General features: G+C 47.1%; 79 protein-coding genes and 1 other RNA gene. 35 read left to right on the top strand and 45 right to left on the bottom strand.

The window, feature by feature from the left end:
* Positions 1-308 precede the first annotated feature (308 nt).
* Together F1593_RS07275 and F1593_RS07270 are read right to left on the bottom strand one after the other, a co-directional pair.
* A complete protein-coding gene (locus F1593_RS07275; protein ID WP_149400897.1) occupies positions 309-1,424 on the bottom strand; it encodes a lipocalin-like domain-containing protein in 1,116 nt (371 codons plus the stop codon).
* A complete protein-coding gene (locus tag F1593_RS07270; RefSeq protein ID WP_149400896.1) occupies positions 1,421-3,754 on the bottom strand; it encodes an MMPL family transporter in 2,334 nt (777 codons plus the stop codon). The genes F1593_RS07275 and F1593_RS07270 overlap by 4 nt, the downstream gene beginning before the upstream one ends.
* Positions 3,755-4,161: 407 nt before the next feature.
* Here F1593_RS07270 and smpB point away from each other — a divergent pair, with 407 nt between their 5' ends.
* Positions 4,162-4,665 (top strand): SsrA-binding protein SmpB, encoded by a 504-nt coding sequence (gene smpB / locus F1593_RS07265; protein ID WP_149400895.1) that lies wholly within the window; start codon positions 4,162-4,164, stop codon positions 4,663-4,665.
* An 8-nt stretch (positions 4,666-4,673) separates the two neighbouring features.
* A complete protein-coding gene (locus F1593_RS07260; protein ID WP_149400894.1) occupies positions 4,674-5,054 on the top strand; it encodes a VOC family protein in 381 nt (126 codons plus the stop codon).
* Between the two features lie 12 nt (positions 5,055-5,066).
* Here F1593_RS07260 and F1593_RS07255 read toward each other — a convergent pair whose 3' ends face one another.
* The 10 genes from F1593_RS07255 to F1593_RS07210 all read right to left on the bottom strand — a co-directional run bounded on the left by F1593_RS07255 (position 5,067) and on the right by F1593_RS07210 (position 14,864).
* A complete protein-coding gene (locus F1593_RS07255; RefSeq protein WP_149400893.1) occupies positions 5,067-5,324 on the bottom strand; it encodes a hypothetical protein in 258 nt (85 codons plus the stop codon).
* Between the two features lie 36 nt (positions 5,325-5,360).
* Positions 5,361-5,984, bottom strand: coding sequence for a GNAT family N-acetyltransferase (locus F1593_RS07250; protein WP_172631935.1), 624 nt, complete (start codon positions 5,982-5,984; stop codon positions 5,361-5,363).
* 178 nt (positions 5,985-6,162) lie between these two features.
* On the bottom strand, positions 6,163-7,143 hold the full coding sequence (locus F1593_RS07245) for a GNAT family N-acetyltransferase (protein WP_172631934.1): 981 nt from the start codon (positions 7,141-7,143) through the stop codon (positions 6,163-6,165).
* Positions 7,144-7,246: 103 nt separating this feature from the next.
* On the bottom strand, positions 7,247-8,077 hold the full coding sequence (locus F1593_RS07240; protein ID WP_149400890.1) for an ABC transporter permease: 831 nt from the start codon (positions 8,075-8,077) through the stop codon (positions 7,247-7,249).
* A 25-nt stretch (positions 8,078-8,102) separates the two neighbouring features.
* Positions 8,103-9,059, bottom strand: coding sequence for an ABC transporter ATP-binding protein (locus tag F1593_RS07235; RefSeq protein WP_216368804.1), 957 nt, complete (start codon positions 9,057-9,059; stop codon positions 8,103-8,105).
* Positions 9,060-9,337: 278 nt separating this feature from the next.
* On the bottom strand, positions 9,338-9,544 hold the full coding sequence (locus F1593_RS07230; RefSeq protein ID WP_149400889.1) for a hypothetical protein: 207 nt from the start codon (positions 9,542-9,544) through the stop codon (positions 9,338-9,340).
* A 175-nt stretch (positions 9,545-9,719) separates the two neighbouring features.
* Complete coding sequence (locus F1593_RS07225; protein WP_149400888.1) at positions 9,720-10,082, bottom strand: hypothetical protein; 363 nt, start codon at positions 10,080-10,082, stop codon at positions 9,720-9,722.
* 141 nt (positions 10,083-10,223) lie between these two features.
* A complete protein-coding gene (locus F1593_RS07220; RefSeq protein ID WP_149400887.1) occupies positions 10,224-12,671 on the bottom strand; it encodes a DUF4129 domain-containing transglutaminase family protein in 2,448 nt (815 codons plus the stop codon).
* Between the two features lie 5 nt (positions 12,672-12,676).
* Positions 12,677-13,888 (bottom strand): DUF58 domain-containing protein, encoded by a 1,212-nt coding sequence (locus tag F1593_RS07215; RefSeq protein ID WP_172631933.1) that lies wholly within the window; start codon positions 13,886-13,888, stop codon positions 12,677-12,679.
* Between the two features lie 4 nt (positions 13,889-13,892).
* Positions 13,893-14,864, bottom strand: coding sequence for an AAA family ATPase (locus F1593_RS07210; protein WP_149400885.1), 972 nt, complete (start codon positions 14,862-14,864; stop codon positions 13,893-13,895).
* A 577-nt stretch (positions 14,865-15,441) separates the two neighbouring features.
* Between F1593_RS07210 and F1593_RS07205 the strand changes: the two genes are divergently transcribed.
* From F1593_RS07205 to F1593_RS07190, 4 genes are all read left to right on the top strand, one after another.
* Positions 15,442-15,738 carry an acylphosphatase gene (locus tag F1593_RS07205; RefSeq protein WP_149400884.1) on the top strand — a complete coding sequence of 99 codons (297 nt, stop codon included), beginning with the start codon at positions 15,442-15,444 and terminating at the stop codon, positions 15,736-15,738.
* A 27-nt stretch (positions 15,739-15,765) separates the two neighbouring features.
* On the top strand, positions 15,766-16,056 hold the full coding sequence (gene gatC / locus F1593_RS07200; RefSeq protein WP_149400883.1) for an Asp-tRNA(Asn)/Glu-tRNA(Gln) amidotransferase subunit GatC: 291 nt from the start codon (positions 15,766-15,768) through the stop codon (positions 16,054-16,056).
* A gap of 6 nt (positions 16,057-16,062) precedes the next feature.
* Positions 16,063-17,520 (top strand): Asp-tRNA(Asn)/Glu-tRNA(Gln) amidotransferase subunit GatA, encoded by a 1,458-nt coding sequence (gene gatA, locus F1593_RS07195; protein ID WP_149400882.1) that lies wholly within the window; start codon positions 16,063-16,065, stop codon positions 17,518-17,520.
* A 100-nt stretch (positions 17,521-17,620) separates the two neighbouring features.
* Positions 17,621-18,586, top strand: a complete 966-nt coding sequence (locus F1593_RS07190) for a D-alanyl-D-alanine carboxypeptidase family protein (protein ID WP_172631932.1) — start codon at positions 17,621-17,623, stop codon at positions 18,584-18,586.
* Between the two features lie 123 nt (positions 18,587-18,709).
* Here F1593_RS07190 and F1593_RS07185 read toward each other — a convergent pair whose 3' ends face one another.
* Entirely contained in the window at positions 18,710-19,708 is a 999-nt protein-coding gene (locus tag F1593_RS07185) for a sugar phosphate isomerase/epimerase family protein (RefSeq protein ID WP_149400880.1), read from the bottom strand.
* A gap of 167 nt (positions 19,709-19,875) precedes the next feature.
* Here F1593_RS07185 and F1593_RS07180 point away from each other — a divergent pair, with 167 nt between their 5' ends.
* From F1593_RS07180 to mfd, 3 genes are all read left to right on the top strand, one after another.
* Positions 19,876-21,138, top strand: a complete 1,263-nt coding sequence (locus F1593_RS07180) for a metallophosphoesterase family protein (protein WP_149400879.1) — start codon at positions 19,876-19,878, stop codon at positions 21,136-21,138.
* Between the two features lie 17 nt (positions 21,139-21,155).
* The gene (pth, locus tag F1593_RS07175; protein WP_149400878.1) at positions 21,156-21,875 is read left to right on the top strand and encodes an aminoacyl-tRNA hydrolase; all 720 of its coding nucleotides are present in this window, start codon (positions 21,156-21,158) and stop codon (positions 21,873-21,875) included.
* Between the two features lie 404 nt (positions 21,876-22,279).
* On the top strand, positions 22,280-25,792 hold the full coding sequence (gene mfd / locus F1593_RS07170) for a transcription-repair coupling factor (protein WP_172631931.1): 3,513 nt from the start codon (positions 22,280-22,282) through the stop codon (positions 25,790-25,792).
* An 81-nt stretch (positions 25,793-25,873) separates the two neighbouring features.
* On the opposite strand, the gene F1593_RS07165 is transcribed toward mfd, so the two are convergent.
* From F1593_RS07165 to F1593_RS07150, 4 genes are all read right to left on the bottom strand, one after another.
* Positions 25,874-27,328, bottom strand: coding sequence for a hypothetical protein (locus tag F1593_RS07165; RefSeq protein ID WP_149400876.1), 1,455 nt, complete (start codon positions 27,326-27,328; stop codon positions 25,874-25,876).
* Between the two features lie 68 nt (positions 27,329-27,396).
* The gene (locus F1593_RS07160; protein WP_149400875.1) at positions 27,397-29,676 is read right to left on the bottom strand and encodes a DUF2079 domain-containing protein; all 2,280 of its coding nucleotides are present in this window, start codon (positions 29,674-29,676) and stop codon (positions 27,397-27,399) included.
* A 248-nt stretch (positions 29,677-29,924) separates the two neighbouring features.
* Positions 29,925-30,938, bottom strand: coding sequence for a glycosyltransferase family 2 protein (locus tag F1593_RS07155; protein WP_149400874.1), 1,014 nt, complete (start codon positions 30,936-30,938; stop codon positions 29,925-29,927).
* Positions 30,939-31,150: 212 nt separating this feature from the next.
* Positions 31,151-31,924, bottom strand: coding sequence for a glycerophosphodiester phosphodiesterase (locus tag F1593_RS07150; protein WP_149400873.1), 774 nt, complete (start codon positions 31,922-31,924; stop codon positions 31,151-31,153).
* A 398-nt stretch (positions 31,925-32,322) separates the two neighbouring features.
* Between F1593_RS07150 and ssrA the strand changes: the two genes are divergently transcribed.
* Positions 32,323-32,692: a transfer-messenger RNA gene (gene ssrA / locus F1593_RS07145) on the top strand.
* Positions 32,693-33,171: 479 nt separating this feature from the next.
* Here ssrA and F1593_RS07140 read toward each other — a convergent pair.
* The gene (locus tag F1593_RS07140) at positions 33,172-34,611 is read right to left on the bottom strand and encodes an amino acid permease (protein ID WP_149400872.1); all 1,440 of its coding nucleotides are present in this window, start codon (positions 34,609-34,611) and stop codon (positions 33,172-33,174) included.
* A 439-nt stretch (positions 34,612-35,050) separates the two neighbouring features.
* Positions 35,051-35,224, bottom strand: a complete 174-nt coding sequence (locus tag F1593_RS28220; protein ID WP_172631930.1) for a hypothetical protein — start codon at positions 35,222-35,224, stop codon at positions 35,051-35,053.
* A gap of 183 nt (positions 35,225-35,407) precedes the next feature.
* Here F1593_RS28220 and F1593_RS07135 point away from each other — a divergent pair, with 183 nt between their 5' ends.
* Positions 35,408-35,608, top strand: a complete 201-nt coding sequence (locus tag F1593_RS07135; protein ID WP_149400871.1) for a hypothetical protein — start codon at positions 35,408-35,410, stop codon at positions 35,606-35,608.
* Between the two features lie 300 nt (positions 35,609-35,908).
* Entirely contained in the window at positions 35,909-37,051 is a 1,143-nt protein-coding gene (locus F1593_RS07130; RefSeq protein ID WP_149400870.1) for an AI-2E family transporter, read from the top strand.
* A gap of 89 nt (positions 37,052-37,140) precedes the next feature.
* Here F1593_RS07130 and F1593_RS07125 read toward each other — a convergent pair whose 3' ends face one another.
* From F1593_RS07125 to lexA, 3 genes are all read right to left on the bottom strand, one after another.
* Positions 37,141-38,010, bottom strand: coding sequence for a DedA family protein (locus F1593_RS07125; RefSeq protein ID WP_235932512.1), 870 nt, complete (start codon positions 38,008-38,010; stop codon positions 37,141-37,143).
* Positions 38,011-38,107: 97 nt separating this feature from the next.
* Complete coding sequence (locus F1593_RS07120; RefSeq protein ID WP_149400869.1) at positions 38,108-39,187, bottom strand: hypothetical protein; 1,080 nt, start codon at positions 39,185-39,187, stop codon at positions 38,108-38,110.
* A gap of 397 nt (positions 39,188-39,584) precedes the next feature.
* A complete protein-coding gene (gene lexA / locus F1593_RS07115) occupies positions 39,585-40,229 on the bottom strand; it encodes a transcriptional repressor LexA (RefSeq protein ID WP_149400868.1) in 645 nt (214 codons plus the stop codon).
* Positions 40,230-40,561: 332 nt separating this feature from the next.
* Here lexA and F1593_RS07110 point away from each other — a divergent pair, with 332 nt between their 5' ends.
* Entirely contained in the window at positions 40,562-41,098 is a 537-nt protein-coding gene (locus tag F1593_RS07110) for a bifunctional nuclease family protein (protein ID WP_149400867.1), read from the top strand.
* A 1-nt stretch (position 41,099) separates the two neighbouring features.
* Here F1593_RS07110 and F1593_RS07105 read toward each other — a convergent pair whose 3' ends face one another.
* Positions 41,100-41,750, bottom strand: a complete 651-nt coding sequence (locus F1593_RS07105; RefSeq protein ID WP_149400866.1) for a hypothetical protein — start codon at positions 41,748-41,750, stop codon at positions 41,100-41,102.
* A gap of 330 nt (positions 41,751-42,080) precedes the next feature.
* On the opposite strand from F1593_RS07105, the gene gltX reads away from it, so the two are divergent.
* The 8 genes from gltX to F1593_RS07065 all read left to right on the top strand — a co-directional run bounded on the left by gltX (position 42,081) and on the right by F1593_RS07065 (position 49,706).
* Positions 42,081-43,595, top strand: a complete 1,515-nt coding sequence (gene gltX / locus F1593_RS07100) for a glutamate--tRNA ligase (protein ID WP_149400865.1) — start codon at positions 42,081-42,083, stop codon at positions 43,593-43,595.
* A gap of 91 nt (positions 43,596-43,686) precedes the next feature.
* Positions 43,687-44,343 (top strand): DUF6483 family protein, encoded by a 657-nt coding sequence (locus F1593_RS07095; protein WP_149400864.1) that lies wholly within the window; start codon positions 43,687-43,689, stop codon positions 44,341-44,343.
* A gap of 181 nt (positions 44,344-44,524) precedes the next feature.
* A complete protein-coding gene (locus F1593_RS07090) occupies positions 44,525-45,160 on the top strand; it encodes a CPBP family intramembrane glutamic endopeptidase (RefSeq protein ID WP_172631929.1) in 636 nt (211 codons plus the stop codon).
* Between the two features lie 328 nt (positions 45,161-45,488).
* Positions 45,489-46,439, top strand: coding sequence for a UDP-glucuronic acid decarboxylase family protein (locus tag F1593_RS07085; RefSeq protein ID WP_149400862.1), 951 nt, complete (start codon positions 45,489-45,491; stop codon positions 46,437-46,439).
* A gap of 492 nt (positions 46,440-46,931) precedes the next feature.
* Positions 46,932-48,089, top strand: coding sequence for a lysylphosphatidylglycerol synthase transmembrane domain-containing protein (locus F1593_RS07080; protein ID WP_149400861.1), 1,158 nt, complete (start codon positions 46,932-46,934; stop codon positions 48,087-48,089).
* Between the two features lie 138 nt (positions 48,090-48,227).
* Positions 48,228-48,410: a 30S ribosomal protein S21 gene (gene rpsU, locus F1593_RS07075; RefSeq protein WP_149400860.1), complete on the top strand. Its 183-nt coding sequence runs from the start codon at positions 48,228-48,230 to the stop codon at positions 48,408-48,410.
* Positions 48,411-48,678: 268 nt separating this feature from the next.
* Positions 48,679-49,263 (top strand): rRNA maturation RNase YbeY, encoded by a 585-nt coding sequence (gene ybeY / locus F1593_RS07070; protein ID WP_149400859.1) that lies wholly within the window; start codon positions 48,679-48,681, stop codon positions 49,261-49,263.
* Positions 49,260-49,706, top strand: a complete 447-nt coding sequence (locus F1593_RS07065; protein ID WP_149400858.1) for a diacylglycerol kinase family protein — start codon at positions 49,260-49,262, stop codon at positions 49,704-49,706. Before ybeY ends, F1593_RS07065 begins: the two co-directional genes overlap by 4 nt.
* A gap of 115 nt (positions 49,707-49,821) precedes the next feature.
* Here the strand turns inward: F1593_RS07065 and efp are convergent, their stop codons facing one another.
* From efp to F1593_RS07050, 3 genes are all read right to left on the bottom strand, one after another.
* The gene (gene efp / locus F1593_RS07060; protein WP_149400857.1) at positions 49,822-50,388 is read right to left on the bottom strand and encodes an elongation factor P; all 567 of its coding nucleotides are present in this window, start codon (positions 50,386-50,388) and stop codon (positions 49,822-49,824) included.
* Between the two features lie 118 nt (positions 50,389-50,506).
* Positions 50,507-51,559: a THUMP domain-containing class I SAM-dependent methyltransferase gene (locus tag F1593_RS07055; RefSeq protein WP_149400856.1), complete on the bottom strand. Its 1,053-nt coding sequence runs from the start codon at positions 51,557-51,559 to the stop codon at positions 50,507-50,509.
* A 349-nt stretch (positions 51,560-51,908) separates the two neighbouring features.
* A complete protein-coding gene (locus F1593_RS07050) occupies positions 51,909-52,706 on the bottom strand; it encodes a hypothetical protein (RefSeq protein ID WP_149400855.1) in 798 nt (265 codons plus the stop codon).
* 240 nt (positions 52,707-52,946) lie between these two features.
* Here F1593_RS07050 and F1593_RS07045 point away from each other — a divergent pair, with 240 nt between their 5' ends.
* Positions 52,947-53,735, top strand: a complete 789-nt coding sequence (locus tag F1593_RS07045) for a lipoyl protein ligase domain-containing protein (RefSeq protein WP_149400854.1) — start codon at positions 52,947-52,949, stop codon at positions 53,733-53,735.
* A gap of 26 nt (positions 53,736-53,761) precedes the next feature.
* Positions 53,762-54,595, top strand: coding sequence for a PIG-L deacetylase family protein (locus F1593_RS07040; protein WP_149400853.1), 834 nt, complete (start codon positions 53,762-53,764; stop codon positions 54,593-54,595).
* Between the two features lie 145 nt (positions 54,596-54,740).
* Here F1593_RS07040 and ppsA read toward each other — a convergent pair whose 3' ends face one another.
* Both ppsA and F1593_RS07030 read right to left on the bottom strand, forming a co-directional pair.
* The gene (gene ppsA, locus F1593_RS07035) at positions 54,741-57,356 is read right to left on the bottom strand and encodes a phosphoenolpyruvate synthase (RefSeq protein WP_149400852.1); all 2,616 of its coding nucleotides are present in this window, start codon (positions 57,354-57,356) and stop codon (positions 54,741-54,743) included.
* 914 nt (positions 57,357-58,270) lie between these two features.
* Positions 58,271-59,311 (bottom strand): C39 family peptidase, encoded by a 1,041-nt coding sequence (locus tag F1593_RS07030; protein WP_149400851.1) that lies wholly within the window; start codon positions 59,309-59,311, stop codon positions 58,271-58,273.
* Positions 59,312-59,802: 491 nt separating this feature from the next.
* On the opposite strand from F1593_RS07030, the gene F1593_RS07025 reads away from it, so the two are divergent.
* Together F1593_RS07025 and F1593_RS07020 are read left to right on the top strand one after the other, a co-directional pair.
* Positions 59,803-60,075 (top strand): hypothetical protein, encoded by a 273-nt coding sequence (locus F1593_RS07025; RefSeq protein WP_149400850.1) that lies wholly within the window; start codon positions 59,803-59,805, stop codon positions 60,073-60,075.
* A gap of 52 nt (positions 60,076-60,127) precedes the next feature.
* Positions 60,128-61,708, top strand: a complete 1,581-nt coding sequence (locus F1593_RS07020) for an asparagine synthase-related protein (RefSeq protein ID WP_149400849.1) — start codon at positions 60,128-60,130, stop codon at positions 61,706-61,708.
* A gap of 53 nt (positions 61,709-61,761) precedes the next feature.
* Here F1593_RS07020 and F1593_RS07015 read toward each other — a convergent pair whose 3' ends face one another.
* Complete coding sequence (locus tag F1593_RS07015) at positions 61,762-63,180, bottom strand: bifunctional folylpolyglutamate synthase/dihydrofolate synthase (RefSeq protein WP_172631928.1); 1,419 nt, start codon at positions 63,178-63,180, stop codon at positions 61,762-61,764.
* 16 nt (positions 63,181-63,196) lie between these two features.
* A complete protein-coding gene (gene folP, locus F1593_RS07010) occupies positions 63,197-64,075 on the bottom strand; it encodes a dihydropteroate synthase (protein ID WP_149400847.1) in 879 nt (292 codons plus the stop codon).
* A gap of 383 nt (positions 64,076-64,458) precedes the next feature.
* On the opposite strand from folP, the gene F1593_RS07005 reads away from it, so the two are divergent.
* Positions 64,459-64,953, top strand: coding sequence for a hypothetical protein (locus F1593_RS07005; protein WP_149400846.1), 495 nt, complete (start codon positions 64,459-64,461; stop codon positions 64,951-64,953).
* A 75-nt stretch (positions 64,954-65,028) separates the two neighbouring features.
* Entirely contained in the window at positions 65,029-66,150 is a 1,122-nt protein-coding gene (locus F1593_RS07000) for a polyprenyl synthetase family protein (RefSeq protein ID WP_149400845.1), read from the top strand.
* Between the two features lie 43 nt (positions 66,151-66,193).
* Here F1593_RS07000 and F1593_RS06995 read toward each other — a convergent pair whose 3' ends face one another.
* Positions 66,194-67,753, bottom strand: coding sequence for an EsaB/YukD family protein (locus tag F1593_RS06995; RefSeq protein ID WP_149400844.1), 1,560 nt, complete (start codon positions 67,751-67,753; stop codon positions 66,194-66,196).
* A gap of 332 nt (positions 67,754-68,085) precedes the next feature.
* Here F1593_RS06995 and F1593_RS06990 point away from each other — a divergent pair, with 332 nt between their 5' ends.
* Positions 68,086-69,738 carry a putative manganese-dependent inorganic diphosphatase gene (locus tag F1593_RS06990; protein ID WP_149400843.1) on the top strand — a complete coding sequence of 551 codons (1,653 nt, stop codon included), beginning with the start codon at positions 68,086-68,088 and terminating at the stop codon, positions 69,736-69,738.
* Here the strand turns inward: F1593_RS06990 and F1593_RS06985 are convergent.
* On the bottom strand, positions 69,735-69,965 hold the full coding sequence (locus F1593_RS06985) for a hypothetical protein (RefSeq protein WP_149400842.1): 231 nt from the start codon (positions 69,963-69,965) through the stop codon (positions 69,735-69,737). The genes F1593_RS06990 and F1593_RS06985 overlap by 4 nt on opposite strands.
* A 223-nt stretch (positions 69,966-70,188) precedes the next feature.
* Here F1593_RS06985 and F1593_RS06980 point away from each other — a divergent pair, with 223 nt between their 5' ends.
* The 4 genes from F1593_RS06980 to ligA all read left to right on the top strand — a co-directional run bounded on the left by F1593_RS06980 (position 70,189) and on the right by ligA (position 76,602).
* On the top strand, positions 70,189-72,447 hold the full coding sequence (locus tag F1593_RS06980; RefSeq protein ID WP_149400841.1) for a sodium-translocating pyrophosphatase: 2,259 nt from the start codon (positions 70,189-70,191) through the stop codon (positions 72,445-72,447).
* 179 nt (positions 72,448-72,626) lie between these two features.
* The gene (locus F1593_RS06975; RefSeq protein WP_149400840.1) at positions 72,627-73,715 is read left to right on the top strand and encodes a phospholipase D-like domain-containing protein; all 1,089 of its coding nucleotides are present in this window, start codon (positions 72,627-72,629) and stop codon (positions 73,713-73,715) included.
* Positions 73,716-74,157: 442 nt separating this feature from the next.
* A complete protein-coding gene (locus tag F1593_RS06970) occupies positions 74,158-74,445 on the top strand; it encodes a putative quinol monooxygenase (protein ID WP_149400839.1) in 288 nt (95 codons plus the stop codon).
* Positions 74,446-74,511: 66 nt separating this feature from the next.
* A complete protein-coding gene (ligA, locus tag F1593_RS06965; protein WP_149400838.1) occupies positions 74,512-76,602 on the top strand; it encodes an NAD-dependent DNA ligase LigA in 2,091 nt (696 codons plus the stop codon).
* A gap of 161 nt (positions 76,603-76,763) precedes the next feature.
* Here ligA and F1593_RS06960 read toward each other — a convergent pair whose 3' ends face one another.
* Both F1593_RS06960 and glyA read right to left on the bottom strand, forming a co-directional pair.
* Positions 76,764-78,623 (bottom strand): serine/threonine protein kinase, encoded by a 1,860-nt coding sequence (locus F1593_RS06960; RefSeq protein ID WP_149400837.1) that lies wholly within the window; start codon positions 78,621-78,623, stop codon positions 76,764-76,766.
* A 269-nt stretch (positions 78,624-78,892) separates the two neighbouring features.
* Entirely contained in the window at positions 78,893-80,188 is a 1,296-nt protein-coding gene (glyA, locus tag F1593_RS06955) for a serine hydroxymethyltransferase (RefSeq protein ID WP_149400836.1), read from the bottom strand.
* Between the two features lie 664 nt (positions 80,189-80,852).
* On the opposite strand from glyA, the gene fusA reads away from it, so the two are divergent.
* Entirely contained in the window at positions 80,853-82,907 is a 2,055-nt protein-coding gene (gene fusA / locus F1593_RS06950; protein ID WP_149400835.1) for an elongation factor G, read from the top strand.
* Between the two features lie 120 nt (positions 82,908-83,027).
* Here fusA and F1593_RS06945 read toward each other — a convergent pair whose 3' ends face one another.
* On the bottom strand, positions 83,028-84,260 hold the full coding sequence (locus F1593_RS06945; protein ID WP_235932510.1) for an MFS transporter: 1,233 nt from the start codon (positions 84,258-84,260) through the stop codon (positions 83,028-83,030).
* Between the two features lie 234 nt (positions 84,261-84,494).
* On the opposite strand from F1593_RS06945, the gene F1593_RS06940 reads away from it, so the two are divergent.
* Positions 84,495-86,138: a WD40 repeat domain-containing protein gene (locus F1593_RS06940; protein WP_149400834.1), complete on the top strand. Its 1,644-nt coding sequence runs from the start codon at positions 84,495-84,497 to the stop codon at positions 86,136-86,138.
* Between the two features lie 224 nt (positions 86,139-86,362).
* On the opposite strand, the gene F1593_RS06935 is transcribed toward F1593_RS06940, so the two are convergent.
* The 9 genes from F1593_RS06935 to F1593_RS06895 form a co-directional block, all read right to left on the bottom strand.
* Positions 86,363-88,363, bottom strand: coding sequence for an aldo/keto reductase (locus F1593_RS06935; RefSeq protein ID WP_149400833.1), 2,001 nt, complete (start codon positions 88,361-88,363; stop codon positions 86,363-86,365).
* A gap of 283 nt (positions 88,364-88,646) precedes the next feature.
* The gene (locus F1593_RS06930) at positions 88,647-89,006 is read right to left on the bottom strand and encodes a hypothetical protein (RefSeq protein ID WP_149400832.1); all 360 of its coding nucleotides are present in this window, start codon (positions 89,004-89,006) and stop codon (positions 88,647-88,649) included.
* Positions 89,007-89,134: 128 nt separating this feature from the next.
* Entirely contained in the window at positions 89,135-89,788 is a 654-nt protein-coding gene (locus F1593_RS06925) for an LON peptidase substrate-binding domain-containing protein (RefSeq protein ID WP_172631927.1), read from the bottom strand.
* A gap of 511 nt (positions 89,789-90,299) precedes the next feature.
* Positions 90,300-90,779 carry a GatB/YqeY domain-containing protein gene (locus F1593_RS06920; RefSeq protein WP_149400830.1) on the bottom strand — a complete coding sequence of 160 codons (480 nt, stop codon included), beginning with the start codon at positions 90,777-90,779 and terminating at the stop codon, positions 90,300-90,302.
* A gap of 278 nt (positions 90,780-91,057) precedes the next feature.
* Entirely contained in the window at positions 91,058-91,315 is a 258-nt protein-coding gene (locus tag F1593_RS06915) for a hypothetical protein (protein ID WP_149400829.1), read from the bottom strand.
* Between the two features lie 21 nt (positions 91,316-91,336).
* Positions 91,337-91,933 carry a sodium:solute symporter family transporter gene (locus tag F1593_RS06910; RefSeq protein ID WP_149400828.1) on the bottom strand — a complete coding sequence of 199 codons (597 nt, stop codon included), beginning with the start codon at positions 91,931-91,933 and terminating at the stop codon, positions 91,337-91,339.
* A complete protein-coding gene (locus F1593_RS06905) occupies positions 91,909-93,354 on the bottom strand; it encodes a recombinase family protein (RefSeq protein ID WP_149400827.1) in 1,446 nt (481 codons plus the stop codon). Before F1593_RS06905 ends, F1593_RS06910 begins: the two co-directional genes overlap by 25 nt.
* Positions 93,355-93,360: 6 nt before the next feature.
* Positions 93,361-93,666, bottom strand: a complete 306-nt coding sequence (locus F1593_RS06900; protein ID WP_172631926.1) for a recombinase family protein — start codon at positions 93,664-93,666, stop codon at positions 93,361-93,363.
* A gap of 476 nt (positions 93,667-94,142) precedes the next feature.
* Positions 94,143-94,433, bottom strand: a complete 291-nt coding sequence (locus F1593_RS06895; protein ID WP_149400825.1) for a hypothetical protein — start codon at positions 94,431-94,433, stop codon at positions 94,143-94,145.
* Between the two features lie 246 nt (positions 94,434-94,679).
* Between F1593_RS06895 and F1593_RS06890 the strand changes: the two genes are divergently transcribed.
* Positions 94,680-94,892, top strand: coding sequence for a helix-turn-helix domain-containing protein (locus F1593_RS06890; protein WP_149400824.1), 213 nt, complete (start codon positions 94,680-94,682; stop codon positions 94,890-94,892).
* Positions 94,893-94,939: 47 nt separating this feature from the next.
* On the opposite strand, the gene F1593_RS06885 is transcribed toward F1593_RS06890, so the two are convergent.
* The gene (locus tag F1593_RS06885; protein WP_149400823.1) at positions 94,940-95,248 is read right to left on the bottom strand and encodes a hypothetical protein; all 309 of its coding nucleotides are present in this window, start codon (positions 95,246-95,248) and stop codon (positions 94,940-94,942) included.
* Between the last annotated feature and the right edge of the window lie 489 nt (positions 95,249-95,737).

Genomic DNA, 95,737 nt, shown 5'->3' with positions numbered 1-95,737 from the left:
GTGCTCAAACATCTTTTTATTGTGTAGTGCAGGAAAAGTGCACAGCACTTTTCCTGCACTACACAATAAAAAGGGCGCAGGCGCGCACGCGCCTGCCAGCAGGTGAGCAGCAAGATCCCGCTGGTAGTGGGAGGCTGACACACTCTTAAGCATATTTCCTATCATCTGGTGAAGAAGCAGAGGGATTTTACCCGCCTGGGGGTATCACAATTGCTTATTTTGTTGCCATTAGAACATTCTGCTGGAGTTGGTAAACAGTACACGCGCAAGAAAAAGCCCCGTCCAGCATGGGAACGGGGCAACGTTTTCTATTTATGGTAGCCAGTCAATTCAACATAACCTTCCCCATTAAGCGCGTGTCCGCTACTTGCTCCATTGATACTCACGGCTCCCTCCCAGTAGATATTGCCAGTAGAATTTGCTACCACAAGCTCCTGGTTTTTCAATAAAGGCTTAATGGTCAGGGTGACCTGGAGTTGAGGATCATTGATGCTAATACGCCAGCCTGAAGGATAGGTGATCCCTGTCGTTAGACTGGTCCATTTATCCAGTACAGTGGCTTTGAGAGACCGCGCTGGCAATACATGAGCATTCCCGGCAGCATCGGTATAACCAATGTAGGTTGAAATGGTCTTGCCAGTAGTATCCCGAATAAAGTAGAGCATAATCTCTGTGTTATTATTTAACTGGATGCTGTACCAATCCCAACCACCACCACCAAGACTCAAAAAATTGCCCCATTGATGATCCATCCAGGCGGTACCGGTCACCTGTAAGGTTTGATTATGATCAACGAGCGTGCCACCTACCGCCATACGTGTGCGGGAATAATAGTAAGAATACCCACCCAATCCATAGGTGATCAAACCGGTGCCATTATGCAATGTGGGTTGCTTTAAAGCATTTAAATGGAAATTGATGGCATAATTTTGCATAGCAGCAATCAAATGATCCTTGCCATTCAAGCCTTGAATCGACCAATCATCTACCCTTTGATTAATACCCTGTGTTGCTTGTCCATTGGGAAGGGTCCCGCTATATTGTGTAATGATACGTTGATCATAGTGAAACTCGCCACGCGTAATATCACTGATCGCGAAATGCGCAGGATAAACAGGTGGTAGATTACTGCGTTGTGCCTGGAAAATCACCAGTTCAAATCCATAGGTATGCTGTTTGCCTGCTGCATCTGTAGCCTGCATATGCCCCGTATAGTACCACCATTCGGTCAGTTTATCGTGGGCTCCTTCATCCTGAGGAAAGCGGATCGGCGGTAGAGCAGGTTGTGTCTCATGCTGGCTGACCTGCGGCAAAGTAGCATTCGTCGTACTTAAACCAGGAAAAGCACACGCGGAGAGAAGAACAGTCAAGAGCAAGCAGAGACCAAATTCCCCATAGTGTTTTGTACGCAACCATATGCTCATAGCTTACCTCCTACCTGCATATCTGTCTCATTCGTAGCGGTTGTCATTGTTACGATGCCAACAGGCTCGCTATACTCTGCCAGCGCTGGCGGACGACGTTGAATCCCAATAAAAGGTAACCACCAGTTCCACGAGCCCAGTAAACGCATTGTCGCGGGCACCAGTAGCCCTCGGACCAGCGTTGCGTCAATTACTACAGCCAGGACCATACCGACGCCTACAGCCTTCACCAGGATCATATCAGCGGTTGCAAAGCAGGCGCTTACAACGATTACAATGACCGCTGCACTGGTAATGATACCGCCACTGCGCTGTAAACCGAGTGCCACAGCCTGCCGGTTATCCCCAGTCTGCCAGAAACCCTCCTGAATACGCGATAGCAGAAAGACTTCATAATCCATTGAGAGGCCAAAGATCGTGCAAAAGAGCAAAATAGGACTCGACGCTTCCACAAATCCCAGGGGAGTAAAGTTCAGCCATTGGTGCAGGAAACCATCCTGAAAAATCAGGACCAGGGCACCATAACTCGCCAGGATCGAAAGTGTGTTCATGACAATCGCTTTGAGGGGCAGAAGCAATGAACGGAAGAGCAAGAGTAATACGATATATGTGGTCAATGACACGATCAGGATCGCGAGCGGAAAATCACTATAGAGTGAACTAACATAATCGATATTCCCCGCTGTACCACCATCCACCAGTACCGAGATGCCATGCCCAGGATCGGTATTGCGAATGGTCTGGACCAGTACTTGCGATTGCGGATCAACCATCCCATACTTGCTGATCACTTCAATCAATAGCGTATTTCTTGACACAGAGGACTTCAAAAAAGCACTCAGATAGGGATCAGTGATCAGTTGTGGATGGGCATAGAGCAGTTGATATTGGGCCAATGAGAAACGAGGATCGGCACTGACAATGCTATCTACGCGCTCGACATGCGGATCAGCCTTGATACGTTTGACATAATAATAGAGATTCTGGATATTTTCAGGCGTCAGGACATTGCCTCTCGTTTGCGCGGCGATCAGAATAGGTGTGGTTTCGCGTTGATTAAAACGCTGGGTCAGCAGATCATAGGCCGAACGAGATGGCACATAGGCAGGCAGAATCGATGCATCGGGAGCCGAGAAGCGAACACTTAAGAAAGGAATCCCAAAACTAATCAATAAGATAAGCACCGGGAAAAAGACCCACAAAGGATAGCGCATAACGAAGTGAGAGAGCCGATACCAGAAACCATGATGTGGATCAATCTCTCCCTCTACCGCATGCGCGTTAAAGACAAAGCCATGTCGTCCTAAGCGTGGTATCCGTACCGGAAAGGCATTGACACGCAAGCCCAATAATCCCAAGAGGGCTGGTAACAATGTCAATGCCGCTGTCACAGCCAGAATCACCACCAGGATACCGCCCAGGCCCACCGAGTGCAGCATATTGATATGGAAAAAGGTCAAGCCAAATAAACCAATCGTGACGGTCAGGCCAGAAAAAGCAACGGCTCGCCCCGCCGTCGCAACCGTAATGGACACCGCCTCCTCAATATTTCTCCCCCTGGCGATCTCTTCGCGAAAACGGCTCACCATAAAGAGCGAGTAATCTACCCCCAGTCCCAGACCAAACAAGGTTGTGATATTGAGAACAAAGACTGAGAGCGGCGTCAGATGCCCCAAGCCAAAGATTAAAGCCAGTGAAACCACCACTGCAAAGCCGCCTACCAGCGCTGGTAGCACCGCAGCCACAACTGAACGAAACATAAATAACAATGCGATAATAGCAAAAGGGAAAGCTAGTATCTCAGCACGGCGCAGATCATTCTCGCTCACAACCTGAATATCATTATAAAAAACCGGGCCACCACCCACACTCACTTGAAGATCAGGAACCTTCTGCAAGCGCTTCTCAAAATCCGGAAGCAGTTTCGCCGCTGTATTCGCGTCCCCTTTCATTTGCAGATTGACATATGCCGCATGCCGATCTTCCGAAATCTGACGTGGATTATCAAGAAACGAAGCAACACCCGCAACTTCAGGCCAGGTGCGCAGATGAGTCAGCGCTTGCTGTACCTCCTGAGAAAATTGGGGATCGACGACAGAATAACGTTTACTGGTAAAAAGGATTTGTACAATATTATCGCTCACATGGAGCTTTTGCGTAAGAAGATCAATCGCCCGTTGCGATTCAGAATCAGGGCTTTCAAATCCTCCCGACTGGAGGACCTGTCCTGCGCGAGGGGCAAATGGAAGAGCAAGCACCGCGGCAAGTACCCACATCCCAATAATCAACCAGCGATGACGGGTGGCAAATTTGCCTAGACGGTAAAACATAGCAAAGCCTTTCTCTAACACAGTGAAAGAAATAGGGAACAAACTCCTGGCATCCAGTTGTATGACGATACTCCTCGATAGAAGGGGTAATGCTGCTTCAGTCTGCTCTCAGCAGCGTAGAACAGGCCGGGAGTACGGGTTGTGATATAATTATGACGCTATCCGATAATCATTACTCTTTCTGCTGTGAAAGAGATTCATCCCATTATAGTCAAAACATACAGCAAAAATGAGCAACCTGCAAAGCAGTGTTCCTGCTGCATCAGTAACTACCAAACAAGCCGTTTAGCGAGAGATCGGACAATCAAAACAGCAAGGCTTGCCTCAATACACGCGCATAGTGTCGTAGATTACGAAAAGCATAATATGCAGCAGTTTAACGTCCTTTCATTAGAAGGAGTTTTTCTATGGCGAAAACAGCCTCCACAAAAAAACAAACTGCCCCCCAGAGCAGCAACCACGTGCCAGTCAAAATCATCAGTGTCAACCGGCAGGCATATCATGATTATGAAGTAGAACGAACCGTCGAAGCGGGTATCTCATTGCTCGGAACTGAAATCAAATCGATTCGTGATGGACATGTCCAGTTGCGTGGCGCCTATGCGATGGCGCGTAAAGATGAAATCTGGCTGGAAAATGCTAATATCGCGACGTATGATCATGGCAACCGCAACAACCACGAACCCACACGCACACGCAAATTGCTCCTGCATCGCCGAGAAATTGATCAGTTACTAGCTCGTGTCGCCACCAAAGGTCTGACCCTGGTACCGCTCAAGCTCTATCTCAAAGGCGGGCGTGCCAAGATTGAGCTTGGACTCTGTCGTGGTAAAAAATTGTATGACAAACGTGAAGCTATTGCTAAACGCGATGTACAGCGCGATATGGAAAGAATTGTACGAGGAAGGTAAGTGGATTAATGTCTATTATTGGCGTGCATCACGCACAGATTACAATACCCATCGGGGCTGAAGAGCAAGGACGGCACTATTATTGCCACTTGCTCGGTCTCCCTGAAATTGAGAAGCCAGACTCACTTAAAGGACGCGGAGGCTTCTGGCTCCAGGTTGGGGATCGACAGGTCCATGTCGGCGTGGAGGATGGCTTTGAACGCACCAGTACCAAAGCCCATCTTGCCTATCATGTCACCGATATTGCTCTCTGGCAACAAAAATTGCAGGCACATGGCTTTCAGATGCTCACTGGTATACCTATTCCCGGCTATGCTCGTTTTGAAACGCGCGATCCTTTTGGGAATCGCCTGGAATTTATTCAATCTCTGGATCAGACAACGCTATAAGTTCAATCTGGACTATTTACCAAACAAAGATTTATCTTGATGAGTAGCACGCCACTTCCGATCCTTATAGACTGTCAATAATGCAATTGCCGCTCCAGCAACAATTAAAATAATTGCAATTAATAATAGCACCAGTAGCAGTAGTCTCATACTACTGGTGCTGGCTGCCAGCGCAGCACCTATCAGCATAAAAACCGTTACCGCGAATATCACAATAGTGTCCACTCCTCTCATACAAAACGCCAGAGCAGGGACTCTGGCGTTTGTCATAGCTACAACTCTATCTTTTTCATGCTTGCTTTCGACTCATCCAACAAGCGTACATTGGAGAGAAGAAACTTGCTCCACCGCTTGCATGCTGCCTGTACCTGAAACTTTTTCATAGATATCATACTGCGTGACGGTAGAGACAGCCAACCTTCGCTGTTCTGATAGTGTGTTTTTCCCATTAGCCAATGGTAAAGCAACATCCAGTGTAATCTGTTCAGCACTTGCACCAAGCGTCTGCAAAGCAAGTTGCGCTCTGGTAACATTCACGCGCAAAAATTGCCGTACCAGTTGATATCCCTCAAGTTGTATTGTATCACTCAACAAACGATTGTCGCTTCTGACAGCAATACGCAGCCGTGACGAAGCCTGTGTAGACAGTTGCCTGGCACGCTCTTCACCAAGCCGCACCAATAGCGTCTCAATGCCCCGATTCTGATATTTAGGATGGACATAGAGTGTCTGTATAAACGCCTGAAAGGCCGAATCAGGCTCCGGCCGAACATCAGCATAGCCAACTAATTCATCGGGCTTCGCCACAATCATCCAGGCGTCGGATGACAAACAAAAATAGTGCTGTTGCCAGGAAGCTTTCAGTGTCTCCTCCCCATTCTCTCCTGGCTTAAAGGCATCCTCATCGCATATATATATTAATCTAGCCACAGCCGCTGCATCCTGCAGCTTAGGTACGCGGGATGATAAAGTATGTAAACGTATGATCACCATACTGTATGCTCCATTTATTCATCACTGTGATCGTGTTGGTCACGGAACGGACCAATACGATCACAGGCGGGTGCCATGGAGACATGAGCCTGGCAGGTGGATATTTCCCCTGTCGCTACAACTCTAACGATTGGGTACTCAACTCCTTACCAGCTCGTAGCTCCTTCTCATAGTGCATTGTCTCTCGTACGACATGCATACCTGCACGTTCGTAGACGCGCGTTGCGCCAGTCAGACTTTTTCCATCAACATTCAAAAAGATGCGCTGTCGTCCGCGCCGATAAAACTCGCCAAAAGCGTACTGTAATAACACCTGCGCCAGACCTCTCCGCCGCCAGGAGCGCTTAATACCCAACGCATGAACCCAGGCCCCCGCCTCCTGCTCATCAGCGCAGAGGCCAATACCAACAATGTCGTCGCCAGCCAGAGCCAGGAACCATAGTGAGGCATCAAAAACATCGCTTCTCACAGCCCAATGTTTCCACTCTTCGTAAGGCTGTCGGACATAGCCCCAATGATCCTGGAAGATCTCCTGATCAGCCTCATAAACCGCATACAAACGCTCTGGGGTGTGATCATCAGCAAGGGTGCGCAACTCGATGCCCTCAGGCCATCGTGGCTCGACTGGCGCGCTTGTCAACTCGATCCCCATCCGCCAGAAAGGCCGGGAAGGTTGATAAGCATGCCGCTCAAACAAATGCTGCTTGCGCGTATTTTGCTTGTTCACTGGCGTATTTAACACAACCCGGAGATCAGGAACAGCCAATTGCACCTGTTCCTGTGCCCACTGCTCGGCTGCTTGCAACAGTAGCATGCCAATTCCCTGACCAAGATGATCAGGATGGACATCACCATTGACAAATAAGCGTGCATGCTCAATCTGCTCTACCACTTGAAAGGCAACTACCTGCCCTTCTGGAGACTCCACGACCCAACTTTCAGTTGCCAGAGTAAGATGAGGTGCCGATAAACGAGAGCGTACCTCTTCTTCAGTCGTTTCATGCACACCCGTAACGTTGAAGCGGCTAGCGTTGATCACTTCATAGATAGCCTGAAAATCATCCCAGGTCGGACGGCGCAATGTATATTTTTTCATAGGTATATTCTTTTGCTCTAATGACATATCCTTATCCATTTCAATATGAGAGGAGAAGGCTCTTCCTCGGCAGGACAGAGCCTTTCTCGATAACAGGCAGCCTTTAACCGTTGCGTTTCAACTTTCCTGTACGTTTGGCATATCTTTCTGCTATATGAAAGATATAAATACCAAGCGGTACGCTTAACAGGCCAATAATGATCAACGGCCAGGTGCTATTCCACACAATAGGAGACCAGATAGGAGCCCCATCGAGAATACCGGCGCGCAAGCCTGTCAAGACATAGGTAGCAGGCGAGAGTTGTGCCAATGGCTGCATCCAGGCGGGCATCACATGGATGTCATAGTAGACACCAGAAACCAGCAAGAGCAACGCACGCACGATATAAGACATCTGAGAGCCACGCTCGGTAAAGAGCAACGGGAGCACCGATGCCGCAATACCAAAGCCAATAAACGAGACACTGCCAATCAAGAGCATAAAGATGGCTGTGCCATAATTGGCCTTCCCTAAATCGAGATGAAAGAAGGATCCGACGACCAGCAATTGCAAGAAAGTAAACAGCAGACCATGCGCAATCGCATACCAGCAGCTACCCACCAGATGCGTAAAGCGTGAGATCGGAGCCATAAATGTATATTCAATCGTCCCTTCCCAGCGCTCCATGGTAATCAGATCAGTCACACCTTCAAAGGTCACACTGAGATATGACCAGACAGACGTGCCAATCAAGAGATACAAAATAAGGCGGTTTGTATCGATACCTTTGCCGCCCCAACTCTGAGCGCTTGCCCCTAGAAAGGTAATTGAGAGCGCATTCGCGACGTTATAGACCAGCCAGACAATTTCCCAGGCCCAGTAGCGCCTGGTTAAGTTCCAGTTGCGTTCAAAAAATGCGTAGCTGGCTCGTGCCTGATGGATCAGTGCAGACATTAACAGGCCTTTCTCTTTATTCTTCTTATTCTTCCTCTTCGCGTTGCGCTTCCAGCGCCTCGAAGGCTTTCTCCCAGCTTCCATAGCGTTGCACATCCTCTTCAGTAATCAGATGGGACGCCGTATAGTGCATAAAGACATCATTCATCGAGACGGGTTCACTCAATCCACGCAGGTCAGCCACGGCACGCTTAAGCGTCGCAGTATCACCAGAGACGACAATCCGTCCTTTATCGATAATCGCAACCCGATCACAGAGGGCATCAGCCTCATCCATATCGTGTGTCGTAATCAAGATGGTGGCATCATGAACATCCCGTAGCTCGTTCACAAAATGCTGCACATCAATTTTTGAGCGCGGGTCCAGGCCAGTCGTCGGCTCATCCAACAACAAAACGATAGGTGACGTGAGAAAGGCACGTGCGATTGCCACCTTCTGCTGCATACCGCGAGACATATCCTCAAGGGGTGCATCGATGCGCTCGGGCTTAATACCCAGGCGCGTCAGGATAGCTCGAATACGCCTGCGTGCATCTGCGCCGCTCATGTTATAGAGGCGTGCGGCATACAACAAATTTTCCATTGGCGACAACTTTTTAAAAAACGAAGCCTCCACGCTCACACGATTGATCAAACGCTGTACCGTAGCCTCATCCTTCACCACATCATAGCCAAAGATGCTGACGGAACCCTCATCAGGAATCAGCAATGTTGAAAGCATGCGGATCAGTGTGGATTTTCCAGAGCCATTGGCCCCCAGAATTCCCACAATCTCACGCCGCTTGACCGTCAGATCGATATGATCAACAGCCAGTACGTTCCGCTTACGCTCGTCCTCTACATTCCCTTTGTGTTGACGCAAACGACTCAATAAAGGACGTGATTTCTTAAAAACTTTTGTTGCCCCAGCAATGACAATGGCATCACTGGTTGGATCAATCGCAATCGTATTCAATAGTGGTGCTGGCACCAAATCAGGTATAGCCAAGAGAATTGCTCCTTCATCATAATCTGGTCTTTCGCAGGTACTTTTAGCTTAGACCAGATCATCGATAAACACATTGCTCATTAGTACAGCCGCATGGCTGTACCTGCTAACGAGAGTCCAGCATAGCTTACGGATAAGCATCCACGTTGTGACTCATCACATCTTCCTCTAACCAACTACTAAGGTATTGATAAAAAGGGCAATAAAAAACCGTGAGACTGGAAGCTTCGCTTCACCAGTGCCCACGGTCGAGGGGGTTTTAATGTTTTGACTCACCTGTAAATTATATCAGGTGGTCTTCCCCAGGAGATGGGCACACTGATGCCACTGGCCACAGGACGCAGTAAAGCGGTTCGGAAACCGTCGCTGCCACAGAAATTTTTTTCTAGCATGGCTGCTGGCATAGCATGAAACACGGAATCACGATAGCCTTGAGCGCCGCGTGTTACCGCAACGAAGAATGTGTGATTGTTTATCATGCTCGCCATCTCCTTTCATTAGATTTCGGTTCAAAAGATACTTTTAGTTGCGTACAATACTATAATGCATAGGGAGACTACACCTGCAATCTCCGCTCAATTCAAGTATACGGAATAGAGTTGTGAATTGTCAAGGGAATATCACAGCAATTTTACGATACCAGAACACATGCGTCTATTGATTCTTCTTCACATACGCTTTTAGCTGCCCTTGCTGGATAGCCTGAACAAGAGTGATATGACGCTGAATCGCCACTTCGGGATCATCGGTCTCATATTCACATACAGGCAAACGCACCAGCGTCAGATAGTGCCCCTGCAGTGGGAAGACAGCCGTCACGATAGTACGGCCCATATTTGTGTCTGTGAACGTCGCGACCACAAAATCTTTGCCATCCGGTGCGACGGCAACGTGACGAGCCAGATCAAGCGTCTGTAAACGTACAGGGGGAGCACCTGGAATAACAATATCAAATTTCTCAGGGATTACAAGGGGAATGAGCACCTGCTCTGAATTCACCAGTTCCATATTAGACATAAATTCCTCCTATCGAACAACAACCATAGAAATTGCAGCCTACAGTTTAGAGGACAGGAGGCCGCAAGCTATAGTGTACGAGAACGAAGACATTAGGTCAAGCAATGGGAGCCTTTTTTGTGTCGGCTCCCATGCGAAGTTCTACTGTTTTTTGCGCATGCGTTTCAACAGAACTATCATCCTATCAGGTATCCAACGCAAGAATACAGGATGTCTCAGCAGATATGCAAATAGATGCAAGCGTATCTGCCTCCATAACGCTGGCAACTCATGAATTTCGCCACTATGCTGTAGATAATCGCTGCTGTTGGGATCAGACCAGCGTTCGCGAACATACACATCGGCTAATTGTTCCAGAAGTTGTGCATCATCCCGCAAATACGTCACCGTAGAGGAAAGTTGCTGCACATATTCGTAGGGAGTTTGCGAGCTTTGACGTCTGATACCGGCCCAACCCGCTAGCAAAGAGACACGCCCATAAAGTTGAGTCGCCAGGCTATGGCTCTTGAATAAACGCTGCCACCACAGAAAAAAACTGCCAGAAGCCAGCAGTAACAATAGCAGCAGACAGGCTATTGTAATATTCAAGGGATTATAGAGGGATGCTGCCTGCTGTCTGTGGGTTGCTCCACTCCCACCAGTTTCGGGCTGATCAATATTGCGGTTCCTGGCCTTTTGCGCCTGCGCGGGAGTTATTCCACCTCCTGCGCCAGTAATCGACGAGCTACTCCCAATACTTTGATCAGGCAATGGACGCACAAAAGTCTTAAAGCTAGCCGAAGGCTCAAAATTCACCCAACCATAGCCTGCGAAATAAACCTGTGTCCAGGAGTGTGCATCCATTCCATGCACAATATATTGATCATTGGGACTATCATAGGTTCCAGGAGCATAACCAGCGACCTCACGCGCAGGAATACCCAGCGAACGAGCCATCAATGCCATCGCAGTTGAAAAGTAATTACAATACCCATTCTGTTGCTTATTGTCGAAGAGAAACCAGAGAATCGGATCTTCACCCAGAGGAGGATGAATGTCCGTGCTATAGCTATAATGGGTACGTAAATACGTTTCGAGAGCAACGGCCTTATCATACATCGTTGTCGCATGAGCCTGCGACACAATACTCCGGGTCAGGGCCGCGATCTGCTTATCAGTTTTCAGATATGTTGGCATTTGTGTGAAATCTTGTACGATGGAGGGCACGAAATATTCAATTGGTGCCTGTGCATCAGGAGAGTTAGTCAGTCTATAGCTGGGAGCATCTGCAGGCATGGGTATTGAACGCAGCATTGAAACATCCGCAGAGGAAACAGCGGAAACCGCTGTGTAGTGCGTATTCGGCTGCAAATTCTTTTCCCCTAACCAGGTAACAATACCCCCACTTCCATCCAGAATATTAGCCGCTACAGATACCTTCACGACATCCGACGCTCCCACCAGATATGGCTGCTGCTCCCCCGGAGGTGTCACAACAGTGATATCTTGCGTCACCGCATACGTCTTCTGATCATTCGTTGCTAACAATGTATTGGCACCGATATGATAATTTTGATTTGAGCCAGAAATGGACCAACCATGATCATATGTGTTATAGGACACAAGCGCCAAATATTGTGGTTGTGAAGCGTCAACTTTCACCTTGAAAACAACGGCATTATTGAGATGAGGATTTCCACCCAGTACCAGATTATCAGTAAAATTGCCAGGATTAGGAGCATTCTCACTAATGCCCGCATTACTACCTCGATCCAACGCATTCGCTAATAGTCCCAGAGGAGTCTGGGAGCTCCAGATTTGCGCCAGATGCATTTCTTCATAATCAGCAGGCAAGAGCGCGGACAGCAAGATAATACCCAGACTGATCACAATACCCGTCTGCATAAATCCCCAGCCTAAATCATCGGCATAATGCAATCCCTGTCCTTCCCAACGTTGAGTTGAGGTATACAGATTAAAACGAAGTAATAACAATAATGAAGCTGCTAAAAACAAGAAGAGGAAGAAGACATATGCCTGATTCAAACCGTTAAGACTGAGAACAAGCACAACCCCGTTCATAGCTACCAGCAACCAGGGCAAACACCAGCGATACAGTAACAAAGCACTAATATACGCTAATAGATATCCCAGAAGCAGAATAATCATAAAGTAGAGTGCTGGATCTTCATTGGTATGTCCGGTTACCAGCCAGATAAACCATAGCCCGATACCTTGCAACTCTCCGAGCAAGCTTCCACCATAGAAGGTTATGGATATTTGCCACACAATGAGCAACAGGCCAATGACAGCCGCCATGCTATACACCAACCAGGCTGCGAAAAAACGCTGTTTGACCGACCAGGTACCATACAGTATCCCTACCAGGGCCGTTAATGATAATGCGCCTGAATTATCAACCCAGTCATTCGCTTGAATACACCAGATACCGCAATAAACAATGAGCGCTAACAGAAAGAGGGAGAACCATCCTTCACGTTGATACAAAGACAAACTTACATCAGACCAGTTAAACGCTCGCCTGTCACCATTCTGCTCCGGATCATCGGAGAGAATTTTGGAGAGACGATCAATCGCCGCATTGCGCATGACGTTCACCTCTGTGTTGTAGAACGCACCTGAGAGCCAGTCTCTAAAATCTGAACAATCGAATCACCATGTTTAATACGTAACACTGGAATATTAGCGCCTTCCAGCAACGCGAATGTATCTTCTAACAGTGGCTGCCCTTCAAAAGAGGGAGCATCCAGAGCGATTACCACAATTTGAACGCCTCGCAACTGCAATTGACGTACACTTTCATGCCAGGATTGCGAATTTGACGCGGTAATCACAACTGCTACAGCATTGCGACCAAAATGAAAGGAATCCATCGCCAGGGCTTCACTCAGGCCATAACCAGAACCGGAGGTCACCACAGCTAATAATTCAAGCACACGCTCAATTTGTCGCTCACCACGATCTAAAGACAATAATTCTCGCTTATAACCATTCACAATCATTCCCAGCGAGAAATCCTGTTGCAAAAAATAGGCCGCCAGAGAAGCTGCAATCGTTACGCCATACTCCTCGGTAGAATGGGCTCCTTCGCCCGCCTGGGCCGAGGCTTGTAAGTCCAAGAAAAGCCAGACATCAATTGCGGGGTCCAGATCAAATTCTTTCACCATCAACTTATTGTAGTGAGCACTGGAGCGCCAATGGATACGACTGAGCGCATCACCAGTAACATATTCACGAATAGTCGTCGGTGTAGATGTCGTCTGAAGCGCGCGCATGGAACTCCTCCCTCGTCCAGGCAAGCCACCACTGAGCAAGCCAAAACGAGAGAGAGGATAGACACGCGGCAATACCACGATTTCTTGTGCTTGTGCGAGCGTAATCTGACGGCGAAAAAGCCCAAAGGGATCTCCACTGGTCGCCACAACTGGTCCCAGTTGGAAACAGCCTCGTTGTTGGCTGATGCTTTTGGCACGCCACATCGCCCGTTTCCAGCCTCCAATGCTCGCCACATAGCCAGCCCAATGCCCGGGCAAGGTTGAGCCATCGGCCACCTGTACCCAGAGCTTAGGGAACGAGCTCACATTATCTAAAATCAAGCGCTCATCAAATGTTTCGCCCACCTGTACACGTCCACTGGTAGCAGTTCGTCGAAACTGTAACTTGCGTAGACTCAGGCGGGTCCAGACCCAGGACAAAATAAACAGCACAAGTAACACATAGGTGAGTACATAGAACACTTTCCAACCATTACTCACCGCAAAGAAAGCCAGTACCATGATGAGCAAAAACACTTGCCAGGGACGCATAGACTTAGCGCCCCTTTCCCCCACCAACCCATGCATTCGGCACCGCAACCGTCTGTAGAATCTCATCCAGCAGGCTGGCGGAAGAGATAGAACGCACACGAGCTGCAGGTGTCACAATAATGCGATGAGCCAGCGTCGGTTTGACCAGAAGTTTCACATCGTCAGGAATGACATACCCTCGACCGCGCATCGCGGCCAGAGCCTGTGAAGCACGAAACAATGCCAACGAGCCGCGCGGACTTATTCCTAGATAAATCTGCGGATGGTTGCGGGTAGCATTTGCAATGGCAACAATATACTCAAGAATCGAAGGATCAACATGTATGCTACGCACTTGCTGCTGAATAATCACCAATTCCTCGGCGGTCATAATTTGTGCCAGATCGTCCAAAGGATGATGATGCTGATGGGTATTCAAGATATTTATTTCATCTTCCGCCTTCGGATAACCCAGTTTAATCGTCATCATAAAGCGATCCAGTTGCGCTTCAGGGAGGGGAAAGGTCCCTTCATATTCAATAGGATTCTGGGTTGCCATCACCATAAAAGGTTGCGGTAAATGATAGGTCGCCCCATCCACTGTGATTTGTCCCTCTTCCATAGCTTCAAGTAGGGCCGACTGCGTCTTCGGAGTCGCACGGTTCACCTCATCGGCCAGCACAATCTGTGCCATCAGAGGCCCGGGGCGAAACTCGAAGTTGCCCGATTTTTGACTGTAGATTGACACACCTGTTACATCGCTCGGCAAGAGGTCCGGGGTAAATTGAATACGTTTAAAAGAACACCCAATCGAGCGAGCTATCGCCTTGGTAAGGACGGTCTTTCCCACGCCCGGTACATCTTCAATGAGAATATGCCCATTACAAATCACAGCGATTAAACTAAATGCAACAGGTTCTGCTTTCCCCACAATTACCTGTTCCACATTGCCAACGACACGCTGTACTGCGGTGGCGAGGTCCTGTACAGACTGCATGTATTACTCCCTAAAGAAGTTCTATCGAGGCTCACACATCGACGTATATTCGAGTATAGTCCCAAAGACATAGAATATCTATGCTAAAAACACTCTCTCAGTAAAGGCACCCGGGATAGGGAAGCGTTCTTGAATACTATAACACCGTGCAGGCCTTCCTGAATAGTACGGCGCACTTTCTGTTTTTGTTGCACGACTTTATTCTATCCACTATCGAGTACTCTGTTACTCTTCATTTGAAGGGGTGCCGCCTGATGATCTTTGCCTTTTTATGCTGGTAGACGGTCAGCGAAATTGGAGGCTGTCACGGTGTGAAAAAGCAGGAGCGGCCACCTTTTCATTTTTGTACCATTTTCATTTGTAAAAAATCATGCGGCGGCAGGAATGGGAGAGAGACTGGGGCACAGCCTCAGGCCCCAGTCAAGGGGCTTGCTGCCCCTTGCATCCCCGCTTTTCAAATGAAGGGTAGCGCAGTACTAGCCCTATAATTAGATAGAACACACCAGTAGAGCGGATAATTGCTAGTACCACACAAAGGGGCTACCCTCATGAGCAAGTCTATGCTATTATGGAAGACATGAGCCAGAACAACCCGGACTTTCAAGGAGAACTCAATGCTGTGGTGGTCGGGCGCGTACAGGGAGTAGGCTTCCGCTATTTTGTTGTCCAACACGCACATATGCTGGGACTCCATGGATATGTCCGTAATGATAGCAATGGCGATGTTGAAGTGGTCGCTCAAGGGACACGATCCAAACTTGAACAGCTCCTGACGCTTTTACAACAAGGACCCCCGTCGGCGCAGGTACACGATGTACAGACAATATGGAGAGAGCCAACAGAACATGTCAGCGGCTTCCACATCCGCTGGTAGCAGGTTAAAGATAGAAGAGGACTGAGTATGATTGATCGCGAGACGGTAAAAAACGTAGCCAAACTCGCCAGATTAGGATTGGGCGAGGATGAGGTTGAAACTTTCGGGAATCAACTCTCCGCAATTTTAGACCATATTCACATTTTGCAGGAAGCGGACGTGAGTGGCGTTTCTCCAACCGCCCATGCATCGCGCCTCACGAATATCATGCGCGCCGATGTGCCACAACCCTCGTATGCACCGGAAGTGTTGCTGGCAAATGCTCCTGATCAGGATGAGAACTGCCTGAAGGTCAATGCGGTACTGGAGGAGGCATAGGATAGCATGACTGAATTATATAAATTAAGTATTCATGAGGCTGGCGAGTTGTTGCGTCAGCGGAAGATTTCCTCGGTCGAGTTGACCCAGGTTCACCTGGAACGCATCCGCGAGGTTGAGCCAAAAGTGAAGGCCTTTACCCTGGTGACGGATGAGTTAGCTCTGCAACAGGCAAAAGAGGCTGATAAGCGTTTTGCCAGCGGTGAGAATCTCCATCCTTTGACGGGTATTCCAATCGCGATCAAAGATGTGATCTGCACGAAAGATATCACCACCACCTGCGGCTCACGCATGCTTGAGAATTTCAAACCACCCTACAATGCCACCGTGATGGAGCGCCTGAATGAGGCGGGCATCGTGATGGTGGGTAAAACAAATATGGATGAGTTCGCAATGGGCTCTTCTACGGAACATTCCGCCTTCTTCCCCACCAGGAATCCCTGGGATCTTGAGCGCATCCCTGGTGGCAGTAGTGGTGGCTCAGCGGCCGCTGTGGCAGCCGGTATGGCGATGGGCTCCTATGGTAGCGATACCGGTGGCTCGATCCGCCAGCCTGGTGCTCTGACAAATCTGGTCGGTCTCAAGCCAACCTATGGCCGTGTTTCGCGTTTTGGCCTGGTCGCTTTCGCATCTTCACTGGATCAGATTGGCCCCTTCGCCCGCAATGCACGCGACGCTGCTATCCTGCTTCAGACGATTGCGGGACAAGATCCACGTGACGGTACCAGTTCACCTACACCTACCCAGGATTATTCCGCAGCCCTTTCCGGCGACATCAAAGGCTTACGTATTGGTGTGCCAGAGGAATATTGGGTTGAGGGTACACAGCCTGGTGTGGTGAGCGCGGTGAAAGAAAGCATTGAGCGTCTACGCGAACTGGGTGCCAAGGTCAATCCCGTCTCACTCCCTCATACCAAATATGGCGTTGCAGCCTACTATATTATTGCGCCAGCAGAAGCCAGTTCTAATCTGTCTCGCTATGATGGCGTGAAATATGGCTACTCCTATCGCGATACCACCGATATGTGGGAAGCAATGGAAAAGACCCGTGAATTTGGCTTCGGTCCTGAAGTCAAACGCCGTATCATGCTGGGCACCTACGCCCTCTCCGCAGGCTACTACGATGCTTACTATAAGCGGGCAGAGAAAATACGCACCCTGATCAAACAGGATTTCGACAAGGTTTTCGCGGAATATGATGCGCTGGTCAGCCCGGCATCTCCCACCGTTGCCTTTAAACTGGGCGAGATCTCTGATCCCTATCAGATGTATTTGCAGGACGTTTTTACCATTCCAGCTAACCTGGCCGGTATTTGCGGTGTCTCGATCCCTGGCGGCTTCAGTGAAGGGCTCCCGGTTGGATTACAACTGTTGGGTAACGACTTCAAAGAAGATACTATTCTCCGCATTGCAGACGCCTTTGAGCATGTCACCGATTATCATAATCGCTGGCCCAGCCTATAAGATCCTTTTAAACGCTCCAGCACCTTCCATAAACAGCTCATACAATATTGGAAGGTATTGGAGCGCTTTTTTGAATAAAATGAATAGGTATAAAAATAGCATGAGACGTCGTATAATTGCGTTTCCGCTCATTATCGTGGCGCTCTGCCTTCTTGTTATAACTCCTGTTCTCGCTTTTACTCCGCTGGGCGGAACGATCCTTCATACAGGAAGTGTAGCGCACTCAACGCCGACAGCTATTCCCAGCACACCCCCCCCCATTCCTACACCGTTTCCCGTCCTGACCCCGATCAAAAATCCCCCACACATTGATGCTGGCGCTGTCTATCTGCTGGATGCAGATACAGATAATGTGCTGGACGAACAGAATGGCGAGAAACCAATGCTCATGGCAAGCACCACTAAAATCATGACCGCCTTGATCGCGATTCAAACAGCCAATCTCAATCGTCCGATTCCCATTCATCAGGATGCGATTGATCGCGTCATTCTCGATGATGGGAGCAGCGCAGGATTGATGGTTGGCGATGTGGTACCGCTCAAAGATCTTCTCTATGCTCTGATGCTGCCCTCAGGTAACGATGCAGCCTACGCGATTGCCGATGAACTGGGTGGGACCCGCGAAAACTTCGTCGCGCGCATGAATCTCTTTACGTATCACTTACATCTCTTTCAAACTCACTTCAACAGTCCTGATGGTCTGACAGCAAAAGAACAGACACACTATACAACCGCCCATGATCTGGCACAACTCAGCCACTACGCGTTGCAGATCCCGCTCTTTGCTCATATTGTCGAGACGCAGACATATACCGAACACATCGGGGAGAGAACCCTCATCTGGAACAATACTAATACGCTACTCAGCACCTATAAAGGAGCAACAGGCATCAAGACAGGGCATACCTTTGCCGCAGGCTATTGCCTCGTCTTTGCAGCTACGCACGCTGGTCATCACCTTATTGGGGTTATCCTCAATAGTTCGAGTAGCACACAGCGCGATGCAGACGCCGCAACTCTGCTCAACTGGGGATTTAGCTTACCATTGCTTCCACCACAACCATAAATAATAAAATGGCTGTAAATAACACAGAGGAGCATTGCCATGTGACAATGCTCCTCTGTGTTATCTCTTATCTACTGGCAGGGTATACAAACGATAGCTGCCAGCGATACCGCTTTGATTGGATTACTTTTTGCTGAAGGCTGCATCAAAGGCAACATTGGAGGGTGCAAAATCGGAGCGCCGTATAAAGGCCAGCGCATCCTGTGCTCCATATTCACGATCCATACCAGAATCTTCCCATTCAATTGAGAGTGGACCCTGATAACCAATGCGATTTAAGGTGCGAATGATCGACTCAAAATCTACATCGCCATGACCGGGAGACACAAAATCCCAACCGCGCTCTCCCTCACCAAAATTCAAATGCGACCCCAGGATACTGCGCCGACCGTCAAGATGACGCTTAGAATCCTTGATATGCACATGATAAATGCGCTCGGCAAATTCAGACAGGAAGGCAGCCGAATCCAAAAATTGGGGTACCAGATGGCTGGGATCAAAGTTGATGCCAAAACCGGGACGATTGCCAATTGCAGCCAGTGTCTTACGCGTGGTCACAAAGTCATAGGCAATCTCGGTAGGGTGAACCTCAAGGGCAAATTTCACCCCTTCTTGATCAAAGACATCAATAATTGGATTCCAGCGCTGCGCAAAGTCTGCATAACCTTGCTCAAGTACCGCGAAATCGTTGGGTGGAAAAGAATAGAGCATATGCCAGATGCTGGAGCCAGTGAAGCCAGTTACCCGCTGCACTCCAAACTTAGCCGCAGCACGCGCAATATCTTTCATGCGCTCAGCGGCCCGTTTGCGTACACCTTCAGGTTCGCCGTCTCCCCAGACCGCTTCAGGCAAAATATTCTTGTGGCGAGCATCGATAGGATCGCAGGTCGCCTGACCGATCAAGTGCGCACCAATAGCATATACTTTTAAATGATATTTATCTAAGGTGGCGCGTAAAGATTCGGCATAGCCGGGCTCGTTGAGGATACGCACTTCATCGAAGTGTTGACCCGAACTTGCCAATTCGAGTCCATCAAAGCCCCATTTACTCACTTTGGCGGCCAGATCTTCTAAAGGTAGGTCACCCCATTGTCCGGTAAAAAGCGTTACAGGTCGTGCCATTACATACCCCTTTACAAAAACTTTTACCTGAGTATACCACACAGACGCGTAGTTCTTAGCATCAGACCTGATCCACAAGGCTTTCCTTGGCTACTAGTAAGGTTGCCTCAAACATGATAAAATAATGTCACTTACAAGTATCATATATTTTGAATAGAGTATGCTGCATGCGTTACGCGATCTTTACCGATATCCACGCGAATTTAGAAGCACTTGAAGCAGTGCTGGCAAAAATCGATGAGCTATCTCAGCAAGAACCAATTGACGAAATCTGGTTCCTTGGTGATCTAGTCGGCTATGGCCCAAACCCGAATGAATGCATTGCAAAACTGCGGGAACGCACCGATGTGATCATTGCGGGCAATCATGACTGGGCCGCGGTTGGTAAACTCGATCTGGAAGATTTTAGTGAGGCTGCGCGCATCTCCGCTGAATGGACGGCAACACAACTCACTGAAGAAAACCAGGCCTTTCTTGCTAACCTACCCGAACGGATTGAGAAGGGCGAGTGCATCCTGGTCCATGGCAGTCCCCACGGTCCTCTCTGGGAGTATTTGACTTCCGAAGTGCTGGCCGAACGCAGTTTTCAATGCTTCACGAACCGCTATTGCTTTGTTGGTCACACTCATGTTCCGGTTATTTTTCAACAACCGGATACCGTTGCCAATACCCCTACACGCCCCTTAGAAGTTGAGGCCATTCTCAATGAGACTGATATAGCCACTTCACAGGATGCAGATGAGATGACGGCCAGCGCTGAAGTTGATAAACAACTGCTAACCGAGAGTCAGGACGATGAGACAACCACGACAGGTGAAATAGTTTCACTGCATAGCTCCCAATCAGAAACTCCCAACGGTGCCTTTACAGAAACAGAACAGATTCAGGATCTTGTCGCCAATGCGGCTGATGCTATTGCGGATTTGCAACATCAAATTGCGGACGACGCTCCTGAAACGCAGACCGATGCGCCAGATGAACTCAAGGACATTATCAGAGAGCAAACGGCTGGTGAAAGCGCCACGGAAGATGCCGCTGTAGCTACCCAGGATGATGAGACAAAGACAGAGATAGTGGAAGACATCACACCGGAAGAGACCATTCAAAATGCTGAAGAGCGTCTCAACCAGGAGATTGAAGAGCTACTCTCATTGCTGGGCCTTAGTCAGAGTATGATCGAAGTTACCAATGAGATGTGTATTCCACCGGAAGGACCCTGGCAAGCACCAGAGGGCTATCGTGCGATTGTTAATCCAGGTGGAGTTGGTCAACCACGCGATGGAGATCCACGCGCAGCATTTATGATCTATGATACCCAAAAAGGGTTCCATTTTTATCGCATACCCTATTCATTTGAAAAGACACAGGAAAAAATTGTCAAGGTGAAATTGCCACAATATCTGGCAACACGCCTTGCCTATGGTCGCTAATCAGGTAATCCATTGTTATGAAATTAGTTATTGGCCTGGGTAATCCAGGCACACAGTATGAGAAAACACGTCACAATGTCGGCTTTCATGTGGTAGATGCGCTTGCTTCCTCTCATGGGCTGCGCTGGGAACGGCGCGGTCGTGCAATGATTGCGAATGGCACACTGGCAAATGAAAAAGTTGTCCTGGTCAAGCCAACAACCTTTATGAACAATAGTGGTGAAGCTGTTGTTGAGCTGTTACGCTGGTTCAAAATCGAACCAGAAGATCTGATTGTCATTTATGATGATCTCGATCTCCCTATTGGACAGATACGCCTACGGGCACAAGGCAGTTCAGGTGGGCATAATGGCATCAACAGCATGATCAGCCATCTGCATACAAACCAGTTTCCACGCCTGCGCGTCGGCATCGGGCGTCCAGCTAATCAACGTATGGATACCGTCAAATATGTCCTTGGTGTGCCAACTGGAGACGAAAGTATTCAACAGGAAATTGGTGAGCAACGCGCTGCTGAGGCCATTCCACTCTACCTGGAAAAAGGCCTGGAAACGACGATGAATCTTATCAATGTGGACCCTGAAGCAAAGAAAAAGGCGGAGGAAAAACGCCGTCTGCAACAGGAACGCCGTGAACAAGAGAAACGTCGCAAGGCCGAGCAGGCTGCGCAATTACAAGAAGTTGCCGCCACTCTTGAACAACCTTCCACCCAAGAAAAGCAACACGCCTCAGACTAATGCTAGCAGGAAGATCCGCCAGGCCCGTCATCCAGGATTTCTCCAGTGCGTGCCTGGCACAATCGACTACCAACCACGATAACTCCCAGGATCTCCTGGCCTCAGAATACGCTTCTCCCCAACAAGCAACACAGACAAAGAATGAGAATAGTACAGAAGTATCTATATTATGGGTATACGATTATAATAGGTAAAAGTCAGCCATGCTTTTAAAAGCTTAGCAGATGGCATTTCATTTACGCCATCTATAAGACAAAAGAGGCATAGTATGCCATATCGTATAGACGGCAACGCGGTCAGTACGGTATGATAGCAAGAGGTATGAATTAAGGGCAATGCTTACGACACCCCCACAACTATTTCGGAAGGGGTGCTGTTCATACTGTCCGTTGCTGGAGGATGAAGTGACATTACAGGGTTTACTTACAGTATTAACACAGAGACCAGAACATCGTCGCCTACGCGAAAAACTTCAAAACAGAGAAGGGATTCCAGCGCTTACAGGTATTACAGAGGCAGCACGCCCCTATGTTGTTGCTAGCCTATCCGTTTCATTTAAACAACCAATGCTGGTTGTCGTCGGTAATGAAACCGAGGCCACACAGATGGTTGAGACAATTAAACAATTCGTCCCCAATCCAAGCGACGTCTTCTGTCTACCTGATCGCGATGCTCTCCCTTACGAACGCTTGATCGGTGATCATGAAACAACCCAGCAGCGCTTACAAGCACTCATGGCGATGGTTGAACGGGAACGAACCCCGTTAGTAGTCTGTTCAGCACGTGTCTTAACCCAGTTTGTCATTCCCCCTGAAGAATTAGCATCCGCCCTTTTCCGGCTGCAAACCGGTGAAGAGACTGATCTCAGCATGCTGATCGAACATCTCTATAACCTTGGCTATGAGCCCGTTGCAGAAGTTGAAGAGCCCGGACAATTTAGCCATCGTGGCGGTATCATAGACCTTTTTCCTCCCACCCTGCCACGGCCAGTACGTATTGAGTTCTTTGGTGATGAAATTGAATCCGTTCGCACCTTCGATCAAGAGACGCAGCGTTCATTAAATACGATAGAAAACTGCCTGATTGGTCCCGCTCGTGAAGCACTACCAGCGCGGGGACCGCTTGCAGCACAAGAGTTGGCACAATTAGAGAGCAAGCTCCTTCATAAGGATGCTGAAGAACGCTGGCATCATGATCTCGAGTTGCTCAAACAAAAGCGCTCCTTTGAGGATATCGCTTTCTATATGCCCTATCTCCATAGTCCCGCAACGGTATTGGATTATCTGCCCCGTCATGGCTTACTCATCCTCGATAATCCAGTGAGCATTCACAATCATATACTAGAACTTGATGCGCAAGCGCAAGAAATCAAAGAGGAACATGAACGCGAACGCGAAAATCCAACCCATCTGCGGGAGGCAACGCCAAGCTGGAACCAGATTGAGCCACAAATTCAGCAGCGCCGGCAACTACGCTTCGCTGATATTCTCTCTGTCGCCGAGAGCGATTTCGATGTGACTCAGCAAAACACCACCGATAATCTCATTCCTACCTGTAGTAGCGCAAACTCTTATGGAGGCCGCCTGCGCGCCTTTGTCCAGGATTGCCGCAAAGCGTTGAATAATCGCGACCGCGTGATTATTGTCACCATGCAGGCACGACGTATGGCAGAAGTCCTGAGCGATGAATCTATTCTGCAAGGAGCAACTATTGAGGTCAGTCCAGGCACCAATATCAATCAGCTTCCAGAGGCCGGAACGCTGACACTGATTCAGGGACAACTTGTGGAAGGCTGGCAATCGCGCTCGTTAGCGCTCCATGTCTATACCGATACCGAGATTTTTGGCTGGTCGAAGCGACGTAACGCACAACGGCGCAAACCAGTCACTCCAGCCTCGTTCCTGGCAGAGGTAAATCCTGGCGATTATGTTGTCCACCAGGAACATGGGATTGGGCGCTTCGAGGGCCTGGTCAAGATGAATTTGACCAACGTCGAACGCGAATATTTACTGATCCATTATGCCGGGACCGATAAACTTTATATTCCTACCGACCAACTGGACCGCATCACCCGCTATATCGGGATGGGTGATGCCGTACCAGCCCTGAGTAAACTGGGGACAACGGAATGGACACGCGCCAAATCAAAGGTCAAAGAGAACGTTCAGGAAGTCGCACAGGAGCTACTGCGTCTGTATAGCCTGCGTGAAGCTGCCGAAGGGCATCCATTTCCGCCTGATAGCGAGCAGCCATGGCTACAGGAACTTGAGGATGGCTTTCCCTATCAAGAAACACCCGATCAACAACGCGCCATTGATGAAGTGAAAGCCGATATGGAACGCCCTCGTCCTATGGATCGTCTGGTCTGCGGAGATGTTGGCTATGGGAAGACCGAGGTAGCTCTCCGGGCCGCCTTTAAATGCGTCCTGGATCAACGTCAGGTGGCCGTGCTGGTTCCAACAACCGTTCTGGCGCTACAACACTATAACAACTTCAAAGAGCGTCTCAAAGCCTATCCTGTACGTGTCGAACTCCTCAGCCGTTTCCGCTCTGATAAAGAGCAGAAACAAATCCTCGAAGAGCTCGCATTAGGAAAGGTCGATATTGTCATTGGCACTCATCGCCTGTTACAAAAAGATGTCGTCTTTTTAAATCTCGGATTACTGGTCGTCGATGAAGAACAACGCTTTGGTGTGATCCATAAAGAACGCCTCAAACAATTGCGAGCTGAGATCGATGTCCTGACGATGACAGCCACGCCGATTCCACGGACTCTGCATATGTCACTGGTCAATTTACGCGATATGAGCATTATTGAGACACCTCCTCAGGAACGCTTGCCGATTCGTACCACAATTCGCGAAACAGACGATGCATTGATACGTGAAGCTATCCTGCGTGAGATCGACCGCGGGGGACAGGTCTTCTTTGTCCATAACCGCGTACAGGGTATTCAGATATTAGCCCAAAAATTGCAGCGTCTCATACCTGAAGCGCGTATTATTGTTGGGCATGGGCAGATGAATGAAGATCAACTCGAGAAAGTGATGCTTGGCTTCTCTAATGGTGATTATGATGTACTGATCTCGACCACTATTATCGAGAATGGTCTGGATATTCCAAATGCGAATACGATTATTGTCAATAATGCAGCCTTTTTTGGCCTCTCACAACTCTACCAGTTACGTGGACGCGTTGGACGCGCCACACAGCAAGCCTATGCCTACTTCTTCTATGGGAAGAATGCCAAATTGACACCGATTCAGGAAAAACGCTTACGCGCCATCTTTGAAGCCACCGAACTGGGTGCGGGCTTCCGCATTGCCATGAAAGATCTAGAGATCCGTGGTGCTGGTAGTTTGTTAGGAGCAGAACAATCTGGCTTTATGAACTCGGTTGGCTTTGACCTCTATTGTAAATTGCTCTCCGATTCTGTACAAGAATTGCAGGGAAAGCAGGCAGAAACGAGTCTGCCCAACACATCCATTGATCTCCCAATGGATGCTTACCTGCCAGATGAATATATTGGAGATCGCACACTCAAGGTGAATTTCTATCAACGTCTTGCTAATCTCAAATCTACAGAGCAGGTCGAAGCCATGACCTCAGAACTATCGGATCGCTTTGGACCCATTCCAGAACCGGTACACAATCTACTTGAACTGGTGAGTTTAAAAGTGGAAGCTGCACAATTGGGCTATGAAGCAATCTCTGTTAAAGATACTGAACTCATACTGACAGTTAAGCGGGACGTGGTCCCCAACCGGATTATCCTCTATCGACGTTTCCGCAATGACGCCCATGTCCAACAAGGAGTAATTCGTATTCCACGCCGTTTGTTAGGTACAGCCTGGCTAAAGCAATTGAAAGAGTTACTTCCGATGATTACTACCTCAGCATCCTCTACCGCCTCATAATCCTACCTGTGAAGCAAAAGAGCAGCAAGCAAAGAGGCCACTCACCCGCGAGGGGAGGAGTGGCCTCTTTAGTCCAGAGAGCTATTGGCGGCGGGTGTGCATTAGATGGAACATTAAGGCCTGTTTATAATCCAATACACTTACCAGGCCTGTTTTGATCACTTGATTAGCGAGATTTAGTAACGTCGACACAACCTGTAAACGTGTCTCATCAAAACGTGCCTGTTCACGTAACATCTCTAACAACTGAGTAGGACTCTGACTTGTAATCTCCAGCCCGGCTGTTACCGCCTCAATACGCAACCAGATGATCAATTGATGACGCATCTGTTCAAAGATCGCAACATCATCCTCACCCACAGACATCATTTCCCGTGGACCATTCGTGATATCCGAAGTGGCAGAACTTGTCAGCGAGGCAGGCGGTACCATCGGTGGGGGCATACGTTGCGCTGAGGCAGGTGTCACAGTTGAAGTTGGGGCAGTGTCTCCTCCGAATGGAGAGCGTGATGAGCGCATGGTACCATGGTCAGTGCTGCTAGCGGATTTCGTCGGGACTGCCGTTGGTGCAGACGCCGCCATGGGCGTGTCAAGTGCAGGCGAGATAGGCGCCACAGGAACAGCCGGTGCGTCAACTAACGGTGCATTACGATTGACAGGAGCAACAGTGCGCGTATCATAGGGCTGAGCAGGCGTAGGTGGTTTCGGCGTCGTATCGACCCGTTGCGCTGTTCGCTGCACAGCTGGAGCAGCCGCAGCAGCGCTAGAGAAAGCTGCTTGTTGTACCGCTGCAGGAGTATTCGCCTGCAATGGCGCTGAAACTGGTCGTGGCCCAACCGGTGTGACTGGTTTACGAACTACAGATGGCTCAGGTTCCCCTTGATTTGGTCGCCCTGTTGCCGGGCGAGTTGCCGCAGCAGGAGCCTCACGACGTGCCATCCCAGTGGTCCCATGTATAGCTGTAGCAGCCGCAGGAGCCACCTTTGCATCCCCAAGTTTCACTTCACCCCTGAGCTCCTGTAAATGCTGTTGAAGCAACATCGTCGCTGGCGCAATCTGCTCCCAGGTAAGTTCTGCACGCTGGCTAATACTTGGAGTACTCCAGGAGACAACCGTGTGTGGACTCCCAAAGAGATGCCCATCCGCTGCTTTCTGACCGCTGAGATGATTGCGCCAGGCTTGTACCACCGAAGAAGCACAAGAATTAATTAACAGACGGATATCAGACATTCTTCGACGTCCCTGCTCACCAAAGAAATTACGATTACGTTGCACAAACTGAATAAAAAGACGCTCAATTTGATGTTGAATATCCGCTGACATCAAATCGACCCGGTTCCATGCAGTAAAATCAACAGAGCTGAGGTAAAGCCATACTTCCTGGCGCTTGTTACGGTCAACCGGACGCATTTGCAATGACTCAGTGCGATGATCAAAAAAACGTGGATAGCAGAAATTAGCGATCAGCGTCTCAGCTAATTCAGCTTTTAAGCGCGCAATTTCTGCGGGCGGGAGTTGACCTAAATAAATGCCCATCCTACATCCTCTTTCATTCTACTGCGGGCATGCCATAGAGAGATTTGGTGATGCCGCTTCTCTACACTTTAGTTGACGATAGTAATCGGCATCAACTGCAATGCATTTGTATTCTGATTGGCAATAACGGTAACCGGCGCATTCAAAACCTGCACAGGTAGCCGAGCTTGTACATCCATTATTGTACTCGATGTCTGTGCTTGTGGCAAAAGAGTAATGGACATCTGTGCTAGCCCATTTGGGATGCTACTTTTTTGAAGGTTAAATGTGCGGCTTGTCAGGCGCACCAGTGAACCCGGTTGCCACGTTTGCGCAGGACACCACGAAAGATCTGGCATGTCCGTACTGGTAAGATATTCACGCCCATCACTGCCTTTGAGTAAGATCTGTAACTGGATCGGCGTTTTTACCGAACTATCCACACGCCAATATGTCGTTAGCGTGCCATAGCCATTGGTACGACTAAACGGGCTACTTGCCCCAACCTGAAAACCTACCAGATGTAATTTCTGACCATCTGGCTGCTTAAAATCAACGTGCAAAGGATTTTGTATCTCTGACTGAGGAACATAGATATTGGAACAAAAACTGGTAGGAAGATTAAATAACAATGCATCAAGATCATGCTGCTGACCAGCACTGGTAGTCGGCGAGGATAAGATAGCTGGAGCAGCCAATCCTCGTTTCAACAACAAGTAGCCATCCTGAGCCGCCACAATCCCATATTGTCCACTTGCTAATACCTTCTTCACTTCGTGCGTATAGAGCTGTGACTCAAAGTAGGGATAAATATCCCCCGTTACATCTAGCAGTATATACTCTGCCTGCCCCTCTTTCTGACTATTTTGTCCATCTGCGTACGGGAACATATAGATGCTCTCACGATGGCTCAAGTGAGGAACAAGTTTATTTTGTGCTGATACAGATGCATCCGCTGGAATCATCGCCAGGAAGCGCTGCGCCAGGTCAGTGTGGGCAGAGGTCTGCGGCCATTGAAAGCTAATCGAGAATGGCAATTGCCCATGGAAATAGTAATCGGTGCGCAATGAACTGAAGACAACCGCAAGCGTCAAGAGCGAAATCAATACCAACGATACAACCTGCGGCCGGCGTAGCAATCCTTCTGCACTCAGCAGATGGGCAAACGGTCTATTCTGTGCTTCTCTATGCCGCGTTATTGCCGCCAGCCCTACATGAGTCAACCAGCGTACGACCACCAGAGACTCGATGGTCGCAAAAATAATCACGGGCACAATTTCAGCGTTATAGTGGAAAAGCCCACTATATTGCTGAGGATTAGTGCTGAGCAGGTTAATTAGCAGTGAAGGCGTCGCCATAACCAGGATCCATGGTGCCAGGAGCGGTAAATAGAACAGACCGCCTCCATGTGGCTTCGGAATATAGCCCGCAGGTGCCAGTATATCATGGATATACGCTCGATGACTGGCATCAAACAGATAGGTATGCAGAAAAGTCAGCGGATGAAGCGCTTGCTGTAACAAAGAGCCAGAGCCGCCTGCACCATTATAACGTGTACTGAGCAAAGCCTGACCAGTAGGACTAAAATGCGGCATAATTACTTTGGTTGTGACGACAAACCAGAGAATACTCACGACAACCACAGCCAGACCACTACGCCAACGCCGCTGAAAGACCAGCGACCAGAGACCAAAGGTCGCCACTACGATTGGAATTTCTTCTTTACACGCCATTGAGAGAAGAGCAAAGACAAAAAACCAGAGTGTCTGACGCGTGTACATAAAATATAAAGTAAACAATAAGAGAGCCGCTGTCATCGTCACGGCATGAAATTCATCCGTTGACGCCTGCAACTGAGCAGGATAGATAAGATAAATCAGTGCGAACACCCCGGCTAACCATTCATTGCGCAGCCGCAACCGCGCCAGCCAGAAGGCAGGAAAGGCTCCCAGAGCAACGACGACGGTTTGCAACACGAGTAAAACACGTGGATCAGACCAGATAAAGTATAATAAAGAGATAGGAAATAGGATCGGTTCAAAATGGATAGCAAAGCGTACAAAGCCAGCAGGCCCAACACAATTTGTATCCCCTAATGAGGTACAGATCGTTTGGTGCAACATATGTCCATGGATCGTATTCCAGATCGCTTGATCCATAATACCAAAGTCTTCGGCATTCGTTTGAAACGCCGTCTGCTGAGTTGTCAGATAAGAAATATAAAACACACAGAAGACAAGCACAGCAAGTGCGATTAATCCCATTACCAGCCAGAATTTGCGTGTACGCGGCAGCGGTTCAGGTGCAGGATACAAACACAAATGGTCTCGGGCATAAATAAAACGCTTATGCCAGATTTCTTTACTCACGCACTACACCTCTTTTTCAATCCCTGCAAATCACATCCATACAACAGAGGGGCAACCATCTCATTCATCCATAGCATAAGTTTAGAGAACGCTGCATACTGGCTGATCCAATCACCACGCAGAACACGGAAGCAATCAAGGAGCACATCCATGTTTCGCTTTACGCACGCAAGAGGATCAGCCAATATCACACCACCTCTGCTGCTCGCCCATATCCGCCAAGGCATGCATTGACCGAGCAATATCATCTAGAGCAATTCCTGCTTAATATTAGCTTCTTCGCCGCGTTGGAAGGCATAGTGACGTATCATCTCACTCTGTAGACCAGCCAGGAAGAATTGTACACCAAAGATCATGAGCAGGATACCCACAAACAACATCGGTTGGTTATGAATCGGTTCATGAATCCACAGGTAACTGCGCAAGACAGTAAACAGATCAAGGAGCACACCCAGCACAAAAGACCAGAAGCCAAGGGTAGCAAACAGGCGTAAGGGACGGCGCAGATAGGTTGTTAAGAAAACAATATTCATCAAATCGATGAAACCCTGCGCGAAACGTTTTGTACCAAACTTCGATACACCAAATTTCCGAGGATGGTGAGTAACTTTAATCTCAGCAATTTTAAAGCCACGCGCCTGCGCAATCACCGGAACAAAACGATGGAAATCGCCATAGAGCTTTAAATGTGGATCTTCAATCACATCACGGCGATACGCTTTAAATCCACAGTTGATATCATGTAGATTCACGCCAGTCAGCTTATTCACCATACCATTAAAGATAAGAGATGGAAAAGTCTTATCAAGGGGATCTAAACGTGGGAACTTCCAACCCGTCACCAGATCATAACCCTCATCTATTTTCTCTAGATAGCGGGGAATTTCCTGTGGATCATCCTGCAAATCACCATCCATGGTAAAGATAACATCACCCTTAGAGCGCTCAAAACCGGCTACCAGCGCTGGTGTCTTACCAAAATTGCGACGGAAACGGATCACGCGCACAATATCAGGGTATGCTTGATATAAATCGGATAGAACAGTAAAGGTTTTATCGGTACTACCATCATCTACAAAAATAACTTCAAAGGATTTACCGAGTTGCTCGAGTTGTTCTTTGATTTTCTCAAAGAGAATAGACACGCTCTCCTGCTCATTCATCAAGGGAACCACGATCGTAACATCAATATGCTTCGATAATACTTCAGGAGTTGTCAACTCAGATGCATGTTCTTTTAATGCAATTTCAGATTGTTGCATAGCCTCAGATTCTCCGCTCACAACCAGTATTCAACCCGCCACATGGCTGGTGTTCGGGGGTCATTATAGCATACCCTCGAGTACGAACTACAGGACATGGTACCATTGCTCTTTCTGGTAATACAAACGGATAACTTTCACGAGGAGACACATTCAGCCAGGCACCCATTACTTAATTGTGAGTATCCGCCTCAGCCATAGACAGCAAGAAGTTATATCTGAGCAAACAAATCAGGTCGGTCAGTAGTAAGGGCATCAACACCAACACTGGCAAAAGAACGTAATTCAGCCAGATCATCGACCGTCCAGAGCCCTAGCTTAAAACCATTGCGGTGAACAGTTGAAAGCAATTCGGGTGTAAACAACTCGCGATCCAGATCAATCCAGTTGCAACCAGCCAGCGACACTTGCTTGCATAATTTTTCCAGAGTTGGATCTTCCTCAAATGTCCAGAGATCGCGTGAGACCAGTGCACCCGTCACAAGTGAGTTTTCCAGGCGGCTGATTTTAGCTAATGCCACCCAATCGAAAGAGATCAGTAACACCTGATCAACCATTTTCGTGGCACGTAAATCCTCAACAATCGCTTCTGCAATCCGTGGATAGCGCCCATAGACCCCATCACGTTCGCTGAGCTTGAGTTCAATACAAACCTGGACACGATTATGAGCCAGAGCCAGTACCTCCCGCAAAGTCGGGATTTGCTCAGGCAGCGGCCAGCCACCAGGAAAATGGCTTGCTGCATCCAGAGAGCGCAGATAAGCAAAATCGAGATCGAGGAGATTGCCTGTACCATTTGTCACACGCTCAACTGTAGCGTCATGAAACACCACAACCTGACCATCACGGCTCATCTGCACATCCAATTCCAGCATATCCACAGGCATTGTCAAAGCATTCCGAAAAGCGGCCAATGTATTCTCAGGGGCAAGAAGCGAACCGCCCCGATGCGCGATACGCACCAGCGAGCGTTTGGACTGCGCCATAAAGTTTACCTACCTACCTTGGCTGATTACCATGTTGTCCATGGTACCATTAATCATCATACCGTCCATCATTATACAAAGCCCACGTACCTCCTCGCAACTGAGCCATAGCAAAGAACAGGGAGTTCAACTCTCTCTCATCCTGACAGTAAGCGCGGTTCTCCCATCAAGGCCTCGCTACTCGCGAGCGAGTAGACCCTCACATGCCTGCGCCATTTTAGTATGTGATGAACACCTGGAGTGCGGACACGCATGAGTAAAGAGAAAAAGTTAAAGAGAAGAAAATCCAGAAAAAGATATTGCTATTTGTCAACGTCTATGATATACTAACCAATACGTTAGCAGGGGGGAAAGCTCGAAAAGGATAACTCTCACAACGCTAGCCAATTTCTTCATCTGGGGATGTCGGGTTTCGACAGGCGGTTGGATTGAAGAATTGCAGGTCGAGGTGTCGGTACGCACTCTCGTTAAACAACCGACAAAACATAGTTGCCAAACCAGCAACACAACAATTCGCTTTCGCTGCCTAAGAAGTAGCGATGCGACGTCTGCCCGCCTTTTCCTCGTGGGGGCGGTTCCAGGCGTCATACACACGAGGTGCAGTGGCAGCCACCGTCTTCTAACTGTCACTAAAGACTAGAGGGCCAACGCTTAGGAATCCTGTCGATGGGAGCCCAAGGCGATAAAGAAATACATCGACTAAACCTGTAGTACATTCCTCGGTAGGGCCGTTTGGACAGGGAGTTCAACTCTCCCTCATCTCCACCAGACGCAAGGGGCGAGAAGCAGTAAGGTTAACTGCTTCTCGCCTCTTTCATTTTCCAACCCCAACTAGTACTTTTGATTTGAGCTATTTTAGCAACTATCGACACGGCTAAAGCCTGTCTCTAAGCAGCTTGAAGCGTATCAGAACAATTCATTCTGACTGATGATGTCTTGTATAAATTAAGCAAGCATTCTATAGTTTTTATAAGTCCGGCACAAAGATGCATCCCTTCCTTTCTGTTGTCTCGCAATGGTCTTGCATACGTACTCCTCAAAGCCGGACTTTCTCTTTATCCTCTCTATTTCTCTTCATTTGCAATGTTGCCGCCTGATGATCTTTGCCTTTTTATGCTGGAGAAGATACACTCTTTGCAAGTGATGTTTATCAGTGGCTTTCGCACAGCAATGTTTGCTTGCGCCGCCTTCGCTGCCATTGATATCTTTACAACCCTCGCCCGCAGTACAGGAGCAACGAGCTAGCCTTAACTCTTTGGATTATTGGTATCTTCTTCTATCGCCGTTGGGACAGCTGGTATATTCAATCGACTGTGCTTGATACCATACAAAAAGTAAACGACCAGGCCCAGGGCCAGCCAGATCAAAAAACGTATCCATGTGACAGGTTGTAGACTGATAATAAGCCAGAGCGAAAAAATGATACCAATGATCGGAATAACAGGTACAAATGGGGTCTTAAACCTGCGCGGAATTGTTGGTTGGGTATGCCGTAAGATAATAATCGAGGCACAAACAATTACAAACGCCGACAGAGTACCAATATTCACCAGTTCAGCTACCACAGCGATTGGAATAAAGCCAGCCACCACAGCGGTAACGATGCCAATGATCCAGGTCGGGCGATAGGGTGTCTTATGGACAGGATGAGTGTGCGCAAACCAGACGGGCAATAATCCATCCCGGCTCAACGCGAACCAGATGCGCGCTGCCGCCAGCATAAAGGCAAACAGCACACTACTAATACCCGCAATAGCCCCCACTGAAACAATGATTGAGACAATAGGCAAATGTAAGGCCAGAAACGCATTGGCAACTGGTGCCGAGTTGTTGAGTGTTTTGTAGGAAACAATGCCTGTTAACACCAGACTCATCAGGACATAGAGCACCAGCGCGATCAATAGCGAAATGAGTATCGCCAGTGGGAGATCACGTTGTGGATGTTTAGCCTCCTCAGCAGCGGTACTCATTGCGTCATAGCCAAATACCGCAAAAAAGACCAATGCCGCACCACCCATGATGCCTGGAAATCCAAAGGGAGCAAAGGGATGCCAGTTGCCCGGCTTGATAAAAAAGGCCCCCACCACAATAGTAATCAAGACGCAAAGCAACTTGATGAGTACTACGATAGAATTGAAGCGCGCACTCTCTTCCATGCCACGTGTCAGGAGCCAGGAGGTAAAAAGACAGATCAAGATCGCAAATAAATCCACCCCATGTCCTGCACCAGTACCAGGAGCGCCGACAATCATAGCAGGAATATGGATACCTACGCTCACCAATAGCGCGTTTACATAACCAGATAAGCCAATTGCAACCACAGAAACAACCAGAGTATATTCAATCAATAAATCCCAACCAATAATCCAGGCCAGCAATTCGCCAAGTACCGCATAGCCATAGGTATAGGCACTGCCGGCTACAGGAATCATACTGGCAAACTCGGAATAACACAATGCGGCAGCAGAACTGGCCAGACCAGCAATAATAAATGAGATCGCGATGGCCGGGCCAGCCTGCGTCGCAGCCGCCACCCCCGTGAGGACAAACACTCCAACTCCAATAATGGCTCCAAGACCTATTGCCGTCAAACTCCATACCCCCAGGGTTCGCTTGAGTTGGGTACTTGTTTCTGCTTCCGACTGCAACAGCAAGATATCTTTTTTGCGCCAGATTACATTACTCATCGTTGCCCCTTCTGCATACCTTAAAAAAACGCCTGGAAGTGAGCTTGAAACATTCTCTGATCCTACTACACAATCCTCTTCTCACTGATATTGATCATAGATCTCAACGATAGTGATCAGCATCTTCTTTAATCAGCACGTGTTCCCAAGAAAACAGAATACATTCTCGCCTATCAACCCTGCGCATACGATCTGGCATGATTCATAATCGGACAGCTTTTTCAAGTAACGATGCTGGCGCAGAAGAAAAATAAAGAGAGAAAAGCATCATAAATGAGTGTGCTTAGCATGCAAATTATGCGTAAGTAAAGAGGAAGTTCTTTTTTTGCTTTTCTTCCCTATGGCATTTTGCAGAAAAATAGTGTATACTTATAGAGTCTTACGTTTGCTCTCCTGAGCCCCGTTCCTCGTACAAGACAATGTGCATAGTACATACCTATCACAAACAGCGTTGCGACTCACCTATATTCGCGATCACATCTTTCTGCAAGGAAGCATAGTTGTTATTACAAATGTGATATGGATTCTGGAATATATAGCAAGGACGAACAATCACGATCCACCAGCCAGAACCATCATAGCATTGCACATGGGCAAAAACACAGACACTCATGCGCCTGGCGAGGCTCCTTATGAGGAGCAGTGTCGGAGGAACGTTACATCACGTCTAAGATAAAATCGAACCATTCGTTACTGTTTTGCCACCTACAGCATCGCTGTGATGGGTATTATTACAAACAAGGAGGCGCGCATTCTCCCTATGTGGAAATGTAGGGATTTCGGCGCAATCTTATTCATGAGAAATCGCTACTACGTCCAACCCCTCACTGAACAAATCTTTCTCATTCGCGAGCGTCAATCAGCCAGTGGTGGACCAGGTCCGAACGATCGTCTGGTTCGCTCATTCAGTGTTCGTCACGATGCCTACATGTTCGTAGGTAAAATGAACACGGAAGATGCAGAGCAGAATGCCCAGGCCGAGAAAAGCCAGCTCTAAAGCAATCCCTATTTCCGAGGAAGCAACCCATACAGCTTGCTTCCTCAATTTCCTTTACTTGAGCATCACTTGCTCCCTTTGTGCCTCATGCAATCTAATCCATCTCACAGCCCAGAAGCGATTACAGTTTTTACACGTCTCAGAATGTTCTCCTAAAATCCCTCTCTGCTTTACATCTTTCGGTTGACACAAAAAGTTGCATAATCTGGTATCTTCTGATCAGGTTTATTGTCATCACGCTCAATGTACTGATAGCTGTACTAAACAGACACCCTGGCGGTAGCAGAGAAGGATTGATACATGAGTCCAGACATACATCCCCATGATGAAGAAATATCCAATACTGTCTGGGCAAGACGCTTTCTAATTGCGCTCACCATCGTTGCGTGGATCATCATTATCAGTGTCGCCACGCTTGTGCTGAACAAAATCTTTGCGTCCCTGGTCATCATTGGTATTTCTGCAATCATCGCATATGTTATTTATCCTCTGGTGAATTTACTTGAGCGTATTATTCCACGTCCACTGGCTATTCTGATTGTCTATATCGGTATCCTGGCACTGCTCCTCTTACTTATCTACTTCGTGGTCCTGACCGCAATTGGGCAGCTGGCTACTTTACTCCTGGCAATTGAAAATAATCTTCCCCACTTTCTACAATTTTTACAACCGCTCATCAAAAAGCTTCCACAAATGCATATTTCGCCCAATGATCTTCTCAATTCAAGCCAGCAAGTACTCAACTACGTACTCTCGGTACTTGGAAATGTCTTTCCACTGGTCAATAGTATTTTTATTGTGGTTATTAATATCATCATAGTTACATCGCTCAGCGTTTATTTCCTGATCGATGGACACAGAACTTTAAACTGGTTTCGTACTAAAACGCCATTACGCTGGCGCAGCCAAATAAATTTCTTTCTGGATGCCCTGCATCATACGCTGGGAGGATTTGTGCGCGGGCAAATTACACTGGCAACCATTATTAGCATCATTATGTGGATTGGCTATACTATCATCGGTGCTCCTTATGCAACGTTGCTAGCCATTATCATTTTTGTCTTTGAGTTTGTGCCACAAATTGGTTCATATCTTTCGGTTGGCCTGGCGATTATTCTCACCTTTCTCACCAAAGGTTGGCAGACCGGGCTGATCGTCACGGCATTCTCTGGCATAGTGCAGGGAGGGCTGGATGGACAGATTTTAGCTCCACGTATCCTGGGTCATTCCGTAGGCATTCATCCCATTGTTTCGATTGGAGCACTATTGATCGGAGCACAATTATTTGGTCTGCTGGGCGCGCTTTTCGCTGCTCCCATTGCTGGCATTATCCAGATTCTGATTGTGACCTATTGGCGTTCCTGGAGCCAACAACATCCCGAAGAATTTGAAGCGAAAACAACCACGCCGCTGCCAGATGTGACAAACAGCAACAGCACATAAACGACCGATTCCTACTATCTTTCATTAAAACAAAGCCCCCTATAGCATGAAAACTATAGGGGGCTTTGTTTTAATGAAAGATACGTTTATTACCAACGAGGAGGCAAAGGTTGGGATGGATTTTGAGGCTGTTGCCAATTTTGAGGTGCCTGATTGTCATAAGGCTGTTGGAACTGGCTACCATTGTTAGGTTGCTGAAATTGACCACCCTTAACAGGCTGCTGCTGATACTGTTGCTGCTGATAGGGAGCATTATTCAGAGGCTGTGCAAATGGTGCAGCATTGGCGGCTTGCGCTTCAGCTACAGTATGCTCGGCGCGAGCACGACGGTCGTTGCGAATATGACGCCAGACATAAAGAACAACAAGGACAACAACTAAAGCGACGATAACATACTCAAAACTCTTATAATATGGGTCGATGACGGCCATATTGTTACCCAGTACATAACCTGCGTATGCGAGCAGAAGGCACCAGGGAAAAGAGCCAACAAACGAATACACACAAAACTTGCTAAATGACATTTTCGTCATACCAGCGGGCAACGAGATATACGTTCGCACCACAGGCAACAAGCGAGAGAAGAACGCCGTCGCGCTTCCCCAACGCTGAAAGAAACGATCAGCAAGATCAGCATCGTGCTGAGAAATCAAGACATAGCGTCCGTATTTCAGCATAAGTGGACGCCCGCCCTTATAGCCGATGCCATAAGCTATCATTGATCCAAGTAGGCAACCAACCGCGCCAGCCAGGGCAATTAAAACCAGACCAACCGGAGTTGTTGTTCCATTTAATATTTTATGCTGATTAAATAATAACCCGGCTACAGGGATAACAATTTCGCTCGGCAATGGAATGCAACAGCTTTCAATTGCCATTGCTAACACGAGACCTAATAATCCTGTAGAAATATATAGGTTCGTAATGATTTGAGTTAACACGTCAGTGATATGAGCCACTTATGCCTCCTTCGTAAAGCTCGCATTTTGATTTATACTAGCATATTTTATTGAAAGAGGCCAGGACTGATAGGACCGAAAACAAAGGTAAAAATGCCTATTCCTCATCAGGCTTTGTCGAAAGATGTCGTGTCGAGCGCTTTATCACAGGTGGCTCTACCTGCTGGGCCAGTTCCATTTTCAATGGATCATCATCATACATATAAGGTGCGCGGCGCACTAGCGGCTTTTTCAGGTCTCCGGTAGCATAGTTGCGAGGCAAAGTTTCTGTCTCAGGATCTTTGTAGGTCTCAATGAGACGATCTTGTTTCTGGGAGAATTCAGGATCTGGACGAACGGTACTATTGGGTAATGGATTGGCATCTACGATTCTTCGTCCTTGCCGTGCATTGCGTGGGAATGCTGTTGCGTCCTGGCGCTCCCGATAAGTATGACGATACTCATGTGTCGTAGGCGGATAGTCGCGTTCCTGGCTTTTTTGAGAGGGTGGGAGAGCCGAAGATGGGATATCTTCAGCATTTTCGATACGTCGATACGCCTCTTCACGAGCTATACGTAACGCTTGTGACTGAAATTGACCACGCGTCATCTCAGGCTGATAGCCTGGAAAAATCGGTTGGTGCTGATTTAGGCGTCGCGTTGTCTTACGACGACTGCGTGCCTCAGTCTCCGAAAACGGTTCATTATTCATAGCATTACGCCGGGTAGAAGGAGCACGCGAGAGGGACTGTTGACGAGCAGCAGGTAAGCGTGGAATTTGTTTGTATATGGGTTCAGGAAAATCACGGAACTCATTCTCGTCATATGCTGCTTCATATATATCATACTCGTCGCATTCCTCGTACTCTTCTCCCCAGACACCTCGATGCGCAGGCTCGTAATCTCTTTCCGCTTCAACATAGACATTTTGCGCCATGCGTTCAGGCACTTCTCGATAGACATATCTGGGGCGCAAAGATCTCTCATAGCTATCCGCTTCATCATCCTGCGCAGTGCGTTCATCGTGACGACGCGCGAGATAGGTGAAAATAATCAAGGAGATAGGAATACTGATCAGCAGGGCAGCCAATCCACCAATTAAACCACCGACCACCCAGGAGTTGAGGGTATTAGCATACCAGAGAACAACCGCGGCTCCAGCAATAAGCACTAATGCCGTAGCAACAGCCTTTAACAAAAGCATGCATCCTTTCTGAACTACCACAACACGTAAGAGTCCCTAGTACAACTCATCACCATGCTAAAGAGAGTATACCAAAACCAGCTAAAGAGTACAAGGGCACTCAGCATTTAAGAACTGCTCAAAGCTGATTACAAGCGTGAGTATAGTACACAATACGTTGCTCATGCTATTTTCCAGACAAAAATACTAAATCTGCCTCTTTTAACAAATTAGGAATAATGAAAAACAAGCAAAAAAAGACAAGGCAGTCTACATGATCAAGCGTATCTTTATTACTTCTTCTCTAGCCCTTACGGCCAAACGATACGCGATCACGTTAACTGCCTTGTAGATAAAGCGCATGGTCTATCAGCAATGAGACAGTACTCAAGAGTACGATATCAGTGCATGTTCAAGCTGCTGCGATGCATTGGCGGAAGATTGCCACCACTTTTCCCTGAATCTGCCATTCACGATCCCAGACACTTTTGGGGATCATAATGGGATCAAGTTCTGAATTGGCTGGCTGGAGGCGAACACGATTATGTTCTTTTTCCTGAAAGAAACGTTTCAGAGTAGAACTACCGCTCGCGCCCTCTTGCATATGGACAGCCACAACGATATCTCCATTTTGACAGGTTGATTGTGGCTTAATAACCACATAATCCCCATCACAAATGTGATCTTCAATCATCGAGCGTCCGCGCACAACCAATGCGTAGGTATTTTCCGTCTCAATCATATCGCTCCCAATATTGATTGAGCTTGAAGCGTCTGAGAAAATATCTAGCGGCTCACCTGCAGCAATGATCCCCATGACGGGGATACCTTCTTGCACCTGTTTTGTCAGCTTAATGCCTCGACTCTTTTTCGCCTGCCGAGAGATCAAGCCCTTCTTTTCTAGCATTGTGAGATGATAGTCAACATGGCCCGTACTGGCAATATTCAATTCGCGACCAATCTCACGATTGGTAGGGGGCATCCCCTCAGATTTCATGTAATTTACAATGAAATCATACATGCGGCGCTGTATTTCGCTGGCTTGCTCCAACGACATAGTATGGTCTCCTGTCTTTCTGAACACCTTCGGCTAACATCCCCACACAGCAAAAACTAGAACGACTATTCCAGAAGATAATACCACAACAGCACTGTCAATACAAGCTTTTTTTGAACGTATTTTTCAAAAATTTATTCTTACTCTGCTTCATCGCCCATAAGGACTTGGCAGCCACAGCAGGTTTTGTTATACTCCTTGCAAAGGAACATTGAGATACGCCAAGCTATTCAAAGATGCGTTCTGATTTGCGCTCAATACTTCGTCAGGTGTACAATAGAGGCATCCGGTATTCGACGGACCCACGCACGAAAGAGAGAGTCAGAAAAACTATGGTAGAGATGAAAGTTGAGAGCGTGCGCATAAATCTGGCTACGCAGCAGCGAGTGGTCATTTTGAAAGCTACGAAGCAAGAGCGCTATCTCTTCATCTGGATAGCGTATGCAGAGGCATATGCGATTGCCGTCGAGCTGCAGGGAGCGTCCTCACCCCGACCACTCACCCACGATCTGCTCAAAAATGTAATTGAGGAATTGAATGCGAAAATTGTAAGCATCGTAATTTCTGATTTAATCGATGAAATCTACTACGCACGCATTGTGCTGGATGTAGATGGACGCCACATAGAAATTGATTCCCGGCCAAGCGATGCTATTGCATTGGCAGTACGTGCCAAAACACCTATCTATGTTGATGAGGGTGTTCTGGAACGGGCAGGAGTGATTCCAGAATCGAATGAAGAGCCTTCTTTACCGACAACACGTTCTGTGACGAAATTCGAAGAGCCTTTAGAAGAAGAGGAAAATCTAGATGCTTATCGCGATTTCATTAATAGCCTGGATGTTTTAGACGAGTTCGGTAAGGACTAGGCTACTTGTTCAAATCAGAGGCAGCAGTACTTCCCATCTGCATAGTTTGTTTTGCTCGTCCATATGCTGAGACATGGATACGTATCAACATTTTCAGCAGGCGTACCAGCAAGCGTGAACAGAGTCCATAACATACAATCGCCACGATTGTATACGGCTCAACCCGTAAAAAAAAGGCTTGATCTAACGATGGCAATAAGGCGCGAAACGGGAGCAATGCTATTTCGCTCAACCCATACACGCTATTTATCCAGGGTATGGCTGAGTCAATCAGTAATGCTTTACAAATAAAACGCGTGACGAGCACAAGTTGCAAAGCAACGAAACAGCATCCCACTCCTAATGGCAACATTTTGAGCACATAGATATGCAATCCCAGCTGCCAGATAACCGATGACTTTTCCTGTTCCTGTATATTCTCGTTCTCGTCTCCCGTCGGGAAGGTTGGTAGGATAGGATAATTTTGTGCCGGAGGTGCGGCATAAAAAGGCTGCCAGGATACAGATGGAACAGGGTTACTTGCCTCATTTGCTGATCTACTTGCTACTCCTGATCGAGGGGCTGATGGATCTGTTAGTGGGGACACCGGTTCAGTTGGCAGATCATGCTCATCAGTTGCTTCAGGCACTTTTTTGCGAAAGCTAATTTCCAAAACTATGCTCCTTCTTATCTGACACAAGCCATATCAGCGCAATCCGGTGACCGGACTTAGTGCCATATCTCCAGGCATTTCTCTACATTCTATTGTGTGTCACAGTCTCTTCACAATAAGTAGTACGGTTGGGTGTAGAATGAGGTTGTACTAGCTGCCACCAGGGTAATGAACAACAGGCCCACGCGGATATCGATTATGTAGCAAGGGTAAAATAAGCTTCGCACAACTGGCTACATGCCATGCTATCCACTCATGATTATACTATGTTACAATAGATCGGTAACATCGGCAATGTAGTAAAGTAGTTGAAGGAGAACCATTCTTCGTATGACACAAATCGACAACCATGCGGAGGGGTCAGACGCTACCAATGCCCCCCGTCTCCGTTTCGCACCGAGTCCTACCGGATTTCTACATATTGGTGCATTTCGTACTGCTCTTTTCAGCTGGCTCTATGCTCGCCATAGTGGTGGCAAATTTATCTTGCGCATCGAAGATACAGACCTGGCACGCACTGTAGAAGGAGCGGTTGAAGATTTCACCGATGGTCTGCGCTGGTTAGGCATGGATGTCGATGAAGGCCCAGATATTGGTGGCCCTTATGGTCCTTACTATCAAGTACAACGCAAGGCTCTCTATCAACAGTATGCGAACCAACTCCTTGAGTCAGGTCATGCGTATCGCTGCTATTGTACACCTGAGCGGCTAGATGCCATGCGTAAAGAACAAATTGCCAATAAGCTGCCTCCCCGCTATGATCGCCATTGCCGCTATCTAAGCCCGGAAGAGCGAGCCACCATTGAAGCCAGCGGCGCAACCTGGGTCGTGCGTTTCGCGATGCCTCTGGAGGGCGAGACCGTCGTTCATGATGAATTACATGGGGATATGGTTTTCAAAAATAGTGATATCGATGATACTGTCATTATGAAAACCAATGGGTTGGCTCCTTATCATCTGGCCCATCTGGTTGATGACCACCTGATGAAGATCACTCATGTGCTACGTGGTGAAGAGTGGATTTCCAGCGCACCTCGTCATGTACAAATATATCAGGCCTTAGGCTGGCCTGTACCACTGTTCTATCACGTCCCGAATGTGCTGGGCAAGGATAAAAAGAAGTTGAGCAAACGGCGCAACGCACCATCCTGGTCAGACTATAAGAAGCAGGGGTACCTGCCCGAGGCCGTGTTTAACTTCCTGGCACTCTTAGGTTGGGCATATGATGATAAGACCGAGATTTTCACTCAAGATGAGCTCATCAAAGCCTTCACATTGAAGAAAATTGGTATCTCATCCGGCATCTATGATCCCGATAAATTGCTGTGGATGAATGGTTTATATATTCGCAATCTGCCATTGGCAGAGCTCGTGGAACGTACCATTCCTTATATGGAGCTCGCTGAGGATGAAGGTGGACTCCCCGCAAGCATTGTCCGTCCGTTGGATCGCGCATATACAACACGAGTCCTGGCTCTGGAACATGAGCGCCTGAAAACGTTAGGCGAGGCTGCACACGTCGTTTCTTTCTTCTATGAGAAAGAGATTGACTATAGTTTGGATATTCTGATTCAGAAAAAGATGGATGCCGCCAGCACACGCGAAGCCTTGCTCCAAACACGCACGTTGCTCAATAGCTTATCCACCTGGGAACATAGTATCCTCGAAGCTCAATTACGTGAGTTAGTGACAAAATTAGGCCTGAAAAATGGACAGGTCTTTGGGACTATCCGTACAGCTGTCAGTGGACGCACCGCGACTCCTCCTCTCTTTGAGATGATGGAGGTGTTGGGACGGGATGTGTGTATGCAACGCATTGATCAGGCTATCGCCAGGTTGGGCTGAGTCATACATCAGAAAAACATCCAGGGCACTCAACCATGAGTGCCCTGGATTACTAGTGATCGCCACAGACAAAGACAGAAAGTGAGGGGCGATGATCAATAAAGACTATATTCTGCGTCTGGCGGAGCAAATCGGCTATGAACTCTCGATAGTGATCGGTTTACGCAAACGGAATCAGAATGAAGATACGTTAATTGCTATCGATAACCTTCTCTTAAAATTCACTGGTATGACATCTCGCTTTATCAATTCACTCTCAGACGAGATGCTCCTTCAGGCTCTTTCACCTATCGGTAAACTCAATGCCGAAGCCTGTCTCTGGATCGCTTCTTTGCTCAAAGAAGAAGGAGAAACGTATGATAATTTAGGGAACAGCAATGACAGTTACTATCGCTATGTAAAGTCCCTTTATTTGTTATTGGAATTGCTCCATCAAGAACACGTTGCCTTTGATTCTCCCCTGTATGGAGATGCTAAAGTCCTGATTGATAAACTTTCTGCGTATGAATTGCCATCCTATGTTCAAAAAAAATTATTCCGCTATTATGAGCAACTAGGAATGTATGCCCAGGCGGAAAATATCCTCTTTGACTATCTTGAGCACTATCCAGAGCCACAAATGCTTGAGTCTGGTCATGCTTTTTATCAACGCTTGCAAGCAAAAAATAGAGCCGATCTTGAAAATGGCGACTTCTCACTGCAAGAAGTGCAGGAAGGCCTGGCTCAACTCCAACGCTTTGTAGACTAGCATATCAAAAATAATTGCTCATGCTCCTGACTACTGGACAATAACGCTCTGATTGTTTACACTGATAACACTTACTTAACATCATTTAACCTGCTTTTAAAAGAGCAAGTCAGGAAGCTTGTGTCTATCAATGGCAACAACGCAAGAAAAAACGATCTTTCTCCCAAGAAGGGGTCGCAGGGTGGCATCAGATACATCATCAAAGCTAGTTTATTCAACCGTTTCCAGTTCATGGCGCTGGATGTGGCCGGATATTCTTATGCGTATCATTCCTATGGGACTACTACCGTTTATCTATATTCTGATTTTTCATCTCCCTCTCTCTTTCCTGGGCATCACCCAGACGAATGTGCCACTTCATCTGGGCATTGGTCTGAGTGTCGGTATTGGCATGGCAGCATTTGCCGCCACTTATCGTATGTATATCGTTGGTCGTGCCTTCCGTAAACCGACGCCTGGCGATCAATGTATGCAAACTGTGTTCTACCTTTTTATCAATGGTCCTGTTGAAGAGCTTTTTTTTCGTGGCTTGATCCTCGCAGCTGTCATGCAATGGAGTCATTCTCTCTTCCTTGGATGGGCAGTGAGCACAACAATCTATACCCTCTATCATCGGCTGGGCAAATGGAATTGGCGGAGCGTCGGCGGCGTTGGACTGGCCGGGGTGGTTTTTAGCCTGGTCTATCTCTTCCTTCCTGGACCTCATTCACTGCTCGCGGTTATTATCATCCATGGATTTACGACCAGCGGCTTTCTCAGTTGGGGAGATGAAGTGCTTTACCAGCGGTGGAAACGCATCCAAGCAAAAGCCATATAAAACAGGTGCATATGTAAACAACCTGCGACGAATTTGAAGAACAAAACGTATTGATCTTAGGAAAGAACACATAAAGCCATCCATGATGCGTGGCTGTGCTATAAAAATTTCGTTGTCCCTCTATGGCAACAGGTGAGCAAAGCGCACAGGGAATGTAGGGAACCATCACCATCGTTCATGGGTTTGACAAGGTTAGAGAGTATCTGAGAAGAGGTATAGAGCAAACTTGATGTCCTTTGTACTATTCTCGTTACCAACCACTACTCAAATCGTCTACCATTAGGTACAAATATCTTTCAGAGATATTATTTATAGCTGGAGGTTCTCGTTGAAAGTTCTAATTACCGGTGGAGCAGGTTTTATTGGCTCTAATCTTTGTGCGCGTCTACTCGAAGAAGGTCATACTATCTTCTGTGCAGATAACCTCATCACAGGTTCAAAACTAAACATTCAAGCCTTTATTGATAATCCTCGTTTCACTTTTTTGGAACAGGATGTGACGCAACCCTTTGAGTGTGAGGCAGATGCCATCTTTCACCTTGCCAGTCCGGCCAGCCCCGTAGGCTATCTTGAACATCCCCTGGAAACGATTCTCGTCAACAGCACTGGTACCCATCGTATGCTCGAGCTCGCACGCAAAAATAACGCCAGCTTTTTGATCTCCTCAACTTCAGAGATCTATGGAGATCCACTGGTTCATCCACAGCGCGAAGATTATTGGGGAAACGTCAATCCAATTGGTCCACGCGCCTGCTATGATGAAAGCAAACGTCTGGGCGAGACACTGGTTATGGAATATTACCGCCAGTATCAAGCCAATGTCCGCATTGTACGCATTTTCAATACCTATGGTCCCAATAGTGCCATTGAAGATGGGCGTATGATTCCTAATTTCATTACCCAGGCAATCAAAAATGAACCTATTACTATTTATGGAGATGGAAACAAGACCCGCAGCATCACTTATGTCAGTGATTTGGTAGATGGCTTGATACGAGCTATGTTTACACCAAATACAGCAGGTGAAGTCTTCAATCTGGGTAGCTCCGAGGAGCATACAGTCCTTGAATATGCACAAATGATTGTCAAATTGTGTAATTCTTCATCTGAAATTCGCTTTGAGACCAGTCGCGTTGATGATCCTGAGCGCCGTCGAGCGAACACGACCAAGGCATTACAGATGTTAGGCTGGCAGCGCAAGGTAAATATGGAAGACGGATTACGTCAAACCATCGAGTGGTTCAGCAAACGTGTTACCCGGTACTCAACTGTCTCATAACCAATTGCACATAACGTCTATTTAATCTATACAGGCTTATAGAAGTTACCAGGCTTAATTATACAAAAAATATGGAGTAGATGTAAGCAACAATTAAGATGCCATAATAAAAAATATGCACAAAGAAGACTTTCTCAACAATATCTGCATATCATTTTTTTCTACTCCATATCTTCGCCTTCATCCAATACTGACTTCGATCACAGGATAACATCTCATAAGGGGTGCCTTTCTGATTGGTCGGGGAAAAATAGAGCATCCTCACGTGAACGACATGAGTATAACTATCTTCTCCTCCTACAAGCATATATCTAACACTGAACAAAAGCTGATATTTTACCAGGAAAATATTGCTTTAAGCTTTACAAGGAGCTGATTAATCAGTATAACTAATCAACAGGGAAAAGAATATTCTTGAGGTCACGTACGTACATTTAGACACGTAGGTATACTAAATAGAGATAGAACAAATGGAACGTGGAGAATGTTCTGATGTGGGGTAGAGATGAATACAGGCCCTCACATCAGGTTGTCGTAGGTGTTGATGAACAGCAATATGAGAAATCAGTGAAAAATACTACACAGTCTGATCACAAAGATGCGGAGAATCAGCCATCCACCGATGTGACCCGTGAACAACTGGCGCTGGGAAAACGTCTCTTACATTGGCGTACCCTTGTGCCACTTGTAGTGGTGATGATCGCCCTCATCTTTTTCGCGCAAAAGGCAAACATCAACCCGCAAAAAACATGGGCGGCAGTGAAACATGCCAACCTGGCCTTTTTCCTGGCAGCATTCATCATCTATTATCTCTCTTTCGGCTTGCGAGCACTGCGCTGGCGCTTACTTCTGGAAAATGTGGGCTTCAAAGCAGAGAATGGCATTCATCTGCCAGGCTTCAAAAAAATTGTCGAAATTGTGTACATTTCATTTTTTGCCAATGTCATCGTGCCAGCCAAGTTGGGAGATTTATATCGAGCGTATCTTCTGCGCCAGGAAATCAATGTCTCAACCACACGGAGTTTTGGAACAGTCCTGGCAGAACGCTTATTGGATTTAATTGTGTTGCTCATGCTCTTTATTCCTGCCATTCTAATTAGTCTCCATCAACATATGCCCTCGCAAATTCGTCTGGGAATGCAAATACTCCTGGTGGCCGTCGTAATTGGTGTAGCAGGCTTATTTGTATTGCGGGTGACACGCGAGCAGATTGCTAAACGTGTGCCAGTGCGCTTTCGAGAACAATATTATCACTTCCAGGAAGGAACACTGGGCTCTTTCCGTCGCTTACCACTACTGGCAGGTCTCACAGTGGGGGTCTGGGCTTGTGAAGCCTTACGCTTCTTTTTCATCGCTCTCTCGCTCAATTTAATGAGTGGTAGCCTTATCCATATTCTTGCAGCAGCAATCTTTATCGGATTAGGTGAAGCTTTGTTAACCGTCATTCCTGCCACAGGGGGCGGAGTCGGTCTGGTTGAGGGCGGCATGGCAGCCATGATTGCGCTATTTTATCAGGGAACAGATCTTATCAATCAAACGGCAGCTGCCATTGTACTTGACCGTGTAATTACCCTCTTCAGTATTCTTGTGATTGGCTTTATCGTCTTCCTGGTAGCATTTGGGAAAAAAACCTCCAGAAAACCTGCCTGATTGCCTGATTCCAATGGCTTGACACAAACGAAAGCCTACACTATAATTTTTGCGCAGGTCCAGAAGTATGCAAGACCATTGCGCCTAACCGTGCACCCTTGCCTACCTCGAAAACAGGCCAGGAGAGGGGTGAATCCGGTGACAGAAGTAAGAATTGCCGAACACGAAGTATTTGAAACGGCGTTAAAACGTTTCAATCGTAAGATTCAGCAAGCGGGTATTCTAGCTGAAGCTCGCCGTCGCGAACATTACGAAAAGCCAAGCATTAAACGGAAAAGAAAAGAAGCAACTCAGCGGCGTAAAGCAGCCAGCAAGAGATAATTTTAGATACTACTAATTGCTTACTCTACCCTTGGTACCTTCTAGATCATGCCAGCAAGTAAGATAAGATAGGTAGTTCTACTGCTCTACTTTTCTTCATTGGCAAACTGTTTGCAGTTTGCCTCCCGCCTGCACAGCGTGGGGTGTTTGAGATGAGCGTGCAGAATGGTAGATTGCCATTTTACACGCTCACCTATGAAAACACTGATAAATCGGATGTGCTTTATCCCCTCACTGCTGTCTTTATCCTATTTTAAGGAACAAATATATGCAGGAACATCCATCCATCGAACTTTATGTCAATCTTAGTGATGAACAACAAAATACCCATGTGGAACAGGTCCTTGCCACCATCGATCTGGATAGTGTTGTTGCCAATACACTTCAGAACGCTGGTATTACGCAGCAAGTCATGCTGACCTTACTCATAACGAATGATGAAGGTATTCGCGATATGAATAAACAATATCGTGAACAAGATAAATCCACCGATGTTCTTTCCTTTCCATTACTTGAGCAACCTATTGTGCAAGCACCAGAAGATCAATTGTGGCCTCCTCGGGTAGATGAGGACGATACCTCCTTACCCCCCTCATCAGAGACAAATACAACTTTTATTACCCCTCCTGGCATGATTACTAACCTTGGTGATATCATCATCTCATGGCCAACTATCTTACGCCAGGCACAACAGGCCGGACATGCTAACACAACTGAATTGATTTACCTGCTCTCACACGGTATCTTACACCTGATCGGCTATGATGATCATACAGAGTCAGGATATCAGGCAATGGTGGGTATCCAACAAGCAGTATTACAAAAGATGGGACAAAAGGCATATCGAGGATGAACCAGTTATCACCGTCACCCGAGGCAACGAAACCTGCGCCAGCACCTTTGCCAAATACCGCTCCTAAAAGCGAATTCGCGAAGTTTGTGCGTAGCTTTGGGTATGCTTTTCGTGGACTTGGTTATACTATTCGTACACAACGTAATGCCCGTGTGCATATTGCGGTAACATCCCTCGTAATTGTCCTGGGCGCAATACTTCATCTCTCTGCCATCGAATTTGCCATTCTCCTTGTAACCATCAGCGCAGTATTTATTGCAGAGATGTTTAATACAGTGATAGAGGCATGCGTGGATCTGATAACACCAGACTATCATCCTCTGGCCAGGATCGCCAAAGACGTTGCAGCAGGAGCCGTATTGGCAAGCGCAATTTTTTCAATCCTGATTGGATTGTGTATTTTTGGACCTCATCTCTGGGTAGTATTTTTCTCTGTCCATTAAAATAATACCCAACAAAAAAGGGCCAGCATAACGCTAGCCCTCTGCTTCTGAATCGCACGCCATACCTACCTATACAGGAAAATAAAAACCTGCAGAGCAACATACTATCGTTAAGTTATTTCACACGCTCAACATACTGGCCGGTGCGGGTATCCACGCGAACACGATCCCCGGGATTCACAAAAAGCGGGACGTTGATAACGGCACCAGTCTCCAATGTGGCTGGCTTCGTCACGTTATTGGCGGTATCACCACGTACTCCAGGCTCAGCACTTTCAACCGTGAGTTCAAGAAAATTAGGTAGGACAGCAGCAATAATAGTATCACCATCTACCAGCATCTCGATTTCGTCCTGCTCTTTTAAAAACTTGACGGCATCTCCCAACATATCTTTTGCAATCGGCTGCTGATCAAACGTCTCTGTATTCATAAAGACATAATCAGTACCATCAATATACAGGAACTGCCAGTTTTGATGCTCCACCCTTACCTCATCGACATCTTCGCCAGCACGGAAACGCTGCTCAATCACACGTCCATTTCTCAAATTTTTCAAGCGTGTACGTACAAACGCACGCCAGTTGCCAGGACTGACATGATGGAATTCAGTCAATGTCCACAGATCATTATTATAGCGGATCACCATGCCGTTACGAAAATTAGCAGTTGTTGCATTACCCAAGGGAGTAGTCTCCTCTCTGAAAACTAATTGTTTGATCCCCTTTACAAAAAAACGCGACTATGAACACATGCAGTAGTATGCAAAGGGGAAATATTACATACATATGTGCATACGGACCTTAGGAACGTTCAGTGACAAAAATACTTGCAGGTTGACCCAACACCACAAAAACTACTTTTTTGATGATACGCCAGTCATGCTCACGAAGGATGGTATCCCATAAACGATCTTCGCTGGTCAATGAAACCATTAAGCCTTTGGGAGCCAGCACACGATCAAACTCCTGGATGAGTGTCGTATAAAGTTGCTCATTTTCTTCTTTGGTGCCGATTTGCTTACCAAAGGGCAGGTTTGTGATAATACGTGTCACACTCGAGGCAGACAAAGGCAGGGTACGAGCATCCCACACCTTCCAGGTAGCGTCTACATCGGCGGCACGAGCATTCCGTCTGGCTAATGAGACTGCTTCATCACGGATATCACCACCTATTGCATCCTCCACAGGGCCCAACAGGGCACGCTCAATCAGAATAGTGCCAGCACCACAAAGAGGATCAAGAACAATGTCATGCTCATCTGGACGCGATAACCAGCCCATGGCAGCAGCCACGGTAGGACGCAGAGATGCAGGAAGATGCTCACGCTTATAGGTACGATGGCGCATGCTAGCGTCGCTTAAACGCACGCCAATTAAAACGTCGCCACTTCCTAACCAGAGCCACACCTCAAGATCCGCATCATCTTCCACCAGACGCATCCCACGAGGCAAGCTACGGCGCAAAGCATCAGAGATAGCCTTACCACCATCCATACGGCGGAAATCGTAGGAGCCAGTCATCTGGCTCACGACACGCCATGTACGGGGACGCGCTCCATGGTGGGTACGCCGCCAGCTCATTAACGCGGCTTCAAGATCTGCATTTAGCGTCGCGCTATGTAAGACCCGCAATCCTTCAGGTCCACGGCGCAAGCCTTTAATATGGACCAGCGATGCGAAAACATCTTCCGTTGTACGTAAATCTAGGATATCCTCATATATCATTGGGCTACGAAAAAGGGCGACTCCGCGCATAAATTTCACAAGTTCAGCCCCGGATAATTTCGCACGAATCTCACTGAAAGCCAGCGTTTCCAGACCTGGCATCGTCATTGCATAGAAAAGGTTTGCCATGTATTCCAAATTTCTTGCTGCAGCCTTACTCAGCCAGTGTTAGCCAGTGTTAGCCAGTGTTAGCCAGCACATATCCAATCGGCAACAGAGCAGGCATGAGCCATTCGCAGAGCAGACTGAGATAGAAGAGCATGGGTAGGTCTTCACCACATACCTCAACATCTACAAAGAGAAAACGAGGAAGAGTAGCCGTCTGGGAGCAACTCAAGCTTTCGGTGCGTAATATTTCCTTCTGTTACCTATCAGCGTGTCATGATACCATAGACGGTCTGAACTAGCAATCCCAATACATTTCACGCACGCTTTTTCTTCAACACCCCTCTTTACCAACACTATTTGGCTAAAATATTTAAGGAAGAAGTTCTGTCACCCTGGCAATCTCCTGCGTAAATTTTGCGATACGCTTCTTTTTCATATTTTCCCGCAGAATCCAATGGACATCATGATCGTTCCACAGCGCACACTCGCGCATCAACGCGAACCCTTTCTCTGGCAACGCAGCAGTGACTACACTCAATGTATACCCAAGGGCGCGGCGCAAGACGCGAAAATCTTCGTTTTTTCGTTCTAAAGCCGGCACACGTGCTAACTGTTCAAGTACGATACGCTGCAACTGTAAAGCATCTTCACACAACTCGGGACCATAAAGCAAACGCGGTTCAGCGATGGCTGCTACAGCAGCGCGTTGCTGTAAAAAATTGTGACTCTGCGCTAACTGTAACAAACATTCCAACGTCATCCGAGTATCAGCACTCAAAAGATGTTGAAAGGCCGTTGAGACTGCCTCTCGCACACGCCATGAAGAACTACAGGCATAATGATTTAACAACTCAGTTATCTGCTCGCGCCATTCGCTCCGTACAGAGGCACACGCGCCAGCAGAGACGATGCCACAGAGCATCACGAATTCTTCGGGAGTACCGCTCGTCACCAGTTGACGATCACCATTCGAAAAGGTCTTTATTAGAGAAAGCACAGCCTGAGGATGTTCAGCACTGGCGGTTGCTAATAAATAGGCCACATCATTTGCCAATTCCAGATTGGCGCGTGGTCCGGGGAGTCTGCTATGTTCAAGTAAATAAAACTCAAGAGGACGAGGGAGCCCGGTCATAGCCCTCTCAACCAGAGAGGATAATGTGTCATGCATGTCACTTATCCTTATAGCAAAATAACAAACCACATTGAAGATGTACAGAATACTACTCAAGCATTCTTTTCTCTATGCTCATCATTTTATCATACAATTTAAGAAGGAACTCCCTCAGAACTATTTCCAGCCCAGCAAGTCGTGACACTCAGCCATCTTCGTGGTAGAATCATGAGCGTTTACACGAGCATGTTTACAGAGGATTACGAGAGCCGTCCAGGTATGGCTTCGAAGAGATACATGAATAATTGGCTCATCTATCCGCTCACGATTGCTGATCAACAGCAACACATTGAACAGAGCGAACACTTGTTACGTATGCTTCAGCCAGGAGATCCAGGAACACTTTACTGGTCATTGGCTCAGCCTGCTGGACTTGTCCTGGGCTTTTCTCAAAAAGAGCACATTATTAATCCAGACGCACTCATAGCTGGATCAATGCCTATTTATCATCGACGTGCTGGCGGTACGGCAGTCCTTGTTGGTCCGACATTATTGAGTTTAGATGTCGTCTTACCAGCGGATCATCCATTGCATCTTCCTGACCTGGTGGAATCTTATCGCTGGTTTGGAGAAGCCTGGGTAGCGGCTCTGGCACAGTTGGGAGCGCAGACTCGCACAGTGCCACCAGAAGAAGCGCATGCCCAACGGACCTTACGGAAACAATCCGCGACTCGTGATTATGAAATCTTGATGAATCGTGCGTGCTATGGAAGCCTCTCACCATACGAAGTGGTCTCTGGACAACGCAAGGTGGTGGGATTTGATATGATCCGTCGCCGCGCTGGAAGCCTGCTGCAGGCCGGTGTGCTTTTACAATGGGATACGCAGGTCCTCGCGCAGCTATTGGGGCATACCCAACAGGAACAAACACTCCTCCAAACAGGATTATTGGAGCGCGCAGTGGGATTAGATACCCTACTTGAACGTGTTATTACTAGTGAGGAAGTGATTAAAGCATTTGAGCGCGTTCTCATCCCTGATGAACGACAGCGCTTGATGGTAGAATCATCCTCAACCACTATTTAAATAGGCAATGAAAGGTTTTTTATACAATGGGAGATAGAACGGCTGAGGGCGCGATGGAAATGTTAACCACGCCTGATTATGAGGCGATGGTCATCGGAGCCCATCCAGATGATAACGATTTTGGCACGGCTGCAACCTGCGCATTATGGGCCAGCCAGGGCAAAAAGATAGTCTGGGTTGTCATGACAGATGGCACTGAAGGCAGTGAGATTCCAAGCCAAAACGATGAAGAGCTTATGTTGTTGCGCGAACAGGAACAACGTTTAGCAGCCGAAACCTATGGGGTACAGGCCGTTGAGTTCTTGCGCAATCACGATGGGCATCTGGTCAATAGCGAAGAGGCACGCCGCAGCGTCGTCAAATTGATCCGCAAATATCGTCCTCGTGTTGTCTTTACACACGATCCTACCGCCCATATCATGGGACCCGATCCGGATGAGAAACCCCAGGCAACTGGCTATCTCAATCATCCCGATCATCGTGCCACGGGTAATATCGTGTTGGATGCCATTTTTCCATTTGCGGGCAATCCACGTTCCTATCGCGAATTGCTGGCGGAAAACTTGCAGCCATACCGTGTCCATGAAATTTATCTCTTCAATTCCCCAACCACCAACACCTATGTCGATGTTACAACCAGCATCGATCAAAAGGGAAAAGGCTTGATGTGCCATGCATCACAGTTTAATCCAGAAGACCGGGACAGCATGAGCCAACGCATTCGTGAGCGTGCAGCGATGGTGGCGAAAGAGGCAAAAGAGAAGAAAGGACTGGAGATGCAGTTCGCCGAGGGCTTCCGCCGCGTCAAATTGCATGTACCACCAGAGCCAAAAACGCCCATGCCTGGCAGCGAAGAATAACCTCTCTCAACTTTAGCTATTGAACATTATGAAATTGACTCATATAATAACTTTTCCGTCTGAGAAAGCGGCCCTGATTGGGCCGCCTTCCTGGCGGCTTTCATCTTTTATTTAGCTCCCCAGGAGGAAAACAACATCTTCCCCATTATAAGATTTCTACATAGCCTTCTGTTCCATTCACGCGAATTCGCTCCCCATCTTTTATCAGTGTGGTAGCATTTTCCACTCCGATAACTGCTGGTAAGCCATATTCGCGTGCGATAACTGCTCCATGGGTCATCAGTCCACCAACTTCGGTGACCAGGCCTTTTATGGAGACAAACAATGGTGTCCAGCTAGGGTCAGTAAAGGAGGTGACTAATATATCTCCCTCTTCCAGATCAGCATCTTCCATGTTTAAGATGACACGTGCTCGTCCCTCTATAACTCCGGAAGAAACAGGTAGACCTACAATAGCTTCGGCTGGGAGATTTTCTCGTTTGTACTCACCTGCAATGATTTCACCATCAGACGTGATAATACGTGAGAGAGTTAGTTTTTCATATAATTTGTACTCATCTTTTCGTTTGCTGATGATCTGGTAATCCAGTTTGTTTGTGCGTACGACTTCGTGAAGTTCTTGAAAAGTGAGAGAGTATATATCTTCTTTTTCATGAATAACGTTGGCTTGTACGAGTCGTTCGGCTTCTTTGAGTAAAGCCTGCTTATACACGAAGTAGCGATTCACCATGCCGTATTTTGGATATTCACGATACCCGATGAAATTCCGGATGAGGCTGATCATTCGTTTTGTCTCTCTGGCTTTTTGTTCACCATCTGGTAATTGCTTCAATCGATCTAATAACTCTTGTTCTTTTTTCAATGCTTCCTGTCGCCCTTGCTCAAATCTCCGCTTGCTTTCACCTGGTTCAAAGTTTTTGATGTTACTGAGAATCATGGGGACAAGAGTAGTTGGTTTTTCGCTCCAACGAGTTCTCGTTATATCGATTTCCCCGGCACAGCGCATTCCGTATGTGTTGAGATAAACAGAGAGAGCGTCCCGGCTTTCCTGGCCACCATTAAACTGAACCAGTTCATCCAAAAAGTTATCATTTTTTACATGTTGTATATAATCAATTACTTCTGGATAAGGGCGCATCACATCTGCAACATCCAATAGCGCCAGACCCATTTCCGAAGTGATATTGTTGGGTACAGATTGAGAAAGCGTGTCTGCTGCGTTTTTTTCACCTAACCACTCCTTCATTTTTTCATTGATCCATGATGAAGCATTCATAGCAGTCATAAACACACCAAAACCTTGCGGATCAGATAAACTCTTCTTTAATTGCTGAATGTCTTCCAAAATAAAATCAAGCAGATCCGATCCTGATTTCGTTTGGATGTTTTGTTTTAGCTCTTCTATCGATGTTTCACTACGCTTGATCAAATCAGAAACGATTGTTGGATCATATTCGTTTAGTGTTTGAAAATCCGCAAGCGACGGACCTTGATTGCTTTTACTGGGAGTCTTTTCTTGCTTATCATCTGGTAACGACGGTATAAAATCCCCCCGTTCTATGATGGTCACCAATGCATCTTTTATGAGTGGATCGCCTTTTCCCATAACATCTAATATACGTTCTCTGCTAGCCGGTGAAGCCAGCAGAGGTGTAACATCAACAAACAACCTTCCCCCAGCTGTAAACATGGGGCGTGCAGCCGTTAGCTGCCAGAAAGAGATTCCCAATGGTTTCATGGCGTCAGTCATCATTTGTTGATGACCGACAGATACATACACGTGATTTTCCTGATCATTCGCTTCAGGGATCGGGTATAAAGTAGTGATTGGCCGACTCTGGACAATATAAAATGTATCATCAACCAGACACCATTCGATGTCCTGGGGGCAACTGAAATGTTCTTCGATCTTTCTGCCTATGCGTTCAAGCTGTAAAATCTGCTCATCCGTCAACGCTTGCCTGTTCTGCCTCTCAGGTTCAATCTCCTGTTCTTTCGTACCGCCATCTTTTAAAGCATAAATAGCCAGTTTCTTGGTAGATATCCTTTTATCGATAATCTTGCCGTTGCGCACTTTATAGATATCAGCATTCACCAGGCCGGAGACCATGGCCTCACCAAGTCCGAAGCTGGCATCAATGGATAACACCTTCCTATTAGAAGTGACGGGATCGGCAGTAAACAAAATTCCTGCCGCCTGCGGGAAGACCATCTTCTGAACAACCACAGACAGGTGGACTTTACGGTGGTCGAAGCCGTTTTGAAGGCGGTAAGTTACTGCCCTCTCGGTAAAGAGCGATGCCCAGCACTTGCTGATATGCTTTAGGATTGCTTCCTTTCCGATAATGTTCAAATACGTATCCTGCTGGCCTGCAAAAGAGGCCGTCGGTAAATCCTCTGCAGTGGCGCTGGATCGTACTGCATAGGCATTTTTTTCATCACGTCTGGAGAGGAAGTGGGTGATCTCTTCATGAATGTCTTGAGGGATGGCTATCCCTTCGATGACCCTGCGAATCTCACCGCTCAGTTCACCGATTCTATGCCGGTCTTCCACCTTTAGAAGCGATAACTGATCAAGTAATTCGTTAATCAACGATGTTTCCCCAATGATTCTTTTAAAGGCTTCAGTAGAAATACAAAAGCCATCTGGTACGCGTATTCCTTCAAATTTGGATAGTTCCCCCAGATTCGCGCCTTTACCCCCAACAACCATGAGTTTTGTTTTGTCAATGTCCTGAAAACCAAGCACGTATGAACTCATATTTTTACCTCCTTTGGCAATTCCTTCTTTGATAATTTTGATGACATCCTTCGGGCTAAAACGATCTACCGGAGTATTGTACTAGCCTGGTACAGCCCCATTAAGGCTCTGTTGGCGAATGACATTGAGAGTGGAACGGTACCAAAACCAGGCAGTTTTTGTTGTATTTTGCCTGTCAGGCTGGAGTTTTTTGACCGCCAACGTCCCTGTTTCCATCCATTGTGGTATTCGCCAACACTATTATTAAGCGGTGACGGCACGTAAGGCCACCTTTCGCACACGACGAGGGTCTAGCACATGCCCGCTGAAGCATGTGCTTTTTGAGCACAAACATGAGAGGTATCTTTGCTCAAAGGAGAGCGTTCACCGCAGATGCGCCAGAGTGGGTCGCTTCCACCTGAGTATAGGGGAAAGAACGCCAAAAAAAATCGTCCAAAAAGACAGTGTGCTAGTAGACAGGAGGTGATACAATAAAAGTGAGAAAGAACGGGCTCGTTTTTGAGCTCAGAGAACTGATCTTCACCCGAATTTGACACTGCTGGCAAACTCAAGCAAAACACGTCCCAGGAGTTTGCCAGCAGTGTCAAATTTATGGAGACCCCAAACATGGGGATTAACACATCGATTGTTCGTAGAGCAGCACACCCTTGTCAACAATCTCGTCTACTTTTTATTCACATATGAAATATATGTGCCTCACACAAATGATGTCAAGGATTATATTACATAAGTCATCCCAAACTTGATACCGTTGGGAAACTTCTCTGCAGAACTCAAATTGAGCGCGGCTTTGTCGTTCTGCCAGGAGAGAACGGAGGGTTTCCCAATGGTATCAACTTCGGGATGACGCATGGCCGATCTAGCATGTTTTTTTCATTTCACCTGAGTCGAGCAAATGATTACGCTATCACAAGCTATTTAGGTGTGACGACGACAGCAAAACCACCCCAATAATAAGAGAAATCAGCGCGCGTCATAACGGCTTTATTCAGCAGGGATGAATCAGCCATATAGACATTATTTCCCTGGCCGCCACGCAGAACCAGGATATGGCCGCCCTCAACTCGTGGTGGTGGATAACTGACAATGACAGGACGACCCTTATTCGCAATACTGATAATTTCATCTAACGTTGCGTTTTGCAAATGGAAGGCTTTAAAACCGAATTTATCTACCGTCGCATCAATACCATTGGCATCCAACAAACCAAGCTCCGGGGTAATTTGATGCAGGCCAGATTCTACTTTGAGAATATCAGTAACACGATAATTCGTGTGTTTATAGGCGTTAATAACCTCGGTCATTGAAGCAGCCGAGCATGCAGCCGCCGACCACGTATTAAATTCATCGTTAGAATTATATTGGCTCGCAGACATTTGATTCACGCGAACCAGCGCCTGCGAAGCACCGGCAGAGGTAAATACCGGTGGTGAATTAGTATCAACGGACTTTGAAGCAGTCTGAGGAGTAGCAAGAGGAGTGGCTCCAGGAGATGTTTCCGTCCAAAATGGGGAAATAACGCTGGCATTGGAGCGCGCAGCAAACAATGGTTGGAGTGAATACATCCCCAGGCCAAACATTGCAATAAGAATCAAACAAATGCCCAACCATGGAGTTGGTTCCCCATCACGAGGCGAAATTAATTGCTTCACATTGAGTAAAGAACGAAAATGGGCAAAATTGCTGGATGAAAAAGAGGCCCCATACTGATCGAGAGATCGCTTGTAGGATTTAGTCGGCCGGTAGTTAGTATCTATCCTGGCTGTGCGCTGCAAACGAACATTTTTTTCTGGTTTATAAGCCTGGCTACTCACACTGCGATACACACGAGTACCATTGCGAGTAGCATAGGGTAAATCTTGTTGTACAGGTGCTTGAGGTTTGGGTGAAAGGAATAATCCTGCCAAAACTAGCGTAATAGCTATTGCCAAAAGCGTAACCAGGACAATAGTCATTAAAAACTCCTATAATGTTCTTGTTTCATTCTGTCCCTGACAGGTAGCTTCCTCATACCTTACAACAAATTGTACGTATGTTCTAATCTACTGATATAGTTAAATGTACCATGCGATCACGGAAAATTCAACAAAAAAGGCTTTTGGCAGAAAATCGGTTTATGACCACAGGTAAAAGTGCCCTCATTCGTGGATAAAAGCCAGAGCAAGCATCTATAGTATAACATATGTATACAGGCTAAAGGCATTAAAATTTTGCAAAGAAAGACAATGTCGGGAAGGATTTATCCTGGATATTATCTTCCAGGAGCACAAAAGACATCGCAAAAATAGGAGAACAAGCACAGAAAAAAATCATCTTAACAGAGCCACGTGGTTATGGTATGATCCAGTTACTTTCATTCTATGAGCGGGAATATCGTGACTGAATCGCGAGAGATCCAGAGGTATGACCAGCGTTCATCAAATACGAGGCAGGAGAGAATTCAAAGATGTACGTGTACTATATTTTACGTGGCACGAAAAAAAATCAAGTGGTTGAGTTTGATGGTGATGTAACCGAAGAACTCTTTCCAGGTGTCGATCGCACCGAGGGGCCTGATGTCATCAAAGCTGTCGTTAAAAAGCTAGCCGAACAGGGCACTGAGGAAAACTGGACCGAGTGTGACCTGACGAATGAATACTATGATCGCGATGATACCTATGCCTATTACAATAAAAATTGGATACGCCGCTCAGATGTCCCGCTAGTTGATAATAGATAGGACACACATAACGGCTAAAATAGCCCGGTGATTGCAGAAAGGCGATGAACCAATGCCCGTGCTCGCAGGATGGCTGACAGGCGAACAAGTACCACCGGAGATTATTGAACAGACCTTAACGGCAATGGGCGGCATACTGGAACGGCATGGCGGGGAAACCGCACGCAGTGTCCAGGCCGGGTCCGGGCTTATCGCCTTTGCTGATACGGCCTACAGTATGCCGCAACAGAAGGAATCAGCGGTACTGGACTGGGTGCCCGATCGCCGTACCCTGGTCTATCGACGTCCGCTGACAGGTGCCTATCCGCTCTTCTACATTGAAGATTGGCCAGCTCCAGGCAATTTGCTCTTTGCCAGCGAGATCAAAGCCCTCTTTGCAGTTGGGGTTCCCCGGTGCCTGCATATCGCGGCCCTGGAGGCCCTGAGACGCCATGGCTTTATCCCTGCCCCCTGGACAGCCTTTAAAGATATTCACGTCGTACCAGCAGGCTCTATTCTACGCTGGCAACACACTAAAACAGTGGTCAGCCCGGCCAGCGATTTTTCACTGGTCGCTCCACTTCCACATGAAGATCTGGCAGCAAACGTTCAAACACTACTCAAACAAGCCATCAGTTCATTACAACCCTCACACGACAAGATCATCAGTCTCATCAGTGGCAGTTCCGCCTCCAGTTTGGTCGCAGCCTATCTGGCATCTCACATCCAAGAACCGCTTTCTGCAGCCGCATTGGGTACATCAAAAATGTTAGCTACCAAAGCATGGAAAAACGTGCAACGAGTCACAGACATGTACGATTTATCCCTCCTGGCGATCACTGCCAATAGTGATCCAGAGGGCTGGAACGCCACATTACTGGGGATCGAAGCGCCTTGCCGTGATACACGCTCCCTTGCGATCTATCAGCTTCTGCATACGGCAGCTCAGATCACTGGAGCACGCATCGCTTTTAGCGGGCTGGGTGCCCAGGCACTGCTCGGATTAACCACCTCAGATCCGCTCCAGCCAGAAAGAGAAGATTGGCTGACCGCCCTTAGGCAACCGCGTATGCCAGCAGAAAGCATCAGTTCCCAACTCTGGTCAGGAGACGTCAGGCAACAGCTACAGAAGGAGGAAGCATGGGAAGAGACACGTCACGCCCAAAAATTGATCCGTCGGGCCAGACAGTTTCCAGATAGTCTCCAAAGCCAGCATTATCTTGGTCTCCACCTCGACCTGGCTGATAGGCTGATGCTGCCCTGGCAACAACTCGCAATCCACGAAAGCATGGTACTCCGCTCACCATTTCTAACGCCATATGTCATGGAAACAATGGTCAACAGCGCAAACCTGCTACAAGACAAAGGCATTCTTACCGCGCTGCTACAACATGAGCAGTTGGACATTCCAGCGCATCCAGCCATCCTTCCGCTTAACATCCCGGCTCCTACGCCAGAACAAATATGCAATACTGCCAGCATCGCCCATACCCTGACACCAGAAGCGATTCGTCAGACCGGCATCTTCAATCCACAAACAGTTCAAATGCTCCTGCAACAGCAAGCAGCCCACAAAGCCATTTCAGCAGACCTCCTCTTTATCTTCACCACCCAACTCCTCTACACATTATTCTCTATCGAAGGCTGGTCATAAATATAAAGCTTAATGGTAGCCTTTACCGTAACGGTGAAGGCTACCATTAAGCTTTAATGATCGGTCCCCTCGATGCCCGAGGCAGCCACAGCATCGCCATGGGCCGCAGCCCAGCGTAACGCCTCACCCGCCAGATAGAGCGAACCGGTCGCACAAATCAGATCATGTTGGTCAGCCAGATCTAGCGCCAGATCTAGTGCCTGGTTCGTGGTTTCAGCCAGATAGATCGGTACATGTGGTGCATATTCCTCAAAAAGTGCCTGTAGTTCAACTGGCGACACAGCACGTGGATTATTAGCATGTGTAAGAATGACTGCATCAACCTGCGCCAGTTCCTGTATCATATGAGAGAGATCTTTATCCTTATTCACTCCGACCACACACAGCACACGATGGGCCTCGAAGATTGAATGCAAGGTTGCCAGTAATTTTTGCATTGAGTCAGCGTTATGAGCGCCATCAACCACAATAGTCGGTGCGCGTCCCACAATCTGAATACGTGCAGGCCAACGTACTGCCGCAAATCCGGCGCGTAAGGCCGCCTCATCCCATGCAATCCCTTTCTCACGTAAAGCCTCCAACGTTGCCAGGGCCAGCGTTGCATTCTCCACCTGATGCACACCGACTAACGGTGTCTCCAGATCCATATAGCTACCAGCAGGGGTTTGTATTGAGAAGCGTTGTCCAGTCTCATGCTGCTCAAGCACCTGATAGTGATAACTCAAAGGAGGTAATTTACCGGCTGCCACTTCAGCTTCAGCTGGATCACCCGCTATACTTCCAATTCGTATCATCTGGGCTTGCCGCTGACGAGCAATCTCAGCAATTGCCAGCAGAGCTTCTGGAGACTGGGCTGAAGTCACCACAATGCCATTCTGTTTAATGATGCCCGCCTTTTCGGTCGCGATTTTTGCCAGCGTATCACCAAGAATACTCATATGATCATAGCTAATCGAAGCTATGACCGAAACCAGAGGATGGGTAACGTTGGTCGCATCCAGGCGTCCTCCCAGGCCCACCTCGACAACGGCATGTTGAACCTGCTGACGTGCGAAATACAGGAAAGCCAGTGCAGTGCCTACTTCATAGGTAATAAATGGACCAAATGCTTCCCTGGACTGAATATGCTCAACCGCTGTACGTAGCTCTGGTATCAGATCCGCTACCTCTTGCTCACTAATCAGCCGACCGCTAACCTGTGATCGTTCACGGAACGTGTGTAAATCAGGCTGGGTATACAGGCCAGTGCGCAGGCCTGCCGCACGTAACACACGCTCTATATAAGCAGCTGTTGAGCCTTTTCCTTTGGTACCCGCAATCAATGTATTGCTATACTGTTCCTGGGGATTACCCAATAACTTTAATAATTCAACCTCGCGCGAAATATTTTCAGTACGATCTCTGGTATATTTTCCACTGCGTTCATAATCGGTAAAACCATAAATATAATCTAATGCTGCTTGATAATTCATAAGAGTGCTCTCCTTTTTACACCTCAGTTTGTGACCATGTTCCGCGCACAATAGCATCGCTCATTTTCACAACGCGCATGATTTCAGGTACATCATGCACACGAACGATATCCGCCCCCTGAGTAATGCCTGAGGCCACAGTGGCAGCCGTTCCCTCTAATCGTTCTGATGGTGGCAAACCGCCCAGTACCAGACCAATTGTCGCTTTGCGCGAAGTACCCAATAGTATGGGCCGTCCCAGCACACGCAACTCGCCCAGGCGGCGAAGCAGTATCAAGTTTTCTTCAGGCGTTGTACCAAACCCGATGCCTGGATCAACCATAATCCGCTCCCAGGCAATGCCAGCTTTCAATGCACGCTCAATCGAGGCGGATAAAAAACGGATGACATCACTCACAATCTCGTATCTGGTAGAGCCACGCATATTCGCCATCAAGATTACCGGCACAGCATGCTCATGAGCAACGGTAGCCATCTCAGGATCATGCTGTAGCCCCCAGATATCATTAATCATGTCCGCCCCTGCCTCAAGGGCCTGAGAGGCCACTGCTGCTTTATATGTGTCTATCGAAATAATTATTTCCGCTGGTAGTGCCGTCCGTAGCGCCTGGATAACTGGAACAACACGGGCAGCTTCCTCTGCCACCTCTACAAAGGTCGCATGGGGATTGGTAGATTCCCCACCGACGTCGATAAACCGCGCTCCCTGTGCCACAAAATGCCGGGCTTGCTCTACAGCACGCTGGACCCAATCCACAGCAGTTTGTAAGCCATCACCAGAAAAAGAATCGGGCGTTGCATTCACAATCCCCATCACATATGTCTGTTGGCCCCAGATAACTGTATGCTCACCCCAACTCATCGGCGGGAAAGTATTATTGACAGATGCAGCCATAAATAATCATCCTTTGCTAGCGACATAACACTGTCATCATCATACCGTGTTCGCTACCATATGAAAATACCAGAGAGGGGTTGCTATTCTATAAAATAACAACTGACGATACCATTCTCTATACACAACTCTCTCCAGCGCTCAATTGAATCATGTACACACATTACTCCTGGCTACACAAAACAGGGAAAAAAGAGCATGCAAAGCGAGAGTAAATAGGTCTTTCAGGCCCCTCTAACACAAGATGAGAGCCTTATTCGTTATACCACACAGATCTACCAGTGCTATACTACCTGTAGGCACGTTTTTAAACATCTTTATTGTATACATACGATCACTTTATTTTTGTGATCATCCAATAACGACTGGGGATAAAAATACGTATGCAAAACACCACTGAGACACAAACTTATCAACGTAGTGTTAATGCCGCTCGTCGTTGCCACGAATGCTCTGAGGAAGCGCTGGGGCGTTGTCCTGATTGCCATATGTGCTTCTGTCAGGAACATTTCCCCAAGCAACAACATTCACCTTGCGCTGAAAAACAGATGAAGCTGGCACAAACACAGGTGTGTTATGTCTGTGGTTCCCAGGTCTATCCAGATCAGTGGTCTCTCTCAAAAACCACTCATTATGTAGACCAATCGAATTGTCATGGCTGCGGCCGCTATATCTGCGACGATTTGCATACCCAGAGCAAGGACGAAGATGTCGTCATTGCACGTGAGGGATTGCGAGGACATCGATACCAATATATTAATCGCTATTGCGATATGTGTTCGCCATTGCGTAGAATTGGTGGTATTCGTGGACTGGCACGCACAGTCGTAGTAGTTGGCACCATTGCAGCCGGTGTTTTCTTCTATCTACACCCATAACATCGGCAACAGAGGAGAGAAAGGGGACGAGGCGCATAGCGATTACGCGCTATACCATCTCGTATCATCATATTCATGGTCTTATCGACAACTTTACAATCCGCTCTGCTCAGGCATCAGCGTTCAATTGACGCAGCCTTGCGCTCGACACTGCAGAAGGTCGCTGGCGCAACCGGGATTGCTGCCCTTGATGCTTATTATGGACAAATGCAATACCATCTGGGCTGGGTAGATGCTAATCTGATACTCACCAGAAGTAATCCTGGAAAATTGCTGCGTCCAACCTTACTTCTCCTGGCTTATGAGGCAGCAGGAGCCTGGGAACTGGCAAAAGATGCTACCTCTCCAGAGAGTTATCTACAACGCGCCCTCTCTGCGGCAGTCGCTATCGAACTTACCCATAATTTCACCTTGATTCACGATGATATCGAAGATGGTGATACAGAGCGCCGCCATCGTCCCACGCTCTGGAATATCTGGGGCGTACCACAAGCCATCAATACAGGCGATGGTATGTTTGGCCTGGCACGCTTTGCACTCTGGGGGGTACTGGAAAACGGAGTAGAAGGCGATATCGCCGCACATTTAGGCTCTGTCCTGGATCGTACCGTGCTGGAAATCGCAGAAGGCCAATATCTGGATATCAGCTTTGAGCAACGCCAGGATATTTCTGTCTCGATGTATCTTGATATGATCGGTCGCAAAACAGCAGCCCTGATGCGCTGCGCCGCTGAGATGGGCGCGATGCTGGGTACACGTGATCAGTCTACGATTCAACGTTTAGCCAGTTTTGGACAAGCCATCGGGATTGCCTTTCAGGTACGTGATGATGTGCTTGGTGTCTGGGCAACATCCGAAGAACTGGGGAAGACACAGGCAGGGGATATCTATCGCCGTAAAAAAAGCCTGCCTATTCTCCATGCACTTGAACATGCGAACAGCCAGGATCTTCAAATACTCCAAACAATCTATAGTCAGGAAACACCGATGGATAGTGAACAAGCCACGCAGGTATTGGCAATTCTCGCACGTACACAGACGCAGGCTTATTGTCGCACCTTCCTACAACAGCAATGCCAGACCGCATATGAGGCTCTGGATGCTGTGTCAGATCCCACCACTAACACATCCTTATCCAGTCGAGCCATCGGCGATATGAAAGTAATGATTCAATTCGTCGAAACCGCGGCTTATTAGCCACAAGTGGGATATCATGTAAGCACAAAAGCTTTTTACATGTTTACATGATATCCCAGAGCGTTACTTTGCTCCCACTCCCTGTGGCTAACTGCTTGCCATCAGGTGACCAAACAATGCTACGGACAATCTCTCCCAGATTTTGAGCAAAAACCTGCTTCATCTGCAATGTGGTCTGTAGCAAGACAAGCCTACCATCATTGGTTCCAACAGCCAGAAAACGGGCATCAGGAGACCAGGAAAGGGCTCGGATAGCTGCTTTTGAAATTTGGAGCCGTTGAGGAGCATCCATACATTGCATCCCATCATTTATACAGCGAAGTCCATTCCAGAGGCGTACTATCCCATCATCGCTACCAGTGGCAAGTTGCATCCCGCCTGGGGCAAAGGCCAGGGCACGCGTCGCGAATTGGCTATCCTGATAAAAACCATGGTTGTCCTGACCCGTAGCAGCCTTCCAGACATGCACCATACCATCTTGAGAGGATGTAGCTACCGTCTGTCCATCGGGACTCCATGAAACGGCAGTAAGCGGTGTGGCTTGTCGTTTATAAGTTAACTGCGCCTGATAATGCTGTGGCTCCCAGACAATTGCACGCTCATCAGCGCCGACTGAAACGATTTGCTGCGCATTTTGAGTTGCCCATGCCACCCCATTTACTGCCTGGGTATGGCGATGATTTGAGTGTGCCACCCGCCGACCAGTATGCGTATCCCAGAATGCTACCTGCGTGTTGGCGCCCGTTGCAAGATGAGTACCATCAGGTGACATAGCAAGCCCATGAACACCACCTGGCAGTTGCAAATCATGTTGCACGACGCCATTCTGATTCCAAAGAAAGACATGCGCATCTTCAGCACCACTCGCCAATAGTGTTCCGTCAGGTGACCAGACAACAGTACGCACAAATTGCGCATGCTTTGTAAACGTCAAGCGCGCTCTGGCAACCACCGCTCGCTGTACAACAGGACGTGTGGTTGGAGCAGGGGCAGTATGTACAGGCAGTGCCGTTCCGACTGGTAATAAAGAACGGTACGCAGCATAAGCTAAACCAATCCCTCCGATACCACAGAGCGCCCCAAAACTTAATAGGAACGTGCGTCGCGATACTTCGCCTTGTTTCTTTGTACTCAGCGCCTGAACATCCTCTGTTGCGGGAAACGTTGCGAATGACGCTGCATCTGAAAGAGTATCCGATGCATGAAGATCTTTGTTCAACTGGAATGGAGAGGAAGGAGACGATAGCACGGTTACAGTGGATGCGAGAGGAGTGACCAGCGCGGCTTGCGCAGGTTCCAGTTCAGTAGATGCAAGAGGTACAGGAGGTACAGGCACATTCTCCGTGATTGAAGAATCCAAAGTAAGATGCATACCAGGCAAAATACCAGCAGCACGTAGCGATTGATTGTTTGGAAGAATACGACCACTGGTGGCATGTCGCAAAACATAAACGAGAGGTTTACCAAATAAATCTTTTTCTGGTAGATGTAACGTTCGTACCAATTCAGGCATAAGTACAGCAATAGGCATATCCATTGCCACAGCTATAGGAAATGGATTTCCAAATCCACTTCCATCTATTAATACTTCATATTTCTGCATGTAGACCCTCCTATGTCTCTTCCATTATGTATAGTGTAGCACGCCAGGTCTCCTTTTTTCATCGAGATTAACCAAAAAGGCTAGTAAAGACTAGAAGCAAGTCTTCTAACAGATGAGCACAAGGAAACAGAAACAAGAAAGGAATACAGGGAGGTGGTTCTGTGATATGATAGCGATAAATATTCTCGGAAAAGATTGAAGGGTATGTATTAAACACACAGAAAAGCTTGACGATGCTATTCATAATAGACGTAGGCTGACTGTAAGGTCGCCCGAAATATTCCAAAAAAGAGAATGATGAGCAACTCGACCCAAAGCCGGAGATCTATTGTATGACAAGACCAATTTATGTAATGGGGCACAAGAATTCCGATATGGATTCAGTAGCCTCCGCTATTGCCTATGCATATCTTTTGCGTGCGCAAGGCGAAGATCAGGCCATTCCCGCCCGTCATGGGGACTTGAAGCCAGAGATTCAGTTTGTGCTGAATCGGTTTCAACTCGACGTCCCCGAGGCCTTGGAAGATGTTTACCTTCAGGTGCGCGACGTTATGCGCCGTGGCATTATTTCTGCGTACGTTGACCAACCAGTATTTGAGGCTGGCCAATTACTCCAGCAGCACAATCGTGGTTCGATGCCAGTCATTGATGACGAAAACTTTGTTAAGGGTATGATTGCCCACGATGATCTTGCTAAACTGTACTTTAATGATTTAGATCCTTCCTCGTTAAATCGAATTCCGTTGCAACGTGCCAATCTTGTCAGTGTCCTCAAAGGACGCGTGCTGGTTGAAGGACGGCGCAAACTCGGTAGCCGCGTTCTGGTAGGCGCAATGGAAGCAGAAACGATGGTCGATTATGTTGAGGAAGGGTGCCTTGTTGTTATTGGAGACCGTGAAGATGCTCAGTTGATGGCCATCGAACATGGTGCCGCCGCACTGGTAATCACTGGTGATCTATTGATCTCTGAACGCACGCTGGCAGCCGCACGTCAACAAGGTGTCATGGTTATCAGCACTGCCCACCATACCTTCACTGTAGTACGCCTGATCAACCTGAGCATTAAGACCTCAGAAATCATGAATCGCGAGTTCACATTCTGCCACCCTGATGATCATATGAGTGATGTACAACCAGCCCTGGCCCGTTTGCGCTCCATGCCCGTGGTGGATCACAATGGCAAACTGGTCGGTTACATTTCGCGTACAGATCTCATCAAAGCGCGACCAAAACGGGTCTATCTCGTGGATCATAATGAACGCACACAGGCCGTTGATGGTATTGAAGAAACGGAACTGCTAGGTATTATTGATCATCACCGCATTGCAGATGTTCATACAAATAAGCCAATTTTGTTCCGGGCTGATCCAGTTGGCTGCACAGGCACGATTATTACCAATCTTTATCACGAAGCCGGTGTGGAAATTCCTAAAGAGATAGCGGGAGTCTTACTGGCCGGATTACTCACCGATACGCTTATTCTCCGCTCCCCAACCTGCACAGCACGCGATGAGCGCGTTGCCGCCGAGCTGGCTGCCATTGCTGGCGAGGATCTTGAAGAATACGGGCAGGCTATTTTTGCGGCCGCAGCACAAGATCTGACCGATAAGCCAGCCGAAGCATTAATCACATCTGATTTTAAAGAATTCACAGTCCAAAACCATAAATTCGCAGTAGGAACCGTTGAAACTGCCAGTCCAGCCACAGTTGAATCTCGTATGGATGAGCTGAAGGAAACAATGCTGCATATTCTGCAAGAGCGTGCGTACACCTCCTTCTTGTTTATGATTGTGGATATTATCAATATGCGTTGCCATCTGCTGATCTGCGGTGGAGAACAAGCTGTTGCTGAAGCGTTTGGGCGTCCACTGGAAGCCGATGGAGGCTCGATTGTGGTTGAGGGCCTGGTTTCACGTAAAAAACAAGTTGTCCCACAGTTAGAGCGCATTGAAACCATTCTCTCAGAAACAAGCGGCGTACACTAAACAATAATGCATGCGATACCAGCCTGAGAAACAACCTTAACGCTCTTTGCTTTTGCTCTGTCCATGCGTCCGTAGCACGCATCAATAGATGGGTTTGGCGGCTCACCTACAATCCGGATTGTAGGTGAGCCGCCAAACCCATCTATTATGAAACAGTCTATTAAATCGACCTCTGTTTTCTTGAGAACAAAGAAAAGCTCTGCTAATAAAGCTTGTGCTCTTGCCATCTACCATTCACTATGTTACACTATGATACAACTTGGGTACTCCTCGTTAGATAGAAGTGGCTATTGTAAAAATTCCACAAACACTTCGCAGTCCTCAGTACGTTCAGGTTCTGTAGCTAGAATGCGATAGTTTACTTCTAACATGGTTCGATCACGATGTCCTTGCTATCACTGTTGATATGCGACGAACTTCTTACCCGGTTCATAAGGAGGCAGTTTTATCGTGAGCAACTATATCTGGGTTCCAATCGTTGTAGGAGTTCTTGCTATAGCCTTTGCTGGTTATCTTGCCAGCTTTGTATTACGCAAAGATACTGGTACTCCTGCCATGCAAAAGGTCGCCAACGCCATTTTTAAAGGCGCCATGGCGTTCCTCAATCGACAATACCGCACCATCTCAATCCTCTCTATTGTAGCGGCAATCGTCGTTGCGGCTGTCCTCTACCTGCTCAGCAATGGGGATAGTCCAACAAAGTTTGATCTGGCATGGCGTACCGCTGTGGCATTCCTCATTGGTGCATTCTGCTCAGGTGTTTCGGGCTATATCGGCATGTATGTGGCGGTCAAATCAAATAGCCGCACAGCCAGTGCCGCAACACGTAGCCTGGGTGAGGCTCTGATGGTTTCGCTGCGTGGGGGTGCAGTCTCTGGTTTCCTGGTCGTAGCCCTCTCGCTCCTGGGCGTCTCAATCATCTTCCTCTTATACAGCATTGGCAACAGCATCGACAAAGTTCCATCTCTCATTGTAGGCTTTGGCTTTGGTGCTAGTTTTGTCGCACTCTTTGCCCAGCTTGGTGGTGGAATTTATACAAAGGCCGCCGATGTGGGAGCTGATCTGGTTGGCAAACTAGAAGCTGGCATTCCAGAAGACGATCCACGTAATCCTGCTGTGATCGCAGATCTGGTGGGAGATAATGTGGGAGATTGCGCTGGCCGTGGTGCGGATCTGTTTGAGTCAACGGCAGCCGAGAATATCGGTGCCATGATTCTGGGCGTTGCCCTTTACCTGGCTACCAAAAATCCTGGCTGGATTCTCTTCCCGCTGGTAGTACGTGCCTTTGGCCTGATTGCCTCTGCTATTGGCCTCCTCTACGTCAGACCTTCCGTCGTTATTGAACCCGATAAAGCGGCGGGACGCGATCCGGGTGAGATCGCCATGAAACAACTGAATATTGGCTACTACATTACCTGTGTGCTCTCAGTGATTGGCATCTTTGTCGGGAGTTATCTGATGCTTGGTGGTCAAAACCTGAGCGCGCATAACTTACCCGCCTGGGCATGGTTTGGTCTGGCTGGTACGGTGGGTATTCTCCTCAGTATAGCCTTCGTGTTCATTACGCAATACTATACAGCAGGCACATGGCGACCGGTACGTGAGATCGCTGGCGCAACCCTGACAGGACCTGCGACAACCATTATCACTGGCATGTCGGTAGCTTTTGAATGTACCGCCTTGCCAATATTAGCCATTGCAGCAGCATTGGGACTTTCATTTTTCTTTGGTAGTCAGGTAAGTATTCCAATCAGTGTCGCAACCAATCCAGGTGTGATTAATGTTGGAGGCATCTTTGGCACAGCAGTAGCTACCATGGGTATGTTGATGAGTTGTGCCTACATTTTAGCGATGGATACCTTTGGACCGATTACAGATAATGCTGGTGGTATCACCGAAATGAGTGGTGAGGCCGAAACCGTTCGCGATATTACAGACGCGCTTGATGGCGTTGGGAATACTACCAAGGCACTTACAAAAGGGTATGGCATTGGTTCAGCAGCACTGGCCGCTTTCCTGCTTTTCAGTGCATACCTGGATGTGCTCTACTCATACAAGAAAAATCCTACTGTCTATAGCGTTGATCTGGCGAACATCCTGGTCTTTATCGCCGCGTTGATCGGTCTCACGCTGATCTTCTTCTTTAGCTCGCTCGCCATTCGCGCCGTCGGTGATGCAGCGAAACGCATGATCGAAGAGGTACGTCGGCAGTTCCGCGAAAATCCTAAGATTATGGCTGAACGGGTTGAGGACCGGGTTGATCCAGATTATGCACGCTGCGTTGATATCAGTACTCGAGGTGCTTTACATGCGATGATCCTCCCTGGTATTGTCGCCGTCTTTACTCCTGTCATAGTCGGCTCCGTGCTGGGACCACAAGCTGTAGCAGGATTCCTGATGGTAGGTACCATGGGCGGCATTGTGCTGGCACTGGTACTTAATAACGGAGGTGGTGCCTGGGATAATGCAAAAAAATACATTGAAGCTGGCTACCTGCGTGTCAATGCGCAGGGGGAGATGATTGGGCGCAATGATACTACCGGTACTGTACTCGGCAAAAAGAGCGAAGCCCATATGGCCAGCGTTGTTGGCGATACCGTTGGTGATCCATTCAAAGACACCGCTGGGCCCTCGCTACACGTACTTATCAAATTGCTAAGTACTATTACTCTGGTGCTCGCACCACTCTTCATCGCCCTCCATCCCTGATTGTCCAGCACCAAAACCTGTGTGCGGCCTTGCGTCTGTATAGAATCAAGGCCGCATCTCCTATTTCCCTCCCCTCTCCCATTTTTTTCCATTTTTCTAAGTTTGCGCTGTATATATATAGCAGGAAGCTGTTCAATGATAAGCGGGCGCATGTATGAGGGAAGATAGAGGGAGTTTTTTTGAACCATTTATTAACACGATCAAAATCCATCTGGTATGCTCTAATTATGGGTATGCTTTGTCTACTCTTAACAGGTTGCCAGAATGTCTCCATTTTTGGTGGAAACCCCAATCATGAGCAGAGTAGCAACGCAACAACAGGTACAACAAACCCGGGCGTGGTCCTTCAGGGGGCCCAAAACGTCAAACTGTTTATAGAACCGGCAGATGGAGAGAATGTGATTATATCAGCACTCGCCGGTGCGAAAAAATCAGTCTGGTTGGAAATGTATCTCCTCACCGATAAGAAGATAATCCAAGCATTAGAAGACGCTGCACAACGTCAGATCGATGTCCGTGTAATGCTTGAGGATCATCCTTATGGTAGTGGCTCCGTTGCTCCGAACCAGACGCTAGATCGCTTGCGAGCAGCGGGAGTCACTACACAAACAACAAACCCACAGTTTGCATTGACGCATGAAAAAGGCATGGTCATTGATCACCATAGCGCATACATTATGACGAGCAATTTTACCCTGTCAGCACTGGGGAGCAGCCGTACGCTTCAAAACCGCGAATATGGCATTATTGATAACAATAGTGCCGATGTACAAGATGTTGAGAGTATCTTTCTGGCAGATTGGGGACGCACCCAGGTCACATTCAGTAGTACACACCTGGTAGTTAGTCCAGTAAACTCACGCTCTACCTTCCTGGCGCTTATTCAAACGGCAAAGCAATCGCTCATGATTGAAGCAGAGGAAATGCAGGATAACTCAATCGAGCAGGCATTGGTCAATGCCAAGAAACGAGGCATCCAGGTCCAGGTTATCCTTCCATCCAATAACAATTCCCCCACTGACAATAATAGTGCGGGTATCACAGAGATCAAACAGGGTGGTATCCAGATCAAAGAAGATACCCAACTCTATATGCATGCAAAAATCATCATTGTAGATCAGCAAAAGGCCTTTGTAGGCTCTGAGAATATCTCTACCGCCTCGCTCACAGCAAACCGAGAATTAGGAATTGTCATTAGCGATGCAACGGCGCTGAATGCATTACAACAAACATTCCAACAGGACTGGTCCGTATCTCAACAAACCTGAACCCCCTCTGCACACTCTACCTATATCAAGTGAGAGCATGCTTATTGGATCCTTGCCAGTTGCTGGCAGGCCAGGGAAGAATGAGCATCCACCTTTGTTGTAACGACGGCGGTTATTGTTGTTGTTATTCTGATTATTATTGTTTTGCTGATTATACAGCATGAGCTATGATTGGTTTCCGTATCCTCCTGTCAGGAATTTCCGCACCTTTGACGTTGAAAAAGATTTCGTAAGCTGCCGTGTAGCAAGGGAGCGATCATGTAAAGTGTCTTCAAAAGGCTTCTGTAGCTACGATAGACATTGGCTCGTGTATCATGATAGGATAACAGAGTTGATCAGAGAGGCATTTACTCATCCCATTGTAGGTTTGCCGCATGGGAAAATCGCTCTGATTATACGATGAAATTTACTCATCATTTCTATCAACAAGGAGCATTTCATAATGGTTACCGAGGTTGCAATTTTCATCGCACTTGCGGGCAAAGAAGAAGAATTAGGTCAGGGTATCATTCAAGGTATCGAGTTTATTCGTCAACATCCTGAGTGCATTTCAGCCAATGCTACCCGCTGTGTTGAAAAGCCGGGACGCTATATGTTATCGGTCGTCTGGTCTTCACTGGAAGCTCATACGCAGGATTTCCGAAATAGTGATTTGTTTAAGCAGTGGCGTGACCCGATCAATGGTCTCTATAAGGAAAATCCAGAAGTTCTCCACTATCACGTCTACTAAAAAGAATAAGAGAGAGAGAACAAAACAGTAACCCACAGAAAAAAACTTTTGGCAGGAGTGAAGAGTATGTCAAATGTCCATGATGGGCAACGAGAGCGCGAGAAACCTGAGGAACAGATCCAAAAGCCATTCTTGCAAGATGGTGGGAGCGAAGAGGAAAAGCTAGAAGCACACATCGCAAAGCTACGTCATCAGATTGAGGAAGCGAACTACCAGTACTATATCAATGATAATCCAGTATTAACGGATGCTGAATATGATCAATTGATGATAGAACTTCAAAGAATTGAACACGATCATCCTGAACTGCAAACACCAGAGTCGCCAACGCAACATGTGGGTACGGGGCCGGTTCAAGATGTCTCGCAACATCGACATCCTGTGCCGATGCTCAGCCTGGCGAATGCTCGTAGCGAGCAAGAACTTCTTGATTGGCATAGGCGCGCACAAAATATTCTTCCCAATGCCACATTTAGCTATGTCTGTGAGCTCAAAATCGATGGGCTTGCCATGGCACTTACCTACGAGCAGGGACGTTTAGTCATGGGGGCTTCGCGCGGCGATGGTCTCGTCGGAGAGGATTGGACCGCGAATGTTCGCACCATCCATACCATTGCAAAGAAGTTACGCGGGAAACAGATTCCTTCCAGGGTTGAAGTGCGCGGTGAGATCTATATGCCCATCCAGAGCTTTGAGAAGCTCAACGAAGAGTTGACCGACACCCATCTCTTCGCCAATCCCCGCAATGCTGCCGCTGGCTCTCTCCGCCAGAAAGATCCACGGGTGACAGCCAGCCGTAATCTGAGTTTCTTTGGTTATCAGATTGGTTATGTCGAAGGCATGCGCATCACCAGCCATTGGGATACACTCCAGTTGATTCGCGAGTGGGGCTTTCCGGTCAATCCTCATGTGCAAATGGCGCATGACCTGGATGAGGTTATGGCCTATTGCAATAAGTGGGAAAAAGAGCGCTTTAACCTGCCATACGAAATCGATGGTGTGGTAATTAAGATCAATGATCTCGCCCATCAAGAAGAATTGGGCACCGTAGCCCGCGATCCACGCTGGGCCATTGCCTTCAAGTATCCTCCCATACAGGTCGCAACGCGCCTGTTAGATATCCGTGTCAATGTTGGTCGCACGGGATCAATGAATCCCTGGGCCGTCCTTGAACCAATCAATATTCGTGGCGTAACCGTATCACGTGCCTCTCTGCATAATGAAGGTGATATTCAACGCAAAGATTTACGTGTTGGAGATTGGGTATTAGTACAACGTGCTGGTGAGGTCATACCACAAGTCGTCAAGCCTGTCGTTGAGCATCGAACAGGAAACGAAGAAGTCTATCATCTACCAGACAATTGTCCTTCCTGTAACACACCGATTATCCGTGTTCCTGATCAAGCCATGGCTTACTGCCCCAATAAAGAATGTCCTGAACGTATTCTGCAAAGTGTCAGCCACTTTGTCTCTAAAGGGGCGATGGATATTGATACAATCGGTGAGAAGATGTCTGAGCAATTGGTCAATGCTGGCTATATCAAGAGCCTATCAGACTTCTATCATCTAACCGAAGAACAGCTTTTAGCCTTGAATGGCGTCAAGAAAAAGAGCGCCGATAATATGCTGGCTGCCGTTGAGGCGAGTAAGCAAAGACCCTTCTGGCGACTTCTCTTTGGCCTCAATATTCGCTATATTGGTGAGAAATCAGCCCAGATTCTGGCGAACGCTTTTATGAGTATGGATGCATTAAAGCAAGCCAGTGCTGAAGATATTGTGAAAGTACCCGGTATCGGCCCCGAAATTGGGCAAAGTGTCTATAACTGGTTACAGGATCAAGACAATCTGGCACTCATTGAACGGCTACGAGCAGCTGGCCTGACCCTGGAAGAGGAACAACACGAACAAACTGGCCCACTCACTGGACAATCCTTCTTACTTACAGGACGGCTCGAGGCCATGTCTCGTTCGGCAGCCGAAACAGAAATTGTACGTCTGGGTGGAAAGATTGCTACAGGGGTAAGTAAATCCTTAAGCCATCTTGTCGTCGGTGAAGATCCTGGCTCAAAGCTTGCAAAAGCCCAGAAAGCAGGCGTCGCCATCCATGATGAAGCGTGGCTGATCAACTTATTACAAGAACATGCTACAGCCAAATAGCAAGCAAGCAACTTACTTTAGTAGGTGTAGCACGAAGCGTTCGAAGGATGCTTCGTGCTACACCTACTAAAAATGTTTTGAGCACCTCGGGAGCGGAAAACTCATGTGTACAGATTGCAAAGATAAAAGAGTCGGACACATGCTCAAAGATTGCAAATATATCAAGATGCGGCCAGTATTTTAGAAGATGTCAGCAGCTTCCAATTCCCATTGGCATCCGCTCCAACCATGTAGTATCCCGTATAATATTTAAGCGTTGTACCACCATCATTCGTGTATTCGTTCGCTGCAATGCGCACATTGACTTTATAGGTGCCATCCTTATTCTGTGTTACCTCATCATATGTCACATCATCATGCTGAGTCATTGCATAGCCATTCTTGAATGATTGATAGGTCGTCGCGTTTTTATAATCTAGTGACCATTGATCATAAGCGTCCTGGTAATGTGCTTGATTGATATCATCAAAATAGGTGGCAACCTCCGCCTGCACTTGTTTGATGGGATCCAGGGAAGTGGTAGGACTGGCAATGGGAGTTGCCGTCGCCTGGCTGGTCGCCGTGGCCTGACTGGTCGCCGTCGCGGACGTTACTGGTCCATTAGACCTCCATACATGCGCGAGTAGACCCGGCGCCAAGACAATTCCAACTATTCCCAGGACAATAATGATACATAAAGCCAATATCCATCCCATCCATCTCTGAGAGGTGTGTGCACTGGCTGCCGGAGGGGCTTGATGGGATGAATATGGCACCGCTGCAGTCTCAAACTCCACATGTCCTCCCGAATAGGGTACAGAACTGTCTGGATAAGGCGTATGCTGTGAGCCATATTCAATATGATATGGTACTTGAGACTGAGCAGGCGACGTATGGGGAAGATTCATTGATAGAGCACCAGGTGCCAGATGACGCGAATCTGGGAAATTTGCAGGATTCGACATGTTTGATGAATCTCTATAGATTGGATTAGAGGGATACATGGGCCCACTGGCAGATGTCGTCGGAGGTTGCAGCTGATAATATGGTGTTGGCACGGATTGAGATGGCTGTGAAACGATCGTGTTATTTATCGCTAGCTTCGCCTGGACCAATGAGGGCGTAGGTCCAGTTAATCCATCTAAAACATCTAAAGAGGGCGATGAGGGCGTCATAATAGCTGCACGCACTGCTTCCACCATCTCACGTACAGAATGATAGCGATCATCAGCATTCTTCGCGATAGCTTTTTGCACTGCTGCATCCAATGCAGGAGAAATTGTTGGGTTCAATTGTCGCAAAGAAGGCGGCTTTTCATTCACCTGCATCGCGGCAATATACAGCGGGCTGGTTCCCTTAAATGGGACGCGCCCTGTCAACATTTGAAACAGGACAATCCCTAACTCATAGAGATCCGCTCGATGGTCCACCTTATGGCCCTGCACCATTTCGGGGGCCATATATTCAACAGATCCCAGAAACTGACCAATCGCCGTCAATGAAGGATCAGACAAACCAGTATGGTTGACCGTACTATCGCGTGTAATGCGAGCAATGCCAAAATCAACCAGGACCAGACGACCATCAGCATGGAAGAGCATATTGCCGGGTTTAATATCGCGATGAATAATTTGATGATCATGGGCATATTGCAGAGCTGAACCGGCCTGTTCAAGATACTTCAAGGCTTCCTGGGCTGTGAGTTTACCACGCTCTTCCAACAAGGTACGCAAACTACCACCTGCCAGATAGGGCATGACAAGATATGCTAACCCATCCTGCTCATCATACTCAAAAACAGGCAAAATATTCACATGATCAAGTCGAGCTATTACATTAGCTTCGCGGCGGAAGCGCTCAAGAAATTCTTTATGCGCCTCTGTATAAATGCCAGCACCTGATCGTAAAACCTTTACCGCTACATCGCGTACAGGGCGCGTCTGATGTGCAAGATAGACCACCCCCATACCACCAGTACCAATGACACGATCCATGACACATGTGCCCAATTGTTTGCCGATGAGGTGATCGTTACTTTCCATTAAAAGATATCCACTTCTATTAATTCTATAGCTTGCTTTATGCTCATGAAGAGCGTTCCTATCACGCACCCGCTGATCTTGATCCTATTCCTTCTACTATACATAGACGTATTGACCAGAAATATTTGCGTGATTAGAAAAGAGATCTCATCTTTTGTAACGAAAGAAAGCAAGCAAATGTATCGAAAGGTACCTGGAGAGATCAGAACAACGCTTCTTTTGCCCTGATCTCTGCCACACGCGCCCTGACATTCAGCCAAAAGATGAAATTAAACATAGTTCATGTCTACATAACGAGAACGCAAAGAATGCACCGCATCTTTCACCTTTTTGCCACGTACGGCATCATGAATTAATTGAGCCAATTCACTCATCGCAGGCTCATCCATCCCAAAGCGGGTCATTTCAGAGACGCCAATGCGTAATCCAGAGGGATTGCGTGGATCAGCATCACCCGGCAGCATATTATAGTTCACAATAATATCATTTTCTTCGAGTCGCTTTGCTACCTCAACGCCACCATCCCATTGGGCAACATTGACCGCGATCATATGGCTCCGTGTATAGCCAAACTCGCGTGCCTCAACCGGTGTGCCCAGTTCATCTAAACTCCGTCCCAATGCCTGAGCATTGCGTACAATCTGAGCGGCATACGCCTGACCATAACGCTTCATCTCACGAATAGCAACCAGTAAGGCCGGCAATGTATTGAGATGGTGATTGCTCGATGAACCAGGAAAGACACCACGGTCCGCTGGCTGCCAGTATTTCTTGAGTGCGGCAGGATCACCCAGATTGCCAAGAATGATACCACGCTGTGGACCTGGGAAGGTTTTATGGGTACTACCCGTCATCCAGGTAGCCCCCTCCTGCAAGGGGGACTGGAATTGTCCTCCGGCGATCAAGCCCAGCACATGGGCCGCATCATACAACACGGGTATATCTTTTGTCTGGCAGAAAGCTGCAACCTCTGAAACAGGCTCTGGGAACAAAAAGAGGCTCTTGCCAAGGATAACCAGTTGTGGATTGAGTTGATCCACCAGTTCGATAGTTTTCTGCGCATTCACATGATACCGATCTTCCGTCAATGGCAGATAGTTCAGATGAATGGAATTACTTCCACCAACTTTGAGCGATTGACCACGATCTTGAATACGCCGTCCAAAGACACCCACAGCCCCATGGCTGATATGTCCACCAGCATCTGTGGAATTAGCAATTACCGTATCACCGCCGCGTAAAATACTCAATGCCAGGGCAGTATTGGCTGCGTTACCACTAATGGGCCGCACATCAGCCTGTTTAGCATCAAATAATTCCAGCAATTCATGCTCAGCCATATGCTCGATACGGTCAATGTATTGCGTTCCCTGATAGTAGCGATTCACCTGCTCGCCTTCATTGGGATGTCCCTCGGCATAGCGACCCATAAAATCAGAATTCTGTACCCGACGCACAGCCTCACTGGGCGTATTTTCACTGGCAATTAAGTTGATCGTCTGCGTCTGACGCCACACATTTTGCTGCTGAATAATCTCTTCAATATCATGTATATCAATAGTCATGCACATCTCCCCTTTCAGGCTAACTATGTTGAGCAAAGTTGCCTTCAGTATAACATGCCATGCATTCAACGTTAGATACGGAACAGCTGAGTTTCTGGCTATGCTCCAATCATAATACCCATGTACTGAGAAATTTGTCGTTTCAACGCGATTCCAATACGAAAACATCCCTATCTCATCATAAGTCATACACAGAACTATATCTGATTCATTCCTATCTTGTACACCTTTTGTACTCCATAGTAAGCTGCATAAGTAAGCTGCATAAGTTCGTCAGCAACTAAACAAATAGTCCGCAGTGCCGATTACATTCCTACATAGGTATGCTCAGATTAAAACCTTACACTACACGGTCACCAATAATAATGCGCTTCATAAAGAAGCTGAGAAACTGATACCTGCGGCATAAGCTGTTCAGTGAAAAACACAAACAGACGTCGTTTGCACCACAATGTTACGTGTTGATATACCGTTGAATATACTGCATAATTTTGATATACTAGGTCTACGCCTACTAAATGGGAAGGGAGAAGCGATACCATTTTCTCTATACCGAAACAGCCATTTGCATGGCCGCATCGCACCGGTTGGTCTAAGGCAGACCTCCACCGCATCGTCTGAACCTCAGGCTACTGCTGCGTAGAAACTCAGGAGGGTGGGTTTTATGAAGGTTTATCGGACGGAACAGATTCGCAATATTGCACTGATATCTCACGTTGGAGCAGGCAAAACTTCACTGATTGACGCCGCGCTCTTTGATAGTGGTGCCGTTACTCGTCAAGGAAAGGTCGATGAAGGAAGCTCCGTCGTTGATTATGATCCTGAAGAGATTAAAAGACGCATGTCATTACAGGTCAAAGTATTGCCAGTGGAATGGAAAGAACACAAAATTAACTTTATTGATACTCCTGGTTATCCTGACTTCGTTGGTGAGGTCAAAGCCGGCCTACGCGTAGCAGATGCAGCGCTGGTAGTAGTAACAGCAGAGAAAGGTGTAGAAGTTGGTACTGAACTTACCTGGCACTACGCCGATGAACGAAACCTGCCTCGCGTGATATTGATCAACAAACTTGATCGCGAAAATACCTCATTTGAACAGGCTCTCACTTCTCTCCGCACAAATTTCGGCCCGAAAGTCGTACCGTTACAGATACCGATTGGTGAGCAGGCAAACTTTCGCGGCGTTGTCGATCTGGTTACCCGCAAAGGTTATAGCTTTGAAAACGGCAATAGTATACATGAAATTCCAGTTCCTTCTGAACTACAAGAACAGATCACGATGTATCGTGACCAGTTAATCGAGTCAGCCGTAGAGGGTGATGACGCGATTATGGAAAAGTTCCTGGATGGTACTGCACTCAGCGATGAAGAGGTACATTCCGTTATCAAAACGGGTATGTGTACCGGTAGCATCATTCCAATTGTCTGTGGATCAGCAACGAAAAATATTGGGATTCAAACATTACTCGACGCGATAGTTGATTATATTCCCAGCCCACAAGATATCGATAACGAAGAGATAAAAGCGCTCGGTAATACAGTAGCGGTCTTTGTTTTTAAAACTGCTTCCGCACAAGTTGGCGCTATTTCGACATTCCGTGTCTTTAATGGAACGCTAAAGTCTGATATCCATCTTTTCAATGTGCAGACTGGCGCAGATGAGCGTATGAGCCAGCTTGTTGTTCAACATGGCAAAACACAAGAACCGGCGACTGAGATTTCCACTGGCGATTTCGGTGCAGTTGCCAAACTGACCCATACCCATAGCGGGGATACTCTCACCAGCAACAAAAACAATAGCACAGCTTTAACGCCGATTGACTTCCCTCACCCCTGCTATACAGTCGCTATCGTTCCACACAGTCAGGCCGATCTAGACAAGATGAGCAGTGCACTGGCCCGTGTCGTAGAAGAAGATCGCACAATCCGCGTGACCCGTGATCCAGAAACTGCCGAGGTGCTGCTAGCGGGAATGGGAGAAACCCACCTGCAAATTCTCGTGGAGAGCATGAAACGCAAATATGCAGTTGATTTGCTAACCCATGATCCACGGATCTCCTATCGGGAAACCATTCGCAAGAAAGCACGTGCGAATGGTCGCCATAAGCGTCAAAGCGGTGGACACGGACAGTTCGGCGATGTCTGGTTAGAGATTGAGCCACTACCTCGTAATAGCGAGCAGAAATTTGTGTTTGAGGATAAAATCGTCGGCGGTGTAGTACCAGGGCAATTCATTCCAGGTGTCGAGAAAGGCATTCGCGAGTCCCTGAAGCGGGGCTTCATCTCAGGAAATCCCATGGTCTATGTCAAAGTTGCCCTCATCGATGGCAAATACCATCCAGTTGACTCTTCCGCACAATCCTTTGAGGTCGCGGCCTCACTTGGTATGCAGGAAGCGGTTCCTCTGGCGAATCCGGTGCTACTTGAGCCAATCATGAATGTCACGATTGAGATACCTGAACAGAACATGGGGGATGTCATGAGCGATATTAATACCAAACGCGGACATGTATTGGGAATGGAGTCGCTTGAAAAAGGCTATCAACATATCACAGCAGCCGTCCCTCAGGCAGAGATGCTCCACTACACAACTGATCTCCGCTCCATCACGCAGGGACGAGGTTCGTTTAGCATGGAATTCTCGCACTACGCTGAAGTTCCAGCCAATGTCCAACAAGACCTCCTCTCCAAGAAACAAGAGGAAATCATCCATAAATAATCGTCTATGATCTACGTGGGGCCAGAGAAAAAGCGCCTGCTTCCTTTGAATTGACGCAGGCGCTTTTTCTCTGGCCCCACGTAACATGAAAACGAACAGAGATGATTAAATCTAGACTGATTAAGCGTGCATATACTGACGTAATTTTAAGGTACGCCAGGCATAAGCTACCAGAGCAACAACCAGGAAGGCGCAAGCTACCAGACTGACACCATTCCACTTTGCCACTCCCCAGCCAAAGGTACCAAGCATTGAGCCCAGTGAGCCACCCACAAAATAGCAGAACATATAAACTGTATTCATACGATTGCGAGCTTCTGGCCTGATACTATAGATACGCGCCTGAGAAGTCACCTGATTGGCCTGTGTGCCCAGATCTAATAAGATCGTCCCAATGATTAATCCAACAAGCCATTGTCCGGCTAGCCACATCAGCACAAAGGATATCAGTGTAATAACCAGGGAGACACCATTGGCGAAACGAGGATCACGACGGTCAGCAATCTTACCAACCAGTGAGGCCGCCAGAGCCCCAACAACGCCGACCAGACCAAACAGACCTGCAACTTCGCTTCCGAAATGGTAGGGAGGCGTCTCTAGATAGAATGAGAGGGTAACCCAGAAGGCGCTAAAAGCACCAAAAGCCATAGATCCGAATATGATAACTTCACGTAAGATGGACTCTTCTCGTAGCAGATCCCACAGTGAATGCAACAATTGAGGATAACTCATGGAGCCTTTTGCTGAAAGATCATTGGGCAAGAAGAAACGCACCACGACCGCCAACACAATCATCATCACGGCTGCAATCCAATACATTTCACGCCAGCCCCATTGCGCCGCGATAAAACCACTCAATGTCCGGGCCAGTAAAATGCCAATCAACAAACCACTCATTACCGTTCCAACGACCTGTCCACGCGCCTTTTCTGGAGCCAGGCTGGCAGCATAAGGAATAATCAATTGCGGAACAACGGTCGCCAATCCTACCAGGAAACTTGCCACTGTTACCAATAAGATTGAAGGAGCCAGGGCCATTGCAACCAGAGCAATAATAACTGCCACCAGCATGCCAACAATCAGTTTACGCTGATTATAATTATCACCCAGAGGAATGATGAGTAAAAGACCACAGGCATAGCCGACCTGACCCATCGTAGCCACCACACCTACCTGTCCTACGGACACAGAAAAATCGCGCGCCATAGATGCCAACATCGGCTGAATATAATAAAGATTTGCTACTGCCAATGCACATGCGACAGCCATAAGCCAGACCAGTCGTCGATCAAACGTAACAGCTTCACCTCTTGTATCATTCGCAATAGAAGGGGACACTTCAACTTTAGACAAAGAATAATTCCTTCCTAAGATATATATGCTATCGCATCAACCAACTTCAATGACAACAAAAAAAAGGACTTTTTTATTGCGTCGTCCAGGGGGATGTTAATTTTGCATTAAGATATAAAACGGCCTCTAGAAGCTGATGCTAAAGTGTTGCGTATAAATGTTATAATATGTAAAACTAGTAAGATATATTATGGAACGTAATTGACAGGGATAGGGCCATGAGGAGGACGATTTTTGCGTAAAATCTATGTATATCAAAATCTGGATGGGTATAATTTCACTGGTGCAGAGTTGGTTGGAGCTAATTTTTCGCATGCATCCCTGCGCGAGACAGTATTTACTCATGCACAACTAGACTATGCGGACTTTCGTTATGCAGACATGACAGATGTGAAATTACTAGCACGACCGTATTTTTCCCATGCAGCATTGAGCCCGGATGGCACATGGCTGGCGAGTGGAACATACTTTGAGAATCACAACATCTTACTCTGGAACCTGCAAGATGAAGGTCGCATACGTACCCTGCCAGGACACTTCAACAATCTAACAAGCCTTGCCTTTCATCCTCACAAACCATATCTGGTCAGTGGTGGTAGTGATTATACGATCCATTTCTGGAATCTCAACAACGGTCGCCGCGAATATACGCTCCCAATTAAAGGGATGGCAGAACATCTCAGCTTCAGTCCCGATGGATATCTACTTGCAGAATACGACTCAGAGGGAAAAATCTTTTTGATCGATATTGTAAACAAAAAACAAATACAAGAATTGCCAGGCATGACATCCGCTTTCGCCTTTAGTAACGACAGTCACTTTTTCGCTGTAGCCAGTAAGCGTGGTGAAATAATACTCTGGGATGTAGTAAAGCAACAAAAAATTGGGGTGTTCCGCATTCCTGGTAAAGCTCATGCATTGAGCTTCTATCCTTTCTCCAACCACAAAATCTTTGTGCTTATGGAGGGAAAAAGCCGTGGACGGGATGTATGGCTCATAGATCTCGCCACAGGGATAGTTCAAAGTCGTCTACGAGATAGCCAGGAGGAACAAGTTCCCTATCTAGACAATCTATCCACAATGACAGTGCTTCCCTGGAATGCCCAAATAGTAGTAAGCGATAAAAATAACCATGCGATAGAGTTATGGGATATGATCACACATAAAAAGATAACAGCTTTTCATTTAAAAGGGCACTACATTGAAAACATCTATGTAAATGCACACACGCAATCACTCATCGTACCGCTCCAAAAAGAATGCGCTTTCATTGATCTAAACACACAACAACAGCGCATCATACATCCAAAACCAGCCTGTAAAGGTGCCAACATCTTTGGTGTTAAAGGTTTAACCAGTCAACAAAGAGAGCTATTACTTGAAGGAGGAGCAGTAGAAATCGAAAAGAGGTTGCCACGCAATTCATCTTCAGCCCGCCATGTGCATCCGCTCGAAGACCAGAGCATGGCAAAATGCATGCTACTTGATAAATATCGAAAAAATGCCGGAGACATCTATACCTTTACTGTCTCCGTTGAGCGGGATGGAAGCATTTTATTCGCAGAAGAATACTTTTATGCCCCACAAAAAAACGAACCAGCACGAAAATATATCTATTCACTCTCCATTTTTGGCTATCAGGCACGTCGTTTCCTGATCGAATTGGCACATGCCAGCAAAATCGAGCCAGCAAAGATTGCGCACATCCAGAAAAATCCTTTTATGCTCTACCTCCTGGAGAAACTTATCCAGAAAGGGATTTTTACCGCTGAAGAAGACCAGAAATTTACCGCAAATCTTCAGGCCATTCGCATTCTATTAGAGCACAAGGATATTCCTTACGAACTCTCTCTCTGGAGATGGGCAGATATAGATTAACAAAGGCGGCTGGAAAAGTTCCAGCCTGCCTCAAAAACTTCTATACATTCCCTGACAGGAGATGATACGCTAAGGCAAGGTTCAAATGGATGTGACAGTTGTGAACGATGGAAACACCCACAAATAAATCCTGAAGCCGCTCAGGAGGCCCTCTCAGGATTTATTTTTCACAGTGTGGGTTGTTCAAAGTTGTCACATTGATCTGAGCTCATTCTGAACCATGCCTAAGCCTCTAAATTTAACCAGCGTAGCTCTTCGGGGGTAAGCTCAACCGTTAAAGCGGGTAAAGATGTACGCGTCTCGGAGAGCAACCTTGGACCAATCAACGGAAAAGTGGGAAAGGGCTGATTGAGCACATAGGCGAGCGCTATATTGATGGGCAACACACCACGCTCCTGAGCCATCTGGTTTACACGCTCCAAACGCTGAAAATTATCACTGCTATACCAGCAGCGGACCAGTTCGGCATCGGAGCGGTCATCAGGATGGGCACGCCCCGTGAAGAAGCCGCGCGCCTGACTGGACCAGGGCATGATCGGCATCTGTGTCTGCTCTAACCAGGCTCGTGATTGTGCATCCGAGGCAGCAATACAGCCAGCCCAGACTGGATCAACCATGCGTGCCAGGCTAAAATTATTACTGATAGCAGAGAAACCAACCAGACCATGTGCTGCTGCCCACTCATTCGCTTCCTGAATACGTTCAATCGACCAGTTTGATGCGCCAAAGGCACGCATTCTTCCTGCGTTTTTATGTTCATTGAGCACAGTAATAAACTCACCCACAGGAATGTTTGGATTATCGCGATGCATCATATAAACATCAACATAATCCGTCTGCAAGCGATCAAGGCTCTCCATAAACTGTGAGTGCAATGCCTGGGGATTACAATTAGGAGTATGCGCCCCTTTATCAAGAATGACAACCTGCTCACGCACGCCACGGTTTTTAATCCATTGTCCCAGGATCTCCTCGCAGCGACCGCGCCCATAGATATAAGCGCTATCAAAGCAATTGCCGCCCTGTTCAAAGAAATCATCAAACATCACTACAGCATGCGACCAGATGGTTTGATTGTCAACACCCATTACCAGGCGCGAAACTGGCTTCTCGACACCTGCGATCTGTCCATATTTCATAATGTTCTGTGCATGTACCGCAAGCGGGCGTTTATGAACAGGGAGATGCTGATCGGCTCCTTGCGGCTGCTCCGCATTATAGGATAAGCCAATGGCCTCCCGCCATTGATCCAGGGTACGCATATTCCCCAGCGTATCCTCCCAACTCACCGTCGGAGACTGACGCTCTTGAATATGGGCAGCAACGGTATCCGCTTCCAGGCTGTATAAATCATCTGGACATTCAATCGTAATTTGCTCGATCTCGGTTTGATCAGCGCGTTGCACCACAATCTGTGTGGCCTGTCCAGCCGGAGGATTCCAGGGAGTGGTTAACGTAATCGACCCTTCAGAGCCATAAATACGTACGTGATTCTCCGCGTTGAGTCGTACACCGGTTAACAACTGCGCCAGAATAGCACCAGGGAAAGCCAGCGATGCTACGGTATACTCATCTACGCCAGTCTCTGCACCAATATGGCCGGTCGCCGTCACCTGAATAGGATCGGCAAAAGGTTTACCCACCGCGATGCCCGCAACCAGACGCGCCATCGAGGTACAATAACAACCGACATCAAGGATACCACCACCGCCGAGGGCATTCTGTAAGAGACGGCTCTCAGGATTAAAACCTGAACGAAAGGCAAAGGAGGCCTGGATTAATTGCACATCGCCAATCGTACCTGTTTGAAGCAATTCTGTGAGTCGGGCGATTTGAGGATGGCTGCGATACATAAACGCTTCCATGAGAAAGACATCATTACGTTGCGCGGCCTCGATAACTGCCATAGCACCCGCATGATTAAGTGCAATCGGCTTCTCACATAAGATATGCTTGCCCGCCTCTGCCGCTTTGATAGCCCACTCAGCATGCATAGGATGAGGGGTAGAAATATAGACAGCCTGTACCTCATCATCAGCAAGCAAATCTTCATAGCTATGGTAGCAGTGCGCGACGTTCCAGGTAGCGCCAAAACGATCAGCAGCCTCCTGCGTTCGGCTTCCGACAGCTACGAGCTTTCCTGTTTGTGACTTCGTCAGACCATTTGCGAAAATGCCAGCAATGCGTCCAGTTCCTATAATACCCCAGGACAACGTTTGACTCATTCTGATCCTCCAAACCTCTGTAAATCAATAAGCACTTGTATCAACTTTATCATACCGTTGGAGGCAAATAGAATATACGTAGCCAGTTGTTAATCAGCAGCGATTCTTGCTTACCCCATGGTACAATAGCTTGAAATAGACACAGCGTACAAGATCAGCTTTGATCTCTGTAGCAGGCAAAGACTGTTTCAAACCAGGAAGTTGTTTCTCTTTTGCCTTATTTTTGATGTTATATCACGCCGGCATTCCATGAGTCAAATTATCAATACACCACGAGAAAACGTTATCTCTGCTTATTTGAACGTGGAGGCGCAGAACGTTTGCTTTTAGGAGCATAGGCGGAACGTCCCGTAGCATTGGAAGAGCGTGTCCCTGAACTGGTACGTGGGGAAGAGGAACTTTTGCCAGAGACAGCCTGAGCCTCACTACTATGCCCATTGCTATTCAACCAGGCCAGTGCCTGTGGATGGAGTTCTTTTAACGTTGGTGAGGCAGCGATCATCATCCACATTGCAAATGAGGGATCTGCTGGTACACCTTCATCCCACTGTCCTTCAGCAATCAAAAACTCGCGTACCCGCTCAACATCTCGGGTACGTAAAACAGCATCAAGCCGTTGCCGGAAATTCTGATAATTAGTCATGTCTCTCTCATTCTCCATTTTCTTTATGAACACGCAAAGGCTCAGCTCAATCTGCGTGCCATAAGAACCTATGCTATCTATATATTGCGTAGTAGCGCTGGTTGAATTCTACTACTAGAGCAATGCCATTAGTTTAACATAGTCACGTCGTCTCCAGGCTTTTTGAATAACAAATATCGCATCAAAGGGATTTCGCGACGTAGAACTGCAATTTCTTCTACAAACCGTTGCTGCGTAGAATGCAATTCAAGATAACGTTGCTTTTTTATATCTTCAATTTCCAGAAAGTATGCAATGAAATGAGACAAGTTTTCAGGGGACTCAGGAAGTTTGGCATACAAATAATTCTCGTCGGGAGCTTCTAAGAGCATATTGAGATAGGTTATAAACAGATTACGCGCATGTCGAACAAGATGATCTAATGCTTCATCACGTTCAGCAACATCCTCAAATGGCTCAACCCAACCGGAGAGATAGGGCTTATCATGATGCTGGCTTACAATACGAAAACGCCGCAAACCTACTGCCATTAAATCATAGCCACCATCTTCTAGCTTGTGCAAACTATGGATTTCAGCTAATGTTCCTATCTCATGTGTCTCTTCATGCATAAAGGTGCTACCAGCCTTCGCCAGCACAATACCAAAAGGCTTATCCTCTCTTTGACAATCAATCACCATCTGGCGATAGCGTAACTCGAAGATATGCAAGGGTAATACAGTACCAGGAAAGAGCACCACATTTAAAGGGAACAAAGGTAACTCAATTGCTGCAGTAGACATAGCATGCATCCTCCATCATAAAATTTGATGCGACACTCAATTATCAGACAGTGTTTTGCATCCGACCCATTACGTTGATTGTACCTTGCCAGAGACGCTACAGGTGTGCATTGCGGGGCAACTCAGATCAGAGCTTCAAACAAGCCAGCGTACAGGCACTTCAATGCATTAGCCAGCATCATTCACTTCGCACATGCATGTAGTAATTAACCCGGGTTGAGGCTATAGGAAGTATGCATTCCTACATATTACTGCTTAAAGCAGCTTTATCTCTACTAATCCACATACATTCTCTATTCTTATCAGATACTATACCATATCAGCATATTTATTATCTCCATCTGGGCGCACAACAAAGTGTTTAAATCCTATCTGTTCCGCGATCTTCAAGCATAATTTTTCGCGCTCACATGTTTCCTTGCCTGGCAAAAGAAAAGCCCACCGAACAACAATATACTTGTTATCCGGTGGGCTTTTCTTTTGCCAGGCAAGGAAAATGAACTCAATCTACTTATTGGGTCAATTCTCTCACCAATCGCTGCACACGCCCTCCATCGGCACGTCCTTTGGTCTCTTTGGCTGCCAGTGGCATCACCTTACGAAACTCTTTACCGTGCAGCTCTATCAGCTGGGTTATGAGAGCCTGTAACTCATCATCGCTCATTTGAGAGGACTGCAGATATACCTGCAAAATCTCCATCTCATGCTGCTCTTTTTCAGCTAGATCGGTACGTCCACCCTGCTTATACAGAGGGATGGCCTGATTCCGCTTCTTTACTTCTTGCTCAAGCACCTTGATGCAATCGGCCTCGGTTAGTGGTTGTCCAAATTCTGCATGCTTGCGATCAGTACGAGCAACTTCAAGATTATGAATCGAACCTAAAGCCATACGTAACGTATCCAGGCGCAATTGATCTCGATTTCGTTGCGCATCCTGGATATCCTTCTTCAATTGTGTCTCTATGGGAAATTCCTGCCGTGCTTCCGCCATCGTTCGTACTCCTACATTGCTACTAGTATACAGCGCCTGCTTATGGCTATGCTATTATTTAGCTTATGCACTGTCGTTGCGAAGTATACCATACCCATACAAATCCCATAGTTGCCGGTGTTGTTCCGGTTACCTCCAGTCAAAGCATGTTATTTCTTACGTCAGGATCTCAAAATGCAAAAAGAGATGATAAAACAATACCAGTGCGAATGCTCCTGACAGAAGCATTCGCACTGGTAAACAACGCTGTTCTGTTATTTCAAAGATAGCTCACATAGTTACCGTTTGCGGCCTGAAATGTAGCTACCAGCACACATAACAATACCAAAGACAATCATCCCCAAACCCCACCAGAGATTTATATTGATATTTGCGCTGTGGCTATAGTCAACGTGACCAAGCAGACCATATAGTAGCAGCACCAGACCAATCACCCCAATCGTGGCACCGATAGGTAATGCAATCACCATTCTTTCTTTCGGTTCTGCTGAGCTCTCGGCTGCTTTCATTTCTTTCTGCTCTTCATACTGGCTCATAGCTGTTTCCCCTTTCAACGCTTAGAAGAAGATAATGTTTAGCACAACGAAGATCAATAATGCGGCCCCAGCCAGCACCTTTGGCCTCTTGTACCAGACAGTTTCAACTACCGTTGCTTTTGGCGTCATGCTGTAAACCAGACCCACCAGTTCGGAGTCAGGCTTTGGTTTGGTAAACAGGGAGACAATTATGGTCACTGCCAGACAGACGACCCAGGCAATTAAGGCACGCCACATGCTTGAACCTTCTGAACTTCCCAGCGAGAAAAGATGGAGAGACTGTTCCATTAGCCAGAGGGCAATGGAGCAGATGGTACCAATCAGCAAGCCCCAGAAACCACCCCAGGGTGTTGTACGCTTCCAGAACATTCCCAGCAAGAATGTTGCAAGCAATGGAGCATTAAAGATCGAGAATAACGCCTGTACATAGTCCATGATACTCGAGAAATTTGACGCGATATAGGCCGTGGCAACACTCAAAAGAATACCCACTACTGTCACAATACGACCCATCCACAGATAGTGGTTGTCGGGGGCCTCTTTCCTGATATACGATTTGTAAAGGTCATACGTCCAGACAGTATTGAAGGCGGTCACGTTACCGGCCATGCCAGACATGAGAGGTCGGTTACAATATCAACAACATTCGATTCTAATTTGAATCTTGGGCTATGATCTGCTTTCCATATAGTTGCTGTGATTTTGAAAAATTCAACTAAATCACGCTTTTCTTGATATGTTGGGGCATACTCAGGATCGTGTATTTGCTCGCTTAGTTGTCTACAAGTTTTGTGTACATCGTTCAACTTATCTTCAATTTTTTTCCATTCTTGATGTACATCCTCGTTTTCTATAAGTTTAGTATTCCATTCCTGCAATCTTTCGGATAGTTGTTTTAGCTCTGTTGAAAGAAATTCCTGTGTCCCTTGGTCAAGTACTCCTTTTAACATAAGGTCACGTAACTGAGTTCTAAAAGTCTCCTGCTGGGCTTCAATCTCTTTGATCTTAGTTTTTATCTTGACTCGGTTCCCTGCTGTGGGGTCTTTCTTTCTTTTTTTAGTAACTGCTTCGTCAACTACTTCAGGATTATCAATGATTTCAATTACTTTCTCCCACGTTGCCCTATCTACTATTCTGGCGTCTATCCAACAACCTTTACATTTTTCTAACTGGCCGTATCTTCCTATGCAGGTGTAACCAAAAAGAGGCGTTTCTGTTCCGTTTTTGTTCTTACGAACTCGGCGTTTGCCCATCATTCTAGAACCACAATACCCACAAAAAGCTAACCCTGAACGCATTAAAAAATCTTCAGGGTTTTTGTTATTGCGTCCGGCTTGCCTTTTATTTTTGTCTAGCTGCTTCTGCACCTGCTGGTATAGTTCTATTGATATAATGCTAGGAATTTCTATAGTAACTTGTTCTGAGGGATCGGTTTTTTCACGAATTTCGCTTTTTGCTCCTGGTCTTTTCGCGTTCGATCTTTTTCCTACTACTTTCTCCTTAAATAAAGTTACTTCTCCTGCATATCCCTTGTCTCGAAGCATACGTGCGATTGCTGACGGTTGCCATATTGCCTTATGTGCATCCCTTCTCTGAATCCCTTTTAGCTTATATGGAGACGGTACGCCCATTTCATTCAAAGTTACGGCTATTCTCTTGATAGTAGCCCCATTTGCTGATGATTGGAATAAGAACTTGATTACATCCACACCTGTCCATTCAATGCCGTCTTGCGAAACATAAATAACAGTATGATCTGGCTCTGTTCCTATTTTTCGGCCCTTATCATTTGTAACCCACTTATAACCGTATCGGCTATGACCACCACATATAAGCATAGGGGGTATTCCTTTTTCAGGGTCTCCGGTTGCTTTTGCTCGTCTCCCTCCCATTGTTCTATGACGTATATTCTTTACTTCGTCCTCTGCTGCTTTGCCTCTTAAATAACGTATTAATTCCCCCCAGGATGACTCATCGTCGCTATGATCTTCTGGATCTGCTGATACAACACGTATACCGGCTTCTTTTAGTTGAAGCATGTAAATTTATCGTTCTAGTCCTTTTCTTCCAAGTCGGTCTAACATATCCATGATTAAAATGTCATACTCGCCTTTTTTCGCCTTATCAAGTACAACATGAAGCGCTTCGCGTTCTTGAAACTCTAAGCCTGTATATGAATCTCGTAATGTATCTACAATTCTTAAAGACAAGGGGTCAATTAACTTCTTTTGTATCTCTGCATGTTGTCGAGGCCAACCATACATTTTTTCTTGTTCTACTGAACTAACACGTAGAAACTCTAAAGCGCGTAAGCCTCTATATTTTTCATTCTGGTTGTAATCTGCTGCCATTGTATGACATCCTTTCATGCTAATGACATTAAAATATATTGCATCCTCCCTCTTAGAGGGGTAACACTGGTAACGTAAATATTTTATCATAAATTCATCAATTTGTCAATGTAAACTCCCTCTACAGGCTGGTTTATAGGGGTGTGCATGTCTCTTTTATCACTGCCATCTAAGGGTAAGAAACGATTCCCATTATGGAATTAGCTATAAATAAAGCTGCTGTCTCCTAGTTGTGCTAAGTCCTGCCAGAGGCGCTTAACCCAACTAACAATGTATCTTCAGGGCGCTAAGTGCGTAAAAAAAATCAGACGCTTGCGCTTGCCACTTACAGGCTATGGTACCCTTGGGTGACTTCAGCGCGGCTACGGTTGCTATTGCATTACCCCTGAGCCGCGCTGAAGTCATGCGAAGCATACTATAGCCTGTAAGTGGTCTGATTTTTAGCACTTAGCGGTCCTGCTCTAAGGTTGGGGTTCTTACTCTTGGGACATTTTGATAAGTTTACATTCGGTAGGATTTGTTTCAAACATAGCTGCCATCCATCCAGCTATGATACCTGCCTGATAATTTTCAGAATGTTTTACATCAACAATCTGCATAATGATTAAGTAAATATCTCGCTCTGTTAATATTTTCCCTCGGTAATTCTGTGTATACTCACTATAACCCCGCTTTGCTCCATCAAAAAATTGCTTGTCATATGTAGTGACTGCGGCATTACCAATACAAACCATGTACGAGGCTTTTTTTAAAACTTGCTGTGCCATAATACAAGCTTCTCCTTGCTTGACTAATGGCTCTTACGCTGTAAAAATAACAGCGTAGAGAGTCTGAATGTTTAACAGGCTTCGTCTCTCTAATGGCCTACATCTTGCACACGTAGGCCGTTTTTTATTTGCCATTTAGGCACTATGTGAACTCACTAAATGTCTGTCTATAGTGATAGCATAATGTGAGTCTATTCAATTGTCAAGTTTTCGTGTATACTAGCCAAAAATTGAGAGGTTGTGAATATGCCAATAAGATTAAAGATAAAAGAGGTTGCTACTGAAAAAGGTTGGACGCAAACAAAATTACAGCGTGCGGCTGACGTGCATCCTCGTACAATGAGCGGTATTTATAAAGATCCGTATAGGGATGTGGCATATAGCACTCTTATAAAAGTGGCTAAAGTTTTAGGTGTTGAGGTTTCAGAACTTATAGAGGATGTACCAGAAGAGAAATAAGCAGAAACAAGAGCGCAAAGTAACTAACCTTGCGCTCTTGTTTCTGCTTATAATATATACAGGTCGTTTGTATTAGCCTGTCCTGGTGACGACTCGTAGAGTTCCCTACGAAAGTTTTTTACAGCCTCTTCTTCAGCATATCCGGCTGCCTCCATAGTATTCAACAATCTAAATACTCGGCTCTTTGCATGTGGTGACCTTATTGCAGTAGCCTTTTTGTAAAAATCTTCACTTGCTTCAACGCTTTTATTGATATCTCCTAGCATCAAGTAGGCTCTCGCCCAGTCTAAGGGTATCCACGCATCAAGCCATATATTACCCTCTACAGCTATTTGTCTTTGTATCTGAGCTTTCATGTCAAGTGTGCTTTGAGGTTCTCTAATTTCTAAATAACCATAGCTCCGCTCGGCGAGTATCCCACTAAGGGAGTGAAAGACAAAATCTGTTCCATCTCCATAATAAAGCGTGATTTCGGTTGCTATCTTTTCAGCCGTATTTATAGCACGCTTAAATTTTTCAGATAGACCACTACTTGCATAGACACGTGCTAAATAGGCATTTATAAGGGCTGATACATGTTTGCTGGCTCTGAATGATTCGTCTCGTGCTTCTTCAAGACATTCAATAGCTTCTTGATGTTTTCCTGATCGGTCAAGCTCGGTACCTTTACCTAGTAAAGAGATTGCAATTGTTGCCGGATGGTTTATTTTATTTGCAATATCTATAATGCCCCTAGAAATTCAGACAGAAAAAAGTTGGCTCGTAAGATAAAATTGATTCATGGAAAAGCAAAAAAGAAAACAACACACGGCAGAATTTAAGGCAAAAGTAGTAAAGGAGATTTT

The organism is Dictyobacter arantiisoli, assembly GCF_008326305.1.
GTDB lineage: Bacteria > Chloroflexota > Ktedonobacteria > Ktedonobacterales > Ktedonobacteraceae > Dictyobacter > Dictyobacter arantiisoli.
The sequence above is the reverse complement of the archived record's forward strand: the minus strand, read 5'-3'. Positions and strand labels throughout refer to the sequence as shown.

What these genes read in the sequence shown, in the direction of transcription:
- F1593_RS28220 (WP_172631930.1), bottom strand. Translation starts at nt 35,224, where the DNA reads ATGAGTGTCTGTGTTTTTGCCCATGTGCAATGCTATGATGGTTCTGGC.
- F1593_RS06960 (WP_149400837.1), bottom strand. Translation starts at nt 78,623, where the DNA reads ATGGAAAGTAACGATCACCTCATCGGCAAACAATTGGGCACATGTGTC.
- F1593_RS07030 (WP_149400851.1), bottom strand. Translation starts at nt 59,311, where the DNA reads ATGACTATTGTCCTGGTTACGCTTTTGGCAATAGCTATTACGCTAGTT.
- F1593_RS07080 (WP_149400861.1), top strand. Translation starts at nt 46,932, where the DNA reads ATGTGGGGTAGAGATGAATACAGGCCCTCACATCAGGTTGTCGTAGGT.
- F1593_RS07065 (WP_149400858.1), top strand. Translation starts at nt 49,260, where the DNA reads ATGAACCAGTTATCACCGTCACCCGAGGCAACGAAACCTGCGCCAGCA.
- F1593_RS07095 (WP_149400864.1), top strand. Translation starts at nt 43,687, where the DNA reads ATGATCAATAAAGACTATATTCTGCGTCTGGCGGAGCAAATCGGCTAT.
- F1593_RS07000 (WP_149400845.1), top strand. Translation starts at nt 65,029, where the DNA reads ATGGTCTTATCGACAACTTTACAATCCGCTCTGCTCAGGCATCAGCGT.
- F1593_RS06995 (WP_149400844.1), bottom strand. Translation starts at nt 67,753, where the DNA reads ATGCAGAAATATGAAGTATTAATAGATGGAAGTGGATTTGGAAATCCA.
- F1593_RS06925 (WP_172631927.1), bottom strand. Translation starts at nt 89,788, where the DNA reads ATGTCTACTGCAGCAATTGAGTTACCTTTGTTCCCTTTAAATGTGGTG.
- F1593_RS07165 (WP_149400876.1), bottom strand. Translation starts at nt 27,328, where the DNA reads ATGGGCATTTATTTAGGTCAACTCCCGCCCGCAGAAATTGCGCGCTTA.
- F1593_RS07130 (WP_149400870.1), top strand. Translation starts at nt 35,909, where the DNA reads ATGAGTCCAGACATACATCCCCATGATGAAGAAATATCCAATACTGTC.
- F1593_RS06900 (WP_172631926.1), bottom strand. Translation starts at nt 93,666, where the DNA reads ATGGCAGCAGATTACAACCAGAATGAAAAATATAGAGGCTTACGCGCT.
- F1593_RS07275 (WP_149400897.1), bottom strand. Translation starts at nt 1,424, where the DNA reads ATGAGCATATGGTTGCGTACAAAACACTATGGGGAATTTGGTCTCTGC.
- F1593_RS06970 (WP_149400839.1), top strand. Translation starts at nt 74,158, where the DNA reads ATGGTTACCGAGGTTGCAATTTTCATCGCACTTGCGGGCAAAGAAGAA.
- F1593_RS07020 (WP_149400849.1), top strand. Translation starts at nt 60,128, where the DNA reads ATGCCCGTGCTCGCAGGATGGCTGACAGGCGAACAAGTACCACCGGAG.
- F1593_RS07135 (WP_149400871.1), top strand. Translation starts at nt 35,408, where the DNA reads ATGAGAAATCGCTACTACGTCCAACCCCTCACTGAACAAATCTTTCTC.
- F1593_RS07040 (WP_149400853.1), top strand. Translation starts at nt 53,762, where the DNA reads ATGGGAGATAGAACGGCTGAGGGCGCGATGGAAATGTTAACCACGCCT.
- gatA (WP_149400882.1), top strand. Translation starts at nt 16,063, where the DNA reads ATGACTGAATTATATAAATTAAGTATTCATGAGGCTGGCGAGTTGTTG.
- F1593_RS07210 (WP_149400885.1), bottom strand. Translation starts at nt 14,864, where the DNA reads ATGCAGTCTGTACAGGACCTCGCCACCGCAGTACAGCGTGTCGTTGGC.
- F1593_RS07025 (WP_149400850.1), top strand. Translation starts at nt 59,803, where the DNA reads ATGTACGTGTACTATATTTTACGTGGCACGAAAAAAAATCAAGTGGTT.
- F1593_RS06895 (WP_149400825.1), bottom strand. Translation starts at nt 94,433, where the DNA reads ATGGCACAGCAAGTTTTAAAAAAAGCCTCGTACATGGTTTGTATTGGT.
- F1593_RS07055 (WP_149400856.1), bottom strand. Translation starts at nt 51,559, where the DNA reads ATGGCAAACCTTTTCTATGCAATGACGATGCCAGGTCTGGAAACGCTG.
- F1593_RS06920 (WP_149400830.1), bottom strand. Translation starts at nt 90,779, where the DNA reads ATGGCGGAAGCACGGCAGGAATTTCCCATAGAGACACAATTGAAGAAG.
- F1593_RS07150 (WP_149400873.1), bottom strand. Translation starts at nt 31,924, where the DNA reads ATGGCGCAGTCCAAACGCTCGCTGGTGCGTATCGCGCATCGGGGCGGT.
- F1593_RS07005 (WP_149400846.1), top strand. Translation starts at nt 64,459, where the DNA reads ATGCAAAACACCACTGAGACACAAACTTATCAACGTAGTGTTAATGCC.
- F1593_RS06890 (WP_149400824.1), top strand. Translation starts at nt 94,680, where the DNA reads ATGCCAATAAGATTAAAGATAAAAGAGGTTGCTACTGAAAAAGGTTGG.
- F1593_RS07110 (WP_149400867.1), top strand. Translation starts at nt 40,562, where the DNA reads ATGGTAGAGATGAAAGTTGAGAGCGTGCGCATAAATCTGGCTACGCAG.
- F1593_RS07015 (WP_172631928.1), bottom strand. Translation starts at nt 63,180, where the DNA reads ATGAATTATCAAGCAGCATTAGATTATATTTATGGTTTTACCGATTAT.
- F1593_RS07225 (WP_149400888.1), bottom strand. Translation starts at nt 10,082, where the DNA reads ATGTCTAATATGGAACTGGTGAATTCAGAGCAGGTGCTCATTCCCCTT.
- F1593_RS07045 (WP_149400854.1), top strand. Translation starts at nt 52,947, where the DNA reads ATGAATAATTGGCTCATCTATCCGCTCACGATTGCTGATCAACAGCAA.
- F1593_RS07185 (WP_149400880.1), bottom strand. Translation starts at nt 19,708, where the DNA reads ATGGCACGACCTGTAACGCTTTTTACCGGACAATGGGGTGACCTACCT.
- ppsA (WP_149400852.1), bottom strand. Translation starts at nt 57,356, where the DNA reads ATGAGTTCATACGTGCTTGGTTTTCAGGACATTGACAAAACAAAACTC.
- F1593_RS06910 (WP_149400828.1), bottom strand. Translation starts at nt 91,933, where the DNA reads ATGTCTGGCATGGCCGGTAACGTGACCGCCTTCAATACTGTCTGGACG.
- F1593_RS07255 (WP_149400893.1), bottom strand. Translation starts at nt 5,324, where the DNA reads ATGACAAACGCCAGAGTCCCTGCTCTGGCGTTTTGTATGAGAGGAGTG.
- F1593_RS07245 (WP_172631934.1), bottom strand. Translation starts at nt 7,143, where the DNA reads ATGAAAAAATATACATTGCGCCGTCCGACCTGGGATGATTTTCAGGCT.
- F1593_RS07260 (WP_149400894.1), top strand. Translation starts at nt 4,674, where the DNA reads ATGTCTATTATTGGCGTGCATCACGCACAGATTACAATACCCATCGGG.
- F1593_RS06905 (WP_149400827.1), bottom strand. Translation starts at nt 93,354, where the DNA reads ATGCTTCAACTAAAAGAAGCCGGTATACGTGTTGTATCAGCAGATCCA.
- F1593_RS06930 (WP_149400832.1), bottom strand. Translation starts at nt 89,006, where the DNA reads ATGACTAATTATCAGAATTTCCGGCAACGGCTTGATGCTGTTTTACGT.
- glyA (WP_149400836.1), bottom strand. Translation starts at nt 80,188, where the DNA reads ATGACTATTGATATACATGATATTGAAGAGATTATTCAGCAGCAAAAT.
- F1593_RS06885 (WP_149400823.1), bottom strand. Translation starts at nt 95,248, where the DNA reads ATGAAAGCTCAGATACAAAGACAAATAGCTGTAGAGGGTAATATATGG.
- ligA (WP_149400838.1), top strand. Translation starts at nt 74,512, where the DNA reads ATGTCAAATGTCCATGATGGGCAACGAGAGCGCGAGAAACCTGAGGAA.
- F1593_RS07230 (WP_149400889.1), bottom strand. Translation starts at nt 9,544, where the DNA reads ATGATAAACAATCACACATTCTTCGTTGCGGTAACACGCGGCGCTCAA.
- ybeY (WP_149400859.1), top strand. Translation starts at nt 48,679, where the DNA reads ATGCAGGAACATCCATCCATCGAACTTTATGTCAATCTTAGTGATGAA.
- F1593_RS07270 (WP_149400896.1), bottom strand. Translation starts at nt 3,754, where the DNA reads ATGTTTTACCGTCTAGGCAAATTTGCCACCCGTCATCGCTGGTTGATT.
- F1593_RS06935 (WP_149400833.1), bottom strand. Translation starts at nt 88,363, where the DNA reads ATGAGTCAAACGTTGTCCTGGGGTATTATAGGAACTGGACGCATTGCT.
- F1593_RS07050 (WP_149400855.1), bottom strand. Translation starts at nt 52,706, where the DNA reads ATGCATGACACATTATCCTCTCTGGTTGAGAGGGCTATGACCGGGCTC.
- F1593_RS07155 (WP_149400874.1), bottom strand. Translation starts at nt 30,938, where the DNA reads ATGCAACAATCTGAAATTGCATTAAAAGAACATGCATCTGAGTTGACA.
- lexA (WP_149400868.1), bottom strand. Translation starts at nt 40,229, where the DNA reads ATGTCGTTGGAGCAAGCCAGCGAAATACAGCGCCGCATGTATGATTTC.
- F1593_RS07215 (WP_172631933.1), bottom strand. Translation starts at nt 13,888, where the DNA reads ATGCGTCCCTGGCAAGTGTTTTTGCTCATCATGGTACTGGCTTTCTTT.
- F1593_RS06985 (WP_149400842.1), bottom strand. Translation starts at nt 69,965, where the DNA reads ATGGCAAGAGCACAAGCTTTATTAGCAGAGCTTTTCTTTGTTCTCAAG.
- F1593_RS07240 (WP_149400890.1), bottom strand. Translation starts at nt 8,077, where the DNA reads ATGTCTGCACTGATCCATCAGGCACGAGCCAGCTACGCATTTTTTGAA.
- F1593_RS07190 (WP_172631932.1), top strand. Translation starts at nt 17,621, where the DNA reads ATGAGACGTCGTATAATTGCGTTTCCGCTCATTATCGTGGCGCTCTGC.
- gatC (WP_149400883.1), top strand. Translation starts at nt 15,766, where the DNA reads ATGATTGATCGCGAGACGGTAAAAAACGTAGCCAAACTCGCCAGATTA.
- smpB (WP_149400895.1), top strand. Translation starts at nt 4,162, where the DNA reads ATGGCGAAAACAGCCTCCACAAAAAAACAAACTGCCCCCCAGAGCAGC.
- F1593_RS06990 (WP_149400843.1), top strand. Translation starts at nt 68,086, where the DNA reads ATGACAAGACCAATTTATGTAATGGGGCACAAGAATTCCGATATGGAT.
- pth (WP_149400878.1), top strand. Translation starts at nt 21,156, where the DNA reads ATGAAATTAGTTATTGGCCTGGGTAATCCAGGCACACAGTATGAGAAA.
- F1593_RS06915 (WP_149400829.1), bottom strand. Translation starts at nt 91,315, where the DNA reads ATGAGCCAGTATGAAGAGCAGAAAGAAATGAAAGCAGCCGAGAGCTCA.
- gltX (WP_149400865.1), top strand. Translation starts at nt 42,081, where the DNA reads ATGACACAAATCGACAACCATGCGGAGGGGTCAGACGCTACCAATGCC.
- F1593_RS07180 (WP_149400879.1), top strand. Translation starts at nt 19,876, where the DNA reads ATGCGTTACGCGATCTTTACCGATATCCACGCGAATTTAGAAGCACTT.
- F1593_RS07220 (WP_149400887.1), bottom strand. Translation starts at nt 12,671, where the DNA reads ATGCGCAATGCGGCGATTGATCGTCTCTCCAAAATTCTCTCCGATGAT.
- fusA (WP_149400835.1), top strand. Translation starts at nt 80,853, where the DNA reads ATGAAGGTTTATCGGACGGAACAGATTCGCAATATTGCACTGATATCT.
- F1593_RS07205 (WP_149400884.1), top strand. Translation starts at nt 15,442, where the DNA reads ATGAGCCAGAACAACCCGGACTTTCAAGGAGAACTCAATGCTGTGGTG.
- F1593_RS07140 (WP_149400872.1), bottom strand. Translation starts at nt 34,611, where the DNA reads ATGAGTAATGTAATCTGGCGCAAAAAAGATATCTTGCTGTTGCAGTCG.
- folP (WP_149400847.1), bottom strand. Translation starts at nt 64,075, where the DNA reads ATGGCTGCATCTGTCAATAATACTTTCCCGCCGATGAGTTGGGGTGAG.